Origin of the sequence: Sphingomonas sp. TF3 (assembly GCF_003985085.1) — a bacterium.
Taxonomy (GTDB): Bacteria; Pseudomonadota; Alphaproteobacteria; order Sphingomonadales; family Sphingomonadaceae; genus Sphingomonas.
This window is the reverse complement of record NZ_RWKS01000003.1, coordinates 114852-227844: the sequence shown is the minus strand read 5'-3', so window position 1 is coordinate 227844 and position 112993 is coordinate 114852. Positions and strand designations below refer to the sequence as shown.

Here is a 112993-nt window from a genome sequence, read left to right as displayed (position 1 = left end):
TCCAGGAACTGCGCGAAATCGCCGATTTCGCGCTGTCCTTCGCCAAACCGACCTGGCGCGTGCTCAACGATGCGCGCGCGAATGGCAAGCGCATCCTGTTCGAAGGCGCGCAGGGCGTGCTGCTCGATGTCGACCACGGCACTTATCCGTTCGTCACCTCGTCCAACACCATTTCGGGCACGGCGGCGGGCGGCTCGGGCCTGGGGCCGAGCGCGGTCGGCTTCGTGCTGGGCATCGCCAAGGCCTATACCACCCGCGTCGGGTCGGGCCCGTTCCCGACCGAGCTGGAAGACGAGACCGGGGTGCGCCTCGGCGAGCGCGGCCATGAATTCGGCACCGTCACCGGGCGCAAGCGTCGTTGCGGCTGGCTCGATGCGGTGTTGCTGCGACAATCTGCGGCGGTCGGCGGGATCACCGGCATCGCACTGACCAAGATCGACGTGCTCGACGGCTTCGACGAAGTGAAGATCTGCACCGGCTATCGCCTGCGCGGCGAAACGCTCGATTATTTCCCGGCCCACGCCGCCGATCAGGCCGAGGTCGAGCCGATCTACGAAACCATGCCCGGCTGGCAGGAAACCACCGCAGGCGCGCGGAGCTGGGCCGATCTGCCCGCACAGGCGATCAAGTACATCCGCCGCGTCGAGGAACTGATCCGTTGCCCGGTCGCCTTGGTTTCGACCAGCCCCGAGCGCGACGACACGATCCTCGTCCGCGATCCCTTTTCGGACTGACCTTTCCCGACCGCGATATCGATAGCGGTGCCTCCCCTTTATGGAGGTGCCGCTATCGGCGCTTGACGTCCCGCGACTCTATTGGCACGATACATGCCATAAGGAGAGCGCGGTGGAGGTTTTACGAACGCCCGAGGCCCGGTTCGAGCGGCTGGCCGATTATCCCTTCGCGCCGCACTATCAAACCGTCACCGACGGCGACGGGACGCCCCTGCGAATCCACTATATCGATGAAGGGCCGCGCGACGCCGCGCCGGTGTTGCTGATGCATGGCGAGCCGAGCTGGTCCTATCTCTATCGCAAGTTCGTGCCACCGCTCACCACTGCCGGGCACCGCGTGATCGCGCCCGACCTGATTGGCTTCGGCAAATCCGACAAGCCCGCCGCGCGCGCCGATTACACCTATGAACGCCATGTCACCTTGATGTCCGACTGGCTCACCGCGCTCGACCTGCGCGACATTACGCTGTTCTGTCAGGATTGGGGCGGGCTGATCGGGCTGCGCCTGGTCGCCGCCTTTCCCGATCGCTTCGCACGCTTGGTGATCGCCAATACCGGACTGCCGGTCGGCACCGGATCGTCGGCGGGGTTCGATGCGTGGCTGGCCTTCAGCCAAAATGTGCCGCTCTTCCCGGTCGGCGCGATCGTCAATGGCGGGACCGTGCGCGAGCTCACCAGCGACGAGATCGCGGCCTATGACGCCCCCTTCCCCGACGAAAGCTACAAGGAAGGCGCGCGGCAATTCCCGACCCTGGTACCGGTCACGCCAGAGCACGCCTCGGTTGCCGAAAACCGCGCGGCGTGGACGATACTCGAACGCTTCGACAAGCCCGTCCTCACCGCCTTCAGCGACAAGGATGCGGTGACCGCAGGCGGCGAGAAGATCTTTATCGAGCGCATCCCCGGCGCCCGCGGGCAGCCGCACACCATCATCGCGGGTGGCGGCCATTTCCTGCAGGAAGACGCGCCCGACCGATTGAGCGCGCTGATCGATAGCTTCATTCGCAGCACCGGAGCATCGGCATGAACGTCACCAATGCGGTCTTTCCTCCCCCCGAACAGGCCGCCGCCTTTTTCAGCGCGCCCGAGGACGGGCCGTTCGTGATGGTCAATTTGCTGAAGTTCAAGGACCATGCCGAATATCCGGACGGCTCCGACGCCATGCTGAGCGGGCGCGAGGCCTATGCCCGCTATGGCGCGGCGGTGCGGGCCTGCCTGGCGGCGGTCGGTGGCGAAGCGCTCTATGCCGGTGCGGTCAGCGAACTGATGCTCGGCACCATGGACGAGCCGTGGGACATGGTCGCGCTTGCCCGCTACCCGTCACGGGCGGCGATGCTGGCGATGGTGCAATCGCCCGATTACCAGGCAATCGAGAAGCATCGCGTCGCCGGGCTTGCCGGGCAGCTCAACATCCGCACCAAGCCGCTTGGCGCATGACGCTCACCTACGATCTCTATTGGTCGTTCCGTTCGCCTTATTCCTATCTGGTGACGCCGCGCCTGATCGAACTGGAACGCGATTTCGACGTCGTGGCGCGGGTTCGGCCGGTCTATCCGATTGCGGTTCGCCAACCCGATTTCTTCACCAGCAACGATCCCCTGTGGCTTAGCTATTTCCTGCGCGATATCGGTCGCAGCGCCGCCTTTGTGGGGATGCCGTTCCGCTGGGCGCAGCCCGATCCGGTGGTGATGGATTTCGCGACCCGCACCTATCCGCTCGACCAGCCCTATATCCACCGTCTGACGCATCTTGGGGTCGCTGCGGCAGAACGCGGGCGTGGCCTCGCCTTTCTCGAGGCGGTGGGGCGACTGCTCTGGAGTGGGGCAGTGAGCAGATGGCATGAGGGCGATCACCTCGCCCGCGCCGCCGCCGAGGCCGGCCTTGACCTCGCCGAACTCGACGCTGCGGTCGCGGCCGAACCGGAACGCTATGTCGAGATCGTCGTCATCAACCAGGCGGCACAGCGCGACGGCGGGCATTATGGCGTGCCGCTGATGGTGTTCGAGGGTGAACCCTTTTTCGGACAGGACCGCTTCGACCAGCTCAAATGGCGGATGGAGCAACAGGGACTGGCGCGGCGATAATGGCACGCAGCGTGCCGTGACATTGCAGAGTCGGACGACGCTGCTACGATGCAAGAAACAAGGGGGCGAGCGATGCGGAACCTGATGCGGGCGATGGTGGGGTTGGTCGGCCTGTTCAACATCGGGTTGGGAATGGCCTTCCTGTTTGATCCGGCACATTCCGTCGCGCGCTTCTTTCTCACGCCGGGCGGCACGCAGGGCCTCGCGACGGTGCGCGCCGATTTCACCGCCTTTTTCGTCACCGGCGGAGTATTCGCGCTGCTCGGGGCCTGGCGCGAGGAAACCGCCCCGCTGCGCGTGCCGCTATCGCTGCTCGGAATCGCAATTGGCGGACGTGTCGTGAGCCTGGTCCTTGACGGAGCGCCCAACACGGCCTTTCCGCCGATTAGCGTTGAAGCCGGCATGATCGCGGTGCTGCTGCTCGCATCGCGCACCTTCGCTGGGCGCGCAGGGCGATGAGACACTGGGGCAAAATCACGCTCGTCGTCCTGGCCTTGGTAGTCGGCACTGCGGTCGCATCGAAGGATTATATCCTGCTGCATTTGCCGGGCTGGATGGGGCCGCACATTGATCCAACGCACGCAGTAACCTGGCAGCGCGACCCCGCCCCCGCCATCCCGGCAGGCACGCGCCCGCCCAACATCGTGCTGATCGTCGCCGACGACCTTGGCTATAACGACATCAGCTTCAATGGCGGCGGGGTTGCGGGCGGGCTGGTCAAGACGCCCAATATCGATGCGCTGGGGCATGATGGCGTCACCTTCGCCGACGGCTATGCCGGTAATGCCACTTGCGCACCGAGTCGCGCCGCGTTGATGACCGGGCGCTATCCAACGCGTTTTGGGTATGAATTTACGCCCGCCGATACGCACCCGCCCGCCTGGTTTCCGTCGAGCGTGATCCGCACCGACGCCATGTTCTCGCGCACCATCGCCAATTTCCCGACGACATGGGAACACAAGACGATCTTCGACGAGGACGCCGCGCGCCAGCCCGCCACGACGGCACCCAAGGGCGTACCGTCGAGCGAGGTGACGATTGCCGAGCTGCTGCGCGGCAAGGGCTATCACACGATGCACCTCGGCAAATGGCACCTCGGCGAAGCAAAGGGGATGCGGCCCGAGGATCAGGGTTTCGACGAGAGCCTGGGCTTTATGATCGGGGGCCAGATGTATTTGCCCGAATCCAGCCCCGACGTCGAAAATTCGAAACAGCCGTTCGATCCGATCGACAAGTTCCTGTGGGCGAACCTGCCGTTCAGCGTGCAATATAATGGCGGGCAGCGCTTCCACCCCGATCGCTACATGACCGATTATCTGACGGTGCAGGCCAAGGCCGCGATCACCGCCAATCGCAACCGGCCGTTCTTCCTCTATCTCGCCTACAATGCGCCGCACACGCCGCTGCAGGCGTCAAAGGCCGATTATGACGCGCTACCGCAGATCACCGATCATCGCCTGCGCGTCTATGCCGCGATGATCCGCGCGCTCGATCGCGGGGTCGGGCAAGTGATGGCGACGCTCAAGCAACAGGGGCTCGACCAGAACACGCTGGTCATCTTCACCAGCGACAATGGCGGTGCCAATTATATCGGCCTGCCCGACATCAACCGGCCGTATCGCGGGTGGAAGGCGACCTTCTTCGAAGGCGGGGTGAAGGTGCCGTTTTTCATGCGCTGGCCCGCGCGGATCAAGCCGGGCACGCGCATCGCGGGCCCCGTCAGCCATTTCGATATCTTTGCCACTGCGGGCGATGCGGGCAATGCCCCGCTGCCCAAGGACCGCGCACTCGACGGGGTCGATCTGCTGCCCTTTATCGACGGCAAGCAGAGCGGCACGCCGCACCAAACCCTGTTCTGGCGCAGCGGCCGCTATCGCACCGTGCGCGACGGCGACTGGAAGCTGCAGGCGCTCGATCTGCCGCATGTCGAATTGCTCTATGACATGAAGGCCGACCCGACCGAACGGCATGACGTCGCCGCACAGCACTCCGATGTCGTCGCGCATCTCGACCAGTTGCTCGCCGCGCATGACCGCGCCAGCGTCAAACCCGCCTGGCCCTCGCTGATCCGCTCCCCGATCGCGATCGACCGACCGCTCGGCACCAAGCCGAAACCGGGCGAGACGTATATCTACTGGTCCAATTAGGCCGTAGAATTATAAGGCAGAGAGCCTCCTTCCGCCAAATTCCCACCGATGACGGATTCTTCGACGACACCCGGTAGCAGTCGTTCCACGTACCAGTCCGGGACCGGCACCTCGCGATCGATTCTATCCCGCTGACGATCTGACTGCCTCAGCCTGGCGGAGGAGGGCGATGATTTTTCGCCGCACGATTGCACGCCCGGCAAGATATTGGCCGCCCAGCAGGGCGAGCTTGGAGGTGGGCGCCCACACACCCATTATGAGTGCGACGACACGCGCAGGCTCCGTCTGGATGAGGATCAGGCTCAGCATGCCGGTCCCGACAAGAAGCGCCGACCACATGTATCCGAAGCCCACGATCGTGCGGCGTGACAGATATTTTTCTGCGATAGGAGGAAGATAGCGGAGCAACCAGCCAGATCGCAGCATGGCGAGGCCGATTACCAGGTAAATGATGCTCGCCTTGTACAGCACATAGCGAGGATCGCCCGTCACCAGGGATATCCCGCCGATCACGATAACGAGGACCAGACTCGCCCATTGGATTGGCGGCACGGCGCGTCCGCTCGCTAACGCCCAAGCGAGTTGGGCAACGCCCAAAGCAGTGGCAAGGATGGTCGCTATCCCGACATTGCCGGTCGCGGCATAGGCTGCGTAGAAGCAGAACGTCGTCAGCAGGTCGGTGCCCAACGGTCGAAAGACGTGCAGGACCGCCACAAACTCCAGCTCGCGCGCTGCGAACCGATCGGTACGAAGTAAGGCAAGATCGTCGTCGATTAACGCTGACCTCCTCGCGTGCAAGAGCCACTATTTTAGCAAGTCCGGGTCCAAAAGCCGACCGCTTTCTTTCGACAACTTGTTGCCGTTCCGCCCGATGCAAAGGCAGTCCCCATTTTACGGGTTCGCGGCCTAGCCGGAGCGCCCCCACACTTTACGCTCGCTTTACGCCCGCCGCCCGCAATCCCCCGCGCGCGCTAACGCCGCTTCGGCGCAGGGACGTCGCCTGAACCATCACAGGCGGGCCCAATGTCCTTTGACCTCTTACTCGGCGGCGTCGTCGCCGTCATCGTGCTGATCTATCTGCTGGCGGTGCTTGCACAGCCCGAGCGGTATTGAGGGAGGCACGGCCATGACCCTCACCGGCTGGAGCATGATCCTGCTCTTCACCGTCCTGATCATCGCGCTGGCCAAGCCAGCCGGGGATTGGATGTACGCCCTCTATGCCCGCAAGGAGATGCCGCTCGGCTTCCTCGAACGCGGCTTCTACAAACTCGCCGGGATCGATCCCAAGGCCGAGCAAAGCTGGGTCGGCTATGCCGTCTCGCTGATGGTGTTCAATGTGGGCGGCATCGCGCTGCTGTTCGCGATCCTGAAACTGCAGGGCGTGTTGCCGATGAACCCACAAGGGTTTGGCGGCATGGAGACGCTGCTCGCCTTCAACACCGCGGTCAGCTTCGTCACCAACACCAACTGGCAGAATTACGGTGGCGAATCCTCGCTGTCGAACCTCAGCCAGATGGCGGGGCTGACGGTGCAGAACTTCCTGTCGGCAGCCGTCGGCATTGCCGTCGCCTTCGCCTTCATCCGCGGTTTTGCGCGCAAGCAGGCATCGGGAATCGGCAATTTCTGGGTCGATGTCACCCGCGCCACGCTCTATTTGCTGCTGCCGCTCTCGATCGCGCTCGCGCTTGCTTATGTCGTGATGGGCGTGCCGCAGACCTTCGGCCCCTCGGTCGTCGCGACGACGGTGGAAGGCGCCAAGCAGACCATCGCGGTCGGCCCGGTCGCCTCGCAGCTCGCCATCAAGATGCTTGGCACCAATGGTGGCGGCTTCTTCAACGCCAATTCCGCACATCCGTTCGAAAACCCGACCGCGCTCAGCAACTTCCTGCAGATGCTCACGATCTTCGTGCTCGGCGCAGGGCTCACGCTTACCTTCGGCAAGGCGGTCGGCAACATCCGCCAGGGCTGGGCGATCCTGGCTGCCATGATGCTGCTGTTCCTCGTCGGCGTCGCGGTCGCTTATGGGGCCGAGGCGGCGGGCAACCCGATCCACCACGCACTTGGCGTCGCCGGGGGCAATATGGAGGGCAAGGAAGTCCGCTTCGGCATCGCCGCCACCGCGCTCTTCGCCGTCATCACCACAGCCACCTCTTGCGGCGCGGTGATCGGGATGCACGACAGCTTCACCGCGATCGGTGGTCTCGTCCCGATGTTCAACATGCAGCTTGGCGAACTCGTCGTCGGCGGCGTCGGCTCAGGCCTGTATGCGGTGCTGATCTACTGCATCCTCGCGGTGTTCATCGCCGGGCTGATGGTCGGCCGGACCCCTGAATATGTCGGCAAGAAGATCGAATCGCGTGAGATGAAGCTGGCGGTGATCGCCATCGCCGTGCCGCCGCTCGCCATCCTCGGCCTCACCGCCGTGGCTTGCGTCACCGGGGCCGGGCTCGCGGGGCCGCTCGCCAAGGGTGCGCATGGCTTTAGCGAGATTCTCTACGCCTTCACCTCGGGCGCGGCCAATAACGGCTCGGCGTTCGGTGGCCTCAGCGGCAACACGCCGTTCTACAATCTGCTGCTCGCGCTCGACATGTTCGTCGACCGCTTCGGGGTGATCCTGCCCGTGCTCGCGATCGCCGGTGGCCTGGCCGCCAAGCGCCGCGTGCCCGAGGGGCCGGGCTCGTTCCCGACCACCGGGCTGCTGTGGATCGGCCTGCTCGCGGCAATCATCGTGATCGTCGGGGGTCTCACCTTCCTGCCCGCGCTCGCGCTGGGTCCGATTGCGGACCAGGCGCAGGTCGCCGCCGGCATTTTGCTCTAAAAGGTCCAAGCCAATGGCAAACCAGAACGCTTCGCTCTTCACCGGCCCGCTGCTTGCTGCAGCGGTCCGGGATGCCTTCCTCAAGCTCAACCCCGCCAAGCTGATCAAGACGCCGGTGATGTTCGTCACGGCGATCGTTGCCAGCCTCTCGACCGTCCTGCTCATCAAGGGCCTCGCCACCGGCACCGGCCATGCCGCCTTTGAAGGGCAGCTGGTCTTCTGGCTGTGGCTGACGGTGCTGTTCGGCAACGTCGCCGAGGCGCTGGCCGAGGGCCGCGGCAAGGCGCAGGCCGCCGCGCTGCGCGCCACCAAGGCGGATCTCCGCGCCAAGAAGCTGATTGGCGTGGCGGGTGCCTGGGAATGGGTCGACGCCGCCCGCCTGCAAGTCGGCGACGAAGTGCTGGTCGAGACCGGCGACCTGATCCCGGCCGATGGCGAAGTTGTCGCGGGCGTCGCCAGCGTCAACGAAGCCGCAATCACCGGCGAAAGCGCCCCCGTCATCCGTGAAGGCGGCGGCGATCGTTCTGCGGTGACCGCAGGCACGCGCGTCATTGCCGATGCGATTACGGTGCGCGTGACGGCGGGCGCAGGCCAGGGCTTTCTCGATCGCATGATCGCTTTGGTCGAGGGCGCGCAACGCCAGAAGACCCCCAACGAAATCGCCCTCACCATCCTGCTGGCAGGCCTGACGCTGATCTTCCTGATCGCGGTCGGCACGCTGCCCGCCTTTGCCGCTTATGCAAATGGCGGCATCGCGGTGCCGGTGCTGGTCGCCTTGTTCGTTACGCTGATCCCGACGACGATCTCGGCACTGTTGTCGGCGATCGGCATTGCCGGGATGGACCGGCTGGTGCGCTTCAACGTGCTCGCCAAATCGGGCCGCGCGGTGGAAGCGGCCGGCGACATCGATACGCTGCTGCTCGACAAGACCGGCACGATCACGATCGGCGACCGCCAGGCCACCGCCTTCCTGCCGGTTCCAGGGGTTACGCTCGCGGAATTGACCGCGGCAGCGCGGCTTGCCAGTCTGGCCGATGAAACGCCCGAGGGTCGCTCGATCGTCGTGCTCGCCAACGCCGATGGCGCTGCCGCCATTGCGATGCCGGAGGGGGCCGAGGAGATCAAATTCACCTCGCAGACGCGCGTGTCGGGGCTGCAGATCGGGGATCGCGCGTTGGTGAAGGGCGCGGTCGATGCGATCCTCATGCGGCTGGGCAATGTTCCCAATGCCGATACCCTGCGCAAAATCTCGGACGAAATCGCGCGCGGCGGTGCCACCCCGCTGGCGGTCGCCGATGGCAACCGTCTGCTTGGTGTCGTCCAGCTCAAGGACATCGTCAAAGCGGGCATCCGCGAACGCTTCGGCGAGCTGCGCCGGATGGGTATCCGCACGGTGATGATCACCGGCGACAACCCGCTGACCGCCGCCACCATCGCGGCCGAGAGCGGCGTCGATGATTTCCTCGCCGAGGCGACGCCCGAGGACAAGCTCGCTTTGATCCGCAAAGAACAGGAAGGCGGCAAGCTCGTCGCGATGTGCGGCGACGGCACCAACGACGCCCCTGCCCTCGCCCAATCGGACGTCGGCGTGGCGATGAACACCGGCACGCAGGCAGCGCGCGAGGCAGGCAATATGGTCGATCTCGACAGCGACCCGACCAAGCTGATCGAGATCGTCGGCCTCGGCAAGCAATTGCTGATGACGCGCGGCGCGCTGACCACTTTCTCGATCTCCAACGACGTCGCGAAATATTTCGCGATCCTGCCCGCGATCTTCGTCGTGCTCTATCCGGGGTTGGGCATGCTCAACGTCATGCGCCTGGCGAGCCCGGAAAGCGCAATCCTGTCGGCGATCATCTTCAACGCGTTGATTATCCCGGCGCTGGTGCCGCTCGCGCTGAAGGGCGTGAAGTACCGTCCCGCCCCCGCAGGCACGCTGCTGGCGCGCAACCTCGCGGTTTACGGCGTCGGCGGGCTGATCGCCCCATTCGTCGGCATCAAGGCGATCGATCTCGTCGTCGCCGCCCTCCATCTCGCTTGAAGGACCTTTCGATGTTCACCGAAACGCTTCGCGCGCTCCGCCCCACCGCGGTCCTGCTGCTGCTCGTCACGCTCGTCACCGGGCTGCTGTATCCAGCCGCGATCACCGGCATCGCGCAGGTCGCGCTGCCGGTCCAGGCCAATGGCAGCATCCTGTCGGACACCAAGGGCAATCCGATCGGCTCCGCGCTGATCGCCCAGAATTTCACGGGCCCACGCTATCTCCATCCGCGTCCCTCTGCCGCTGGCAAGGATGGCTATGATGCGAGTTCGTCGGCCGCGACCAACCTAGCGCCCGGGTCGAAAGACCTGCGCGACGCCATCGCCAAGCGCGTTTCCACCGCGCGGGCGGAAGGGATGACCGGGGATCTACCCGCCGACCTGGTCACCACTAGCGCCTCGGGGCTCGATCCCGATCTGAGCCCCGAGGCGGCTTTTTTGCAGGCACCGCGCATTGCCAAGGCGCGCGGCCTGGATGTCGCCAAGGTAAAGTCGCTCATCGCCGAACAGACCGAGCAACCCGTGCTCGGCATCATCGGCGAACCGCACGTCAACGTCCTGCTGTTCAATCGACAGCTTGATATGCTTTCCGCTACCACATCGGGCAAATGACGCTCGCGACCTTCTCCTTTCTTCGTCACCCCGGGCTCGTCCCGGGGTCCACCGTGCCAATAGATCAGCGTCGTCAGGATGTGCGGCGCAGTGGACCCCGGGACAAGCCCGGGGTGACGGCTGCTGGCATCAGCACGGGCGTGCAATGACCGAAACCCGCCCCTCCCCAGATGCTCTGCTCAAGGCCGCCCAAAGGGAGGGGCGTGGTCGTCTCAAGATATTCCTGGGGGCCGCCCCCGGTGTCGGCAAGACCTTCGAAATGCTGCGCGAAGGCGCGGAACTCCTGCGCACTGGTACCGATGTCGTCGCAGGCGTGATCGAAACGCATGGCCGCACCGAAACCGAACGGCTGACCGCCCCATTCGAGGTGCTGCCGCGCGCTAAAATCGTCCATGGCGCGCACACTCTCGAGGAATTCGATCTCGACGCGATGCTCAAGCGGCATCCGCAAGTCGCCTTGATCGACGAATTTGCGCATACCAATGCCCCCGGCAGCCGCCACCCCAAGCGCTGGCAGGATATTGAAGAGTTGCGCGCAGCGGGCATCGACGTGCTCACCACGCTCAACATCCAGCACGTCGAAAGCCTCAACGATGTCGTCGCCGGTTTCACCCGCGTGCGTGTGCGCGAGACCGTGCCCGATGCGGTGCTGGACGATGCCGAGATCGAAGTGGTCGACCTCCCGCCCGACGAGCTGATCGACCGGCTGAAGGACGGCAAGGTCTATATCCCAGCCGAGGCGACGCGCGCGCTCGGCCATTTCTTCTCGAAATCGAACCTGTCGGCGCTCCGCGAACTGGCGTTGCGCCGCGCCGCGCAGACGGTCGACCGCCATTTGCTCGACCATGTCGCCAGCCTCGGCGAAAGCGGCACCTGGGCCGGCGGCGAGCGCGTCGTCGTCGCGGTTGGCGATCAGCCGGGCAGCGAAACGCTGATCCGCGCGGCCAAACGTCTGGCCGATGCACTCCGCGCAAGCTGGACGGCGGTGGTGGTGGAAACCCCGCGCACTGCGACACTCTCCGCCGAGGCGCGCGCGCGCATGGCGCATGCGCTCGACCTCGCCACCGGTCTTGGCGCGACCATTGCCACCATCCCCGCGCGCACTGTGCTCGAGGGTCTGGTCGCGCAAATCCGCGAAGCGCGCGCGACCGCCGTCGTTATCGGCAAGTCGCGCCGTTCGTGGTGGTTCGAGCTGCGCCACGGCTCGATCGTCGACCGGCTGGTGCGGGCGCTCGATGGCGTGGCGATCCATGTCGTACCCGTCGCGCAACCCAGCGAAACGTTACGCGAAGCCCCCACCACTCGGCCGATCCTGGCGCGCGGGAGTCTGATCGGGCTTGCACTCGTCGGTGCCAACACCGCGCTCGCGACGCTGTTACAGCCGCTGGTCGGTGCCAATGCGATGGATCTGCTGTATCTGCTGCCGGTGATCGCGACCGCCACGCTCTACGGCCTGCGCCCCTCGTTGATCGCGAGCATCGGCGCGGCGCTGGCGTATAATTTTTTCTTCCTGCCGCCGCTCTACACGCTGACGATCACCGATCCGCAGAATGTCGTCACGCTGATCGTGTTCGTCATCGTCGCGGTCGTCGCGAGCCAATTGGCCGGGCAAGTCCGCCGCGAAGCCAATCTCGGCGCGCGCACCGCCACCGAAAATGCCGCGCTCGCGGCGTTCGGCCAGCGTCTTGCCGCCGTCGCCGATGAGACCGGCACGGCGACCGCTACGTGCGAGGAAACCGCTGCCTTGCTGGGCGTGTCCACGGTCCTGTTAGGCGAGCGCGATGGCCGCCATGTCGCGATCGCCGGTGCGCCCGATGTGCCGCAACTGAGCCCGATCGATCTCGCCGCCGCCGACTGGGCGTTCGATCGCGGCGAGGTGACCGGGCGCGCGAGCGGGACGTTGACGGCCAGTGCGTGGCAATTCCATCCGCTCAAGACCGCGCTCGGCGTGTTGGGGGTGCTCGGCGTTGCGCGCGATGGCGATGGCGATCCGATCCCCGCCGACAAACGCGTGCTGTTCGCCACCCTGGTTGGCCAGGCCGCGCTTGCCCACGAACGTCTGCAACTGGAAGCGCAGGCGCGCGAGGTGAGTGCGCTGAAGCAGCGCGACGATTTGCGCGCGACCTTGCTGTCCTCGATCGGGCATGACCTCAAGACGCCGCTCACCGCCGTCGTTGCCGCCGCCGATCAGCTCGCCAGCGAATGTGGGGCCTCCCCCACCACCGCCACGTTGCAGAGCGAGGCCCGGCGTTTGCGGCGCGTGTTTGACGATCTGGTCGAGATGACCCGGATCGAGGCCGGCGCGCTGGTCATGCGGCAGGAGGCCACCGACCTGACCGATGCGGTCGCCGCCGCCGCACACGAACTTCGCGCCGAACTGGCACGCCATCGCCTGATTCTCGACGTGCCGCCGACCCTGCCGCTGGTCGAGGCCGATCCCCGCATGCTGCACCACGTCCTCATCAACCTGCTCGGCAACGCCGCCAAATTCGCCCCCGCCGATACCGACATCATCATCGAAGGACGTCGCACCCCCGACGGTCTCACGCTCGGCGTGCTCGACCAGGGCCCGGGACTACCACCGGGGCGCGAGGCGCATCTGTTCGACCGCTTTACCCGCGTCGATGGCGATGATCGCAGCGGCGGCACCGGGCTTGGCCTCGCCATCGTCCAGGGCTTTGCCCAGGCGATGGGGCTGAGCGTCAGCGCCTCCAACCGCGAGACCGGCGGATCGGCGTTTTGCGTGACTTGGCCCAATCCACTGATCCGGCGTACGGCAGCGGCATGACCGCCCAAATCCTGATCGTCGATGATGAAGCCGCAATCCGTCGCCTCGTGCGCGGAGCGGTCGAGCGCGCCGGGCTCACCGCCGACGAAGCCGCCACCGCCCACGATGCCCTGACCGCCGCGCGGCGCCCGGGATGCGAGCTGGTGCTGCTCGATCTCGGTCTGCCCGACCGCGACGGCATCGAGCTTGTGCCGCTGCTGAAGGCGATGGACCGCGCCGTCATCGTGCTGACCGCGCGCGACGCGACCGCAGAAAAGGTCGCCGCGCTTGATCTCGGAGCCGATGACTATGTCGTCAAACCGTTCGACACCGAGGAATTGCTGGCGCGCATCCGGGTCGCGCTGCGGCGGCACAATGCGGCAGCGGCTGGGCAGGACCGGCTAAAGGTGGGGCCGGTCGAAATCGATCTCGCCGCGCATCAGGTCTGGCGCGATGGCGTATCGGTGAAGCTCACCCGCAAGGAATTCGCGCTGCTCGCCGAACTGGCACGCCATGCGGGCAAGCTGCTGACTCATGCGCATTTGCTGCGGGTGGTGTGGGGCGAAGGCCATATCGACGACGTCGAATATCTGCGCGTCGCCGTGCGCGCGCTACGGCTGAAACTCGAGGCGGACCCCGCAGCCCCCGCGCTGGTGCTCAACGAACCGGGCATCGGCTACCGGCTGGTGGCGTAAGCGCGCCCCGCTACTCCGCCGGTGCGATGATCGCGGTGCGCCGCTGCCGTCCCCAGCTTTCGCGACCCGTCAGGAAGGCATGCCAGCCCCATACCGCCCCGGCGTGACGCAATAGCTGGAAGCTGAACGGTTCCAGGATCGCCGCGATCAGCGCCGGGAACAGCCCCAGCCCCTCGCGCTGCCCGGTCCAGTTCTTGTAAATACCAAGCGACCACAAATGGAAGGTCAGATCGATCGCGATCTTGACCAGCATCACGATCAGGATCGGCAGCGCGACCATGAAGCGCCCGGTCGCCACCAGCCCGATCAGGATTGCAAATGCCGCCAGCCCGTAGATCGGCTGAAGCGTGTCGAGCGTCTTGACCGGCAGCATCGCCGTGCCAAGCCAGCCGAAGCGCCGCGCGCCGACCATGTCGCGATTCCAATGCTGCGTCTGCAGAAAGCCGCCGAACCAGCGCCGCCGCTGGCGCAGGAACGCGAGCGGGCTCGCCGGGGCATCGGTCCGTGCCAGCGCACCGCCGACCACGCGCACCGTCCAGTCGCGCCCATGATCCACCGCGTGACGATGCAACCGGTGGATCAACTCGTAATCCTCGACCATGCAATCGGGATCGAACCCGCCGACTGCTACCACCGCATCGCGCCGGAACGCGGCGAACGCGCCCGAAATCAGCAACAGGCTGTTCAGCCGCTCCCACGCATGGCGCGACAGGAAATTGCGGACATATTCATAGGTCTGGAACCACTCGAAGAACCGTCCTTGCAAGTCCGGCCCGCAAATCGGCGCGAGCACCCCCGTCGCCGCCACCAGTTCGGGCTCGGCAGCAAAGGCCGCGCGCATCGCGGCGATCGCGCCGGGTTCGAGCAGCGTATCGGCATCGACCGTCAGCACCACTTCGGTATCGACCTGCACCATTGCCGCGTTGAGCGCCCGCGCCTTGCCACCGTGGCGCAACCGCAGCCAGCGCAGCGACGGCAGCACCGGTGACGGCTCGCTCATCGTGCCAAGCGGCGGTGCCACGAGCCCGTAGCGGCGCGCCAGCACCGCGGCGGTGCCATCGCTCGATCCATCGTCCGCAATCAGGATCAGATCGGGGGCGGCCGTCTGGCCCGCCAGCCGGTCGATCGCCGCCGCAATCACGCCTTCCTCATTATGCGCCGCGACAATCACGCCAAACGAGACCGAGGTCGCGGGCGCGGGCTGTGGCTTCAGGCGCAAATCCCGGATGTTCCATGCGGTGAACGCGAGCAATGCTGTGTCATATAAAATATAAACGATGCCGATCGACCACACCGCCAACCCCTGCCGCTGGAACGCCTGCACCAGCAGCGCGACGAACAGGATCGGCCCGAACGCACCGATGATCCGGCTTGCGACGGGAATCCGTCGCGGGGTCAGGCGCGGCGATTCCGCCACGAGCGTTTGGGCGAGCGAAGTCATTGCGGAGGCGATACCGATCCAGGATGAACGAGCGATGACGCCGCCTAGCGCGCGGGCGCAAGTCCCGCTAGGTTAACTCTAGTTTATCGGCAGGAGCATTATCTTGGTACAGCGCTACTCCAACGTTGCGATCGTGCTGCATTGGCTGGTCGCAGCGCTGATCGTAACCAACGTCGCGCTCGCCTGGATCTGGCCGGTCCTGCCCGATGCGCAGGTGCGCCCGGCGATCGACCTGCACAAGTCGATCGGCATCACCATCCTTGGCCTGGCCCTGCTGCGCATCCTGTGGCGCTTCGGCCATCGTCCGCCGCCGCTGCCGCGCGGCTATGCCGGTTGGGAAGTGGCCGCATCGCATATCGTGCACTGGGGGCTGTACGCGATCCTGTTCGCCATGCCGCTGACCGGCTGGATCATGGATTCGGCCTATGAAAAGGCCGCGACCACGCCGATGTACCTGTTCGGCCTGTTCCAATGGCCGCGCCTCGGCTTCATCATGGCGCTCGATCCCGCGACCAAGAAGGCGGTGCATGACGGGTTTGGCGAAGCGCATGAGATCATTGCTTATGCGGTCTATGCACTGGTCGCTCTGCATCTGGCGGGGGCGCTGAAGCACCAGTGGCTGGACGGCACGAAGGAAATCCAGCGGATCTGGTTCGGGCGCTGACCCGGCGGGGATTATCGCCCCGCCAGAATCGCGTCGATCGCCTCGGCCACGCCATCCCGGTCGTTACCTGCCACCACATGGTCGGCCTGTGCCCGCACCGCCTCGGGCCCCTGCCCCATCGCAAACGACAGGCCTGCGCGGGCGAACATCGGCAAGTCGTTGGCCTGGTCGCCAAACACCGCCGTTTCGCTGAGCGGCACGCCGATCACCTCGGCCAGCGTTGCCACGCCGTCGCCCTTATTGGCCCGCAGCGCAGTGATATCGAGATAATAAGTCTGCGACTGGGCGATCGTCGCTTGCGCCGCATGGGGCTCCAGGCTGGCGTGGAGATCGGCGAGCAGCGTCGGCACATCGCTGACGAAGGTGATCTTATCCACGCGATCGTACAGGCTTGAAAAATCCTGCGTCACGATCGGCGTCTGGTTCGACGCGATCCGCTCGCTGGTGACATGCGCGCCGACGTCCGTGCTGGCATACCACAGGTCGTCAGCGAACACCCAGGTGTCGACTGCCAGCCCGCGCGCCGCCGCGAAGGCCGCCTCGACCACCGACCGGTCGACCACATGGTGGCAGGTCACCCGCCCATCGCGGGTAAAGACCGTACCGCCATTGAACGCCCCCATCGGCGCATCGATCGCCAGCGTTTCGGCAATCGGCATCAGGCCCGATCGCGGCCGCGCGCTGATAATCGTGAACGGCAAACCCGCCGCGCGCAGCCGTGCGACCGCCGCCGCCACGCCCGGCGTGATTTGCTTCGCGCGATCGACCAACGTGCCATCGACATCCGACACCACCAGCCGGATCGCACTGGCGTCTGTCACTGCGGCATCTCGACATGGCCACCAAAGCCAAAGCGCATTGCCGACAGCAATTTGTCGCCGAACGTATGCTCGACCCGGCTGCGATAACGGGCGAACAAGGCAGCGGAGAGGACGTTGACCGGCACCGCCTCCTCCATCGCCGCTTCGATCGTCCAATGGCCCTCGCCCGAATCGGCGACCTTGCCCGAAAAAGCATCGAGCGCCTGATCCTTGGCCAGCGCCGACGCCGACAGATCCAGCAACCACGACGAGATGACCGATCCGCGCCGCCACACTTCAGCGATATCGGTCAAATTGAGATCGAAGCGCTCGTCCTCGGGGAGGTTTTCCGACGCCTTGCCCTTCAGGATGTCGAAGCCCTCGGCATAGGCCTGCATCAGGCCATATTCGATGCCGTTATGCACCATCTTGACGAAGTGCCCCGCCCCCGCAGGCCCGGCATGGATATAGCCCTGCTCGGCGCGCGGATCTTCCTTATCGGCATTGCGGTCGGGCGTGCGCGGGATCGTGCCAATGCCCGGAGCCAGCGCGGCTAGGATCGGATCGATCAGGTCGACCGATCCCTTGTCGCCGCCGACCATCATGCAGAAGCCGCGCTCCAGGCCCCATACGCCGCCCGACGTACCGACATCGATATAGTGGATGCCCTTTTCGGCGAGCATTTTCGCGCGGCGGATGTCGTCCTTGTAGAAGCTATTGCCGCCATCGATGACGATGTCGCCCGCTTTGGCAAAGCCACCGATCGTGGCGATGGTCTGCTCGGTCGGTTCCCCGGCCGGCAGCATCACCCAGTAGAGTGCGGGCGTGTCGAGCTTGTCGCGCATGTCCTCGAGCGACTCCGCCGCCACCGACCCATCGGCGGCGAGTGCAGCCACCGCCTTGGCATCACGGTCGAACACCACGGTTTCGTGCCCGGCGCGCATGATTCGGCGCGCGATGTTCCCGCCCATCCGGCCAAGGCCGATGATTCCGATCTTCATGAATATGGTCCTTCAGGCGTGCGCAGGATGCTTAGCGGCGATTGCTCCGAGCAGATCGTCAAACGCCTTGGAGAAGGACGCGACGCCCTCCTCGACCAGCGTATCGGTCACGCCGTCTAGATCCAGGCCAAGCCGCTCCGTCTCGGACAGAACATGCCGCGCACCCGCCACATCCTCGGTCAGCGTAAGCTTAGCGGTGCCGCGTTCGCGGAACGCATCGAGCGTCTTGGGCGGCACGGTGTTGACCGTGTCCTTGCCGATCAGCGTGTCGAGATATAGCGTGTCGGGATAATCGGGGTTCTTGGTGCCGGTCGATGCCCAGAGCAGCCGCTGCACCTGCGCGCCCTTGGCGGCGAGGGCCTGCCAGCGAGCGGACGCGATGAATTCTTCATACCAGGCATAAGCGAGCTTGGCATTGGCAATGGCGACCTTGCCCTTGAGCGCCTTGGCCGCATCGCCGCCGACCCCTGCATCAATCTTGTCGTCGATCTTCGAGTCGATCCGGCTGACGAAGAAGCTGGCGACACTCGCGATATGGTCGATCGGCTCACCGCGCGCGACGCGCTTTTCCAGGCCCTCGACATAGGCTTCCGCCACTGCCTGATATGCGCTTTGCGAAAACAGCAACGTCACGTTGACGTTGATCCCAGCGTCGATCGTCGCGGCGATCGCGGGGACACCGGCAGGGGTGCCGGGAATCTTGATCATCAGGTTCGCCCGATCGACCGCAGCCCACAATTTCTGTGCCTCGGCAATCGTGCCGTCGGTGTCGTTCGCGAGATAGGGCGACACTTCCAGGCTGACATAGCCATCCTTGGTGCCAAGCCGGTCATAGACCGGGCGCAGCGTGTCTGCCGCTGCCTGGATGTCGAGGATCGCCAGATGTTCGTAGCGCTCCATCGTCGACGCATCGGGGTTGGCCTTGTCGAACGCCGCAAGCTCGGCATCATAGGCATCGCCATGCCCCATCGCCTTTTCGAAGATCGACGGGTTCGACGTGACGCCGGTCAGCGAGTCCTCATCGACCAGTTTCTGCAGGCCGCCCTCGGCGAGGAACTTGCGGTCGACAAAGTCGAGCCACACGGCCTGACCGAGATTTGCGAGATCGTTCAAACGGCCCATCAGTGCTTCTCCGTATATCCTAGTGGCATCACCCGGCCTTGTTCCGAGTCCATCCCGCCAGCGTAGCAATGCATTTGGGCATGACGGTTACCGGAACAAGGCCAATCGGGGATCAGGCGGCCTCGCCGAGCATTTCGGTGGCAACCTTGACGACATTTTCGACAGTGAAACCGAACTTGTCCTGCAATTTCGCAATCGGTGCCGACGCGCCAAAGGTCGACATGGTGATCGTGCGCCCGTCGAGACCGACATAGCGATCCCAGCCGATTTCACCCGCCATCTCGATCGCGAGCCGCGCCTTCACGCCCTTGGGCAGCACCGATTCCTTATAAGCGGCGTCCTGCTTTTCATAGCGATACCAGCTCGGCATCGACACCACGCGCGATGCCACGCCCTGCGCGACCAATTTGTCGTGCGCCGCCAGCGCCAGCGACACTTCGGAACCCGTCGCGATCAGGATCACCTCCGGGTTTTCGCTGTCGGCGAGCACATAGGCACCCTTGGCCAAGCCGTCCGCGCTCGCATATTTTGTGCGATCGAGCGTCGGTAATGCCTGCCGCGACAGGATCAGCGCGGTCGGATGGCTGGCATCGGCCATGATCGCCCGCCACGCCGCCGCCACTTCATTGGCATCGGCCGGGCGGATCGTGTCGAGCCCTGGAATCGCGCGCAGCGTCGCCAGATGCTCGATCGGCTGGTGCGTCGGGCCGTCTTCGCCGACGCCGATCGAATCGTGGGTGAACACCCACACCGATCCGATTTCCATGATCGCCGACAGGCGCACCGGCGCGCGCATATAATCGACGAACACCAGGAAGGTGGAGCCATAACCGCGCAGATGCGACAGCGTCATGCCGTTGACGATCGCGCCCATGCCATGTTCGCGCACGCCGAAATGCACGTTGCTGCCGCCATAATTGCCGGGTTCGAACGAAGCCGCGCCCTTGATGTCGGTCTTGGTCGAGGGCGACAGATCGGCAGAGCCGCCGAGCAGCCACGGCACCTTGGCCGCGATCGCGTTGAGTACCTTGCCGCCCGCGTCGCGGCTGGCGACGCCCTTGGCGTCGGCATCGAACACCGGGATATCGGAATCCCAGCCGTCGGGCAGGCTATCGGTGAAGATCGCGTCGAGCTGCGCCGATTCCTCGGGATATTCGGTGGCATAACGCGCGCGCAGCGCGTCCCAGGCTTCGCGCAAGGGCGCGCCGCGACCGGCAATCGCCCCCTTAAAGTGCTCGGCAACGCCGTCGGGGACCAGGAACTTGGCATCTTCGGGCCAGCCATAGGCCTGCTTGGTCAGACGGATATTCTCCTCGCCCAGCGGCTCGCCATGCGCCTTTTCGCTGCCCGCCTTGGGGCTGCCATAGCCGATGATCGAATGCACGACGATGAAGGTCGGCTTGTCGGTCGTCGCCTTGAACGTATCGAGCGCGGCGGTGAGCGCAGCGACATCGTTGGCGTCGTTCACATGGATGACGTTCCAGCCATAGGATTCGAAGCGCTTGCCGACGTCTTCGTCGAAGGCAAGGCTGGTCGCGCCCTCGATCGAGATGTGATTGCTATCGTACAGCCAGCACAAATTGGACAGTTTGAGGTGCCCGGCGAGCGAGGCAGCTTCGGCCGAGACGCCCTCCATCATGTCGCCATCGCCGCACAGCGCATAGACATCATGGTCGAACAGGTCGAAACCGGGCTTGTTGTAGCGCGCCGCGAACCAGCGCTCCGCGATCGCCATGCCGACCGAATTGCCGCAGCCTGCACCGAGGGGACCGGTGGTGGTCTCTACACCGGTGGTGTGGCGATATTCAGGATGGCCCGGCGTCTTGGACGAGAGCTGGCGGAACTGCTTTAGGTCTTCGAGGCTGAGCGCGGGGTGCCCGGTCTTGTTGCCTTCGGCATCGATCTCTTCGATCCCGGCCAGATGGATCAGCGCGTAGAGCAGCATCGACGCATGGCCGACCGACAGCACGAAGCGGTCGCGATTGGGCCAATCCGGGGTGGCCGGATCGTAGCGCAGGAACTTGCTCCACAGCGTATAACCGACCGGAGCCAGCGCCATTGGCGTGCCCGGGTGCCCGGAATTTGCGGCCTGCACCGCGTCCATCGAGAGGGTGCGGATCGTGTCGATGGCGAGGCGCTCGGGCGAGCCGTCCTCATGAACGCTCGTTGCAGTCGCAGTCGTCGGGGTATCGGCCATGAACGGTATCGCCTCGCTAATGTGGGTCTGAACGCACCTGCGCCCGCCCGGTTGCGGTGTGCGAGGGCCTTATCGTGTCCTTTCGTCGCGTTCCAGCCGCGTAACGACGCCATTGGTCGCGATATAGGCGGCAGATACCTCGCTCAGGAACAGGCCGTGCCCCAAAGCACCCGGAATTGCGGCGATTTCGGCGGCAAGGCGGCGATGGTCGATATCGGGCGCAAAGCGGCAATCGAGGACGGAATTTCCCTGATCCGTTATGAAATTTGCACGCAAGGCAACCTCGGCCCCCAGGCTTTCGAGTCGCGTGGCCACGAAATTGCGGGCGAAGGGCAAGGTTTCGACCGGGATCTTCGCCACCCCGATCGCGGCGACGCGTTTGGAGCCATCGGCGATCACCAGCATCCGCGCGCTGGCGGCGGCGACCACCTTCTCGCGCAACATCGCGCCGCCCGCCCCCTTGATCGCGCGCAGGGTGCCATCGATTTCGTCGGCCCCATCTATGGTCAGGTCGATCCGCGCGGGCAGGTCGATCAGCGTGATGCCGGCGGCGCGCGCATGCGCCTCGGTGGCAAGCGAGGTCGCAACCGCCTGAATCGCCAGCCCGCCCCGCACCCGCTCGCCCAGCGCCTCGATCGCAAACGCTGCGGTGGACCCGGTGCCAAGGCCGACAATCATGCCAGCGCGAACCTCTTCCACCGCAGCCAGCGCCGCGAGGCGTTTGTCGGACTCGTTCATAGGGACGCTCTACCACCCTTCACTGGGCGGGCCCATGGCGCTTTTGGAATTGGTGGCTAGCTGTCGTCCGGGTCGCTCATAGCCACGCGTTTTTGCCGGAACATATCCACAATTGTAATGCAGCCGTGCAGGACCAAGCCAAGTGATCCCGGCAAAATTACCCAGATGCGACTGTCCGGCTCGGGCGGGTGCATTAGGGCAAAGGTGACCAATATACCGCCTGCTAAAGCCGCGATACCGACCCACCGAAGATTAGAGGGCGGCCAATATTGATAATCGAAGCTGGAAAACTTCGCAGCGGATCCTGTTACCGAGATATAATCGTATATCGGAACGCCTATCGCTACGGCGAGCGCAGTTTCTAAGAGGCCCATCGGACGACCTTAGCAGGAGCAAGAATGACCGCAAATGGGAGGGAGGTGACTATCCGCCCGCTAAGGCACTAGCCAATGGCCAGCACTCACGAATAGCCGCCAAGGAACGCGGCCCCGTCCTTCGCCCGGGAGACGCAGGAGGCGAGGGGCAGCGAAGCAAAGCAGCCTAAAACGCAAAGCCCCTCCCAACGGCCGAGCACATTTCCGCTGGCCCCGCGCCACGTCCCACGGCAAAGCACCCGCTTATGATCGAAAAAATTCTCGGCATCCTCGCGACCTTCACCATCGGCGTCATTTCCACCGGCGGCTATCTCGGCATCGCGCTGCTGATGGCGATCGAATCGGCGTGCATCCCACTGCCGTCCGAGATCATCATGCCCTTTGCCGGCTATCTCGTCTCGACCGGGCATTTCAACCTGTACCTCGCCGCGACAGCGGGCGCGATCGGGTGCAATCTCGGCTCGATCGTCGGCTATGAGATCGGCAAGCGCGGCGGGCGGCCGGTGGCCGAGCGCTGGGGCCGTTACGTGCTGGTCGGCCCAGGCGAACTCGATGCCGCCGACCGCTTCTTCGCGCGCTTCGGTAATATCGCGGTGCTGATCGGTCGCCTGCTGCCGGTGATCCGCTCGTTCATCGCGTTTCCGGCGGGCGTAGCGCGGATGCCGCTGATCCCCTTCCATATCTATACCTTCATCGGATCGTGGCCGTGGTGCTTCGGCCTTGCCTATCTCGGCATGGTGCTGGGCGACAAATGGAACAGCGATCCGCGCGTCAAGGCGGCGTTCCACAGCGCCGATGCGGTGATCGCAGTCGTGCTGGTGGCGGCGGTTGGCTTCTATATCTGGCACCGCGTGCGCGGCTTGAAGCGGCATTGATCCGACACGACATCTCTTTGGCTGCCCGGCCGTAACTAAGTGCGGCCAAGACACGAACTACGTCGTGTCCCATCAAGAGGTGTCCCGATGTTAAAGCCCCTTCTCTTTGCCACAGGTCTTGCCGGTGTCGCGCTGTTCGCGCTCGGCGGCACCGCGCAGGCCGAGCGCGCCGTGCCGCTGCCCGTCGCCAAAACCGATGTCACCGCCACCGGTCGGCAAACCGCCGTGTTCGCGGGCGGCTGTTTCTGGGGCATGGAAGCGGTGTTCGAGCATGTGAAGGGCGTGACCAACGTCACTGCCGGCTATGCCGGGGGCACGCGCGACACCGCGACCTATGATCAGGTTTCAAGCGAAACGACCAAACATGCCGAGGCGGTGCGCATCGTCTATGATCCGGCCAAGGTCAGCTATGCGACGCTGTTGCGCGTCTATTTCTCGATCGCGCACGATCCGACCCAGCTCAATCGGCAAGGCCCCGACACCGGCTATAGCTATCGCTCGGCAATCTTCCCGCAAAGCGCGGCGCAGCGCGGCGTGGCCACGGCCTATATCGCGCAATTGAGCCAAGCGCATGTCTTCGCCAAGCCGATCGTGACCAAAATCGAGTCGGGCGCGTTCTTTCCGGCGGAGGACTATCATCAGAATTTTTACGACCGGAACCCCAACCACCCCTATATCGTGACCTTCGACAAACCGAAGGTTGCGGCGTTCCGCGCAGGCTTTCCGCAATTGGCGAGCTGAGACGTCGCGCCGGGCTTCAGGCCGCCAGCGGGAAGCGCAACAGACGATCCTCGACCGGGATCAGCGCTTCCGCGCCCGGCCCGACTGCGCGGACGATTTCCGGATGCGCGGCATCCAGCCCGCCGGTCAACGCACCGAACGCGGGCAGGATCAGCTTATGGGCGGTGGCGATGAAACAGCGGCGGGAGACCGAACGCCCGCGAACGCGCAAGCGCAATTTGGGATGGAAATGGCCCGAAAGCTCGGGACGGACTTCGTCCGGCACGGCCTCATGGCGCAGGATCAACCCGTCGACCTCGGCCTCGTCAACCACGACCCCGCCGCAACGATCGACCATCCCCGCATCATGGTTGCCGGTGATCCACGTCCATGCAACCTCACCGGTCAGCGCACGCAGCCGCGCCTGCGCCGCATCCGGCAAGCGATCGCACCCCTCATCGTCATGGAAACTGTCGCCCAGGCACCAGATCTCGCGCGGGCGCAGTGTCTCGACCAGGGCGGTCAGATCCGCCAGCGTCGCCAGCGAGTCATATGGCGGCAGCATCTGGCCGCCGCGCGCATACCAGCTCGCTTTTTCGAAATGCAGGTCGGCCACCAGCACCGCACCGCGCGCGGGCCAGAACAGCGCGCCGCTGCCCAGGGCCAGCAAATCACGGCCTGCGAACGAAAAGGGAACCATCGTTCGCCTATGTCGCAATGGTGGCCGTGGCGCAACGGTAACCAGGCCGCATGGCCAGCGCGGGTATCAAAGGCCTTGCGCAAAGCCCCCACGAGCGTAAAGCGCGCCGTCCTTCCTGACGAGCCATTTTACCCCTTATGACCGCAGCGACCGCGACCAAGCCTGACAGTCCTGCCCCGCACGCGCCGCATCCGGCGTTGCTGGCCCTGACGATCGGCGCGATCGGCGTGGTGTTCGGCGATATCGGCACCAGCCCGCTTTATGCCTTTCGCGAAGCGTTGAGCCAGACGGCAGGCGACGGCATCGACGCCGGCGAGATTCTGGGCGTGCTGAGCCTCGCAATCTGGTCGCTGATCCTGGTCGTCACGGTCAAATATGTCATCTTCCTGATGCGCGCCGACAATCAGGGCGAAGGCGGCGTGCTGGCGCTCACCGCACTCGCCCGGCGCGCGCTGGGGCGGCGCTCGCTCATCGCGCTGGTGCTGGGGGCGGCGGGGGCCTCGCTCTTCTACGGCGATGCGATCATCACGCCCGCTTTGTCGGTGCTGTCGGCGGTGGAGGGGCTGAAGACCATTCCTGCGCTTGCCACTATTTTCGATGACTCGGCGATCCTCGGCGTGACGATCGTGATCCTCGTCGCGCTGTTTTTCATCCAGAGCCGCGGAACGGCGAGTGTTTCCGCGCTGTTCGGGCCAGTGTGCATCGTGTGGTTTCTGGCGATCGGCGGGCTCGGCCTGTGGCATATCACCGACGAACCTTCGATCCTGCGCGTGCTCTCGCCGCATTATGGCGCGATCCTGCTTGCCACGCACGGCGTTACGGGCCTGTTCGTGCTGGGGGCGGTGTTCCTGACGGTAACCGGAGCGGAGGCGCTGACCGCCGACATGGGCCATTTTGGGATCAAGCCGATCCGCATCGGCTGGTTCTTCCTCGCTTTCCCCTGCCTCGTCCTCAATTATCTGGGCCAGGGGGCTTATGCCCTGAACGCGCTCGAAGCGGCAGCGGCGTCGGGCAAACCGTTCGTGAACCAGGACTGGTTCTTCGTCATGGCACCCGAGAGCGTGCGCCCCTGGCTGATCGTTCTCGCGATGCTGGCAACCGTGATTGCCAGCCAGGCGGTGATCACCGGTGCCTATTCGCTGACGCAACAGGCGATCCAGCTCGGCCTGTTGCCACGCCTGCGCATCTTGCAGACCTCGGCGACGCAAGCCGGGCAAATCTACCTCCCGTCGATCAACTGGCTGCTGTTGGCCGGGGTGTTGGTATTGGTCATCCAGTTCCGCACCTCCTCGGCGATGGCCGCCGCTTATGGCATCGCGGTAACCGGTACGATGGTGGTGACGACGCTGCTCGCCTACATCGTTGTGCGGCATCGCTGGAACTGGGGACGGCCGCTGGCGTTGGCGGTGATCCTGCCGTTCCTCACGCTGGATTTGATCTTCTTCGGCGCAAACATCCTGCGCGTCATCGAAGGTGGCTGGGTGCCGCTGGTAGTAGCAGGCGCGATCGGGCTGATCATCTACACCTGGAATCGCGGTCGCGGCATCGTCCGCGCGTTCGAAGCACGGCAGAGCGTGCCGCTCGCCGATCTCGCCGCCGCGCTCGCCAAGCGCCCGCCCGAGCGTGTCGAAGGCACTGCCGTGTTCCTTACCGCCAACCCCGACAGCGCGCCGGGGGCGCTGCTGCACAATCTCAAGCACAATAAGGTGCTGCACGAAAAGAACCTGATCGTCAGCGTGCGCACCGCCGACCGCCCCTCGGTCGAGGCCAGCGAACGCTCTGAAATCCGCCCGGTAGACGACAATTTCGTGATCGTGGTGCTGACCTATGGCTTCATGGAATCGCCCGACGTGCCGCGCGACCTGGGGCTGGAGGCGGTGAGCCACAAGAAGGTGCTCAACCCCGCCAAGACCAGCTATTTCATCGGCCGCAACACGATCAAGCCCGCCGCCAATCAGGGCATGCCGCTATGGCAGGACCGCATCTTCATGTTCCTGCAACGCAATGCCAGCGACCCGACCGACTTCCTGAAGATTCCGCCCGGCAAGGTGCTGGAATTGGGCGAGCAGGTCACCGTCTAGTCTGGACGCCGCCCGTCACAAATCGGGCAGCACCTGATCGGCAATGCCCCACCCCGCCAGTTCTCGCGACGCGGCGCGCGCGATCAACTCGTCGGCATTGTGGATGCTCCAGCGCGCGGCGGTGTCGATGCCGCCGAGTTCACTCCACGAGACCGGTGCCGCCACCGGTGCCCCGGCACGCGCGCGCGCGACATAGGGCAGCACAGCGGTCGCGCCGCGCTGGTTGCGCAGCCAGTCGATGAAGATCCGCCCTTTGCGCTTGGCCTTGGACATGGTCGCGACGAAGCGGTCGGGCGCAGCCTCCCCCAGCGCGCGGGCGAAGCGATCGGCAAAATCCTTGACCGCGGGCCATTCGGCCTGTGGGGTCAGCGGCACGACGACATGCACACCCTTGCCGCCCGACAGCATCGCGAAGCTGACCAGCCCCAGCTCGGCAAGATGCTCCTTCAACTCGACCGCGGCCTTCTTGACCAGATCGAAGCCCAGCCCCTCATCGGGGTCGAGATCGAACACCATGCGATCGGGCTGTTCCAGCGTGGCGACCGAGGATCCCCAGCCGTGGAATTCGATCGTGCCCATCTGCACGCACGCGACCAGCCCGTCGGCATCGTCGATGTACAGATACTCTTCGGATGACCCGTCCTTCTCGGTGATCGGCACCGTGTGGACATGCTCGCCCTTGAAGCTGCCCGCGTCATGCTTCTGGAAGAAACATTGCTTGGCGCGCCCCTGCGGACAGCGCACCAGGCTGATCGGCCGGTTGGCGGCCCAGGGCAGCATGATGCCCGCGACCTTGGCGTAATAATCGGCGAGGTCGCCCTTGGTGATGTTCGATTCGGGGAAGATCACCCGGTCGCGGCTGCTGACCTTGATGTGGATTTCGGGCGTTTCCGCCGCTTCCGGCTGCACCGGCGTTTCCGCCACCACCTCGCGCGCTGGCTTGTCCTCGCGCAGGCCGATGAAGCTCGAATGCCGCAATACGCCATCAGGCGTGGTCTCGGCAAAGGCCACCTCGGCGACCAGCTTTGGCGACACCCAATGCGCACCCCGCACCGCCGCGCGCGGCGCGTCCACGGTCGGCGTCTTGCGCTCGATCTTTTCCAGCCGCGCGCGCAGATCGAGCATTGTCGCGGTGTCGAAGCCGGTGCCGACCTTGCCGGCATAGACCAGCCCATCCGGCCCGTTCAGCCCGAGCAACAACGACGCGAACCCGCGCGACTTGGCGCTCGGCGTCCAGCCGACAATGACGAACTCCTGCCGCCGCGTGCATTTGGTCTTGAGCCACGCCTGCGTGCGCTTGCCGCGATAGGGTGCGTCGGCGCGTTTGGAGACGACGCCCTCATAGCCTTCCTTGCACATCGTTTCGAACAATGGCTCGCCCTGCCCGGCGATATGGTCGGAATATTGGACGCGCGGGTCCTTGCCGTCGATCAAAGGCTGGAGCCGCTGCTTGCGCGCGAGATTGGAAAGGCCGGACAAATCCTCGCCGTTTAGGTTCAGCAGATCGAAAGCGAAAAAGGTCATGTCGCCGCCGGACGCGATCGCGTCCTTCAGCGTCGAGAAATCGGGGCGGCCATCCTTGAACGCGACGATCTCGCCATCGAACAGTGCGGTCTCGACCGGGAGCCTGGCGACGGCATCGGCAATCGCCTGGAACTTGTCGGTCCAGTCGAGCCCGCTACGCGTGAACACCGTGGCCTTGCCCTTGTCGACCGCGATCAGCGCGCGATAGCCGTCATACTTCACCTCATGCAGCCATTGGCTACCGGTCGGAACGGAATCGACGAGGGTGCAAAGCTGCGGCTCCTGGAACACCGGCCTGGCGGCCGTTTTCCGGCGAACGCCGGGCTCCCCAGCAACGGGCGCAGCTTTTGCAACCCTGGCCCCTGGCTTTCGCCGGGGAGCCGTCGGCTTCTTCCCTTCCGCAATCTCCGCCATTGTGCGCCCGGTCGTCACGCTGGTCAGCGCGGTTTCGACCAGCGTATCGGCCCCGCCTGCCTCCGCATCGTCGATCTTGCGCAGCAGCCAGTTCTCAGCCTTCTCCTTGCCGCGCGGTTTCAGCCGGATCAGCAGCCACTCGCCCTTCATGCGCTGGCCGTCGAGCACGAAGTGGAGGTGGCCTTGGTCGAGGTCCTCGGCGCTCTTGCCCTTGATCGGGGACCAGGTGCCGCTGTCCCACAGCATCACAGTGCCGCCGCCATATTCGCCCGCCGGGATCGTCCCCTCGAAATCGGCATAGGACAAGGGATGGTCCTCGGTCCGCACCGCCAGCCGCTTCTGCGCGGGGTCGGGGCTAGGCCCGCGCGTCACCGCCCAACTTTTCAGCACGCCATCGACTTCCAGCCGGAAATCCCAGTGCAGTCGCGAGGCGTCGTGCTTCTGCACGATGAAGCGATTGCCGTGCCAGGGTTCGAGCGTGCCCGCAGGCTCTGCGGTCTTCGCGACGTCGCGCTTGGCGTTGTATTTGGCGAGCGGGTCGAGCGTCATATGGCCTCCCCTCCCTGAAAGGGAGGGGTTGGGGGTGGGTTGCTCTGAAACGGGCAATCGGCTCCGCCATAAGCCGACCCACCCCCTACCCCCTCCCTTCCGGGGAGGGGAGAAGAAACGGCGCTATGCACGTTTTTTCGCCGGGGCGCGCTTGGCGGGGGCTTTCTTGGCGGCGGGTTTCGCCGCTGGCTTGGCCGGAGCCGCGCCACCCATCGACTTCTTCAGCGCCGCCATCAGGTCGACCACGTTCGATCCGCCCTTTTTGGGCGCATCGTCGCCCGCATCCTCGATGATCTTGCCGCCCTTCGCCTTGCGCTTGCGCTCGACCAGGTCGCGCAGCGCATCGACATAGCGATCGTGGAAATCCTGCGGGTGGAAGGCCCCGCTCTTCTTCTCGATCAGCGCCTCGGCCAGTTCCATCAGATCGGCATCGGGCGTGTCATCGGGAATGTCGCGGAAATAGCCCTGCGCCTTGTTGACCTCATCGGCATAGCGCAGCGTTTCCAGCACCATGCCGCGACCACACGGTTTCAGGCTGACGACATATTCGCGCCCGCGCATCGCCAATTGGCCGAGCCCGACCTTCTTGGTCCGCCGCAGCGCCTCGCGCAGCACGATGAACGCCTCCTCGGCCAGATCGTCGGCCGGCACCACGAAATAGGGCTTTTCGTAATAGAGCACGTCGATCTCGCTCGCGTCGACGAACTGCGTGAGCTCCAGCGTCTTCTTCGACTCGAGCTTCACCGCATCGATCTCGTCCTGCCCGAGCAGCACGTAAGAGCCCTTTTCATATTCGAAGCCCTTCATGATCTCATCGGTGTCGACGGGACCAACGCCGGTGACCACCTTGTCGTAATGGATCGGCTTGCCGCTCGGCTCATGGATTTGTTTGAAGCTGATCTGCGCGCCCGATTTGGTCGCGCTGTAGATTTCGACGGGAATCGAGACGAGCGCGAGCCGGATCTGTCCTTGCCAATAGGCCCGTGCCGCCATCGTCCTGCCCCTCATCGTTGCGAAGACGATTCAATCCCTGGCGGGCAGAGTCGTTCCCTTTACCCTGCTTCGGGGTGACGCAACGGCGCGAGCACGCTACAGCAGCCCCATGACTGACGACCCCTTTGCCCTGTTCGAACTCTGGTACGCCGCCGCACGCGCCAGCGAACCCAATGACACCAACGCCATGGCGCTGGCGACTGCCGACGCCGACGGACGCCCGTCGGTGCGGATGGTGCTGCTGAAGGGCCGCAGCCCCGAGGGGTTCGTGTTCTACACCAACCGAGAGAGCCGCAAGGCTGGCGATCTCGACGCCAATCCGCACGCCGCCTTGCTGTTCCACTGGAAGTCGCAGCGCCAGCAGATCCGCATCGAAGGCGCGATCAGCCGCGTCACCGATGCCGAATCCGATGCCTATTTCGCCTCCCGCGGGCGCGACTCGCAGCTTGGTGCCTGGGCCTCGGACCAGTCGCGCCCGCTGGCCGACCGCGCGATCTTCGAAGCGCGCTTCGCCGAGTTTCAGGCCAAGTTCGAAGGCCAGGACGTGCCGCGCCCACCGTATTGGGGCGGCTATCGCGTGACGCCTGACCGCATCGAATTCTGGCAGGACCGCGCACACCGCCTGCACGAACGTCGCCTGTTCACGCGCACCGCCGATGGCTGGACCGAGGGGCTGCTTTACCCATGACCGAGGAACAGCGCCGCGCGATCCCCTTTGCCGTGCGCGCGGCGATCGCCAGCGTTGCCATGGCGATCTTCCTGATTGCGCTAAAATCCTATGCCGCCTGGTCCACGGGCTCGATCGCTATGCTCGGTAGCCTGGCGGATTCGGGGCTCGACTTGCTGGCCAGCGCAGTAACGCTGTACGGCGTGCGCCTGGCCGCGCAGCCAGCCGACCACGACCACCGCTTCGGCCATGGCAAAGCGGAATCGCTCGCGGCCTTGTTCCAGGTCATGCTGATCACCGCCTCCGCCGCCGGGATAGCATGGCGTGCGATCGCTGCGCTCGGCAGCAGCGAGCCGACGCAGGGTGCGGAATTCGGCATTGGCGTGTCGCTGATCGCGATTTTCGCGACCATGGTGCTGCTCGCCTATCAGCGCGCCGTCATCCGCCGCACCGGCTCGGTCGCGATCGTTGCCGATAACGTCCATTATCAATCGGACGTGCTGCTCAACGGCTCGGTGATCGTGGCCTTGGTGCTCGACCAATATCTCGGTTGGCGCAGCGCCGATCCGATCTTCGGCATCGTGATCGCGGTGTGGCTCGCTTATGGTGCCTTCCGCGCCTCGTCCAACGCGATCGACCATTTGATGGACAAGGAATGGCCCGAGGCGATGCGCGCCGAGTTTATCGAGGTCGCCGCGCGCCAGCCCGGCATCAAGGGCATTCACGATTTCCGCACGCGCCACGCCGGCACGCACGATTTCGCGCAATTTCATATGGAAGTGCCGGGCGACATCACCGTCGCGCAGGCGCACAAGGTGGTCGAGGGCGTCGAACGCGCGCTGCACAAGGCCTTCCCCAAGGTTGAGGTGCTGATCCATCTCGACCCCGAAGGGCATGTCGATACCGACAACCCGCTGGTCGAGGCCGACGTCACCCCCCATTGGTTCGGGAAACGCGCATGAGACTGCCCATCGTCCAGATCGACGCCTTTGCCAGCGCAGCCTTCAAAGGCAATCCGGCGGCGGTGATGCCGCTTGCAGCGTGGCTCGATGACGATGTGCTCCAGGCGATCGCCGCCGAGAACAATCTCAGCGAAACCGCGTTCATCCTGCCTGATGAAAGCGGCGAGAGCGATTTCGAATTGCGCTGGTTCACCCCCACCAACGAGGTGGTGTTGTGCGGCCACGCCACGCTGGCCAGCGGGCATTTCGTGCTGTCGAGCGATCCCGAGCGCGACCGCGTCACCTTCCGCACGCGCAAGGCGGGGATCCTGTCGGTTGCGCGCGCGGGAAGCGGGTATGAGCTGGCTTTGCCCGCCTGGGGCCCCTCGCCCAAGCCGCTGCCGCATATCGTCGCGGCTCTCGGAGTCGAGGCGGCGGTCGAAACGCTGTGGCATCCGCATCGTTATGCGCTGATCGTGCTCGAAAATGCCGCGCAGATTCGCGCGCTCGACCCCGATTTCCGCGCGCTCGGGCGGCCCTCGCCCGCCGACCCGGCGGCGGGGGGCGGTGCCGAGGTCGATGTCCTCACCATCGTCACCGCGCCTGGCGATGAAACCGACGTGATCAGCCGGGTGTTCGCGCCCGGTGCCGGGATCGACGAGGACCCCGTCACGGGCTCGGCGCACGCGGTAATGACGCCCTATTGGGCCGCGCGCCTCGGCCGCGATCGCTTCACAGCGTATCAGGCAAGCGCCCGCGGCGGGCATTTGACGTGCCAGCTCGCTGGCGACCGCGTCGTGCTTGGCGGGCAGTGCGTGACGGTGATGGAAGGGACGTTCTTCCTACCCTGACCCGCGTCAGGCCGCGACGAGCGCGCCTTCGGTCTCCTCGATCCAGCCGCCGCCCAGCACGCGGTCGCCGGCATAGAGCACCGTCGCTTGCCCCGGTGCCACGCCATATTCGGGCGCATCGAAGCTCACGCGCGCGCCATCGAAGCGTGCCGCAACCGGCTTGGCGAGCGAACGGACCTTGGCCGTCATCGGCCCGGCATAATCCCCGCCCAGCCAATTGACCCCGCTCAACCGCGCCGCGCCCACCGCTAGCGCCGCCTTGGGGCCGACGATCACGCGCTTGGTCGCGGCCTCCAGTCGGATGACATACAGCGGCTCCGGCGTGCCGCCGATTTCCAGGCCACGCCGCTGTCCGACAGTGAAGTGAATCAGGCCACGGTGCCGCCCGAGCACGCGGCCCGCCTCGTCGACAATTTCGCCGCTGGTGTCGGCCTCGGGCCGCAACTTCTTGACCAGCGACGCATAATCGCCGTCGGGCACGAAGCAGATATCCTGACTGTCCGGCTTGCCCGCCACCCCCAGCCCCAATTCGGCTGCGATTTCGCGCACGCGCGGCTTGGGCAAGCCGCCCAGCGGAAAACGCAGATAATCGAGTTGCTCCTGCGTGGTTGCGAACAGGAAATAGCTCTGGTCGCGCGCGGGGTCGAAGGCGCGGTGCAGTTCAGCACCCCCCGGCCCTTCCACGCGCCGCACATAATGTCCGGTCGCCAGGCAATCCGCCCCCAGATCGCGCGCGGCGGCGAGCAGATCGGTGAATTTCGGCCCCATATTGCACTGAACGCACGGGATCGGGGTCCGCCCGGCGAGATAATCGTCGGCAAAGCGATCGATCACCTGGTCGCGAAAGCGCGATTCATGGTCGAACACATAATGCGCGATGCCGAGCCGGTCGCACACGCTGCGCGCATCGCGAATGTCGCGCCCGGCGCAGCACGACCCCGCGCGCCCGACCGCCTCGCCATGATCGTAGAGTTGCAGCGTGATCCCGATCGTCTCCGCCCCCGTCCGCGCGGCGAGCGCCGCCACGACCGAGCTATCGACGCCGCCCGACATGGCGACGACGATACGCTTGCCTGCAAGATCGGCACCCAGTTGAAAATCGGCTTCGTTCATGGCGGCGGAGATAGGCGCTCCTACGCGCACATGCAAAAAACCCAAAAAAAGATCGGCGGCTTTACCCGCCCGAAAGAACCTCGCCGCTACAGATAGAGTTCGATCCTTAGCGGAAGTGCATGCGTGGACCTGAGTTTTTCCAGATTCGAAGCCGATGCGACGGTGGTGGCGCTGCCGCCCGACCTCGCCGTGCTGATGGTCGGTATCGCCGCGCGGCAGGCCGCCAGCCCGACCGCGCTGGTTCAGGGACGCCTGCCCTCCATCACGCTGCAGCGCGCGTGGTTCGCACCCGCCCACGGCACGTTCAACCTCGCCGTGGCTGAGATGCTCGCCGCCTCGCCGATGCGGGAGCCCGAAAAATGAAGGCGCTGTTTACCGAGCCGCTTTAGCCGACGTTCAAGTCCTTAGAGTAATGACCGTTATTAAGATGCAGGGGTCCCCCCGCCCCGCCACGAGGTTACAGAATGATCGAAAACCAGAAGATTCGCCCAGCCAAGGTGATCGGCCCCCTCGGAGAGCCACTGACGCTCGAATCGCTTCCGCCGCCGGAGACGACCCGCTGGGTCGTTCGCCGCAAGGCCGAGGTGGTCGCCGCGGTCAATGGCGGACTGCTGTCGGTGGACGAGGTGTGCGATCGCTACGGCCTGACGGTCGAGGAATTTGCGGGCTGGCAGCGGGCGATTGACCGCTCGGGGATGCCGGGCCTGCGCGTCACGCGGATCCAGCATTACAAATCGCTCTACGAGCGTCAGCAGAAATACTGACCGTCGCACGCCACTCTTCAAACCGTAGCCGGAACAAAAATCGCAATTCGTGAGTCTTGTCCCCGTATCCCGGATGCAGCCGGGAAAATGGAGGGTAAGATGATCGGTCTCATTGTTTGGCTCGTGGTCGGTGGTGTTTGCGGCTGGCTCGCCAGCATGGTGATGCGCACCGATGGACAGCAGGGCATTGTTCTCAACGTCGTCGTCGGCATTATCGGATCGGTGATTGCATCGTTCCTGTTCGGAGCGGGCATCAACCAGGTCATTACTGTCATGACCTTCGTATATTCTTTGATTGGCGCGATCATTCTACTGGCGATCGTCAATCTCATCCGCCGCGGCTCGGTCCGCTAAGCGCAACCAAGCTACAAAAAAGGCCGCCGGGAGCGATCCCGGCGGCCTTTTTTCGTTCACCGCATCGCGAAGGTGCCGCAGGTCATTTCAGCAGGAAGCGTACCGACAGCGTCACCGACACTTCGGTTTCGCCCGCCGCAACGGGGGTCGCGTCGCTCGCCTTCATCTGGCGGGCAAAGAGCATCGGCGGCTGTGGCGTCGCGCCGTCATTGGCACCGCGTTCCGCGATCGACACGATCCGTGCCACCGACAGCCCGGAAGCCTTGGCGTAAAGCTCGGCACGCGCCTGCGCGATCTTCACGGCCGAACTCCGCGCTTCATCAAGCGCCGCGTCGGGCTGGTCGATCGAGAGGCTTGGCCCATCGATCTGGTTCGCGCCTTCCGCGACCAACGCATCCAGAATTGCCCCTGATTTGGCAAGATCGTGAAAGCGAACGGAGACGCTGTTGCTGGCTTGATAGCCTGTGACCACCGGGGCCTGCCCGTCTGCGTAGCGATATTGCGGACTGAGCGAGACATTGGCGGTGCGCACGTCGCGAGCCGAGACTCCCGCCTTTTTCAGCGCAGAGAGAACCCGGACCATGCGCGCGGCATTGTCCGACAGCGCCGCCGCTGCGGTCTGTCCTTGCGTAACCACCCCTGCCCGGATCGTCGCAACGTCGGGCACCCGCGCGACGTGCCCCTCCGCCGTGATATCGAGCAGGGTGCCATCGGGCAGCAAGGCCGGCGCGGTTTGCGCGACAGCGGGGCTGACCGCCGCCAGCATCAAAGCAGGGGCAAGCAGAAAGAAGGTCGAACGCATGAAAACACTCCCGGTAGAACGAACCGCTCTTCGGCTCGCATTGTGCGGGCGACGATGGCAGCCTTCTCACCAACCGGAGATGAACAGATTATCGATTACGCCGCACAACAACGATACGGTACAGAGCCAGGACAATAACCGCGCCGCCAGTCGCGGCCGCATAGTTCTCCCAGCCACCCACCAACGCGATGTGCATCGATTTGGCAATGAACCCCGCAAGAAACGCGCCCGCAATGCCGATAAGAATCGTGACAATAAAGCCACCCGGGTCTCTACCCGGCATGATAAGCTTGCCGAGCACGCCGGCAACCAGTCCGATCAGCAGCCAACCGAGAATAGAACGTTCCATCGCCTTTTCTCCCATAGCGTCCGCATTGTGGCAATCCGGGCGAGCCTCGCGTCCGCCCTGCATCGATGCAAGCAGTTTGTTTCGACACCGTGACAAAATGGGGCCATAAGCGGACATAAAGCTGCGCGGTTGCGACCGATTCGCGCCGATCGTATTGCGAGCGGGCCAGAAACACGCCATGCCATATTCTGACAGATCAGCCTCTTGAGGTTGGTGATCTATTTCTATAACACAGCAAGAATGAACGTCGGCAGCCGCACACTGTCGCGATAGGATGAGAGCCCAGGGGGCGGGGATTGACGCACATGAACTATGAGACGCGGGCGATCGGCAATGAGGAGGTGCTCAGCCTACCGGGCGGCCCCGGGCGGTCGCGCTGGCGGCTGTTTGCCATTGTCGGCGCGGTGATTGTGCTGCTTTTGGTGGGCGGTTATCTGATCTTCGGTCGGAGCAGCCCACCCGCGGCCAAGCCGACAGAACAATTGCCGCTGGTATCGGTGGTGATCCCCGGCCGCTCCAGCGTCGCGCGCACGATTTCGGCAACGGGGTCGCTTGCCGCACGGCGCGATATGCCCGTCGGCGTCTCCGGCGAAGGCGGCATCGTGACGCGCGTGCTGGTAGAGCCCGGCCAATGGGTCGAGAAGGGCCAAGTGCTGGCGCGAGTCGACCGCTCGGTGCAGACGCAGACGGCGGCCTCGCTGGCCGCGCAGATCAAGGTCGCGCAGGCCGACGCGACGCTCGCCCAGTCCCAACTCGACCGCGCCAAGCAGTTGGTGTCGCGGGGCTTTATCTCCCGCTCCGACATCGACACCAAGACCGCGACTCGCGACGCCGCCGCCGCGCGCGTGAAAGTGGCCGAAGCGCAGCTGTCGCAGCAACAGGCGAGCAATGGTCGCCTGGACATTCGCGCACCCGCCGCCGGGCTGGTGCTGACGCGCAACGTCGAGGCCGGTCAGGTCGTCTCGGCGGGCTCGGGCGTGCTGTTCCGCATGGCAGAAAACGGCCAGTTGGAGCTGCGCGCGCAAGTCAGCGAGGCCGACCTGCGCGGTCTGCACGTCGGATCGCAGGCGAAGGTGACGCCGGTCGGCGGCAGTGACGTGTTTACCGGCGAGGTGTGGCAGGTGTCGCCCGTGATCGATCCGCAGTCGCGCCAGGGTATTGCGCGCATCGCGCTGCCCTACAGCCCCCTGCTGCGTCCCGGTGGCTTTGCAGCGGCAACGATCGTGGCTGGCACGACCGACGTCCCGCAATTGCCCAACGCTTCGATCCAGAGCGATGAAAAGGGCAATTACGTCTATGTCGTCGGGCCTGACGACAAGGCAACGCGCCGCGCGATCACGGTTGGCGAAGTGTCCGACAAGGGCGTGGCGATCGCCTCCGGACTTAACGGCACCGAGCGGGTCGTGCTGACGGCGGGGGCGTTCCTTACGCCGGGCCAAAAGGTCAATCCGGCGCTGGTGACGGCCGACGCGGCAAATAAGAGGTAGGTCGATGAACTTCCGGAACATCTCGGCTTGGTCGATCCGCAACCCGGTCCCGTCGATCGTGCTGTTCGTCATGCTGACGATCGCTGGCATTGTCAGCTTTCGCAGCCTGGACGTGAACAACCAGCCGGACATCGATTTTCCGGTCGTCATCATCGATATCTCGCAACCCGGTGCCGCGCCAAGCGAGCTGGAAACGCAGGTTACCCAGCGCGTCGAAGCCGCTGTGCGATCGCTGCAGGGCATCGACGAGATCAATTCGACCGTGACCGAGGGCGATTCGCAAACGATCGTCCAGCTCGCGATCGGCACGCCGATCGACCGCGCGGTCGAGGACGTGCGCTCGTCCATCGCGCAGATCCGCAGCAATCTGCCCGAGGGCATTCTCGAACCGCAGATCATGCGCGCCGACACCACCGGTAACGATCTCGCCAGCTATGCCGCGATCAGCACCGATCTCACCGTCGAGCAATTGAGCTGGTACATCGACAATACCGTGTCGAAGGAATTGCTGTCGGTCTCGGGGCTCGCCGGGGTGCAGCGCAATGGCGGCGTCAACCGCGAAATCCGCGTCATCCTCGATCCGGTAAAGCTGTCGGCGCAGGGGCTGACGGCGGCGCAGGTCAACCAGCAACTGCGCCAGGTCAATTTGAACGCGGCGGGCGGTCGCGCGCAGATTGCGGGCTCCGAACAATCGGTGCGCGTGCTCGGCAACGCGCAGACCGCCTATGAGCTCGGCCAGGTGCAAATCGCCACGGGTAATGGGCGTACGATCAAGGTTGCCGATCTCGGCCGCGTGGAAGATCTCTACGCCGAACAGCGTTCAGCCTCGCAGCTCGACGGCAAACAGGTGCTGAGCTTCGATTTCCAGCGCGCCAAGAACGCGTCGGACGTTGCCGTCTTCGCCGAAGCCGAAAAGAAACTGGCCGCGCTCGAGAAGCGGTACCCCAAGGTCCATTTCAAGCGCATCGCCGACAGTGTGAAATACACCAAGGCGCAATATGACGCCGCGATGGAAGCGATGGTCGAGGGTGCCGCGCTGGCGGTGGTGATCGTGCTGATCTTCCTGCGCGATTGGCGCTCGACCGTCATCTCGGCGCTCGCCATCCCCTTGTCCGCGATCCCGACTTTCTGGGTCATGAAGCTGATGGGCTTCACGCTCAACAACATGACGCTGATGGCGCTCAGCCTGGTCGCGGGCGTGCTGGTGGACGATGCGATCGTGGAGATCGAAAACATCGTGCGCCACATGCGCATGGGCAAATCCGCCTATCAGGCCGCGATCGACGCCGCCGACGAAATCGGCCTGGCCGTGCTCGCCACGACGATGGCGATCGTCGCGGTGTTCCTGCCGGTCGGCCTGATGCCCGGCATTTCCGGGCAGTTCTTCAAGAATTTCGGCCTGACGGTGGTCGCCTCGGTGCTGATGAGCCTTGCCGTCGCGCGCCTCATCACGCCGATGCTCGCCGCTTATTTCCTGAAGTCGCATGGCGAAGCCTCGCACGGTGAAGGCTTCATCATGGATGCGTATATCCGCATTCTGAAATGGACCTTGCTCCACCGCTGGTCTGCGGTTGTCGCCGGTGCGGCCGCGTTCGGCGCAACCATCTTCCTGTTCTCGGTGCTCCCGTCGACCTTCCAGCCGCTGCGCGACAGCGACAGCAGCACCGCGCTGATCGAGATGGTGCCCGGCACCACCCTCGCCGAAACGCAGGCGGTGGTGACTCGCGTCGCGACCTTCCTTCAGAAACAACCGGGGGTCGATTCGGTCTATGCTCGTGCGTTTGTCGGCAACGGTCGCGTCCGCGCGATCTTCAAGCCGAAAAAAGAACGCACGATGAAGAGCTATGAGTTTGAACGCTCGCTCGCGCCCGAACTGCAGAAAATTCCCGATGCGCGCGTTTCCTTCCGCTCGGACAGCGGCTGGGGCGGCAGCGGGCGCGCGCTCACCATCACGCTGGGTGGTGACGATCCCAAATTGCTGGCGGAAACCGGGGCCAAATTGGTCGAGCAGATGTCGCGCTTGCCGGGTCTGGTCGCGCCGCGCATCGGCGGCGATTTGAAACGCCCTGAGATCGTCATCACCCCGCATATGGACTTGGCGGCGAGCCTGGGCGTGACCACGGCGGCCATGTCCAACGCGATCCGGCTGGCGACGCTGGGCGATATCGATCAGAACAGCGCCAAATTCTCTCTGTCCGATCGCCAGATCCCGATCCGCGTTGCGCTCGACCAGGATTCGCGGCAGCGCCTGTCGACGATCCAGAACATCCCGGTGCAAACCGCCACCGGCGGCTCGGTCCCGCTCAACGTCGTCGCCGACATCGGCTTCGGCGCGGGACCGACCAAGATCGAACGCGTCGCGCAGCAACGCCAATTGACCGTCGGTGCCGATCTTTCGCCCGGTGTCGTCAGCGGAACAGCGCAGAAGGAGATTCACGCGCTTCCGATCATGAAGGCCCTGCCAATGGGCGTGCGCGAGTTGGTGCTGGGCGAATCGAAGTGGCAGAACGAACTAATCAACAATTTCATCGTCGCGCTGTTTGCAGGCGTGGTGTTGCTGTTTGCGGTGCTGGTGCTGCTCTACCGGCGCTTGCTGCCGCCGTTCATCAACGTGATGTCGCTGGCGGTGGCACCGCTGGGCGGGCTGATCGGCCTGTGGCTGACCAACACGCCGATCTCGATGCCGGTCTATATCGGCTTGATCATGCTGCTCGGCATCGTCGCCAAGAACTCGATCCTGCTGATCGATTTCGCGCTGGAGGAGATGAACAAGGGCATCGACAAAGTCACCGCGATCATCGACGCCGGGCACAAGCGCGCCCAGCCAATCGTGATGACCACGGTCGCGATGGTCGCGGGCATGGTGCCGACCGCGCTGGCGCTCAACGGCGACGGATCGTTCCGCGTGCCGATGGGCATCACCGTGATCGGCGGCCTGTTGATGTCGACGGTGCTGACCTTGCTGATCGTGCCGGCCAGCTTCAGCCTGGCGGTCGGGCTGGAAGGGCGAATCGGGCCGTTCCTGCGCCGTAACCTGCTGACGTATCGCGCAGGCGACGACCATGGTCCGCTGATCGAGAACCGCCCGCCGCGTCGGCCCGAGCTTGGCGCTGCCGCAGCGCGGCTTGGCCATGGCCCGGACGATCTGGCACAACCGGCGGAGTAACACCGCACGCGACACGACGCGCAATTGTACAAACGCCGCTTTGCACTTGAACTATCGCGGCGTTCGGGGATTGGTCGGGGCATGAGCCGCACCCGACCACCCCGCACCTTCGAGGCCCCGCCCGCTGGCCTGGTGCGGATGCGCTGGATCGCGGGCGGGCTGCTCGTGCTCATGGCGGCGACCTTCCTGATCGCGCGCGCCTTCGATGATCGCTATCCCGCACTCGGCTTCGTACGGGCCTTTGCCGAGGCGGCGATGGTCGGCGGGCTGGCCGACTGGTTCGCGGTGACGGCCTTGTTCCGCCATCCGCTTGGCTTGCCCATCCCGCACACCGCGATCATCCCGCGCAACAAGGATCGCATCGGCACCACGCTCGCCGCTTTCCTGCGCGACAATTTCCTGATTCCGGGCGTCGTCGCGCGGCGCATGCGCGGGGTCGACATAGCCGGAGCGGCGGGCCGCTGGCTCGCCAATCCGCCCGGCGGCGATGGCCGGTTGCGACGCGGTGCCGCCGCCCTGGCCGCGCATATATTGGAAGCGTTCGACCAGCAGCGGCTCGGCGGAATGGTCAAGGCCGGGATCGGGCAACGGCTGCGCGCGCTCGACGTATCGCCTTTGCTCGGGCAGGCGTTGAGCGCGGCGATCGCCGAAGACAGGCATTTGCCGCTGCTCGATGGTATTGTTCGCTGGGGCGCACGGTTGCTGGCCTCCAACGAACAGCTTATCCGCCAGATGGTGCATGACCGGGCAGGCAGCGTGATGCGCTGGACCGGGCTGGACGAGACGCTGGCGACCAAGATCATCGATGGCCTCAATGGCTTGCTGACCGGCATCGCCGAGGATCCCGACCACCCGTTGCGCGAAAAGGCCGAGGCGGGGCTCGCCGCGCTTGCCCATGATCTGATCAACGATCCCCGCATGCGCGAGCGCGTGGCGGCGGTGAAAAGCGAGATCATCGACAATCCCGCGATGCAGCGCTGGCTCGACGGGCTGTGGGAGCAGGCGCGCGGCGGTATGCTGCGGATCGCGCGCAACCCTGATGCGATGCTGGCAGGCCCGGTCGGCGATGCGCTACGCCAGCTCGGCGAAACACTGCAGACCGATGCGAAGCTCCGCGCGACGATCAACCGGTTCGTGCGCCGCGCCGTGGTCGGCATGGCGGCGGATTATGGCGACGGCATCGTGCGGCTGGTGTCGGAAACGATCCAGGGCTGGGATGCGGGCACGATCACGCGCCGCCTGGAAAACGCGGTCGGCCGCGATCTGCAATATATCCGCGTCAACGGAACGTTGGTCGGCGGCCTGGTCGGGCTGGCAATTCATGCAGTGGATGTCGCGTTGTAACGGTCGCCGAATACCCGGCTCACGCCCTAACGCTCCCAATCCTCCACCGCCCAGCCGCGCGCGTGCGCCAGCGTGCGCAGCCGCCGGTGCGGGTTTGTGGCGATGCCGACGTCGGCCCATTCCAGCGACGGCGCGTCCGACACATGGTCCGAATAGAAGCGCGCCACGGCGTCGGCGCGCGCGATCCCCTGCGCTGCCAGCCACGCCTCGATCATCCGAAGCTTGGCCGCGCCATAGCAATTCTCCCCCGCGATGCGCGCGCGCAGGACGCCACCTTCCTGCACCACCCCGGTCGCGATCACGGCGTCGAAGCCGAGCCGTTCGGCGATCGCGCGCGCATAAAAGCCGTAGGACGCAGTCGCCAGGACCAGCCGATAGCCTGCGGCACGGTCCGCCGCGATCTGCGCGAGCGCACCGGCATAGACGCCGGTGCCCACGATCCGATCGGCGAATCGTGCCGCAGCGCGCGCTGCCACCGCCTCGGGCAAGGCGTTACCGAGCAGGAGCGCGTGCGTCCTTTCCTTCAACCCGGCCCGCCCGATCGCTCCGACAGCATAGCCCAACGTCGCCAGACCGGCGAGCGGGAGCAAGGCCAGCCGCCAGGGAGCCTCCGCCCATGCCGTGCGGACAAGGAACGAAGTCCAGGTCGGCGCGTATGTAATAGTCTTGTCCATATCGTAGACGCTAAGATGGTGCATTGCAGCGCCATAGGATGTTCGAGCCTTGCCGATCTACCCCGATTGCAGCACAGAAGGCAGCAGATGACCGATATGGCCGCCTTCTCGTTCGACCGCGACACCGTGCGCTTCACGGGAAGCCTTTCGTTGGCGGCGATCGGGACGTTGCCCGAGCAATTGCGCGCTTTTCAGGGCGAGGTCGCGCATGTCGACCTGAGCGCGATCACGCGAATCGATACGGTGGGGGCATGGCTGATCCACCGCTTCGCCGCCGAGCATGATGCAGATGTGATCGGGCTCGATGCCGATGGCGAACATCTGCTGTCGCAAGTCGCCCATGCAGACCAGCCGGTGGCGATGCGCCCCGCCCCCGTTGGGAGCTTAACCCGCGTCGTCGGCGAAATCGGCGATGCGGTCGTCCAGACTGGACGCACGCTCTACGGCCTGCTCGGCTTTCTTGGCGCGACGCTGATCGCCTTCTGGCATGTGACGACCCACCCCAAGCGCTTTCGCTTCAATGCGGTGATCCAGCGTTTCGAAGTGGTGGGGGTGAGCGCGCTTGGCATCATCGGCCTGATGAGCTTTCTGATCGGCATCGTTATTGCACAGCAGGGAGCTGTGCAGTTGCAGCAATTCGGGGCGGAGTTCCTCACCATCAATCTGGTCGGGCGAATCACACTGCGCGAACTTGGCGTCTTGATGACCGCGATCATGGTCGCCGGGCGATCGGGCTCGGCCTTTGCCGCACAGATCGGCACGATGAAGCTGACCGAAGAAGTCGACGCGATGCGCACGATCGGCGTGTCGCCAATGGAGGCGCTGGTGCTGCCGCGCGTGCTGGCGACGGTGATCATGATGCCGCTGCTCGGCATGTACGCGTCGATCGTCGCGATCATCGGCGGTCTGCTGCTATGCTGGGTCTCGCTCGGAATTCCGCCGGTGACCTTCGTCCAGCGGCTGCGCGAAGTCGTGCCGATCACCGATCTTTATGTCGGGTTGGTGAAGGCACCGGTGTTCGGCCTCATCATTGCCGTGGCCGGCTGCTTCCAGGGCATGCTGGTGGAGGGCGACGCCGAACAGGTCGGCACCCGCACCACATCGGCGGTGGTGCAGGCGATCTTTCTGGTGATCGTGCTGGATGCCTTCTTCGCGGTCTTCTTCACCTCGATCGGCTGGATATGACGCGCGATAGCAAGGCAGACGATCCCGTCATCGTCGTGCGCGGTTTGCGCAGCGCGTTTGGCGACCAAGTGGTGCATGACGGCATCGACCTGACGGTGCGTCGTGGCGAAATTCTGGGTGTGGTGGGCGGCTCCGGCACCGGCAAATCGGTGCTGATGCGCTCGATCATCGGCTTACAGGTGCCGGTCGCGGGCGACGTCGAGGTGTTTGGCGAATCGACCGTCAATCGCGAGGAAATCGACCTCACCGGGCTGACCAAGCGCTGGGGCGTGCTGTTCCAGGGAGGGGCGTTGTTTTCGACGCTGACCGTGGCCGAGAATGTGCAAGTGCCGCTGCGCGAATTCTATCCCGATCTGGAAGGCGCGCTGCTCGACGAAATCGCGGCGTACAAGGTGGTGATGACCGGTCTGCCAGCCGACGCAGGGCCGAAATTCCCCGCCGAACTGTCGGGCGGCATGAAGAAGCGTGCCGGGCTGGCGCGGGCGTTGGCGCTGGATCCGGAACTGCTGTTCCTGGACGAGCCGACCGCAGGGCTCGATCCGATCGGTGCGGCTGCGTTCGACGAACTCACCGCCTCGCTGCAAAAGACGCTGGGGCTGACGGTGTTCCTCATCACACACGATCTCGATACGCTCTACGCGATTTGCGACCGCGTCGCCGTGCTGGCCGACAAGAAGGTGATTGCGGTGGGCACGATCGACGAATTGCTGGCGCTCGACCACCCTTGGATCCAGGAATATTTCAAGGGGCCGCGCGGGCGCGCCGCGATCGCCACAGTCCACAACAATGAAGAACGCGCGCAAGCGAAAGGCAGTAGCTGATGGAAACCCGCTCGAACCATGTTCTGGTCGGCACCGTCGTGCTGATCCTGATCGCGGTGATGTTGTTGTTCCTGGTGTGGATCGCACGCTGGGGCACCGCCACCGACAAGGAATATGATATCTTCTTCAAGCAATCGGTCGATGGTCTGGCCGTGGGATCGGCGGTCGCCTTTTCGGGCGTGCCGTCGGGCCAGGTCAAGGAAATCAAGCTGTGGAAGCCCGATCCGCAGTTGGTGCGCGTGCGGATCAGCGTGAATGCCGACACGCCAATCCTGGTCGGCACCACCGCCACGCTGCAGGGCAGCTTTACCGGCACCAGCACCGTGCAGCTCGATGGCGCGATCAAGGGCGCACCGCCGATCACATGTCCGGCGGTCAACCCGCTCAACGATTGCCCCAATGGCGTGCCGACGATCCCGACCAAGGCGGGAGGCCTCGGTGCATTGCTGAGTTCGGCTCCGCAATTGCTCGAACGTATTTCGACGCTGACCGAGAAACTGTCCGACGTGCTGTCGGAGAAGAACCAGCAGTCGATCACCGGCATCCTCGCCAATACCAATCGCCTGACCAAGGCATTGGCCGATCGCGGTCCCGACATCGCCGCCACGCTCGCCGAAACCAAAACGACCTTGCAAAAGGCGGGAATTGCCGCCGAACAGATCGGCAATCTCGCCGACACCACCAATGGCATGTTGAAGGATGATATCCATCCGGTGATGGGCAACCTCAACAAGGCGATCGCCAGCGCGCAGCACAGCATGGAAACGCTCGACGCCGCCGTCAGCGATGCGCGGCCCGGCTTGCAGGCGTTCTCCAAGCAGACCATCCCCGAGGTCGGCCAACTCGTCCACGATCTGCGCCAGATGTCGCAGGCGCTCACCTCGGTCGCCGAAAAGCTCGATCGCGGCGGCGCAAGCTCGTTGATCGGCCAGTCGAAATTGCCCGATTACAAGCCCGGAAAGGGACAGTGACTATGGTTCGTTCGTCCACCAAACTGCTGCTCGCACTGGCTGCGATGGTGCCACTGGCGGGTTGCATCAGCTTTGCGCCGAAGCCGCCCCCTTCGCTGCTGACGCTGACCTCGACCACCACCTTGCCCGTCGGGAACACGCAGAATTCGGGGACCGCGCCCACCATCACCATCCAGGTGCCGGTGGTCGGCCAGTCGCTCGCCGGGACACGCATTCCGGTGCAAGCGAGCGAGACCTCGATCGCCTATGTCGCCAAGGCGCAATGGGTTGAGCCGCCCAACCGCATGTTCGCGCGGCTTTTATCGGACACGATCCCCGCAAAGACCGGTCGTATCGTGCTGAGCAGCTCGCAGGCGTTTTCCGATCCCGGCGCGGTGCTGTCGGGTGAATTGCGGGCGTTTGGCATCGATGCGGCCACGCAGGACGCGGTGGTCATCTTCGACGGATCGCTGATCCGCACCACCGGCAAGATCGTCGAGAAACGCCGCTTCGAGGCGCGCGTTCACGCCAGCGCGATTGCAGCAGGACCCGTCAGCGTCGCCCTCAATCAGGCCGCCAACACCGTTGCGGGCGAAGTGGCCGATTGGGTCGGCAAATAAGCCTCAGCGCGGTGCCGGGGCCGCGCGCACCGGCACCGGCAGGTTGCAGAGGTCTGCGGCACCCGCAGGCACGGTAAAGAACGGCCCGCCGCGATTGGCGCGCGCCGCCAACGTTGCGGCAAATACTGGCGCGTCGGGCCGTAGGTACTGAAATGCGGGCCGCTCGCCCGGCGGCAAATCGGCGGCAAGAACGATGCGCTTGATCGGCACGCGCATTTTCACATCTTCATACAGGCCAAGTCCCCCGCCGGTGCCGCGCGGCAGGGCCGACAGCGCCGCCATTCCGTCAATCACCCGCCCGACCACTGCGATGTTGCGATCGAGATGCCGCGGCGCGTGGCCGATCACGGTATAAAGATCACCTCCGGTGCCGGTATCGGGTGCGAGATCGCGCGCTACGCCGACCATGCCGTAGCAATGCGGCAGCCATTGCGCCTTGCCGTCGCCCGCCACGGCCCAGCCGCTCGGGGTGAAGCCGGTGTGCGTCGCATAGGCATCGCGATACGGATTGGCGACGGCACGGCCATGCGCGCCCCAGGCCCATTCATATTCGGCCGGCGGATGACGATCGATGCCGACGGCGGGCGGCTTCTTCTCGCTCGCATCGCCCCATTGGGTGACGTAATTGTCCTGCACGCGGTACACCGTCGCGTCGCTCCACCACCCGCTGCGCGCAATCGTTCGGATATTGGCGATATGCACGGGCGCGAACTCGGCGGCGAGCCAGATGACGGAGCGTTGGCCATCGGCAAAGTCGAGCAGAAGCAGATCATTTGGGTCGATCCCTGCCCACGCCTCCGCCGGGGCGGCGGCGGCGAGTTGTGCAGCGGTCGGCTTGGGCGTCGGCGCGGGCGGTGCGCTCGCGGCGATCTGGGCGGCGGCTAGCAGGGCGAAGATTGGCGGGACCATCGGCATTGTGCCATCGTGCCACGCTCATATGCACGGGCGCAATCCCCGCCCGCAGCAGATCGCTTGCACAGTCGCCACGGACGCTCTAGGGCGACCGTTCTGTCCAGGACATGCGGAGCGGTGGCCGAGTGGTCGAAGGCGCTCGCCTGGAAAGTGAGTATACGTCAAAAGCGTATCGAGGGTTCGAATCCCTCCCGCTCCGCCATTCCGCCTTTCGCGGACGTTCGCCAAAGACCGAAAAATCCATATAAATCACTGAAAATGCGAGGCTTTTGATCGCGTAAGTTCGTGGTCGTTCGCGGTCGTTCGGAAATCGATGTGGGGCTGAGTGTGGGGCTGTGAGGGGTTGGCGGGCTTCAAATCAGGGGTCCGCAATGGTATTCTGCTGCCATGGGAAAGCTCACCCCCGCCCTGATCAAAGAGCTCACCGAACCCGGACGTTACTCCGATGGTGAGGGGCTCCTGCTGCAAATCTCCCCGTCGGGCGGGAAAAGCTGGCTCATGCGTGTTCAGGTCAACGGTCGCCGACGGGACATCGGCCTGGGAGAGCTTCGACATGTCAGCCTTCGCGACGCCAGGCTGGAGGCGGCCGCCATCAAGAAGCTCGCCAAATCCGGTGTCGATCCGCTCGAAGAGCGGCGGAAGGTCGAGATCGTTATTCCTACGTTCGAGCAGGCGGCGAAGCTCGCGCACGCCGAAATGATCAAGGGCTGGAAGAACGGCAAGCACACCAAGCAATGGATCAAGACGCTGGAACTCTATGCCTACCCCAAGCTGGGCAAGCTGAAGGTCGACCAGATCGAGGGACCGATCATCCGCGATGTACTGGCGGAAATCTGGCTAGACATTCCGGAGACCGCCCGGCGGGTTCGCCAACGCATCGGCACGGTGCTCGACTGGTCTTATGCCAACGGCTTTCGGGCCAGCGAGGCGCCGATGCGCTCCATTTCCAAGGGGCTGCCACGCCAGCCCAGGAAGTCCGGCCATTTCGCCGCGCTGCCCCATGCCGAGGTGCCCGCGTTCATGAAGCGCCTTCGCGCGCGCGGGATCAGCAGCAGCCGGTTGGCGCTAGAGGCACTGATATTGACGGCGGTTCGGTCCGGCGAGGTTCGCGGCGCCCAATGGTCCGAACTCGATGACGATCTGACCCTCTGGACCATTCCCGCCGAACGCATGAAGGCCGGTACCGAACATACCGTGCCCCTGTCGCGGCAGGCCGCAGACGTTTTCCGTCAGGCACAGGCGCTGCGAATCAAGGGTTGCGACCTGATCTTTCCGGGCGCCACGTCGGGCTCGACCCTTTCGGACATGGCGCTGCTGGAGCTGGTGCGTGGGATGGAGTTGCCGGCGACCGTGCACGGCTTCCGGTCGAGCTTCAGGGACTGGGTAGCCGAGGAAACGGACGTGCCGCGCGAGATCGCCGAGGCCGCGCTGGCGCATACCCTCGAGAATAGGGTCGAAGCAGCCTACCGGCGCACGGATTTCCTGGCCAAGCGGCGCGAGTTGATGAAGGCTTGGGGCGATTTCTGCATTCCGCCCGCTAGGAGTCGATCCCGGCGGCCGATCGAGCGAACGAATGTCGGGGCCGACCGCGCCCGCGACGTTGCGGCAACGCCGCGCCAGCCGCGGCGGACTGCCGCTCGATAAAGCGCTCAAGGCTCCTGACGACGATGAGCGTCGCCCGTCCGACTTTTATGACGTCGATCTCGCGCGCCGTAATCAACTCATAGAGCTTGGTCTTGCCAATTCCCAGCATCTGTGCGGCCGCGGGCACGCGGATGGTCAGCGCGTCGCCGGGGTCAACGTTGGTGCCGGGGCCAGTCACGTGCTGCGAGTCCCACTGCGCTCGCGGGCCTTCGCAAAGGCGCGATCGCTATCGAGGAACGCGGACAGGATGGCCGGCACCAGTTCGCTGACCGGCTCTTCGCGACCATAGGCTTCTGCATAGATCCGGGCATAGTCCTGGAGTGCCTGGTGGAGGTCGGGCAGCACCGTGATGGTGAGCTTGACTGGGGTCCGGTCAGGAATTCGAGCAAGCTTGAGATCTACCATGGTGTTCTCCTAACCGCGCCACTGCGCGAGGATGAGATCGCGGTGAACGACCAGCCGGACCGGCGCGCCGGGTCGGATCGTGATGGTCGGCTGGATCTGCAGGTTGCGGGACGTGATCTGGTCGCCGGCGCGCGAAACGTTCTGCTGCGTGGATTGGCGGATCGCCTGGACGAGATCGCTCTCGCCGGAGAAGGTAATGTTTGCGCCAACGCCAAGCAGGGTCGAAATCGCGACGCCTTTGAGCAGCGTCCATGTGTGGAAATCCACTTGAGACATGCGCCGACGCCTTTGGCCGCAAGCGGCTTGGACATGCGCGTCGGCCACCCGGCCGCGTCGATGGCGGGTCTGGACTTGCCCCGCAAAAGTGGAGAGGCATTTGCTCAACGTGACGCGGTTCGTTCGAACTGCGCGGGGCTGATATAGTCGAGCGCGGAATGGCGCCTGACGGGGTTGTAGAAGCCGTCGATATAGCGGGCAATGGCCTGCGCGGCTTGGTCGCGGGTATAGAAGACGGTGCGCCAGACGAGCTCGGATTTGATCGTCTTGAAGAAGGTCTCCACCATCGCATTATCGTAGCAATTTCCCTTTCCTGACATGGAGATACGGATGCCGTGGCGGTGCAGCTCGGCCTGGTAGTCCACAGAGCAGTATTGGCTGCCGCGGTCCGAATGATGAATGAGCCCTTCGGGCGGAGGTGCCGGGATACGGCGGGCCGACCCACCCCCGCCCCCTCCCTTCCAGGGAGGGGAGCCCCCCTATTCCTCCTCCACTCCCTGGAAAGGCGGGAGCCTACTTCTTCCTCCCCTCCCTGGAAGGGAGGGGCTGGGGGTGGGTCGGCCTGCAAGAGCGCACAACCTCGCCCAAAATCGCCTCCGCCACCCCGTCAGGATTGGCGACGACCTCCGAATTCCAGAACCGCATCACCCGCCAGCCAACGCTTTCCAGAAACGCGGTCCGCTCGGCATCGTAAGACGAGTCGAGATGCTGGCTGCCATCAAACTCCACCGCCAGCCGCGCCTGACGACACGCAAGGTCGAGGATATAGCGCCCGACCACCAACTGCCGCGTAAAACGCGGTCGGTATGTCCGCAGCCGCAACCACACCAACCGCTCCGCCTCGGTCGCGTTGCCGCGCAACGCGCGGGCGCGGCGAGTCATTTCGGGCGGGACGCGCGGCATTGTTGAAAAGTGCCGTGCCACGATACGGAGAGCAACCCACCCCCAGCCCCTCCCTTCCAGGGAGGGGAGAAAAAAGTAGCGCAACATTCTCCTCCCCTCCCTGGAAGGGAGGGGTTGGGGGTGGGTCGGCCTACAGCGAAGCGCAAAGCCCACTAAACGCGCGCGCGCCTCTAAACCACCTGCCCAGCCGCCCAGCCGCTCGCCCAGGCCCATTGGAAATTATACCCGCCAAGCCACCCGGTCACATCGACCGCCTCGCCGATCGCATAGAGCCCCGGCACCTTGCGCGCTTCCATCGTCTGCGACGAAAGCTCCGCGGTCGAAATCCCGCCTGCAGTTACTTCGGCCTTGGCAAAGCCCTCGGTGCCATTGGGGGTGAACGCCCAGTCCGCCAAGTGCCGCGCCGCCGCCTCGACCGCTTTGTCGGTCGCCGCGCCCAGTTCGCCCTCGATGCCGAGCCGGTCGGCCAGCGTCTCGGCGAGCCGTCCCGGCAAATGGTTGGACAGAGCCGAGGCCAGCGACACGCGCGGCCGTGCATGCTTCGCCGCCACCAGCCAGCCCGGTTTCAGCGCGGGCAGAAAATCGATCGCGACCGGCTCGCCATGCCGCCAGTAAGACGAGACTTGCAGGATCGCCGGGCCGCTCAGCCCCTTATGCGTGAACAACGCCGCCTCGCGAAAGCGCGTCTTGCCAACGCGCGCGACCACCTCCGCCGCCACCCCCGAAAGCGCGCGGAACAGAGTCTCCTCGCCCCCCAGCGTCAGCGGCACCAAGGCGGGGCGCGGTTCGACCACTTTCAGCCCGAAGCGCCGCGCCAGATCATAGGCAAAGCCGGTCGCGCCCATTTGCGGGATCGACGGGCCACCCGTCGCGATCACCAGTGCCGGTGCGCTCGCAATGCGCGCACCGAAGGTCACCCGATAGTGCCCGTCGGCATGGGCGACGTCGCTGATCGCAGCGCCCAGCGCCATCTCCACCCCACCCCGATCGCATTCGTCCTGCAGCATCGCCACGATCTGTTTGGCCGAGCCATCGCAGAACAATTGCCCCAGCGTCTTTTCGTGCCAGGCGATGCCGTGCTTATCGACCAAAGCGATGAAATCGGCAGCGGTGTAGCGTCCCAGCGCCGATTTGGCGAAATGCGGGTTCGCCGAGAGATAGCGATCGGCGGCGGTATGCACGTTGGTGAAATTGCACCGCCCGCCGCCCGAGATCAGGATCTTTTTGCCGATCGCCTCGGCATGATCGATCAGCAGCACGCGGCGTCCGCGTTGCCCGGCAGTGGCGGCGCACATCAGGCCCGCCGCGCCCGCGCCTAGGATGATGGTGTCATAAGAAGAAAGTACGGTCATGCCGCCGCCAAGAGCGCAATTCGGAAGCGAGCGCCAGCGGCAACGCGTTCGGCGACGATCGTACCCCCGCTCGCCGCCAGCAGCGACCGCGCGATAGCGAGCCCCAGGCCCGCCCCGCCCGCTTCCCGTCGCCCGGTGAAGAACGGCTCGAAAATCCGCTCCAGGTCCGCCGCCGCGACACCCGGCCCATCGTCGACGATCGAAATCTCCACCCCCGCCCCCGCAGCCACCGCAATCGTCACCCGCGCAGCGCCCGCTTGCCGCGCATTTTCGACCACGGTTTCCAGGATCGTCTCGATCGCGGCACTGGTCACCCGTGCGGGCGGTACATCGCCCGCCTCGATCGCCACCGTAAAATGCTCAGACCTCAGCGAATCCGCCACCCGTCGCGCCGCCGCGACGACATCGGCCTGCGCCCCCGCCTCGATCGTCGTCATGTCGGCACGCGCCAGATCGAGCAGCCGCTGCACCAGCCGCGCCAGCCGGTCGGCATCGGCGGCGGCATTGCCGAGGAAACGCTGCCGCTCCTCCGCACGCATCGTCCCGCCATGCTCGTCGAGCAATTCCAGCGCCCCGCGAATCCCGGCGATCGGCGTCTTGAACTCATGCGCCACCGCCGCCGCGACATCGCGCAGATAGCGCTGGCGGCGCTCGATCCGCTCGGCCATTGCGCGGAAATTGTCATAGAGCTGCGCGATCTCGATCGCGGCGGTCACCGGCGTTTCGGGCACCACCGGCACACCGCGCGCGACCTCGTCGCTGGCGCGCGCCAGCGCCGTGATCGGCCGCGCAATACCGCGCGACAACAGCCCCGCCAGCACCAGCAGCGTTACGAAAATCAGCCCGGCACCCAGCAGAATCGCGAAACGGTCCTGCCAGATGCCGATGAACAGCCCACGCGGCGAGCGCGTCACCATCACCACGCCGATCACCTTGCCATCGGCAATCACCGGGCGCGCATGATGCACGCGGATCGCATAAGCGCGGCTGAGCGCGGCACGCCAATCGGCCATTTCGGCGGCGCTGCGTTCGCGCAACACGGTCGCGCTATGCCCGGCCAGCGCCGCGCGGACTTCGGCCAGCCCGGCAAGACTGCGTCCGGCATCGCCGCGCCCCAGCACGACGACGCCCTGCGCATCCAGCAGCCGCGTTCCGGTCAGCGTCACCGCCACCGCATCGCCGACCATCGGTCGCAACCGCGCCGCGACCTGCAGCGCACGTGGATCGGCCGCGCCTTCCCGCACCCCGCCCGGCGCGCGCGGCAGCACCGGCATGGTGCGCAAATCGATCGCGGGCGCTTCGGGCGCGAGCGGACGGGCCGAGGGATCGGGCTGCGCGGCGTGCGCCGCGTCATACCACGCTGCCTTATACGCCGCCGCCAGCACCACGCTTTGCGCGATCAGCTCGGACTCGGTCTGCTGGACGAGCGTATTTTCATACACGCGCAGCGACAGCGCGGCGACACCGGGCAGCGACGCCACGAACAGCAAGGTGCCAAACAGGATCGCGCTCAAATGCAGGCGCGGCCAATGCGCCTTGGCCAGCGCCTTCAGCCAGCCGATCACCCACAACGACCGATGCGATAGCCGATTCCGGCGCGCGTCTCGACCAGATCGACGCCCGGAAACTTGCCGCGCAAATTGCGCACATGGCTGTCGATCGTGCGATCGGTGATGGCAAAGCCCGGCCCGTGCAGCCGGTCGATGATCGCATCGCGCGAGAACACCTTGGCCGGGCTGGTCGCGAACAATAGCAGCAACTGGAATTCGGTCGCGGTGAGCGGCACCGGCGTCGTGTCCCAGCGCGCTTCCCAGCCATCGGTGTCGAGCGTCAGCCGATTGTGCGTGACCGTCGCCGCCCCCACCGCCGCGCGCGTACCGCGTTTCAAAATCGCGCCGACCCGCGCGACCACTTCGCGCGGTGAGAACGGCTTCACCACATAATCGTCGCCGCCAATCTCGATCCCGACGATACGGTCGATCTCGTCATCGCGCGAGGACAGGAACAGGATCGGCAGCGCCGCCGCCGCCCCGCCCTCGGCGCGGAGCGCACGGCACAGATCGAGCCCATTCAGCCGCGGCATGTTGATGTCGAGCACCATCAGATCGGGCATACGCCGCGCGATCGCGGCCTGCGCGTCCTCGCCATCGCTCGCCTCGGCCACGCTCATCCCGGCCTTGCCCAGCGCGAAGGCGAGCAAGTCGCGGATATGCGGGTCGTCATCGACGATCAGGATGTGGCTCATGCGGGTCATTGTGGCTTCCGGGCGGGACGGGTCAACCGTGTACTCCACGCCGCGTCCACGCATGATCCGGCGCTTGTGGAGAAAGCGTGCAGGCTCTACACCCGGATTCCATACCCAAAGCTCGAAAGTGTCTGCCATGCGTGAAGCCGCGATCGTCTCCACCGCCCGTACCCCGATCGGCAAGGCGTATCGCGGCGCGTTCAACGCGACCGAGGCTCCGGTGCTCGCCGCGCATGTGATGAGCGCGGCGGTCGAGCGCGCCGGGATCGATCCGGTGCGCATCGACGAGATCTTCTGGGGCGTCGGCAATCAATGGGGCAGCCAGGGCGGCAATGCCGGGCGCATGGCAACCTTCGCGGCGGGCTTGCCCGAGACCGTCCCCGCTTTCACGCTCGACCGCAAATGCGGCTCGGGGCTGACCGCAATCGCACTCGCTGCCCGCAGCATTATTTGCAACGAGATCGACGTCGCTTTGGCGGGTGGCATGGAGTCGATCAGCCTCACCGTCACCAAGGATGCGCCGCGCTATATCAACCAGTCGGTCATCGCGCGCGAGCCCGCCGCCTATGTGCCGATGATCGAAACCGCCGAGATCGTCGCCGAGCGTTATGGCATCAGTCGCGCTGCACAGGATGCCTATGCCGCGCAAAGCCAGCAGCGCGCGGCGCGCGGGCTCGAAACCGGGGCGTTTCGCGAGGAAATCGCGCCCATCACCGTCGAAAAGGCGCTGTTCGACAAGGAGGGCAACCGCACCGGCAGCGAAACCGTGACGCTCGCACAGGACGAGGGCATTCGCGCGGGCACGACGGCGGAGGCGCTGGCAGGGTTGAAGACGGTGTGGCCCGGCGGCGATTTTTCCGGCCCCGGCCAGCATGTGACGGCGGGCAATGCCAGCCAATTGTCCGACGGTGCCTCCGCGCAGATCGTGATGGACCATGCGACCGCCCTCGCCGAAGGGCGCGAGGTGCTTGGCCTGTATCGCGGTTTCCAGGCGGCCGGCTGCGCGCCCGATGAAATGGGCATCGGCCCGGTCTTCGCCATTCCCAAATTGCTCGCCCGTGCCGGGCTGTCGGTCGACGACATCGGCCTTTGGGAACTCAACGAAGCCTTCGCCTCACAATGCCTCTATTGCCGCGACATGCTCGGCATCGATCCCGATCGCTACAACGTCAATGGCGGCGCCATCGCGATCGGCCATCCCTTCGGCATGACCGGATCGCGCCTTGTCGGCCACGCGCTGATCGAAGGCCGCAAGCGCGGCGTGCGCTGGGTGGTGGTGTCGATGTGCACCGCAGGCGGCATGGGCGCGGCGGGCCTGTTCGAGATCGTGTAAGCGCCCGGCTTACCCCACCGGCGCTTCGCGCCACGTCCCCGGTGCCAAGCCGTCGAGCGTCCACGCGCCAATGCCCCAGCGCACCAGCCGCAAGGTGGGGAAGCCCACCGCCGCCGTCATCCGCCGCACCTGGCGGTTGCGCCCCTCGCGGATCGTCAGCCGGATCCAGCAATCGGGCACGCTCTTGCGGAACCGCACCGGCGGATCGCGCGGCCACAGTTCGGGCGGGTCGATCCGCTCGACCTCGGCCGGGCGGGTGATGCCATCCTTCAACTCCACCCCCTGCCGCAGGCGATCAAGGCTGGCGGCATCGGGTTCCCCTTCGACCTGGACGAGATAGGTCTTGGGCAGTTTGAAGCGCGGATCGGCGATGCGCGCTTGCAAGCGCCCGTCATCGGTCAGCAGCAACAGCCCCTCGCTATCGCGGTCGAGCCGCCCGGCCGGATAAACCCCCGGCACCGCGATGAAGTCCGACAGCGTCGCGCGCGCCGCGCCGATGCTGCTATCGGTGAATTGCGACAGCACGTCATACGGCTTGTTGAACAGGATCAGCCGCGCCATCGCCTCGTGTCTTTCCACCCCGGAGCCCAGATGCCCGCCCCCCCCCGGCTTTGCGCAGCAGCACGCGCGCTGTCCAGCGGCGGTATGCGTCAGACCAGCCGCGTCTCGATCACCGGTGCGCTCTCCAGCGTGCGGTGCACCGGGCATTTGTCGGCGATGACCAGCATCCGCATCCGCTGTGCCTCGGTCAGATCGCCCTGCAAGGTGATGCGCCGCTCGATCACCTCGATCTGCGGCCGCCCACCGGCGGCGGCGGCGCAATCGTCGGCATGGCGGCGGCTGTGATGGAGCACGACCGAGACGCCCGTCAGCGGGATTCCCTCTTTTTCGGCGATCAGCTTGATCGTCATCGCGGTACAGGTGCCGAGCGCCGACAACAGCAGATCATAGGGCGTTGGCCCGTAATCGCTGCCGCCCATCGCCAATGGCTCGTCGGCGATAAAACTGTGGCCCGAGGATTCGACGATCTGGACGAACTTGGCATCGGTCGAACTCACCCGCACATGCCCCTCGGGCACCGCGTCGATCGCCATTGCCGGCCCCAGGAAAGGCTGCACCCAGGCCGCGATGATCTGTGCGACATATTGTGCCTGTTCGGCATCGGTCAGCAAATGGTCCGCCCCGTCGAGCGCGACGAAGCTCTTGGGGTGTTTCGCCGCCTCAAAAATCGCGCGGGCATTTTCGACACCGACGGTCGCGTCGGTGGCCGAATGCAGCACCAGCAGCGCGCGCTTCAATCGCGCCAGCCGCGCCGCCTGATCCTGCCCTTCAACCGAGGTGAGGAACTCGCGCCCGATGCGAAACGGTCGCCCGCCGATCGACACATCGCGCGGCGTGTCGGCAATGTCGTGCGCGCCCTGGATCAAATGCAGCACATGGCGTGGATCGAACGGCGCGGCGATCGTCACCACCGCTTTGGCCGAGGGGATGCGTTCGGCGGCGGCGATCACCGCTGCCCCGCCCAGCGAATGGCCGATCAGGATCGCCGGCGCGCCCACATCCCCTTCCAGAAACGCCGCCGCCGCCACCAGATCATCGACATTCGCGCCGAAATGGCTGTCGGCGAACGCGCCATCGCTTTGGCCAAGACCCGTGAAATCGAAGCGCAGCGTGGCGATGCCCTGTTCGGCAAGCGCTAGACTGACACGCCGCGCCGCATGGCTTTGCGCGGTGCAGGTGAAGCAATGCGCGAACAGCGCCACTGCGCGAATCCGCCCGGGCGGGACTTCCAGCGACCCGGCCAGCTGAACCCCGGCCGCATTGAGAAACCGTACGTCGCGCTTCATCACCCTCTCCTGCCCGGTCCGGCCGACCGGCCAAACCCGCGACGCGCTATAGCATCGCGCGATCGGGGACTGGCAAGCCGAACCTCGGCTGCCATGGCGGGAGCGGGGTTGGCAGGGTCATTGCTCAGGCGGGGCCTGCTCGACCGGCTCAGGGCCGCCGCCTGCGGTACGGCGCTTGCCGCCATACCAGCCCTGACGGCCGCCACGGCCGGGCGGTGGCGACAATTTGGGCAGCTCCTCACGCGTCAGCCGCCCGTCGCCCTTCTTGTCCAGCATCGCGAAGCGCTCTGCCGCCGCCTTGCGGAACTCGGTGATGTCGACCCCGCGGTTGAGGTTGGCGTCGGCCGCCGTAATCGGCTCGGGATAGGCAAAGAAACCAAAGCGTGCCGCGCCGCGCGCAACGTCGTCATACGCCGGACCGGATTTGCCCGACTCGCCGCCACCCTCCGGCGCGCCGCCGCCACGACGACCACCATGGCCCCCGCCGCCGCCCGGGGGTGGCCCGCCCTCGCTGTCGGGCCCGCCGCCACCTCCGCCGCCACGGCCGCCGCCGCGACGCCCGCCGCCACCACCGGGCCCGCCCGGCTCGCCCGGCTCGCCACCGCCATACCGGATTTCGGGGACAAGGACGGTTTCATAATAATCGATGTCCTGAGGATCGATTTCGCCATCATGCTCGCGATCGAGCAGCAGAAACACACGGTCGGCATCGGCAATGAATTCGGCCTCGGTCACCACGCCGTCGTGATTGGCATCGGCACCGGCGAACCAGGCCCCAATCGGATCTTCCCCACGGAACGGTTCGCCCATCGGGCTGATGAACAAGCGACCGTGCGGGGGGCGGGGTCCGCCCGGCGGCGGGGGCGGCGGTGGTCCGTCAGGCCCGGGTCCCCCTTGCTGCACACCGGCCATCAGTGCCAGCCCAAGCCAAAAACCCACCATCTTGCCCTCCGGATGCGTCGAACCGGCGTGCTACGCGGGAAATGTCTCTCAAATGTGTCTGGCGACCGGGATCAGGCGGCGATCCGCAGCCACACGGCGGTGGCATCGTCCGACCCCTTGAAGCGCGGGAAGCGGCCGAAATCGCCATCCTCCTGCTCGATTGCGCGCAATTGCAGCGCGAGCCCGGTCAAGCCGCTGGTGGCGAGTTCCCCGAACAGACCCGCCTCGTCGTGCTGGCCATAAACGTCGATCAGCGCCGCAAAGCCGTCGCTCATCAGCAGCAGTTCGTCCCCCACGCTGCACGGCAGTTCCGCGCCGCCGAGATGTGCCGCTGCCGCCGGATCGACCCCGAGGATATAACGATCGGGACGTTCACGCGCAGCGCGCAGCACTTCGAGGATCGGCTGCGGTCGCTGCTTCAGGCCAAGCCCATGCTCGGCCAGCGCGGCCGCACTGGCATTTTCGTCGTCCTTGCTGGCGGGCGGCCCGATCCGCTCGACACTATCGCCGCGCTTGAGCAAGCCCGCACAATCGCCCAGCCAGCGGCAGGCAAGACCGTCCTTGCCGACGCGTGCCGCCAGGAAGGACGCGCTGGGCAATTCCCAGGCGGAGATGGGCGCGCGCGTCCGCTGCGCCGCAAACCGCCGCGCAAGCCGGGCGAACACACCTTTGCAGATCGCATCGATCGAGGCGTCGCCCGCTGCGGCAAAGGCAGCATCCGCCTCCAGCGCCAGCCATGCCGCTCCACCGCGTGGCCCGACCAGCCCCGGCTCGCCCAGATCGGTCGCGCCGTCGATCACCCAGGCGAGCGCGTCGCTCGACCCCGCGCGATCGTCATTGGCGACCGCGATATCTCCGGCAAGACTGATCGACTGGAGCAAATCAAAGCGCATACAGGTGCCCTATCAGCCGATCATGACGGATTTCAGTCGGCGAACAACAATACCGGCGTTTCGAGATAGCGCTTGAGCGCCTGCACGAAGCTTGCCGCATCCCAGCCATCGACCACGCGGTGATCGCAACTGATCGACAGGTTCATCAGCTTGGCACGCACGATCTCATCGCCGACAAACACCGGGCGCTCGACGATCTTGTTGGGGCCGATGATCGCCACTTCGGGCCGGTTGATCACCGGCGTCGTCGCGATCCCGCCAAGCGGCCCGAGCGAGGTGACCGTCAGCGTGCCGCCGCCCATTTCATCGGGCTTCAGCTTATTGGCGCGCGCCGCCTCGGCCAGGCGCAGGATCTCGGCGGCCAATTGCCAGACATTGCGGTCCTGCGCATCGCGGATCACGGGGACGGTCAGCCCGGCATCGGTCTGCGTCGCCATGCCGAGATGCACCGCGCCATGCCGCGTGACCACACCGGCTTCATCGTCATAGCGCGCGTTGATCATCGGGAAGGCGGGCACGGTCTTGCAGATCGCCGCGATCAGCAGCGGGAGCATCGTGAGCTTGGGCCGCTGCCCACGCGCGCCATTCAGATCGGCGCGCATCGCCTCCAGCGCGGTGACGTCGATTTCCTCGACATAGGTGAAATGCGGGATCGCGCGCTTCGACGCCGCCATATTCTCGGCGATGCGGCGGCGCATGCCGATCACCTTGATCGCCTCATCGGCGCGGGCGTGGCTGACGTGCGGCGCGTGATAGCCCTGCCCCTGGCCATAGCGCAGGAACGCATCGAGATCGGCATGGCGCACGCGGTCGCCCTCGGTCTTCACTTGGGCGAGATCGATGCCAAGATCCGCTGCGCGTGCGCGCACGGCGGGAGAGGCGAGGACCCCCTTCTCCCTCTCCCCTTCAGGGGAGAGGGTCGGGGAGAGGGGCTGTGCTGGAACGCTGGGGGCACCGCCCGTTGCGGACGTCCCCTCTCCCCGGCCCTCTCCCCGGAGGGGAGAGGGAGAAGCTGCCTCCACCCCCGGATTTTCGGCCTCATATTGCTCGGCCACCTCAACCTGCTCGGCGCTGGTCGGCGCGACCTTCACCGTATCGGTCACCGGCTCCAGCGCGGGTGCTTCCGCTGCCGAGAAATCGCCCTCGGTCTCGATCACCACCAGCGCCGCGCCGATCGACACCTGGTCGCCGACCTCGCCCGCCAGTTCGATCACCGTCCCAGACACGGGCGATTCCATCTCGACCGTGGCCTTGTCGGTCATCATGTCGGCGATCTGCTGGTCTTCCTCGATCCGGTCGCCGACCTTCACATGCCAGGCGACGATTTCGGCCTCTGAAATGCCTTCGCCGATATCGGGGAGTTTGAACGTAAAACGCGCCATTATGCGTCCTTCATGATTTTCTTGAGCGCCTCACCGATACGGACGGGGCCCGGGAAATACGCCCATTCCAGGCTGTGCGGATATGGCGTGTCGAAGCCGGTCACGCGCTCGATCGGCGCCTCGAGATGGTAGAAGCAGCGCTCCTGCACCAAGGCGGAAAGTTCCGCGCCAAAGCCGCTGGTGCGCGTCGCTTCATGCACGATCATGCAGCGCCCGGTTTTCTGGACCGACGCCTCGATCGTCTCAATGTCGAGCGGCACCAGCGTGCGCAGATCGATCACCTCGGCATCGACCCCCGCTTCGGCGATCACCGACAGCGCGACGTGGACCATCGTGCCATAAGCGAGAATGGTCAGCGCTTCGCCCGGCCGCACCACCTTGGCCTTGCCCAGTTCGATCTTGTAATAGCCGGTCGGCACGTCGCCCGCCGGATGCTGCGACCAATTCTGCGTCGGCCGGTCCCAATGGCCGTCGAACGGGCCGTTATAGATGCGCTTTGGCTCGAAGAAGAGCGTCGGATCATTATCCTCGATCGCCGCGATCAGCAGGCCCTTGGCATCGTAGGGGGTCGAGGGGATCACCGTCTTGATGCCCGAGACATGAGTGAAGATGCCCTCGGGGCTTTGGCTGTGCGTCTGCCCGCCGAAGATGCCGCCGCCGAACGGCGAGCGCACCGTGATCGGCGCGGTGAATTCCCCGGCCGAGCGATAGCGCAACCGCGCCGCCTCGCTCACCAACTGGTCGAGCGCAGGATAGATATAATCGGCGAACTGGATTTCGGGCACGGGGCGCAAGCCATAGGCCCCCATGCCGACCGCGACGCCGATTATGCCGCATTCGGTGATCGGCGTATCGAACACGCGGGTCTTGCCATATTTGGACTGCAAGCCCGCGGTCGCGCGGAACACGCCGCCGAAATAGCCGACATCCTCGCCCATCACGACGATATCGGGGTCACGGTCCATCATCACGTCCATGGCGGAATTGATCGCCTGGATCATGTTCATGCGGGTGGAGGTCGGGGTTTCGGAAGCGGTTTCGGTTTCTGGCATGATGTCGCTCATAATCCCTCTCCCATCGGGAGAGGGAGGGAGGCGCGAAGCGCCGGAAGGGTGAGGGTGACCGGGCGCGGGGCATCGCCCTCACCCTTCCCATCGCTGACGCGATGGGCCCCTTCCCTCTCCCAATGGGAGAGGGAGATTTTGCGCGCACCCATCACTTGCGCGCCCATGGGCGGCCGCTGGCGGTTTCTTCGGCGATCATTTGCGCTTGCTGCTCGCGCAAATGCCACGGCATTTCCTCGAACACGCCATCGAACAGACTGTCGAGCGGCTGGTGCAGACCGTGGCCGAGCACGCCGTTGGCCTCGGCTTCCTTTTGCGCGGCCTTCACTTGCTCCGCCAACTCCTTGTCCTGCGCTGCATGGCGTTCCTCGTCCCATTCGCCGATCGCGATGAGATGATCCTTCAACCGCGCGATCGGATCGCCCAGCGGCCATGCCGTCGGCTCGCCCGCCGAGCGATATTGCCCCGGATCGTCCGAAGTCGAATGGCCTTCCGCGCGATAAGTGAAATGCTCGATCAGCGTCGGCCCCTGATTGGTGCGTGCCCGCTCCGCCGCCCAGGCGGTGGCGGCATAGACCGCCAGCGCATCGTTCCCATCGACGCGCAAGCCCGCAATCCCATAGCCCACCGCACGTGCGGCGAAAGTGGTCGATTCCGCCCCGGCAAAGCCCGAGAAGCTCGAAATCGCCCATTGATTGTTGACGACGTTGAAGATCACCGGCGCGCGGTAGACGCTGGCAAAGGTGCAGGCCGAATGGAAATCGCCCTCGGCGGTCGATCCCTCGCCGCACCAGGTCGCCGCGATGCGCGTATCGCCCTTGGCCGCGCTCGCCATCGCCCAGCCGACGGCTTGGGGATATTGCGTCGCCAGATTGCCCGAGATCGAGAAAAACCCGGCTTCCTTGACCGAATACATGATCGGCAATTGCTTGCCGTGCAGCCGGTCGGCGGTGTTCGAATAGATCTGGTTCATCATGTCGACCATCGACCAGCCGCGCGCGATCAGCAGGCCTTGCTGGCGATAAGACGGGAAGCACATGTCTTCATAATCGAGCGCAAAGGCGGCGGCGACCGCGACCGCCTCCTCGCCGGTGCACTTCATGTAGAAGCTGGTCTTGCCCTGGCGCTGCGCGCGGAACATGCGCTCGTCAAACGCGCGCACCAGCGCCATGCTGCGCAACATGCCCCGCAGCATATCGGGCGACAGCCGCGGGTTCCACGGGCCGACCGCCTGGCCGTTCTCATCGAGCACGCGCACCAGTTGATAGGCGAGATCGGTGAAGCTCTCGGCATGGTCGGCAGTGTCGGGCCGCCGCGTTTCGCCTGCGGGTGGAATCGCCACCTGCGTAAAATCGACCGTGTCGCCGGGCCGGAATTTGGGTTCGGGCACATAGAGCGACAAAGGCGGCAAATTGGGCTTCAAATGCGCAGGAACGCGGTCGCTTGCCATGATCTCTCCAAACGGGGCGTGCGCTGTACCAACGCTCGGGCACGCAAAAACGCTCTTTCGAATCGTTGTTATAAAATTTCGTGGGCTTTGGCGAGAGGGGCGAACGCGGGGAAACGCCGGACCGTCCCAATTGCGATAAGAGGCCGCTTGACTCAGGAACAACAAGCGGAACAAAATAGGAACGAACCAATTGTGCGAGTCGTGGCCGTGTCCTGTCCTGCCATCCCCTCCTCGGCGATCATAGCCGAGCTTCGCGAAAGCCTGAAGAAGGTGGAACGCGACGGGCTGCGCCGTCGCCCCGTGCTGCCCTTCGGGATCGGCGCGATCGACGAGAAACTGGCACCCGGCGGCCTCCGGCTCGATTCGCTGCATGAGATCGCCGCCGCCAGCGCCGCCCCGTCGGACGATGCCGCCGCGACGCTGTTCATGGCCGGAATCGCGGCGCGCGCCTGGGGCCCCGTGCTGTGGGTGGTGCGGCGGCGCGACCTGTTCGCGCCGGGGCTGTACCAGGCCGGGCTCGCGCCCGAACGGCTGATCTATGCCGAGGCGGCCGACGATGCCGAATTGCTCGCGCTAATGGAGGAGGGCCTCCGCCACCGTGGCCTCGGCGCGGTGGTCGGCGAAGTGAAGCGCGCGGCGATGCCCAATACGCGGCGGCTGCAACTGGCGGCGGAGGGTGGCAAGACGATCGCCTTACTGCTCAAGCGCCATGCCCGCGCGGCCACGGATAAAGGCGGCGGCAACCCGCTCGCTGTGCCCTCGGCGGCGGTGACGCGGTGGCGCATCGCCGCAGCCCCATCCGCCCCGCTGCCGGTCGGCGCTAACGGAGTCGGGCGCGCGCGCTGGCGGGTGGAGCTGGTCCGCCAACGCGGCGGCGAACCCGCCGACTGGACGATGGAGGCATGCGATGAAACGGGTCGCCTCGCTCTACCTGCCCGACTGGCCGATCGAACGGCTGGCGCAGGCCGAGCGTATCGCCACGCCGCCTGAGCGCGCGCCGGTCGACACCGCCCCGCTGAACGCCATCGCCGCGCAGGAACAGGCCGTCGCCTGTTCGGTGCCGCGCGGGGGTGGCTGGCGTCCCGGCGCGCGCTGGGCGCGGAGCGAAACGCCACCCCGCGACCGTCGCGCCGGGCGCGCGAGCGAGGCCGCGGCGCATCCGTTCAAAGCGATGCCGCCAGATGAGGGCGGCGCGGTGGTGCGGGATCATCGTGTCGGCGGCGACCGTCACCCCGGCCTTGTGCCGGGGTCCACTCCTCTCCTCGAACGACGCAATGTGGTGATGGGTGGACCCCGGCACGGGGCCGGGGTGACGAACAAGGCTGTCATCACCAGCCTCCAATCGGGCAACGCGCTCCTCATCGCCGCCGCTTGCCCGGCTGCACGCGCGCTCGGGCTCGCGCCCGGCATGGCGGTGACGCAAGCGCGGGCGCTGGTGCCCGGGCTCGACATCCGCCCCGCCGACCCGGAGGGCGACCGCGCCGCCTTGCTGCGCCTCGCCCTGCTCGCGGCCAGGCGTTGGTGCCCGGTGGTGATGCCGTCGGGCGAGGACGGGCTGTTCCTCGATATCACCGGCACCGCGCATCTGTTCGGCGGGGAGGCGCGGATGGCGCGGCGGATCGTGGCGTTGCTAAAGCGGCACGGCTTCACCGCGCGCGTCGCCGTGGCGGATACGCCGGGCGCGGCGTGGGCGCTGGCGCGCTACGCCCCGCAAATCTGCCCGCCCGGCGCACACCTCGACGCCCTCGCCCCGCTGCCGACCGCTGCGCTGCGGCTCGAACCGCGCGCGCGCGACTTGCTCAAACGGCTGGGGATCGAGACGATCGGCCAGCTCGCCGCCTTGCCCCGCGCCCCGCTCGCGCGCCGGTTCGGCGGCACGCTCATCGCGCGGCTGGATCAAGCATCGGGGCGGCTGGCGGAACCGCTCGCCCCCGTCATCCCGCCCGAAGCGATCGCCGTCGTGCAACGCTTCGCCGAGCCGATCGCCACCGCCGAAGCGATCGCGCATTGGCTCGGGGTGTTGATGCCGCGCCTCGTCACCGCACTGGCCGAAGCGGGGCTCGGCGCGCGCCTGATCGATCTGGTCGCCGATCGCATCGACGGCGTGCCGCAGCGCCTGCGCATCGGCCTCGCCCGCCCGACTCGCGACGGCGCGCATCTGCTGCGGCTGATCGTGCGCCGGATCGAGGAAATCGCGCCGGGCTATGGCATCGATGCGCTCGCGCTCCACGTCCGCCGCGCCGATCCGCTCGGCGCCGAGCCCTTTGCCGAAACGCTCGAAGACCGCGCGCCCGATCTTGCGCCGCTGATCGACACGCTCGCCAACCGTATCGGCATGGGCGCGCTGTGGCGCAGCGTGCCGGTCGAAAGCGACGTGCCCGAACGCTCGGTCGCCGCCGCCCCGCCGCTCGATCCACCGGCGCGCACCGCGCCAAAAATCAAGCCCGACGATGTCCGCCAGCTCGATCGCTCGCGCCCGCTGCATCCGTGGGATCCGCGCTGGCCGCGCCCAGTGCGGCTGTTGCGGCGGCCCGAACTGCTCGACCATGTCCTCGCCGAATTGCCCGACCAGCCGCCCAAGCGCTTCACCTGGCGCGGCATGGCGCACCGCGTGGTCCGCGCCGACGGCCCCGAACGCATTCTCGGCGAGTGGTGGAAGCGCGGCACCGAGCGGCACAGCGTGCGCGACTATTTCCAGGTCGAGGATGAGGCCGGACAGCGTTTCTGGCTGTTCCGCCGCGGCGATGGCGAACGCGGCGAGACGGGTGATCTCGCCTGGTTCATGCACGGATCGTTCGGGTGACGTGGTGCGAGCTCCAGGTGACGACGCATTACAGCTTCCTGCGCGGCGCGTCCTCGCCCGAGGATCTGTTCCAGGCTGCCGTGATCACGGGGATGCCCGCGCTCGGCATTACCGATCGCAATTCGGTCGGTGGCGTGGTGCGCGGCCTCGTCGCGGCCGAGCAGATGTCGGCGATCCGCCCGATCCGGCTGGTGGCGGGCTGCCGACTCGATCTGGTCGATGGCACATCGGTGCTGGTCTGGCCCGAGGATCGCGCCGGCTGGAGCCGCCTCACCCGGCTGCTGACGCTCGGCAAAGGCCGCGCCGATCCGCAAAAGGGGGAGAAAGGCCAGTGCTTCCTGCATTGGGAGGATGTCGCGGCGCATGCCGAGGGGCTGGTCGCAGCGCTCGTCCCCGGCCTGACCGAAACCTTCGCCGAAGACGACCAGGCGTTGCGCTGGATGGCGGACGTGTTCGGCGTGCGCGGTCATCTCTGCCTCACCCAGCACCGCCGCCCCGGCGATGCGCAGCGCCTCCACACGCTCGATTCGCACGCCCGGCATTTCGGCCTGACCCCGATTGCCACGGGCGACGTGCTGTATGACGTGCCCGAGCGGCGGATGCTGCAGGACGTCGTCACCGCGATCCGCCACCGCTCGACGATCGACGCGCTCGGCCATGCGCGCGAACGCAGCGCCGACCGCCATCTCAAAGGCCCCGTGGAAATGGCGCGCCGCTTCAAGTTGCACCCGCGCGCGCTCACCGCCGCCGCCGCGATCGTCGAGCGCTGCACCTTCAGCTTGCGCGAGTTGAAAGACCAGTATCGCTATCCCGACGAGATCGTGATCAGCCAGCGCACCCCGCAGGAGGCGCTGGCGGCGATGGCGCGCACCGCGCTGGCCGAGCGCTTCAATGGCACGCCCCCACCTGCCTACACCAGCTTGCTCGAACACGAACTCGGCCTGGTCGCGCATATGGGCTATGCGCCCTATTTCCTGACGGTGAATTCGATCGTGCGCTATGCGCGCAGCCAGGGCATTTTGTGCCAGGGGCGCGGATCGGCGGCGAATTCGGTGATTTGCTTCGTGCTTGGCATCACCTCGATCGATCCGGTCAAGCACAAGCTGCTGTTCGAGCGCTTCATCTCCACCGAACGCCACGAGCCGCCCGATATCGATGTCGATTTCGAACATGAACGGCGCGAGGAAGTGATCCAGTGGATTTACGAAACCTATGGGCGGAACCATGCCGCGCTCACCGCCGTCGTCAGCCGCTATCGCTCGCGCGGCGCGGTGCGCGAGGTCGGCAAGGCGCTCGGCCTGCCCGAGGACATGACCGCCGCGCTCGCCTCGCAAATCTGGGGCTGGTCGAATGACGGCGTGCCCGAGGAGCATGTCGCCGCGCTCAACCTCGATGCCAGTGAGCCGCGCCTTGCGCTGACGCTCGACCTCGCCACGCAATTGATCGGCACGCCGCGCCATTTGTCGCAGCATCCCGGCGGCTTCGTGCTCGCGCATGACCGGCTCGACGATCTGGTGCCGGTCGAACCCGCCGCGATGATCGATCGCCGCGTGGTCGAATGGGAAAAGCTCGATGTCGAGGAAATCGGGCTGATGAAGGTCGATATCCTCGGCCTCGGGATGCTCGGCTGCCTGCGCCGCTGTTTCGATCTGCTGCGCGACCATAAGGGCATCGACCTGCGGCTCGACAGTGCCGAAATGCAGGAGGACGACCCCACCACTTATGCGATGATCCAACAGGCCGACACGCTCGGCACCTTCCAGATCGAAAGCCGCGCGCAAATGTCGATGCTGCCGCGGATGCGCCCCGAAAATTTCTACGACATCGCGATCCAGGTGGCGATCGTCCGCCCCGGCCCGATCCAGGGCGACATGGTCCACCCCTATCTCAAACGGCGCGAGCAACGCCGCATCGGCAAGGTCGAGATCGACTATCCCAGCCCCAAATTGCGCGAGGTGCTGGAAAAGACGCTGGGCGTGCCGCTGTTCCAGGAACAGGCGATGCAAGTCGCCATCGTCGGTGCCGGGTTCAGCGCGGGCGAGGCCGACCGGCTGCGCCGCGCGATGGCGACCTTCAAGATGACCGGCGGCGTCGGCAAATTCCGCGATCCGCTGATCGAAGGGATGCGCGCCAACGGCATCAGCCAGGATTTCGCCGAGCGGCTGGTCAAGCAGATTGAGGGCTTTGGCAGCTATGGCTTCCCCGAAAGCCACGCGGCCAGCTTCGCCAAGATCGCTTACGCCTCGGCCTGGCTGAAATGCCACCACCCCGACATCTTCTGCGCGGCGCTGCTCAACGCCCAGCCCATGGGTTTCTACGCCCCCGCGCAAATCGTCCGCGACGCGCGCGAACACGGCGTGCGGGTGGTGCCGGTGTGCGTCAACCGGAGTGATTGGGACACAACCCTACTCCCTCTCCCCTCCGGGGAGAGGGTGGCCGAGCGAAGCGAGGTCGGGAGAGGGGCAGTGTCCCCACACTCCCCCTCTCCCCGGCCCTCTCCCCGCAAGCGGGGAGAGGGAGATCCCCTCCGCCTGGGGCTGCGCATCGTGCTCGGCCTGTCCGGCGAGGATGCCGGGCGCATCCTCATCGCCCGCGCAACACGCCCGTTCGCGTCGATCGAGGATGTCTGGCGGCGGGCGGGCGTCTCGCTGCTGACGCTCGAAAAGCTCGCCCAGGCCGATGCGTTCCACAGCTTCGGCCTCGACCGCCGCCAGGCCTTATGGGCGGTAAAGGCGTTGGGCCAAAAACCGCTGCCGCTCTTCGCCGCGATCGAATCCCCCAGCGAACCGAGCGTCACGCTCGCCGCGCTCACCGCAGGGCGCGAAGTGGTCGAGGATTACCGCGCGACGCAATTGTCGCTGCGCGCGCATCCGGTCAGCTTCCTGCGCGGTGACCTCGACCGCCGCCGCATCACCCGCTGCGGCGCTCTCAAAGGGGTGAAGGACGGCACCCGCGTCGAAGTGGCCGGGCTGATCCTGGTGCGGCAACGCCCCGGCAGCGCCAAGGGCGTGGTGTTCGTGACGCTGGAGGACGAGACCGGCATCGCCAACGCGATCCTGTGGCCCGATCGCTTCGAAGCGCAGCGCCGCACGGTGATGGCCGCGTCGATGCTCAGCGTGCGCGGTCGCGTGCAAAGCGAAAGCGGGACGATCCACATCATCGCCGATCACATCACCGATCTCACCGGGCTGCTGCGGCAGATTGGCGACATCGACTTGCCGCGCCTGACCATGCCCGGCGACGGTGCCACCCACGGCGGCACGATCGACCCGCGCGAACGGCGGATGGTGGGAAACGACCTCGAACCGGTCATCCCGATCCGCAGCCACGATTTCCACTGAGCCTCTGCGCTCACCCAACCGTCTGTTCGATCACCCCGAAGATCGGGTGATGCTTGTCATCCTCCGCCCAGATCCGCACCGTGTCACCGCTTTTGAGGAACGGCGTCACCGCCGCGCCGCGCAGGATCGTCTCGACCGTGCGCAGCTCGGCCAGGCACGCATAGCCCACCCCACCATCGGCGATCGGCTTGCCAGGGCCCCCGTCGGCGTCGCGGTTGGAGACGGTGCCCGAGCCGATAATCGTCCCCGCGCCCAGCGCGCGCGTCTTGGCGGCATGGGCGATCAGCGTGCCGAAATCGAAGGTCATGTCGACCGCCGCCGCCACCCGGCCAAACGGCTTGCCGTTGAGGTCGACCATCAGCGTGCGGTGCAATTTGCCGTCCTGCCACCAGTTGCCCAGCGCCTCGGGCGTGACGAACACCGGCGAGAACGCGCTGGCCGGTTTCGACTGGAAGAACCCGAAGCCCTTGGCGAGTTCGCCCGGGATCAGGTTGCGCAAGCTCACATCGTTGGTCAGCCCGACCAGCCGCACCGCCGCCAGCGCCGCTTCGCGACTCGCGCCCTGCGGCACGTCGCCGGTCACCACCACCACTTCGCCCTCGAAATCGCAGCCCCAGCTTTCGTCCGCCAGCGGGATCGGCGCGCGTGGGCCGAGGAACCCGTCCGAACCACCCTGGTACATCAGCGGATCGTGCCAGAAGCTGTCGGGCAGCTCCGCCGCGCGCGCCTGCCGCACCAAAGCGACATGGTTCACATAAGCCGATCCGTCCGCCCATTGATACGCGCGCGGCAAGGGGGCCGCCGCCTGATGCTCATGGAAGCGCCGCATCGGGATCATCTCATGTTCCAGATCGGTGCTGAGGTTCTGCAGGTCGGGCAGCAACCGCTCCCAATCGTCGAGCGCTGCCTGCAGCGTCGGCGCGATGTGCGCGGCATCGGCATACCAGGCGAGATCGTTGGAAACCACGACGAGCTTACCGTCGCGACCCGATGTGAGGCTGGCCAGTTTCATACACTCTCCTGTTTCGCCCAATCATAGCCCTCCCATAGGGCGTGTCGAGCGCAACCCGCTTGACGAAAGCGTCACCTCACCGCACACCCAGCAAAAGAGTTGCAGACGACAACTGTTATTGGAGAGACCTGACATGACGCTCGATTCCGTCGCCGGCCGCTTTGCCTATACCGAGGATCATGAGGCCTTCCGCCAGACCGTGCGCAGTTTCCTGCAAAAGGAAGGCGTGCCGCACGTCGCTGAGTGGGAGGAGAACAAGCTCGTCCCCAAGGATTTCTGGATCAAGGCGGGTGCGATCGGCATGCTCTGCCCGACCGCGCCCGAGGCCTATGGCGGGCTCGGCCTCGATTTCGGTTATAACGCGATCGTCGATGAGGAGATGGCCTATAACGGCGTCCCCGCCGGCTTCTCGCTCCAGTCGGATATCGTCGCGGGCTATATCGAAACCTATGGCTCGGAAGAGCAGAAGAAACAGTGGCTGCCCAAGATGGTCTCGGGCGAAGTGATCACCGCCATCGCCATGACCGAACCCGGCACCGGCAGCGACCTGCAGGCGATCCGCACCACGGCCAAGAAGGATGGCAATCACTATGTCATCAACGGCTCCAAAACCTATATCACCAACGGCCAGAATACCGATCTGACGCTGGTCGTCGCCAAGACCGATCCCGATGCCAAGCCCGCCTGGAAGGGCATGTCGATCATCCTGGTCGAAAGCGACCGCGAAGGTTTCCAGAAGGGCCGCAAACTGGACAAAATCGGTCAGGACGCCGCCGATACGTCGGAATTGTTCTTCAACGACGTGCGCGTGCCGATGACCAATTGCCTGGGCGAGGAGGGCAAGGGCTTCATCTACCTCATGAGCCAATTGCCGCAGGAACGCCTGTCGATCGCCGTCTCGGTCCAGGCCTCGGCGCAAAAGGCGTTCGACGAGACGGTCGAGTTCACCAAGACGCGCAAGGCCTTTGCCGGCATGGTGTTCGATTTCCAGAACACCCGCTTCGTCCTCGCCGACCTCAAGGCCAAATTGCAAGTCGGCTGGGCACATCTCGACTGGGCGATCGCGCGCCATTTGAAGGGCGAGCTGACCAACGAAGAAGGCGCCGCCGCCAAATTGTGGCACACCGATCTGCAATGGGAAGTGATGGACGCCTGCCTGCAACTGCATGGCGGGGCTGGCTATATGAACGAATACCCCATCGCCCGCGCCTGGCGCGCCGCCCGCGTAACGCGCATTTTCGGGGGGACGAACGAGATTATGAAGGAGTTGATTGGGCGGTCGCTGTAGGGGCCCACCCCACAACCGTCATAGCGGAACCAACCCCAAACCGTCACCCCGGCCTTGTGCCGGGGTCCACCGCGATGCCGGGGCCGACCTTGCCACGCATAGGAAGGGGGGAGAAGAAATGAGCATTTTCGACACCTTCGCTCGCCCGCCCTGTGCCGAAACACTGGGCTGGCGGCTGATCGAAGCGGACCCCGACACCGGAACGGTGCTGGTCGCGATGGAGGGGAAGCCAGCCTTCTGCAATCCAGGCGGCGCCATCCAAGGCGGCTTTGTCGCCGCGATGCTGGACGACACACTCGGACCAACGATTCTCGTAAAATCAAACGGCACGCAGTATTGCGCGACGATCGATCTCCACGTCAGCTACCTCGCACCCGCTCGCCCTGGCGCGTTTACGGGGGTTGGCCGCATTGTTCAGATGGGAAAAACGATTGCCTTCCTCGAAGGCGAATTGTTCGACGCTGACAATCGCTGTGTCGCCCGCGCAACCGCTTCCGCGCGCGTTATACCCACCACCAACGTGCCCCGCGCATAGCGCTGGCGAGACGCCCAACCACCCGCCCCCTTCCCCGGCGAAGGCCGGGGCCCAGTCGCACTGACCAAGCCGATCTGGCGCGCGCCAGCGCTTTCTATTCTTATCACCTGGTGCGAGGAAAGAGGGCTCAGAAACGAAAGGAATGCACTGATCAATCGCGACCCGGACCGTACCTCCGACCAATGCGCTTCGGTCGTTGCGGAATAGGCTTATCGGGGTTCAGCTGAATAAGTTTCGCTCCGGTCCGCCGCATAGCCTCTCCGGCGGCCGCCCAATTTTCGTCGGATAGCGCTATAAACACAGTTACCTTTGAAAGAGACCGAGCGGGCAATTTCGCGGCAACCTTCTGCAGAACAGAGACAAGGTTCGGCTCCGACAGCGAAGCGATCGCAACCTTGTCGGCATAGCTTTCCGTCAAGGCATCGTGAACCCAGGTTTCCGACACGGCATAGTCCGATGCACCGGGAAGGCGAAGAACAGTCGTGGAAGGCGTGTCATCGTCGCCGATCAAACGCGCGACCGCTTCACGAAGATAGTCATGCCACTCGCGCTCGGCATTGATTTTCGGCCGAAGAAGTGGCGCAAGAAAGGCAGCTTTTGCCGCCGCCTCATAAGCGATCTGTCCGGCGAGAACCTTTCGTCCCGTTTCTAGCGCCGCCTCCCAAGCGTTCGCATCGATCGCGGAAACCTTGCCGCTGGCGAGTTCGACGGCGACGTCGATCATAGCAGGATTGGACGCGAACGACTCCGACGGAATTACGACAGGAATTACAATACTTTGGCCATCTGCGGAAAAACGTGGATCTCCCCTCCAGTGGATAGAACTGACCGAATGAGGGAGCGCTTTGATGTAATCGGCGGGAACGATATCGGACAATCCGAGTGCGCGAACCAGTTTTCCGCCTGCGCCGTAAATCACTACGACGTTCGGGCCGTATCCCAGGCCATGCCAGTCATCGAAAGTAACAGCATAGTTGCCATCATCGCGAATGAGTGCCGACACTGGGGCCACGTCATTTACGATCGGTCGCTCCCAGACCATTTGCCAACGGTTGGCTACAAGCCGCTCCAGTCGCGCGCTAGCAACGCGTGCACCGCCCTTTTTCTGACCGGCCGGGGCAACCTTTCTAACTTTATCCTCGAAATAGCCAAGCTGGCTATCCAGGTCCCGTGGGGTGATCGTGACACGAGCGTGCGCACCGCAGGATGTGTAGGTCGTGGCTGTCGGCAAAATCCAACTGTCCGCGCAGGATGGAGCGGTCATCACCGAAATTAGAACTGCCGCCAAGGCGGGCACCCCGAAAGCGCGAGCTATCCTCATTGGCCTCCCCCTTTAAGACATAGCGTATAGCCGAAGCCGCAGTGCACAACCCCTGCCGAAGCTCAATGGAAGTTGCCAGCAGCAGGGATCGAACCCGCACCCGTTGCCGGGATCGCTTTAGCGATACGTCTACCAATTCCGTCACGCTGGCTCGCGAATTGTGGCGTATGAGCGGAGCAGTCGCAATTGCACAGGCTTCAGATTTCCGGCCTCGCTTTTCTGAGCGAGCAAGCGCTCCTATTCCCGCCTGACAAACCGTCAAGGACGGCTGTTTTCCTGTCCTGTGTCCTACAAACCCGTCCCCTGATACAACGGCAGCCACGCTCTTTGACAGCAATGGCCCTTCACGTACCAGGACGGACGACGCTGCTCATCGTGAGCCGCATTACCCCTAACTTTCCCCTAACCTTCCACGCCCCACCCCGCCCAAAAACAAAAAGCCCGGCGGTGGTGCCGCCGGGCCTGAGGTTGCGCCTAGGGAGCAAACCTGGCGTGTCTGAATCCACTATAGGACGAAAATCAGGTCAGAGCGCGTTGCCCGTCGCGGCAGCTGCATTGGTATCGGCTGCGTTGGTGTCGATCACCGTGTCATTGCCGATCGTGTCGTTGCCGAACGCGTCATTGCCGAGCGTGTCGTTGAGCGAGAGATCCTCGTTCGCCACCGCGCTGGTGTTGCTGCCACCGCCGCCGCACGCCGCCAGCGAAAGCGCCATCGCGGCCGTCAGCGTCAGGGCCAAAACCTTCTTCATCGTCGAATCTCCTTGAAATCTTGGCCCAGCCAGCGGCATCCGCACCACTGCCCCCCAGGCACCGCATCAATCTCTACTAAAACGATGTGCATTCAATTGCGTTGATCTTTAGGGGGCAAAAGTTTTTCTTTCAGCGTGCTCGCGTTTCTCGCCGAGCGGCACCCCGCGCCGCGCGCGGTTGACAGCCCCTGCCAATCCCGGAATGTTGCGCAAAACCAAGCCGATCACGGCATAAGGGGGAATTTCATGGCGGATCGAATCCTGCCCGCACGCCTGCGCGCGCTGCTGGGTGCCGCGGCCATCACGGCGCTGCTGGCGGGCTGCGCGAGCGACGGCGGCGCAAAGCCCGCCACCGCCTCAACCAAGGCCGGGCCCGGCGCGGGAAAGGGCTTTGCGCATGATCCCTACCCCTCGACCTACAAGCCCTATCCTGGCGTGCCGACGCTCGTCACCCATGTCACCATCTTCGACGGCGAAGGCGGGCGGATCGACAATGGCGCGGTGCTGTTCGCCGATGGCAAGATCGTGGCGCTCGGCCAGAGCCTCGACGCCCCGGCGGGCGCGACCGTCATCGATGGCACCGGCAAGACGCTCACCCCCGGCATCATCGATATTCACAGCCATTTGGGCGATTACCCCTCGCCCGGCGTGCAGGCCAATTCGGACGGCAACGAAGCGACCGGCCCCGTCACCGCCGATGTCTGGGCCGAACATAGCGTGTGGCCGCAGGACCCGGGGTTCAGCCGCGCGCTCGTCAATGGCGGGGTCACCACGCTGCAGATCCTGCCCGGCTCCGCCAATTTGATGGGCGGGCGATCGGTGGTGATCAAGAACGTCTATGCCCGCACCGAACAGGGCATGAAGTTCCCCGGCGCGCCCTACGGCCTCAAAATGGCGTGCGGCGAGAACCCCAAGCGCGTTTATGGCTCCAAGGGGCGCGAACCCTCGACCCGCATGGGCAATATCGCGGTCGACCGCCAGACCTGGGCGCGCGCAGCCGAATATAAGCGCAAATGGGATAAGTATGAGAAGGACGGCGGCGAAATCCCAGGCCGCGACATCGCCATGGACACGCTGGCGGGCGTGCTGTCGGGCGAAATCCTCGTCCAGAACCATTGCTACCGCGCCGATGAAATGGCCATCGTCATGGATATGGCCAAGGAGTTCGGCTATCACGTCGCCGCCTTCCATCATGCTGTAGAAGCTTATAAAATTGCCGATCTGCTCAAGCAGAACGGCACCTGCGCCGCGGTCTGGGCCGATTGGTGGGGCTTCAAGATGGAGTCCTATGACGCGATCGGCGAGAACCTCGCCTTGCTGCAAAAGAACGGCGCCTGCGCGATGATCCACTCGGACGACGCCAACGGCATCCAGCGCCTCAACCAGGAAGTCGCCAAGGCGCTCGCCTCGGGCCGCCATGCCGGCATCGACATTTCGGACGCGGTCGCCTGGGAATGGCTGACCTACAACCCGGCCAAGGCGCTCGGCATCGCCGACAAGACCGGCAGCCTAAAACCCGGCAAGATGGCCGATGTCGTGCTGTGGAACGGCAACCCGTTCAGCGTCTATACCCGGCCCGAAAAGGTGTGGATCGACGGGGCGCTGCTGTACGATGCCAACGATCCGAAGCGACGGCCCGTCTCCGATTTCGAACTCGGCCAGCCCGGTGCGGGAGATACCAAGTGAAGCGCCTCCTGCTGCTCAGCGCCGCCTTCCTCGCCGCGCCCGCCGCCGCCCAATCGGTCGCGATCACCAATGCCAAGCTCGTCATTGGGGACGGCTCCGCGCCGATCGAGGGCGGCACCGTCATCGTCCGCGACGGCCGCGTCGTTGCCGCGGGCAAGACGGTCGCGGTCCCCGCCGGAATCGCCACGATCGATGCCGGTGGCCGCTGGGTCACCCCCGGCATCGTCGCGGGCTTCACCCGCATGGGCATCGTCGAGGTCGATGGTGTCGATGAAACCAACGATGCCGGTGCCCGCACCAGCCCGTTCCACGCCGCGATCGACATTGCGCCCGCCGTAAACCCGGCCAGTTCCTCGATCCCGCTCAACCGCGCGGAGGGCGTGACGCGCGCGATCGTCGCGCCCGACAATGCCGGGTCGATCTTCGCCGGACAGGGCGCGGTGATCGATCTTGGTGCCGACCGCAGTCCCATCACCAAGGCGCGCGCCTTCCAGTTCATGGAATATGGCGAGGGCGGTGCCCGCGCCGCCGGAGGCAGCCGCCCGGCCGCGCTCACTGCCTTCCGCAACGCCATCGCCCAGGCGCGCGATTACGCCCGCGACCCCGCCCATTATGCCGACCAGGGGAAGGATGCCCTGCTCACCCGCGCCGATGCCGAAGCGCTGGTACCGGTGGTGAATGGCCGCATGCCGCTGCTCGTCCATGTCGAGCGCGCGGCGGACATGCTGGCGCTGATCGAGCTCAAGCGCGATTTCCCTGCGCTGAAGCTGGTGTTCATCGGCGCAGGCGAAGGCTGGATGGTCGCCCGCGAACTCGCCGCCGCGCATATTCCGGTGATCGCTTCCGCGCTCGCCGATCTGCCCGAATCCTTCGACCAACTCGGCGCGACCCAGTCCAATGTCGGGCGGATGAAGGCGGCGGGGGTGCTGGTCGGCATCGGCACGATCAACGACGACGAAGCCCGCCAGGCGCGGCGCGAGAAGCAATATGCCGGCAATCTGGTCGCGCTGACCAAGCTCCCCGGCGCAACCGGCCTCGACTGGAACGCCGCCTTTGCCGCTATCACCTCGGCCCCTGCCGAAGCGATCGGCCTGGGCGACGAGATCGGCTCGCTCAAAGCCGGGCGGCGCGGCGACGTGGTGATCTGGGACGGCGACCCGCTCGAACTCGGCACCGCCGTGGCGGCGGTCTATATCGACGGCATCAAACAACCGCTGCGCACCCGCCAGGATGCATTGCGCGAGCGCTACATGGTGCCGCAGGAAGGCGCGTTGCCCAAGGCGTATGAGCGGTGAGGCGCGGCTGACGCAGGAGTTGGACGCGCGCTGCGCGGCTGACGCTCTGCTTTGACGCAGCACCACACCTCCCGCCACCACCCCGGCCTTGTGCCGGGGTCCACTTCGCGGCGACCGCGCCCTACATTGCTGGCGGTATCAGACGCGGCTGGGTGGACCCCGGCACAAGGCCGGGGTGACGGTGGGAGGGCGATTGTCAGGCCCGCACCTCCGCCTTGCGCCTCGGCCTCCACCATCTTGACTTTCCGCACTGCAGCAGGCATATGCACCCTATCGAGGCGTCATGCAGCGTGATTAGGTATACCGTTAACCGGTAGCCCAAGCTCCGCCTCGGTCGTTATCCAACGGACTTCCCTTTTCACGCGGGGTGTCATTTTCCCCCGCCATCCGTGCGTCCAAAACGCGCGTCCATGGCACATGCAATGGACTGAACCAGTATGACTTTCGCACAACTCGGCCTCGCCGAGCCGCTCGTCCGCGCGCTCGAAGCCAAGGGCTATACCACCCCCACCCCGATCCAGAAGCAGTCGATCCCGATCCTGCTCGAAGGCGGCGATTTGCTCGGCATCGCACAGACCGGCACCGGCAAGACCGCAGCTTTCGTGCTCCCGTCGATCCAGCAGCTCGTCAACAACGAAAAGCGCGTGCTGCCGACGCATTGCCGGATGCTGGTGCTTGCACCGACGCGCGAACTGGCCAGCCAGATCGCTGAAAGCGCGCGCGAATATGGCAAATTCTCGAAGATGTCGGTCGCGACCGTGTTCGGCGGCACCAGCATCAACAAGAACCGCCAGGACATGGCGCGCGGCGTCGACATCCTCGTCGCGACGCCGGGCCGCTTGCTCGACCTGATCGAGCAGCGTTTCGTCAGCCTCGCAATGCTCGAAATCCTCGTGCTCGACGAAGCCGACCAGATGCTCGACCTCGGCTTCATCCACGCGCTGCGCAAGATCGTGCGGATGCTGCCCAAGCAGCGCCAGACGCTGTTCTTCTCGGCGACAATGCCCAATGCGATCCGCGAACTGGCCAACCAGTTCCTCAACGATCCCAAGACCGTCAAGGTCGCGCCGACGTCGAGCACCGCCGAGCGCGTCGACCAGTTCGTCACCTTCCTCAACCAGGGCGAGAAGCAGGCGCTGCTGACGATCCTGCTGCGCGACGAGAAGGTCGAGCGCGCGCTCGTCTTCACCCGCACCAAGCACGGTGCCGACCGCGTCGTGAAGCTGCTCGGTGCCAATGGCATCGTCTCCAACGCGATCCACGGCAATAAGAGCCAGCCGCAACGCGAGCGCGCGCTCGCCGAGTTCAAGTCGGGCAAGGCCAAGGTGCTCGTCGCGACCGATATCGCCGCGCGCGGCATCGACGTGTCGGGCGTCAGCCACGTCTTCAACTTCGAGCTGCCCAACGTGCCCGAGCAGTACGTCCACCGCATCGGCCGCACCGCGCGCGCCGGCGCATCGGGCACCGCGATCAGCTTCGTGGCGGATGATGAGCGGACGTACCTGCGCGACATCGAGAAGCTGACGCGCGTCAAGCCCGAGATGATGCAGCTTCCCGAAGGCTTCACCGCCGAAGCAGCGCGGATCAAGGCGGCACGCCCGGCGGGTTCCGACACGTTCGAACGTCGCGATGACTCGGGCCGTCACCGCGCCCCGCCCAAGGCGACGCATGCGGCACGCCCGACCGGTGATCGCTCCGCCGGTGCCGGTCGCCCGGCTGGCGCACGCCCCGAAGGCGCAGGCCGTCCGGCTGGCGGCGGTCGTCCCGGTGGCCAGGGTCGCCCTGGCGGCGGCTATGGCCGTCCGGCTGGCGGTCGCCCCGGCGGCCAAGGCCGTCCCGCAGGTGGCGGTGGCCGCCGCTCGCCAGCAGCAGGCTGATTTCCCTTTCCCTCTCCCTGCGGGAGAGGGAGGGAGGAGCGAAGCGACGGAAGGGTGAGGGTGAGCAGCCAGGAAAGCGCCCTCACCCTTCCCACCCAGCTACGCTGGGCGGGCCCCTTCCCTCTCCCAAGGGGAGAGGGAATTAATCCCAGATCCGCAACCACTCCTCTTCCGGAGCCCGTGCACTGCGCAAGCGGTTCGCGGGCTCTTCTGTATCCTCGAACCCGATCGCCATGCCGCAGAACAGCATCCGCTCAGGCGGGATGCCGATCGCCTCGCCTACCGTCTCCGGGTACATCGCCCAGCATTCCTGCGCGCAGGTCGCCAGCCCGGCCTCGACAGCGAGCAGCATCACATTCTGCAGATACATGCCAAGATCGGCCCATTGCGGCGGCCCCATCCGCCGGTCGACGGTGCAGAACAACGCGGCAGGCGCGCCGAAGAACTGGAAGTTGCGCGCGAACCATAAGCGCCGCGCCGCCTTGTCCTCACGTGGGATGCCGATCTCGGCATACATCGCCTCCCCCACGGCAAATCGCCGGTCGCGGTACGGCGCGACCAGCTCCCTGGGGTAAATGTCATAAGCCGGGGTCTCGGGCTGGCCCCATTGGATCTTGTGCAGCACCTCCGCCTTGAGCCGGGCGAGCGGATCGCCGGTCAGCAGGTCGATATGCCAAGGCTGCAAATTGCCTCCCGTGGCCGCCCGCGCAGCCTTGGTGACGATGCCGTGCAGCACCGCCGGATCGACCGGATCGGCGAGAAACCCGCGCACCGATCGCCGCGCCGCAATCGCTTCGCTGACCTCCACCACCCTATCCTTTCGATCATTCGGTATGCGAACCACCTTGCCGAGCGCGGAGGATCACGGCAAGAGAGGTTGCAAATAACAACGGATATGGAGAGTCGAGCATGGCCGAGGCATATATCGTGGATGCGGTGCGCACCGCTGGCGGCAAACGCGGCGGTAAACTCGCCGGTTGGCACCCGGTCGACATGGCAGCGGCAGTGCTGGATGCGATCGTCGCGCGCACCGGCATCGATGGCGCTGCGGTCGATGATGTGATCATGGGCTGCGTGATGCAGGGCGGGCAGCAGGCCGGGCAAGTCGGCCGCAACGCCGTGCTCGCCGCCAAGAACCTGCCCGACAGCGTCCCCGCCGTATCGATCGACCGGCAATGCGGCTCATCGCAACAGGCAATGCAGTTCGCCGCGCAGGCGGTAATGTCGGGCACGCAGGATATCGTCATCGCGGCAGGCGTGGAGAGCATGACGCGCGTGCCGATGGGATCGACCGCGACGCTGTTCATGAAAGAGGGGCTCGGCAATTACAAATCGCCCCGGCTGGAGGAGAAATATCCCGGCATCCTGTTCAGCCAGTTCATGGGTGCAGAAATGATCGTCAAGAAGCACGGTTTCGACCGGGCCCAGCTCGACGCTTTCGCGCTCGAAAGCCACCGCCGCGCCGCCGCTGCGACCGAGCGCGGGGCCTTCGCCGATGAGATCATCGCGCTCGACATCGAGACGCCCGAAGGCGTCGTCGCCCATGCCACCGATGAAGGCATCCGCTTCGACGCAACGTTGGAGAGCATCGGGTCTGTCAAGCTGCTGCAGGAAGGCGGCAGCATCTCCGCCGCCAATGCCAGCCAGATTTGCGACGGCGCCAGCGCGGTGCTGATCGTCAGCGAAGCCGCGCTGAAGGCGTATGGGCTCACCCCGATCGCGCGGATCGTGAACTTGACGGTGACGGGCGGCGACCCGGTGATCATGCTGGAAGAACCGCTCTTCGCGACCGACCGCGCGTTGCAGCGGGCCGGCATGAAGATCGACGACATCGACTTGTACGAAGTCAACGAAGCCTTCGCGCCGGTGCCGCTCGCTTGGCTGAAGCATGTCGGCGCAGACCATGCCAAGTTGAACGTCAATGGCGGCGCAATCGCGCTCGGGCATCCGCTGGGGGCCTCGGGCACCAAGTTGATGGCGACCATGGTGCATGCGCTGAAGAAATCGGGCGGGCGGTACGGCCTGCAGACGATGTGCGAGGGCGGCGGCATCGCCAATGTGACGATCATCGAGCGGGTTTGACCACGGCGTCGCCCCGGCGAAGGCCGGGGCCGCCACGTTGCGAAGCGCAACACCGGCACTGCACACACCAAAGCGGCCCCGGCCTCCGCCGGGGCGACGAAGTAGGGGAGACCTCATGAATCTCGATTCCACCAAAGCCGCCGTCGTCACCGGCGGGGCCTCCGGCCTGGGTGCCGCCACTGCCCGCGCGCTTGCCGCCAAGGGGGTGAAGGTCGCGATCTTCGATCTGCAGACCGAAAAAGGCGAAGCTGTCGCCGCCGAAATCGGCGGGGTGTTCTGCGAAGTGAACGTGACCTCGGAGGACTCGGTCGACGCCGGTTTCGCCAAAGCGCGCGCGGCGCATGGGCAGGAAGCGGTGCTGGTCTGCTGCGCGGGCACCGGCAATGCGATGAAGACCGCCAGCCGATCGAAGGAAGACGGCAGCATCAAGCATTTCAGCCTGGCCGCGTTCGACTGGCTCATCCAGATCAACCTGGTCGGCACCTTCCGCTGCGTCGCCAAATCGGCCGCGGGGATGCTGACGCTGGAGCCGGGCGAAGATGGCGAGCGCGGTGCGATCGTGATGACCGCCAGCGTCGCCGCCGAGGACGGCCAGATCGGGCAAGCCGCCTATTCCGCGTCCAAGGGCGGTGTCGTCGGCATGACACTGCCGATCGCGCGCGACCTGATGGGCGAGGGCATTCGCGTCAACACGATCCTGCCGGGCATTTTCGAGACGCCGCTGATGCAGGGCGCGCCGCAGCAAGTGAAGGACAATCTCGCCGCCTCGGTCCCCTTCCCCAAGCGGCTCGGCAAGCCCGAGGAATATGCCAAGCTCGCGCTCGCCATGGTCGAGAACAGCTATTTCAACGGCGAGGATGTCCGCCTCGACGGCGCGATCCGCATGGCGCCGCGGTAACATCTCCCCTCCCGCGTGCGGGAGGGGCTGGGGGAGGGAAAATGATTCCCTCGCACCTGCCCCACGCCCCTCCCCTAACCCCTCCCGCAAGCGGGAGGGGAATAAGGAACCTTCATGCCCCGCCCTGCCCCCCATCGCCTCGACCCCGCCAGCTATCCGCACCGCGAGACGATCCAGACGCGCTTCCAGGATCTCGACGTGCTGGGCCATATCAACAATGTCGCGATGGCCGGTCTGTTCGAAAGCGGCCGCGTGCGCTTCAACCGTGCGATGAACTTGACCGGATGGTCGGGCCATCGCTGGCTCGTCGCCAAGCTCGAGATCAATTATCTGGGCGAGGGTTTCTTCCCCGACGATGTCGAGATCGCCAGCGGCATTGGCGAGATCGGCAACCGCAGCTGGAGCATCCTCGCCGCCGCCTTCCAGAAAGGCGAATGCATCGCCACCGCCGACGTGGTGCTGGTGATGAGCGCCAGCGGCGGCCTGACCGAACTGCCCCCGGAATTCCGCGCCGGGCTAGAGGCGCACCGCATTCGGGCGTAACCCCGCCACTCAATCCGCGTCGTGGAACACTGCCGGGCGCTTCTGGATGTTGGCGGCGACTTGCTCCATCATCGGCGGCTGACCGATTACCGCGATCTGCTCGGCGGTTTCGGCCTCCAGCATCGCCAGCGGATCGGCATCGAACGCCATGTTGCACAAGCGCTTTGCCCCGCGGATCGCATTGGGGCTCTTGGCGGCAATGTCGTGTGCCAGCGCCATTGCGGCCACGTGCGGATCCTCGGCGATGCGGGTGATGAAGCCGTGGTGCAGCGCTTCCTCGGCATCGAATTCGCGCGCGGTGTAGATCAGTTCGCGCAGCACGTCGTCACGCACCAGCCCGCGCCAGATCGGGAAACCTGCCATGTCGGGCACCAGCCCCCAATAGAGTTCGCGGATCGAAAAGCGCGTGCCCGGTGCCGCGATGCGGATGTCCGCGCCCGACATGATCTGGAAGCCCCCGCCAAAGGCGACACCATGCACCGCCGCAATCACCGGCACCGGCAGGTTACGCCAGCCCCAGGTCACATGCTGCGGCAAAATTGCGCCCTGCGCGTTGCGGTCGACGCGCGACAGGCCCGAGCCGCCACCCGCCATGCTGGTCATGTCGAGCCCGGCGCAGAACGCCTTGCCCTCGCCCGACAGCACCACCGCGCGCACATCCTTGCGGGGGGCGAGCGCGTCGATCGCCGCGCCAATCCCCTCGAACATCGCCGGGTCGATCGCGTTCATCTTGTCGGCGCGGGTCAGCCGCACGTCGGCAACGTGGTGCTCGATGGTGGTGGATACGCGGTCGTTCATACGATCTTACTCCCGGTTTCGCCCCAATAACGGTCGCGAAGCAGCCTTTTGTACAATTTTCCGGTGGCATGGCGCGGCAATTCCACCGCGAAATCGATCTGGCGCGGGGTTTTTACGCCAGACAGTTCGGCGCGGCACCACGCGGTCAACTCCGCCGCCAGCGCTTCGCCTGCCTCGGCCATGTCGACTGGCTGCACCACCGCCACGACGCGCTCGCCCATTTCGGGGCAGGGCCCCCCGATCACCGCGGCATCGGCAACGCGCGGATGCGTGATCAGCCGGTTCTCGATTTCCTGCGGGTAGATGTTCACTCCGCCAGAGATGATCATGAAGCTCTTGCGGTCGGTGAGGTAGAGATACCCTTCCGCATCCATCCGCCCGATATCGCCGAGCGTCGACCAGCCGCGCGCATTGCGCGCCTCGGCGGTCTTGGCGGGGTCATTATGATATTCGAACGCGCCGCCGCCTTCGAAATAGACCAGCCCCTCGGAACCCGGCGGCAAATCCTCGCCCTGTTCATCGCAAATGTGCAGCACGCCATAGGCTGCCTTGCCGACCGAACCCTTGTGCGTCAGCCATTCGGGCGAGGCGATCGTGGTCAGGCCATTGCCTTCCGACCCGGCATAATATTCGTACAGCACGGGGCCCCACCAGGCGATCATCGCCTCCTTCACCGGCACCGGGCACGGCGCGGCCGCATGGATCGCGACCTTGAGACTCGACAGGTCATAACGGGCACGAGTCGCGTCATCGAGCTTCAGCATCCGCACGAAATGCGTCGGCACCCACTGGCTGGCGTTGACGTGATAGCGTTCGATCGCGGCAAGCGCGCGCTCGGGATCGAAATGCTCCATCATCACCACCGTACCGCCCAGCCGCTGCACCGTCATCGACCAGCGCAAGGGTGCGGCATGATAGAGCGGCGCGGGGCTGAGATAGATGCTGTCGGGGCCAAGGCCGTAAAGCCCGCGCGCGAGCATTTCGAGCACGGTCGCACCCGCGATATCGGGGTCTTCGGGCAAGGCGACGCGCACACCCTTGGGGCGTCCGGTGGTGCCCGAGGAATAGAGCATGTCGATCCCGGCACGCTCATCGGCGATCGGCGTGTCGGGCATGGCGGCTACAGCACTCTCCCACGCTTCCCAGCCCTCAATGGAACCCCCGACCGAAAAACGTTCGACGTCGCCGGGCAGCCCCGCCGCCACGTTCGCCAGACTGGCAGACAGCACGATCAGCGCCGCCCCCGAATCGCGCAGGATATAGTCAACTTCCGGAGCGGTGAGCTTGGTCGAGATGCACACGAAAAACAGTCCGGCGCGCTGCGCACCCCAGGCGATGTCGTAAAATTCGGGCGCGTTCTCCAGGCACAGGGCGATCGTGTCGCCAACCTTCAACCCGCGCGCACGGAACACATGCGCCGCGCGATTGGACCGTGCGTCGAGCGCGCCGAAGCTGATCGTCTCGCCCGTCTCAGCGACGATCAGCGCGGGTTTCGCGGGATCGGTCCGCGCGTGAACGCTCGGGTGCGACATATCAGGGCCCTCTCACCGGCTATTTCGTTTTCGTTTTGAAACGCGAAGCTATACCGCGTTTTCCGGCACGGCAAGGCGGTAGCCCACGCCCTTTTCGGTGTGCAGCAACGGTGCCGCGAATCCCCGATCCAGCTTGGCCCGCAACCGTGACACATGCACCGCAACGACATTGGTGCCGGGATGAAAATCCAGCCCCCACACCGCCCGCCGCAATTCGTCGTGAAGCACCACTTGCCCAGCATGTTCGGCCAGATGCAGCAGCAGGCGATATTCGCGCGGCAATAAATCGAGCGTATGTCCCGAGCGCAAAACGCGACGCTCGACTAGATCGATTTCCAACGCGCCAAGCCGAAGCCGCCCCGGCGCACGCCGCACCAGCGCCGCCAACCGCGCGGCGATCAGCGCATCGCTGGCCGACGATGCAACCGCATCATCGGCACCTGCGTCGATCGCGGCCGCCACCGCTGCGTCGTCCCCTGCAACCACCACGAGCATGGGGATATCGGCTACCCAGCCCGTCCCGCGGAGGAACTGCACCCCGGCGCGCGCGGACGATCCATCCGCCACGAGATGAAGGCCGCGCTTCGCTGCCTCCACACCAAGTCCGGGACGGTGCGGGCCCAAGGCCAGAACGGGTTCCACCGCTCCTGTTTAACAGCCGCCAAATGCGCAAATGCTGTGCTTTAAATCCGTTTTGGACCCAAAAGGGCTTGCCGAGCATAGCCCGCGACATAGCCATCGGGATCGCCCAGACCGCGTGCGAGCACTGCGCGCCGCTCCGCCTCCCCGGCGTGGCGCGAAGCCAGCGCCCGCAGCGCCGTCACGCGCATGCGGGGAGCCGGGTGACGCGTCGCCAATTCATCAGCGAGCGCCACCCCATGCTCGCCCGCAAAATGCACCGCGAGCGCGACCAACGCCTCGGAAGGGGCCGTGGTCAGCCCCTCGGCAATCGTGCCTCCCGTCACGTCGAAGCGGAATTGGTCGCACCATGGTTGAGCGCGGTCGTAAGCAAGGATATTGAGCGACACCGACAAGCTGTCGGGCGGCAATTGCCGGTGTACGTCGCGCCGCGCGCGATACAGCAACACCTTGCCCGGTTCGAGCCGCGATCGCTCGACAAATCGCAGGCCCGCGACTTCGCCGGGCAAGCCGGTCACGGCATCGACGTCATAATCGTAATAATCGCTCCAATAGCCCGGCCCCTGATAGCCGACGGTCAGGAACGAGAAATTATGGTCGTGCGGCAGATCGTAGAAGAACGGCGCGGTGCCGCTCGCGCGCACAACCGCATCGTTGCGGGCCGGCCAGAAATTGGCACGCAACACATAACGGCCATTGGCCGGCCGCAACAGGAACACCTGCGCGCCATAGGAATTGCCGTTCGACTGCCCCGAACAGCGGTCCTCCAGTTCCGCAATCACGAGATCGGCCAGGAAGTCGCGGTTGCGCCCGAGCCGCGCCAAAAGCGGCCCCAGAGCTGCAAGCGAATCCTCGTCGCGGGCATCGAACGGTGTCTCATCGAGCGTCGCGACCAGATCGTCGAGGCCGATCGCGTCGCCGTCACCGGGATCGAGCAAGCGCGGCATCAGGCAGCGATTCGCTCTTCAACCAGCGCCAATGTCGCGGTCGCCGCCGCGCGCACCTCGGCATTGGGGTCCGCCTCCGCCATTTCCCGCAGGCGTGGCAACGCCGCGCGCGTGTCGATCGCCAGCCACTCGCGCATCGCGCCCCACCGCAGGAAGAAGGCGGGGTCGCGTGTCGCGGCGGCGAAGCGCTCTTGCGCTCCAGGGCGTTGCGCCAGGCGGAGATAGGCGAGCAACATCTGCGTGCGCGCGGCCCGATCGTCATTGGTCGCTACGCGCACCAAGGCACCCGTCTCGATCGCATATTCGCGTGCGTAAGGGGCCGTTTCAGTCCGGATCGTTGCGTTGAGCGTCACCACATCGCTCCGCGCGCCGTCGATCAAATGGCCGCGCGTGCGTCCGTCCAGACGCACCACCGCGCCATCGCGCAGCACAAGATCTGGGGCGGCGCTGCACGGTCGCGCCGTCGCCGCCGAGAAATCCGGGCCCATCGGCTCGGCATCCCACAACCGCAACCGTGCCTCTCCGGCACGGACATACCGCATCAAGGTCAGGCGTCCCGGCACCACCACCGTTTGCGGCGGAGGCAAAACCGCCAACGCGTCCGCCGACAGCACCGTCGCTGCAATGGAGACGACCGGGTTTTCGTACACCACGGTCCCGATCCGCAGGCCATCGCGCGCGACGCGAAAGGGAGGCTCGAACCATGGATCGTCGCTCAAAGCAGCGACAAGCGGCGCGATCAGCGCACCGACCCAGCCCGTATCGGCCAGCACCGCGACCACCGCATCCTCCACCGCCGGGACAGAGAATGCTGCCTCCAGCGCACGATACGGCTCGCTCGCCCGAAAACGGGCGGCGGCGGCAAAAGACCGTGCCGCCGCCGCATCGAGCGCGCTGCGCTCAACCATTCGGGTAAATTTCATAGATCAGGATCGCGACACCTATGATGTAGTCAAACACATCATCGCCAACCAATTCGAGGGTGCGGATCGCTCCGCTGGTGCCGATCTGCGTTCCAAGATCTACGATCTGGTTGATGTCGAGGTTAAAGATATCCATCGCGCGCCTCCCTTTTGTCCATCAACAATGCGCCGGATCGACCGGCCATCCGATGCTAAGCGCGCAGAGGCACAGTCGAGGAGTTAATTCGGTGTAATATCGCGGGGTGACCGCCCCCACACTCTTTCGGCGCGTCCACCAACGCGCTTGCGCCGGTGCTGCATTGCAGTACATCGCGAGCACAATGACGCCCGAGACCTTGCCGCCTTTCGATCCTCAGCGCTTCATCCGCCATGGCGTGGGCGGGCATGGCGGCTTGCTGAAGCTCAGCTATCACGCGCACGGCCCCGATTGGGTAGAGTTGAAGCTCCCCTATCAAGCTGCGCTGATCGGCGACCCCGACCGCGGCGTGCTCGCCTCCGGCCCGATCCTGACGATGATGGACATGGCGACCAGCCTGGCGGTGTGGACCCGGCTCGGGCGCTTCCGGCCGCATGCGACGCTCGATCTGCGGATCGATTATCTGCGCCCCGCGACACCGGGCAAAGCGGTGGTCGGGCATGGCGAATGCTACCGCATCACCCGCTCGATCTCATTCGTGCGCGGGCAGGCGCATGATGGCGATCCGACCGATCCGCTGGCCCATGTCGCTGGCACCTTCATGTTCACCGACGCCCCGGCGGAGCGCGCGTGATGTTGCCGCCCTATGCCGAACTGCTCGGTATCACGCTTGCCGATGCAGCGGATCCGACCCTGTTGCTGATGCCCAGCGCCGACACGCTGCTTGGGCGGCCGGGCTATTTGCACGGCGGTGCAATTGGCGGATTGCTCGAGATGGCAGCGATCGTCGCCTTGCGGTGTGCGTTGGCGGAGGATGGCGGCGGCCAGATCAAGCCGATCAACGTGACCGTCGATTATATGCGCGGTGGCCGCGAAAAGCCGACCTTCGCCCGGGGATCCGTCACCCGACTCGGCGGCCGCGTCGCCAATGTCGAGGCGACCGCCTGGCAGGACGACGCGGACAAACCGATCGCCGCCGCGCGCATGAACTATCTGATCGTACGCGCCTAAACGACCTCGACGCGGGGTTACCCCTTCGGCGTCAGCCGCACCAAGGCGCCGTCATCCTCCAGCAGCCAGATCGCGCCATCGGGGGCCTGGGCGACGTCACGGATGCGCGCGCCCATCGCCCATTGCTCCTCGGCCTTGGCGGTGTCGCCAGACACCGAGACGCGGATCAGCGCCTCACCCGACAACGCCCCGATCAGCAGATTGCCGCGATAGTGCGGAAACATCGTGCCCGAATAGACGATCATCCCGCCCGGCGAGATTGACGGATTCCACCACAATTTGGGTGCCTCGAGATCGGGTCGGCTGGGATGATCCGGGATCATCTTGCCGCTATAATTGTCGCCGTTCGAAACGATCGGCCAACCATAATTGCGCCCCGGCAGGATCAAATTGAGCTCGTCTCCGCCCTTCGGCCCCATCTCCTCTTCCCACAAATGCCCGTCGGCGGTGAACACCATGCCGTAAGGGTTGCGGTGGCCGGTGCTCCACGTTTCGGCGCGCGCGCCGCCCGCTTTGTAATCCGGATTGCCCGGCCACGCCTTGCCATCGAGCGTCAGGCGGAGAATTTTGCCAAGCCGCTGCTCGGGGTCCTGAGCGGGGGTAAAGCGCTGACGCTCGCCCGACGACAAATAGAGCGACTGGCCGTCGGGCGCGAACAGGATATTGGCACCGAACTGCCCACCAACCCCGTCCGAACCCGCGCGCCACAGCACCTGCACATTGACCAAGGCGGTCCCGCTGAACTGTCCGCGTGCCAGCGCCAGGCTGCTCCCGCCGGTGCGCGGTTCGGAATAGCTGATATAGACCAGCTTGCTCGTCGCGAAATCGGGCGCGAGCGCGATATCGAGCAGCCCGCCCTGCCCCTCGTTCAGCACCTTCGGCACGCCGCCGATGTCGGCGACCGTGCCGTCCGGGTGCCGCCATTTGATCTTGCCGGCCTTCTCGGTCACCAGCGCCGATCCGTCGGGCAGGATCGCAATCGCGAACGGGTCGGCGAACTGGCCGATCTTCTGTATCGCGAAGGGCGGCGTAGTCGCGGCGAGATTGGCGCGGCCGGTGGTCGCCGGAACGTTGGGAACCGTCGCATCGGGCGCATTGTCAGGAAGCGTGGTCACCGGCGGCGCGCTGGGCGAGGGCGTTGGGGTTGCCGGATCGCCCGGTGACGCCACCGGCGGCGTGGTGCTGCTCTGCTGCGGCTGGGCCGAACAGGCAGTCGTGGCGACGAAGGCGATAACGAGCGGCAGACGCGACGACAGCATGAACACTCTCCGGTTTTTCAAAAGCACTACCGTCGTCCCCCCTGAGTTGTTCCGCCACGCAACGGCGTGACATGCAGGATGGCTTGCCAGCGCCGCTCTACGCGCTTATACGACGCATATTCTCTACATCGCCAGGTGAAGAGGCTGGAGCCACCCGGTTCCGGCAGCGAAGACCTTTGCATGGGACATATCTTGGCCGACACGCCCGACCTGACTGCGTTGATCGCCCCCGAAGCCGCAGCACTCGGCTTCGATCTCGTGCGCGTGAAGCTGTTCGGCGGCAAGGGCGACCTGACCCTGCAAGTGATGGCCGAACGCCCCGATACGCGCCAGCTCACGATCGAGGATTGTGCCGATTTGTCGCGCCGTATCTCGGACGTGCTCGACGCGCTGGAGGCCGAGGGTCGCGATCCGATCACCGAGGAATATCGCCTCGAAGTGTCGTCGCCCGGCATCGACCGCCCGCTCACCCGGCTGAAGGATTTCGCCGACTGGACCGGGCATGAGGCGCGGATCGTGCTGGCTGCTCCTATTGAAGGGCGCAAGGTGCTGACCGGGCTGCTCAAGGGCGTCACCGACGACCGCATCACCATTTACGTGCAGAAGCATGGCGAGATGGAGATTACCTTCGCGCAGGTCGGCACCGCCAAATTGTTGCTGACCGACGCGCTGATCGCCGCCACCCGGCCGCTGTCGCTCGACGGCGCAGACGAGATTGAAGACGAACTGGTGCCCGAAGGCACTGAAGACGAAGGACTGAACTGATGGCCACCGCCGTTACCGCCAACCGCGCCGAGCTGATCGCCATTGCGAATGCCGTCGCGACCGAGAAGATGATCGACAAGGGCATCGTCATCGAGGCGATGGAAGACGCGATCCAGCGCGCCGCCCGCGCGCGCTACGGTGCCGAGAACGACATTCGTGCAAAGCTCGACCCCGTCACCGGCGACCTGCGCTTGTGGCGCGTCGTCGAAGTGGTCGAGGCGGTCGACGATTACTTCAAGCAGGTGAACCTGAAGGAAGCGCAGAAGCTCCAGAAGGGCGCAGTCGTCGGCGATTATATCGTCGACCCGCTGCCTCCGATCGAATTCGGCCGCATCGCCGCGCAGGCCGCCAAGCAGGTGATCTTCCAAAAGGTCCGCGACGCGGAGCGCGAGCGCCAGTTCGAAGAATTCAAGGACCGCATGGGTGAGATCATCACCGGCGTGGTCAAGCGCGTCGAGTTCGGCCATGTCGTCGTCGATCTGGGCCGCGCGGAAGGCGTCATCCGCCGCGATCAGCAAATTCCGCGCGAAGTGGTGCGCGTCAACGACCGCATCCGCTCGCTGATCCTCAACGTCCGTCGGGAAAACCGGGGCCCGCAGATTTTCCTCAGCCGCGCCCATCCCGACTTCATGAAGAAGCTGTTCGCGCAGGAAGTGCCCGAAATTTACGACGGCATCATCGAGATCAAGGCTGCGGCCCGCGATCCGGGTTCGCGCGCGAAGATCGGCGTGATCAGCCATGATTCGTCGATCGATCCGGTCGGCGCGTGCGTCGGCATGAAGGGTAGCCGCGTGCAGGCGGTGGTGCAGGAAATGCAAGGCGAGAAGATCGACATCATCCCGTGGTCGCCCGACACCGCGACCTTCGTCGTCAATGCGCTGCAGCCGGCATCGGTCAGCCGCGTGGTGATCGACGAGGAAGAGGATCGTATCGAAGTCGTCGTCCCCGACGATCAGCTCAGCCTCGCCATCGGTCGTCGCGGCCAGAACGTGCGCCTCGCCAGCCAGCTGACCGGCAAGGCGATCGATATCCTGACCGAGGCCGATGCCAGCGAGAAGCGCCAGAAGGAATTCGCCGAGCGCACCGAGATGTTCCAGACCGAACTGGACGTTGACGAGACGCTGGCACAGCTGCTGGTAGCCGAGGGCTTTGGCGCGCTGGAAGAAGTCGCTTATGTCGAAGTCGACGAAATCGCCTCGATCGAAGGCTTTGACGACGATCTCGCCGCCGAATTGCAGAGCCGCGCGTCCGAAGCGCTCGAACGCCGCGAAGCCGCCAATCGCGAGGAGCGCCGCGCGCTCGGCGTCGAGGACGATCTCGCCGCACTGCCGCACCTCAACGAAGCGATGCTGGTCACGCTCGGCAAGGCCGGGATCAAGACGCTCGACGATCTCGCCGATCTGGCGACCGACGAGCTGATCCAGAAGAAGCGCCAGGAACAGCGCCGCCGCGCCGAGGATGCGCCCAAGCGCGCCGAGGACAAGGGCGGGGTGCTCGGCGAATATGGCCTGAGCGAAGCCCAGGGCAATGAGATCATCATGGCCGCGCGCGCGCACTGGTTCACCGATGAGGAAACCACCGACGCAAGCACGGAGGCGAGCGAAGCCTGATGCCGTTCGTCAGCATCCGCCTTGCCGGCACGGCGACCAAGGACCAGAAGTCCGCCATCGTCGCCGATGTCACCCAGTCGCTGGTACAGCGGCTGGGGAAGAACCCGGCTGCGGTGCAGATCGTGATCGAGGAAGTGAGCCCGGAAAATTACGGGGCGGGCGGGCAATTGATCGCCGACCGTGATGCGCCCAAACCGCAGGAGGACGCTCATGCGGAATCCTCGCAATGACACGCTAGCGGTCAGCCAGAACCGTCGTCACCCCGGCCCTGTGCCGGGGTCCACCGGGCCTCACAGTCTGCGGGCCGTGGGACGCGCTACGCTGTGGACCCCGGCACAAGGCCGGGGTGACGGACTAGCTTTATCCGAGCGGCGGCAAACCCAAAGCGACGGCCAAATCGTCCCAATGAGGGTTATCGCGTTCGATCAGGTTCTTCTTAAAGTCGCGCGGCCATTTCTTGATGCGCTTTTCTGTCACGATGGCGGACTCCATCGTGTCGGCCACGTCAAACCAGACGAGGCGCTTGATCTGGTAGCGCTTCGTGAACCCGTCAAAGGTGCCGGTGCGGTGCTGCAGGATGCGACCGATCAGATTGGACGTCACCCCGACATAGAGACGAGCGTTGAAACCGCTCGCCAGGATATAGACGCACGGTTCGCGCTCTCTGGGCATCCTTCCCTCCGTCACCCCGGGCTCGTCCCGGGGTCCACCGTGCCGTTTAGCTATCGGTCGCGGAATGTGCGCAACGGTGGACCCCGGCACAAGGCCGGGGTGACGGTTGTAAGGGGTGTCGCCGCATGACCTCCGAATCTGACGATCCCACCGGGGCCATCCGCCGCTGCATCCTGCTCGGTGAGCGTGCACCGCGCGAGGCGCTGGTGCGGCTCGCATTGTCGCCCGACGGGCATGTGTTGCCCGACGTGCGTGCCAAGGCACCCGGACGCGGCGCGTGGATAGGTGTGACGCGGGCCGAGTTGGAAACCGCGATCACCAAGGGCAAGCTGAAGGCCGCACTCGCGCGAGCATTCAAGACCGGCCCGGTGCTGATCCCCGACGATTTGCCCGCGATGATCGCCACCGCGCTCGAGCGCGCGACGCTCGACCGGCTTGGCCTCGAGGCGCGCACCGGAAATTTGGTGACGGGTGCGGAAAAGATCGAAACCGCAGCGCGTTCGGGCAAGTTGCATCTGCTGCTGCACGCCAGCGACGCCGGTGCCGATGGCAACCGCAAACTCGACCAGGCCTGGCGCATCGGCAACGATGAAGAGGGCAGTTCGCTCAGGGGCTTGGCACTACCGGTCAGCCGCACCATATTGGCCGTGGCCCTGGGGCGGCAGAATGTGGTACATATCGGCCTAACGGAGCGCGATGCGGCGCGGCGGGTGAGCGAAACGCTCGACCGCTGGCTGCATTTTATCGGACCCCACCCCGCCCTCGTGCCTTGCGAAACACCGTCGCAGGGCGCATCGGCGCTTATATCCAACCCAGCGGGAAGTGGCGCTCCCGTTGCGGCTGACGAAGACACATGCGAGGAATTTGAGTGAGCGATACCGACAACGAAAAGCCGAAACTCGGAATGCGTCAGCCCTTGGGGCTCAAGCGCACGGTCGAGACCGGCAAGGTCAAGCAGAGCTTCAGCCACGGACGGTCGAACACCGTTGTGGTCGAGGTGAAGCGCCGTCGCGTGCTCGGCCCCGGCGGTGCGCCGGTCGAAGCCGCCGTTGTCGAGGATGCGGCTCCGGCCGTCGCCGCCCCGCCTGCCCCGCCCGCACCGCCGCCGCGCCCGGCCCCCGCGCCGGTTTCGCCGGGCAATTCCTTGCTGTCGCGCCAGGAACTGCAGGCCAAGCTGCTGCGCGAAGCCGACGAAGCGCGCATGAACGCGCTGGAAGAAACGCGCCGCCGCGAAGAGCGCGACCGTCTTGAGGCGCAAGCCGAAGAGCGCCGCCGTGCCGAGGAAAACCGCCGCGCAGGCGATGCGCCCGATAGCCCGGCTGCGCCCGATCCCACGCCGCAGCCCGCGCCCGAGCCGGTCGCCCCTGTGGCGGAAGCCCCGGCTCCGGCTGAGGCAGCGCCAGCGCCAGCCGCGCCGACACCTGCGCCCGTGGCAGCAGCACCCGCCCCAGCTCCGGTCGCAGCAACGCCTGCCCCGGTGGCCGCGCCAGCACCGGCCCCCGCGCCAGCCGCTCCCCCGCGTCCGCTCGGCTTGCTGCTCGATCCCTCGCTGCCGGCCCCGCGCCTGTTCACACCAGTGCCGCGCCCCGAGCGTCCGCGTCCGGCACCGCCGCCCCCGCCCGCACCGGCACCCGAGGCAGCCCCCGCGTCCACAACCAGCAGCGCGGCCGGTGCTGCCAAGCGCCCCGCCGTCGGCGTTGCTGCCCCGGCCAGCGAAGCACCGTCGCGTCCCGGCCAGCGCGACCGCAAGGGCGACGAGCGTCGCGGCGGCAAGCTGACCGTCAACCGTGCGCTCAACGATGGCGATGGTGCGCGTGCGCGCTCGCTCGCCGCGCTGAAGCGTGCGCGTGAGAAAGAAAACCGCCGAATGGGCGGCCCGCGTGAAGCGCAGGCCAAGCAGATCCGCGACGTCGTCGTGCCAGAAGCGATCACCGTTCAGGAGCTCGCCAACCGTATGGCGGAAAAGGGCGCGGATCTGGTCAAGACGCTGTTCAAGATGGGTATGCCCGTCACGATGACGCAGACGATCGACCAGGATACGGCCGAGCTGCTGGTGACCGAATTCGGCCACAACATCGTGCGCGTCAGCGATTCGGACGTCGATATCGCGGTCGAGACGGATACCGACCCCGAGGACACGCTGCGTCCGCGTCCGCCGGTCGTCACGATCATGGGCCATGTCGACCACGGCAAGACCTCGCTGCTCGACGCTTTGCGCGGCACCGATGTCGTGAAGGGCGAGGCCGGTGGCATCACCCAGCATATCGGTGCCTATCAGGTGACGTTGAAGGACAAGTCGAAGATCACCTTCCTCGACACGCCCGGCCACGAAGCCTTCACCGAAATGCGCCAGCGCGGTGCCAATGTGACCGACATCGTCGTGCTCGTGGTGGCAGCCGATGACAGCATCAAGCCGCAGACGGTGGAGGCGATCAACCACACCAAGGCGGCTGGCGTGCCGATGATCGTGGCGATCAACAAGGTCGACAAGCACGACGCCAATCCGCAAAAGGTGCGCGAAGCCCTGCTGCAGTACGAAGTCGTGGTCGAAGAAATGTCGGGCGACGTCCAGGATGTCGAAGTCTCGGCACTCAAGAAGACCGGGCTCGACGAACTGATCGAGAAGATCCAGCTCCAGGCCGAACTGCTCGAGTTGAAGGCGAACCCCGATCGCGCCGCCGAAGGCACCGTGATCGAGGCCAAGCTCGACAAGGGCCGTGGTCCGGTCGCGACGATCCTGGTCAACCGCGGCACTCTCAAGGTCGGTGACATCTTCGTCGTCGGTGCCGAGAGCGGCAAGGTACGCGCAATGACCAATGACAAGGGTCAGCAGATCAAGGAAGCCGGTCCGTCCATGCCGGTCGAGGTGCTCGGTCTCTCGGGCGTGCCGCGTGCGGGCGATCCGCTGTCGGTGGTCGAGAACGAAGCGCGTGCGCGCGAAGTCGCCGAATATCGCCAAGGCGTGATGACCAGCAAGCGCACCGGGGGTGGCCCGGCCAGCCTCGAATCGATGTTCAGCGCGCTCAAGGAAAAGCAGGCGATCGAATATCCTTTGGTGGTCAAGGCCGACACGCAAGGGTCGGTCGAGGCAATCGTGTCGTCGATCAACAAGATCTCGACCGATCTCATCAAGGCGCGCGTGCTGCATTCAGGCGTCGGCGGCATCACCGAGAGCGACGTGACGCTGGCGGGTGCCAGCGGCGCGCCGATCATCGGCTTCAACGTCCGCGCCAATGCCAAGGCGCGCGAAATCGCCGAACGCCAGAAGGTCGCGCTCAAATATTACGACGTGATCTATGACCTGATCGACGAGATCCGCGCCGGCATGGCGGGCGAGCTTGGCCCCGAGGCATTCGAAACGGTTGTCGGCCGCGCCGAAATCCGCGAGGTCTTCTCGGCTGGCAAGCATGGCAAGGCCGCCGGTCTGCTGGTCACCGAGGGCAATATCCGCAAGGCGCTCAAGGCGCGTATCACCCGCGCCGATGTCATCATCTACCAGGGCGAAATCGCCTCGCTGCGTCGCTTCAAGGACGACGTCGCCGAAGTGCGCGCTGGTTTGGAGTGCGGCGTGACCTTCACGTCGAACTTCGTCGACATCAAGCCCGGGGACTTCCTGGAGACGTTCGAAGTCGAACTGCGCGAACGGACGCTGTAAGTGCTTCTCCCTCTCCCCCCCGGGGAGAGGGTCGGGGAGAGGGGCAGTCACGCGGGCTGTCGCTCGGTTACTGCCCCTCTCCCGCGCATCGCTTCGCTCGCTTGCCCTCTCCCCGCAAGCGGGGAGAGGGAAATGTAATGCGCCCTACCGAAACGCCCGAAACCCGATCGGTCCGCCTGCTCCGCGTCGGCGAGCAGATGCGTCACACGCTGAGCGACATCCTCGCGCGCGGCGACGTGCATGACGACGTGCTCGCCAAGCACCCGGTGACGATCACCGAAGTGCGCATGTCCCCCGATTTGCGCCACGCGACCGTGTTCATGAAGCCCTTGCTCGGCAAGGATGAGGAAGCGGTGCTGAAAGCGCTGCGCACCAACACCGCCTATCTCCAGCGCGAGGTCGCTGCCCGCGTGCAGATGAAATATGCCGCCAAGCTCAAATTCCTCGCCGACGAGAGCTTCGACGAAGGCAGCCACATCGACAAATTGCTGCGCGACCCGAAGGTGGCGCGGGATTTGGGCGGCGAGGATTGACAGCCGCGCCGGTAAGACGCATCTTACCGCTATGAACACGCAAACGACTCTTTCGGGAAAAGGCCAAGTCGTCATCCCAAAGGACATGCGGGATGCACTCGGGCTTGTTCCTGGGCAAAAGCTTGACGTGGTGAGGGCAGGCAACGGCGTATTGCTTCGCCCGGTATTGCAGAAAAGCGGTCGCACGACGGAAGAGATTTTCGCGCATCTCCGCGAAATCGCGCCCAAATGGGAGGGGCCTCCGGTCTCGATCGAGGAGATGGACCGCGCCATCGATGCGATGTTCGCCGCACGATCCAAGGACGACATCTGACTGTCGCGGTCGATACGAACCTCGTCGTGCGCATTCTCGTCGACGACGATGCACGTCAGGTCGCGATGGCAAAGGCCGTGCTATCGCGAGATTTCGCGTTATTGCCAAGCGTATTGCTCGAAACCGAATGGGTGCTGCGGTCGAGTTACAAATGGCCGCGCGCCCGAATCGGAGAGGCGCTGGCGACGCTTATCGACCTGCCGACGTTGCGCGAGGCACCACCGGGTATCGGTTGGGTGATCGAGCGCTTCGCCAGCGGCGCAGACTTGGCCGATATGCTGCACCTCGCCGCCGCGGGCTCCGCCGAAGGCTTCGTCACGTTCGACCGCCGACTTGCCAAGGCTGCGGGCCAAGACACGCCCGTTCCCATCGAAACGCTTCCCTAATGGCCAAACTCTATTTCTACTACGCCTCGATGAACGCGGGCAAATCGACCAACCTGTTGCAGGCCGATTTCAACTATCGCGAACGCGGCATGCGCACCGTGCTGCTCACCGCCGCGATCGATGATCGCTTTGCGGCGGGGACGATCACCTCGCGCATCGGGCTTGCCGCCGATGCGATTGCGTTCGAGCGCGATACCGATCTGGTCGCCGTCGTCACCCGCGAAGGCGAAGCGCCGCCCGCCTGCGTGCTGGTCGATGAAGCGCAATTCCTCACCGCAGCCCAGGTCGACCAACTCGCCACGCTCGCGGATTTCCACGGCATTCCCGTACTGGCTTATGGCCTGCGTACCGATTTCCTCGGCAATTTGTTCGAGGGCTCGGCGCGTCTGCTGGCGATTGCGGATTCGCTGATCGAGATCAAATCGGTGTGCGCCTGCGGGCGCAAGGCGACGATGAACTTGCGTGTCGGCGCCGATGGCCGCGCGGTCGCGGCGGGCGCGCAGACCGAGATTGGCGGCAACGACCTGTACATTGCGCTATGCCGTCGCCATTTCAGCGAAGCGCTCGCCGCCGCCTGATTTCGAACGGACCCCCATGACCGACCCCAATTTGCCCTACACCATCGCGGTGTGGCTCATTCCCCTCGTCATCGCGATCGTGTTTCACGAAGTCGCGCATGGCTATGTCGCGCGCCTGTTCGGCGATCACACCGCCGAACGGCTCGGCCGCCTGACGCTCAATCCGCTGCGCCATGTCGACCCGGTCGGCACCGTGGTGCTGCCGATGGTGCTGGCGATCGCGCACGCGCCGATCTTCGGCTGGGCCAAGCCGGTGCCGGTCGATGCACGGCGGATGCGCAACCCGCGCCGCGACATGGTGCTGGTCGCGCTGGCAGGCCCGGCGACCAATTTCGTGCTGGCGACGCTGACGGCGCTGATGCTGGCAGGGCTGTTGTTCCTGCTGCACGGCGTTCCGGCCCCGGTGCCGCCCTTCACGCTTTCCCGCTTCGCAGTCGACACCCTCGGCAATTTCCTGCAGGTCAACGTCTTCCTCGGCATCTTCAACCTGATCCCGCTGCCGCCCTTCGATGGCGGGCATGTCGTGCAGGGCCTGCTGCCACGCGCCGCCGCGATCCACTATGCCAAGCTCGCGCGCTACGGCTTTCCGCTGCTGCTCGTGCTGTTGTTCGTCCTGCCGATGATCAGCCCGCAGGCCGACATCGTGCGCCGCTTCGTCGCACCGATCGCGGGTGCCGCCACCGACTTTTTCTTCGGCATCGCCAATCTGGGCGCGGCATGACCGGGCTGCATGGCTGGCTGATCCTCGACAAGCCTTTGGGGCTTGGGTCGACCCAGGGCGTCTCGGCGGTAAAGCGCGCGCTGCGTGCCGCCGGTTATGATGCAAGCAAGCGCGGCATCAAGGTCGGCCATGGCGGCACGCTGGATCCGCTGGCGACCGGCGTCCTGCCGATCGCTTTGGGCGAAGCGACCAAGCTCGCCGGACGGATGCTCGACAGCGACAAAGTGTATGACTTCACGATCGGGTTCGGCGTGGAGACCGACACGCTCGACCTCGAGGGCAAGGTGATTGCCGAGAGCGCGGTGCGCCCCACCCTCGCCCAGGTCGAAGCGGTGCTGCCGCGTTTCACCGGTCCGATCGAGCAGGTGCCGCCCGCTTATTCCGCCCTCAAGATCGATGGTGAGCGCGCTTACGATCTGGCGCGCGCGGGGGCGGAGGTGGTGCTGGCGGGACGGTCGATCATAATTCACAACCTCTCTGTCCGTCACCCCGGACCTGTTCCGGGGTCCACCCCGCAACAAGTAGCGACCTTGCAGGCTGAAGAGTGGACCCCGGAACACGTCCGGGGTGACGAAGTCGAGTCCATCACCCTCACCGCCCACGTTTCCAAGGGCACCTATATCCGCAGCCTCGCGCGGGACATCGCGCGGGCGCTCGGCACGGTTGGCCATGTCACCATGCTCCGCCGCATCAAGGCCGGGCCGTTCACGCTCGACCATGCAATATCGCTGGACAAACTGGCCGATTTCGGTAATGCGCGCACCCTTGAACACAATCTCCTGCCGTTGAGGGCGGGGCTGGACGACATCCCGGCTCTATCCCTCTCCCCCGATCAGGCAGGGCTGCTCCGACAGGGGCGGGTGTTGATCGGGATCGCCGCAGATGATGGCCACTACTTCGCGATGCTGGACGAAAGTCCGGTCGCTCTGGTGGAGGTTCAGGACCGCGAGGTCCGCGTCATTCGCGGTTTCAACCTGTGACGATGTCGAAGGAAAGAACATGACGATCACTGCAGAGCGCAAGAACGCGCTCGTCAAGGAACATGGCCGCGTCGAAGGCGACACCGGCAGCCCCGAAGTCCAGATCGCGATCCTCACCGAGCGTATTCGCAACCTGACCGAGCACTTCAAGGGCCACAAGAAGGACAATCACTCGCGGCGCGGCCTGCTGATGATGGTCAACAAGCGGCGCTCGCTGCTCGACTATCTCCGCCACAAGGACGGCGCGCGATATACCGACCTCATCGCCAAACTCGGGTTGCGCAAGTAACTCGACCAGTACGGAAACGGCGCCCTCGCGGCGCCGTTTTCATATGTCCCTCTTTCGCCATTCCGCACTCCGGCGGCATGGCAGGGGAGCCACGAAAGGCTCCAAACCGCGCGGACCGGCTAGTCCGCACAGTGGCCCCGTCGGCATCCGGCCGGCGGTGTTGAAGGAAAAAAGATGTTCGATACCAAGACCGTGACCACCCAATGGGGTGGCAAGACGCTGACGCTGGAAACCGGCCGCGTCGCGCGCCAGGCCAATGGTGCCGTTATGGCAACGCTCGGCGAAACCGTGGTGCTCTGCGCCGTGACCGCCGCCAAATCGGTGAAGGAAGGCCAGGATTTCTTCCCGCTGACCGTTCACTATCAGGAAAAATATTCGGCTGCCGGCCGCATCCCCGGTGGCTTCTTCAAGCGTGAGCGCGGCGCGACCGAAAAGGAAACGCTGGTCAGCCGCCTGATCGACCGCCCGATCCGCCCGTTGTTCCCCGAAGGGTTCTACAACGAGATCAACGTGATCTGTCAGGTGCTCAGCTATGATGGCGAAAACGAGCCCGATATCCTCGCAATGGTCGCCGCCTCGGCTGCGCTGACCATCTCGGGCGTGCCCTTCATGGGCCCGATCGGCGCAGCGCGCGTCGGCTATGTCGATGGCGAATATGTGCTCAACCCGACGCTCGACCAGGTCAAGGAAGGCGATCTCGATCTCGTCGTCGCCGCCACCGGCGACGCCGTGATGATGGTCGAATCCGAAGCCAAGGAGCTTTCGGAAGAGGTCATGCTCGGCGCCGTGCAGTTCGCGCACAAGGCGTGCCGCGAAGCCGTCAACCTCATCATCGATCTGGCCGAACAGGCTGCCAAGGATCCGTGGGAAATGGCCGCTCAGGCCGATCTCTCGGCTGCCAAGGACAAGCTCAAGAAGCTGATCGGCAAGGACATCGCCGCCGCCTATAAGGTGACCGACAAGTCCGAGCGTTCGAACCTGCTCAACGCCGCGCGCGCCAAGGCCAAGGAAGCCTTTGCCGATGCCGCCCCGCAGGACCAGATGGCCGCGCAGAAGCTCGTCAAGAAGCTCGAAGCCGAAATCGTCCGTGGCGCGATCCTGAAGGACGGCCAGCGCATCGATGGCCGCACCACCACGCAGATCCGTCCGATCGAGGCGATCGTCCACTTCCTGCCGCGCGCACACGGCTCGGCGCTGTTCACGCGTGGCGAGACGCAGTCGATCTGCACCACCACGCTCGGCACCAAGGACGCCGAGCAGATGATCGACGGCCTGACCGGCCTGTCCTACGAAAACTTCATGCTGCACTATAACTTCCCGCCCTACTCGGTCGGTGAAGTTGGCCGCTTCGGCGCGCCTGGCCGTCGTGAAGTCGGCCATGGCAAGCTCGCCTGGCGCGCGCTGCACCCGGTGCTGCCGTCGAAGGACGAATTCCCCTATACGATCCGCGTTCTGTCGGACATCACCGAGTCGAACGGCTCGTCGTCGATGGCGACGGTGTGCGGCGGTTCGCTGAGCATGATGGATGCTGGTGTGCCGCTGAAGCGGCCGGTTTCGGGCATCGCGATGGGCCTGATCCTGGAAGGCAAGAAGTTTGCCGTTCTCTCGGACATTCTCGGCGACGAGGATCATCTGGGCGACATGGACTTCAAGGTCGCAGGCACCGAAGCCGGCATCACCACGATGCAGATGGACATCAAGATCGCCGGCATCACCGAAGAGATCATGCGCAAGGCTTTGGAGCAGGCCAAGGAAGGCCGTGCGCATATCCTGGGTGAGATGAACAAGGCGCTCGCCTCGACCCGCACCGAGCTCTCGGCCCATGCCCCGCGCATCGAGACGCTGCAGATCGACAAGAGCAAGATCCGTGAAGTGATCGGCACCGGCGGCAAGGTGATCCGCGAGATCGTCGCGCAGACCGGCGCCAAGGTCGACATTGACGATGAGGGTCTGATCAAGATCAGCTCGTCCGACACCGCGCAGATCGAAGCCGCGATCAAGTGGATCAAGGGCATCGTCGAGGAAGCCGAAGTCGGCAAGATCTATGACGGCAAGGTCGTCAACCTGGTCGATTTCGGTGCGTTCGTGAACTTCATGGGTGGCAAGGACGGTCTCGTCCACGTGTCCGAAATCAAGAACGAGCGCGTCGAGAAGGTCTCGGACGTCCTGAGCGAAGGCCAGGAAGTCAAGGTCAAGGTCCTCGAGATCGATCCGCGCGGCAAGGTTCGCTTGTCGATGCGCGTCGTCGACCAGGAAACCGGTGCCGAGATCGAAGACACCCGCCCGGCCCGCGAGCCGCGCGAAGGTGGCGATCGCGGTCCGCGTGGTCCGCGTCGTGATGGTGACGGCGGCCGTGGCCCGCGTGGCGATGGCGGTGGTCGTGGTGATCGCGGTCCGCGCCGTGATGGCGACGGTGGCCGTGGCCCGCGTCGCGATGGCGGCGGCGAGCGCGCACCCCGTGCAGAGCGTTCGGGTGGCAATGACGACGGCCCCGCGCCCGAGTTCGCGCCGGCCTTCCTGACCGGTGACCGCGACTAAAATCTTCGGCACTTACGGAGAAAGAAGGGGCTCGGAGCAATCCGGGCCCCTTTTTCGTGGATTGGCAGCCTGCAAAAGGCGGTTGGTTTATGACGCACGCTGCCCTATCCCCGAACCGCGCGATGCGGCCTTTTCGGGTCCATCGCGCATTCGCGCCGGTAACGGGAATGCAGTGCGCACGCTCCGTGCAAATCTGCAGCTGTCCCTGCAACTGTAAGCGGCGAGCACGACGCGCAGGCGGAACCGGCAACGGCTCCGCAGCCACTGGGAAAGCCCGCCACCTTGGCGGGCCACCTGGGAAGGCGCGCATCGTGCGATGACCCGTGAGCCAGGAGACCGACCGGCGCGGGTCGCTCTTGCCCGGCTCATGGGATTGGCCAGGCGCGAAACGCTTTTCGTCTGAGCGACGAACGTGCGGCTGGGGCCGCATCGGGGGGCGGTGCCGGGCGCTTACGCGTCCGCCCGGTGGTGTGTCCCGACCGTTCGCAGCGGACGCCCCGGCCCTTGTCGCTCGACGCCCAAGGGACTCGTTTACGCCATGAAGACTTTGCTTTCCTCGGCCGCGCTCGCCGCGCTGCTTCTCCCCGCCACCGCCTTCGCTCAGGTCGCCCCCGATCCGGCACCCGCGCAAACGACCGACGACGATTCTGCCATCGTCGTCACTGGCATCCGCTCGACCGTCACCCCGCTGCGTGCGGATCAGATTGGCGGCTCGGTCACCTTGCTTGATGCCGATGCGCTCGACCAACGCCAGACCCGCACCGTCTCCGACATCCTGCGCGACGTGCCCGGCGTCGCGGTCAGCCGCATCCCCGGCCAGACGCAAGTCCGCCTGCGCGGGGCCGAGGCCAACCACACGCTTGTACTGATCGACGGGATCGAAGTGTCCGACCCCTATGCCGGTGAATTCGATTTCGGCACGCTGATCGCCGACGATGTCGCCCGCGTGGAAGTCCTGCGCGGCCAGCAAAGCGCGATCTATGGTTCCGATGCGATCGGCGGGGTGATCCAATATATCACGCTGACCGGCCGCGAAGCGCCAGGCATCAGTGCGCGGATCGAGGGTGGCTCCTTCGGCACGGTCAACACCGCCGCGCGCATTGCGGGTGTGTCGGGCACGTTCGACTATGCCCTGTCGGGAACGCTCAACACCACCGACGGCACCCCCAACGCGCGTGGGGGAACGCGCAATCTCGGGAATGATTCGGGCGCGGTGTCGTTCAAATCGACGTGGTCGCCCGCATCCAATGCGCGCGTCACCGCCGTCGCGCGCTATGCCCGTACCCAGGCCGATTTCAACGACAGCGACAGCAACTCCGCCAGCAAGACCTTTGGCTATACGATCGACACGCCGGGCGCGCATTTCATCAACGAAGCGGTTTACGGCCTGCTGCGCGGCGAGCTCGATTTGCTCGACGGCAAGTGGACGCAGGCGCTGACCGGGCAAATCGCCGATACCACGCGCAATGGCTATGGTGCGACCGCGCGCACCTATGGCGACACGGGTCAGCGGCTTAAGGGCTCGTATGAATCGACGCTCAAGCTCAACCAGGGCGCGCTGCGCCATCAGTTTACCGTCGCGGTCGATATCGAACGCGAACGCTATCGCAATACCGATCCGACCGGCTTCGCCTTTACCGGGCGGCGGCAAGTCGACAATGTCGGTATCGTTGGGCAATATGACCTGACGCTGGGCGAGCATGCGGCGTTCGGCGCGTCGCTGCGCCAGGACCTCAACAACCGCTTCCAGGACACCACCACCTATCGCGTGCAGGGCAGCTATCGCTTCGACAGCGGTACGCGGGTTCGCGCAGCGGCGGGATCGGGCGTGAAAAATCCGGGGTTTTATGAACTCTACGGCTATAGCGACGGGCGCTTCATCGGCAATCCGGGCCTGAAGCCGGAACGCTCCGAGGGCTGGGAAGCCGGGATCGAGCAGAGTTTCGTCGACGGCCATGTGCTGATCGGCGCGACCTATTTCGACAGCCGTTTGTCGGATGAGATCTACACCACCTATCCGGCACCCAATTTCGTCGCCACACCCGCCAACCGCACCACCAAATCACGCCAACACGGCGTCGAGGCGTTCCTCAACGCCCGCATCGGCACCGCGTGGCGGATCGACGCGGCCTATACCTATCTCCACGCGCGCGAGAATGGCATGGAGGAAGTGCGCCGCCCGAGCCATATCGCCAGCGTCGCGCTCGGGTGGCGCGCGCCGCACGATCGCTTCGGCTTTACCGCCGTCGCGCGCTACAATGGCGATACCAGCGACGTGGCGTTTACCGATCCATCCTATGTTCCGGTCACGGTACGGCTGCACGATTATGTGCTGCTCAACCTCAATGGCGACGTGAAGCTGACCAAGCACTTCGCGCTGTTCGGCCGGATCGAGAACCTCAACAACGCGCATTATGAGGACGTGTTCAGCTTCGCCAATCCGGGCCGCGCGGTTTACGGTGGCGTCCGCGCCCGCTTCTGAGCACCAGCTCCGTCATCCGGGCACCGCCCCGGATGACGGAGCGCCATAGCAGGCCCTTGCATCACTCCATAATTCTATTATAGTAGAACTATGGAAATAGATACCGCCGTCTCCGCGTTGTCCGCGCTCGCCCATGGCGGACGGCTCGGCGTGTTCCGCATGCTGGTCCAGGCCGGACCCGAAGGTCTGGCGGCGGGCGAGATCGCGCGTCGGCTGGACGTTCCGGCCAATAGCTTATCGACCAATCTCCACATCCTGTCGCACGCGCAATTGGTATCGAGTCGCCGCGATGGGCGTTCGGTCATCTATTCCGCGCGGCACGACAGTATGGCCCGCTTGCTCGAATATCTCATGGAGGATTGTTGCGGCGGCAATCCGGAGATTTGCGGGTCGCTCGCCGACACCGTGCTGCGCAGCCGCTGCACTAAGGAAGGACACGCATGACCGACCCGATCGCCACCGATATCATCGTCTATCACAATCCGGCCTGCGGCACGTCGCGCAACACGCTGGCGATGATCCGCAACGCAGGGATCGAGCCGCACGTCGTCGAATATCTCAAGACGCCGCCATCGCGCGCGCTGGTGGAGCAATTGATCGACCGCGCTCGAATGCGCCCGCGCGATCTGCTGCGCGAAAAGGGCACGCCCTATGCCGAGCTTGGCCTGGACGATGAGAGTCTGAGTGACGCCGCGCTGCTCGATGCGATGATCGCGCATCCGATCCTGATCAACCGCCCGCTGGTGGTGTCGCCGCTCGGCGTGAAGCTCTGCCGCCCGTCCGAGTTGGTACTCGATTTGCTGCCTGCGCCGCAACAAAGGGCATTCGCCAAGGAAGATGGCGAGCAGATCATCGACGCGCATGGCCAGCGCGTCGGCTGATGTTCACTGCGGTTCTGATATTCCTCGCGACGATTACGCTCGTCATCTGGCAACCCCGCGGGCTTGGCATCGGTTGGAGCGCGATGGGCGGTGCCATCGTCGCCTTGCTGGCAGGCGCGATCACCCTCGCCGACATCCCGGTGGTATGGAATATCGTGTGGAATGCGACGGGCGCGTTCGTCGCGATCATCCTGATCAGCTTGATCCTCGATGCGGCCGGTTTCTTCGAATGGGCGGCGCTTCACGTCGCACGCTGGGGCGGCGGCAACGGCAAAAGGCTGTTCGCGCTGGTGGTGCTGCTGGGTGCCGCAGTATCCTCGCTCTTTGCCAACGATGGCGCAGCGCTGATCCTGACGCCGATCGTGCTCGCGATGCTGCGAGCATTGGGCTACGGGACCAAGGCGACGCTGGCGTTCGTCATGGCGGCGGGCTTCATCGCCGACACCGCCAGTCTGCCGCTGGTCGTTTCCAACCTCGTCAACATCGTTTCGGCCGACTTCTTCAAGCTCGGCTTTGCGGATTATGCGCTGGTGATGGTGCCGGTCGATCTCGCCGCGATCGCCGCGACGCTCGGGGCGCTGCTGCTGTTCTTCCGTCGCGATATTCCGGCGGACTATGATGTCACCCAATTGCGCAAACCCGCAGATGCGATCCGCGACGTGGCGACCTTTCGCGCCGGTTGGGTGGTGCTGGCGATGCTGCTCGTCGGCTTCTTTCTGCTCGACCCGATCGGTGTCCCGATCAGCGCCACCGCAGCGCTCGCCGCGCTGGTGCTGATCGTCATCGCCGGGCGCGGCCATGTGATCCAAACCGGCGCGGTCATCCGCGGTGCACCGTGGCAAGTCGTGGTGTTTTCGCTCGGTATGTATCTGGTCGTGTTCGGCCTGAAGAATGCCGGACTGACCGGCTATATCGCCACCGCGCTTAATCACGCCGCGCAAGGCGGAGTGTGGGGTGCCACCTTCGGCACCGGGTTGCTCGCCGCAATCTTGTCCTCGGTTATGAACAACATGCCAACCGTATTGGTGGGCGCGCTGTCGATCGACGCGACGCATGCGACCGGCGCGGTCCGGCAGGCGATGATCTACGCCAACGTTATCGGCTGCGATCTGGGGCCCAAGATTACCCCGATCGGTTCGCTCGCCACCTTGTTGTGGCTGCACGTGCTTGGGCAAAAGGATGTGCGGATCGGCTGGGGCTATTATTTTCGGGTGGGTGTCACGCTCACCATCCCGATCCTGCTCGTGACGCTTGCGGCGCTGGCGCTGCGGTTGGGGTGATCGATCGAAAGAGCGGAGGGAGCACCACAGGGCTCCCTCCGAGGATCGTTCAGAAGTTCGCCGTGAAGCCAACCGCGAGGTTGCGACCCAGGCTGTCATAGCGCGCCGGGATCGTGTTGTTGCGCGCCAGGCTGATATTGTACGAATTCGCCAAGATCGGCGGGGCCTTGTCGAGCAGGTTGTTCGCGATCAGGCGCAGGCTGTAGCGCTTGGCAATGTTGAACGTCAGCGCGAGATCGAAGTAGCTGACCGGGGCGATATAGCCGAAGGTCTTCTGCACCCGATCAGGCGTGCCGCCGATCGCCGGATCGCCCGAATTGTTGGCACTGGTGAGCGACCCGACATAGCGCCAGTTGAACGAGGCGTTGAAGCCATCATCCGGCGTGACATAGGTCGCGCGCAGGGCGTGGCTCCACTTCGGCAGCAACTGGCCACAGCCATTGCCGTAATAGCCCGCGCAATTGCGCTCGGGCTGCAGCGGCGAATCCTGGCCACCGGCGAAGGTGGTCAACGAGCCGTTGAAGCTCAGATCCATCCGGCCAACCTTGCCCAGACCCAGCGCATATTGCGACTGGAAGTCCCAACCGCGCGCGATCGAGAAATAATAATTGGTCGTGCCGGCGCGGATGAAGCCGCTGGTCGGGTTGGTGCCGGCCGCAGCATAGAGCGTGCCGTTGGCGGCGCGCACGATGCCCGAGCAGAAGAACGGATCCCCGTTCGAACGCAGGCAGCCATCGGTGTAATAGCTATCGTCATTATAGCCGAGCGAGTTGTTGATCTTGATCCGATAGCGATCGACCGAGAACACCAAGCCTTTGACGAAGCGCGGCTTCAAGATGATGCCATAGGTCTGGGTATAGGCCGTTTCGGGCGCTGCGGTGAAGCCACCCGAACGGACCGTGCATTGGTCGTTCGGGCACAGCAGCGTTGCGCTTCCATACAGCGAATCGGACAGGCCGGTCGCACGGCACACCTCCCGCGAAGCGAGCGGCGCGGTGGTGGTGATGGTCTTGCCCGGATTGGCCGGGTCAGCAATCTGACGCGGCACGGGTGCGCAGAAATCGTTCTGCGACCCACCCTGACGCGAATAGCTGATATTGCTGGCCTGATACGCTTCCACCACGGTCGGCGCGCGCTGCGCCTTGTTGAAGGAGGCGCGGAACACGATGTCGCGAACCGGCGCGTACAACCCTTCCAGCTTCCACGTCGTGAATTTGTCGGGGTTGGAGCTGTATTTGGACAGACGCCCGGCGGCATTCACCTGAAGCTCTTCGATGAAGGGCTTGTGCTGAACCAAGGGTGCCTGAAGCTCGATATTGCCTTCCCAGACATGTTGGCGGAGGTCGGAATCCGATCCGCCATTGTCGGCCCGGAATGCCGCATTCGCGGTCGAGAACTGACGATCCTCGCGATATTCCACACCCGCCGCAAAGGCGAGACCCTGATCGGCGAAGGGGGACTTGATGCCATATTTGCCGAGGTCGCCGGTCACGTTGGCCTGCACATCGTACAGAATGCCGACGGTGGTCTGCTTCTCGGTCGCGAGACCGCTATACAGATAGTTGACCAGCGCCTGGTTGCTGTTCCCCGCCTTGAACGCATCGAACGGTACGCAATTCTTGTCGGTCCCATCGACGACCGAGGCGCAGGTCGGCGTGCCATTGACGTTGACCACGTTGAGCGAGCGGTTGACGTTGGCAAATTGCGGCAGCGAGGCGGGCATGTAATCCTGCTGGTTGCGCGCGTAGACGCCGCCAACGTCATAGGTCCACGCATCGCCGATCTTACCGCGAACACCGCCCGTCGCGCGAATGGCGCTATTGATATAGGTGTCGATCAGATACGGCACATTGAAGCGATAGCGCACATCGATCGGCGCGAGCGTCGCGGTTCCGGCCGCAGCCCCGCAAATCGCGGATGCTTGCGACGCCGACAGGAACGGATTGTTGCAGTTCACCTGATACGGGTCCGACCCGTAATTGGCGGCAGCAAACACGCGGGTCGGGAAGCGGTTGGTCGACTTATCGCGGAACCAGATGCCCGACCCGTAAATTTCCGCCGCGGGCGAGAGCTTCAGCGTCGCGAATCCACCGGCGTTCACCCGGGTGAAGGCGCGCTGGTACGAATAGCCATCATAGGGGTTGGCCGCGTTGCCCGCACCCGCGCCATAGGGAACGAAGGTGCGCGTGCCGTCCGGATTGTTGACATAAGCCGTCCCGTTATTGGCCCCCGAGCGCGGCGAGATGTAACCGCTGACCGAATAGGACGACAACGAGCAGCTGAGCGGGCCATCGGTGCCGGTCTGCACCAATTGGCAGGCCGAGGTCGATCGCGCGTCGTACGGCACCAGATCCTGATGCTTATAATTGACGAAACCGGACACTTTCAGTTTGTCGCCAAACAGCGAAGTACCGGCGGTCAACGTCACATCGGCGCGGCCACCGTCATTGACCATCCCGGTATTGGTCGGGAAGCTCGACGCCTGCGCTTGCTGCGTGACGATGTTCGCGCGGTTCTGGTGGTTGTAGAAATTGTAATTGCCGTCGATCCGGATGCCCTTGAAATCGGGCTTGAGAACGAAGTTCACGACGCCTGCAACCGCGTCCGAGCCATAGACCGACGAGGCACCGCCGGTCAGCACGTCGACGCGATCGATCAGCGAGACCGGGATAATCCCCGCATCCTCACCATTCTGCGTACCCAAACGCTTGCCGTCGATCAGCACCAGCGTGCGCTCAAAGCCGAGGCTGCGCAGCTTGATGCGCTGGCGACCGTCCGAATCCTGGTAATTTTGCTGGCTGTCAGGCGCGATCTGCGGGAGGCGGTTCAGCACTTCTTCGATATTGGTTGGCGACTGCGCCTTGATGTCCTGCGCGGTCACCGTGGTGATCGGCGCGGCCGATGCGATGTTCGGACGCAAAATGCGCGTCCCGGTTACCAGAATATCGCCGTCTGCGGGCGTCGTATCGGCTGCATCCGGTTTCGAGACGTGATCGTCGGCGGTGGCCTGTTGCGCCATCGCAGGCGCGGCGAAAGCCAGCGCCGCGCCCAGCGCAGCAAAGGATACGGAGTGACGGAGCATCATGAAAAATTTCCCCTAATTACACATGCCGCCCGCGTTTTGCGTTACGGCACCGTGACAAGAGGTTCTATTCAAATTGGCAAACCGTCAATACCTAATTGATACCACACCAAACCTATTTTGACATTTTATGCGCCCATGTCATGATCGTACATAAAGAATGAACCGGGGTGACCATGACCAGTAGAAGATCCTTGCTCGCCATGATGGGCGTTGCCGCCGGCGCATTGCCCGCCGCCAAAGCTTTGGCCGACATAACGTCCGGCCCTGCCGCGCAAATTGTCTCCACCTGGGACTTTGGCGCGGCCGCAAACGACGCTGCTTTTGCGAAGCTGGCCAGCGGCGGATCGTTGCTCGATGCGGTGGAAGCCGGGGCGATGGTGCCTGAAGCCGACCCAAACAACCATTCGGTCGGCTATAGCGGCTATCCGGATCGTGACGGGCACGTCACGCTCGACGCGGTCATCATGGACGATACGGGCCGGGTCGGCGCGGTCGCCGCGCTCGAAGATACCATGCATGCGATTTCGGTCGCGCGCCGCGTGATGGAAAAGACCCCGCACACGCTTTTGGTCGGCGAAGGCGCGACCCGCTTCGCCAAGGATCAGGGCTTTCCTTATTGTAAATTGCTGACCCCCGAATCGGAAAAGGCGTGGCGCGAATGGCTCAAGACCGCGCATTACCAACCCGAGGCGAATAGCGAGAACCGTACCACCCGCACGCCCGGCGGCGCACTCGACCATGACACGATCGGGCTGCTCGCGCGCGACGCCAGCGGGCGGCTCGCCGGTGCCTGCACAACCTCCGGCATGGCGTTCAAGATGCGCGGCCGCGTCGGCGATTCGCCGCAGGTCGGCAGCGGCCTGTTCGTCGAAGCGGGCGTTGGCGGCGCGACATCGACCGGATTGGGCGAGGAGGTGACGCGCATTGCGGGAACTGCCCGCGTGATCGCGTCGATGCGCGCTGGACGCTCCCCGCAGGAGGCGTGCGAGGAGGTGGTGAAGCATATTGCCAAGCTTCGCGGCGACGCCATTCGCGGCGTACAGGTCGGGTTCCTTGCGCTCGATCCTCACGGCAATGTCGGCGCGTTCTGCCTGTTGCCGGGCTTCACCTATGCCGTCACCGACATGGCAGGGCGTACGGTGGTACATAAAGGAGCGTCGCTATTCCAGGCGTGACCACAACCGGCAGAATGCTCGAAGTCTGCGTCGAAACGATTGCGGGACTGGAGGCGGCGGTTCGCGGCGGAGCCGACCGGATCGAGGTGTGCGCGGCGCTGTCGGTCGGCGGGCTGACCCCGCCGGGTTCGCTGATCCGCGCGGCAGCTGCAGTGCCTCTGCCCGTGCATCTGCTGGCGCGGCCCCGCGCGGGCGGCTTTATCCATGATGCCGCCGAGCAAGCGCTGATTGCCGACGACATTCGCGCCGCCGCCGAGGCCGGGCTTGCCGGTGTCGTGATCGGCGCGAGCGCCGCCGACCGGCAGCTCGATACCGCTGCGCTCGCGCGCTGGATCGAGCATGCCCGAACGCTCGGGCAGCAACGCGGTGCGCCGCTATCGCTCACCTTGCACCGCGCGTTCGATCTGGTGCCCGATCCGCTCGCCGCGCTCGAGCAGGCGGTGGCCTTGGGGTTCGATCGCATCCTGACCTCGGGCGGGCAGCCGCGCGCGATCGACGGTGTGGCAACGCTCGCCGCCTTGCACAGGCAGGCGGCGGGGCGGATCATCATCCTCGCGGGCAGCGGCGTGACGGTCGAGACCGCGCCCGCCTTGTTGGCGACCGGCATTGCCGAACTCCACGCATCCTGCCGCGCCACGCGCGAGATCGCGCCGGATGTTCCGGAACGCCGCTTCGGCTTCATCGCGGCGCAGGACGGTGATACCGATGCCGATCGCGTCGCGGCGCTCGCGCAACTGGTGCATTTTGCAGCTTGAGTAATACCAATATAAAACCTATCCCGGTTGAGATAGCAATCGGACCAGCCATGCACGATACCATATCCACGACCGTTTCGCCTGTTTCGGGCCCGACGTTGATGTTCCAGGAAGCGGCCGAGGCCGGTGCCGCCGTCGCCCGCATGCTCGCCGCGAATGGGTCAGCCTTTGCCGCGCTCGGCGCGAAGCTGCGCGCCGCCCCGCCCGCCGTTATCGTGACCTGCGCACGCGGATCGTCCGATCATGCCGCCACCTATGGCAAATATCTGATCGAGACGCGCACGGGCATTCCGGTGGCGTCGGCCGCACCGTCGGTCGCCTCCGTCTATGCCGCGCCCGCCGTGCAGGGCCATGCGCTGTGCATCGCTATCTCGCAAAGCGGGCGCAGCCCTGACTTGCTTGCCACTGTGGCGGCGCAAAAGGCGGCGGGCGCGCATGTCGTCGCCCTGGTCAACGACGCCACCTCCCCGCTCGCCGAAACCGCCGATACGGTGATCGCGCTGTCAGCCGGGGTCGAGCGGTCGGTCGCTGCGACCAAATCCTACATCGCGTCGTTAGCCGCGCTTGCCGCCTTGGTGGCGGAGTGGACCGAGGACGACACGCTGCGCCGCGCCGTAGCGGGCTTGCCCGATGCGCTCGCACGGTCCTGGGCGCTGGACTGGAGCGGCGTCGGCGCGAGCCTGCAGGAGGCGACCAACCTGTTCGTCATTGGGCGCGGGCTTGGCCTCGCGGTCGCGCAGGAAGCGGCGTTGAAGCTAAAGGAAACCTGCGGGCTTCATGCTGAAGCCTTCAGC

Annotated in this window: 104 protein-coding genes, 1 tRNA gene, 4 pseudogenes and 1 riboswitch (2 of these 110 only partly in view); of the genes and pseudogenes, 65 read left to right on the top strand and 44 right to left on the bottom strand. The window is 65.2% G+C overall.

Annotation, left to right across the window (positions count from 1 at the left end):
* From EJC47_RS03885 to EJC47_RS03860, 6 genes are all read left to right on the top strand, one after another.
* Positions 1 to 734, top strand: the 3' portion of a protein-coding gene (locus tag EJC47_RS03885) for an adenylosuccinate synthase (RefSeq protein ID WP_126845565.1). It extends 556 nt beyond the left edge of the window; the window shows 734 of its 1290 coding nt (coding positions 557–1290); its start codon lies off the left edge, out of view; it ends in the stop codon at positions 732 to 734.
* Positions 735 to 846: 112 nt separating this feature from the next.
* Positions 847 to 1761, top strand: coding sequence for a haloalkane dehalogenase (locus EJC47_RS03880; protein ID WP_126845564.1), 915 nt, complete (start codon positions 847 to 849; stop codon positions 1759 to 1761).
* A complete protein-coding gene (locus EJC47_RS03875; protein WP_033963364.1) occupies positions 1758 to 2171 on the top strand; it encodes a DUF1330 domain-containing protein in 414 nt (137 codons plus the stop codon). Before EJC47_RS03880 ends, EJC47_RS03875 begins: the two co-directional genes overlap by 4 nt.
* A complete protein-coding gene (locus EJC47_RS03870; protein WP_033963362.1) occupies positions 2168 to 2818 on the top strand; it encodes a 2-hydroxychromene-2-carboxylate isomerase in 651 nt (216 codons plus the stop codon). Before EJC47_RS03875 ends, EJC47_RS03870 begins: the two co-directional genes overlap by 4 nt.
* A 72-nt stretch (positions 2819 to 2890) precedes the next feature.
* Entirely contained in the window at positions 2891 to 3277 is a 387-nt protein-coding gene (locus EJC47_RS03865; RefSeq protein ID WP_126845563.1) for a DUF4345 family protein, read from the top strand.
* On the top strand, positions 3274 to 4965 hold the full coding sequence (locus EJC47_RS03860; RefSeq protein ID WP_126845562.1) for a sulfatase-like hydrolase/transferase: 1692 nt from the start codon (positions 3274 to 3276) through the stop codon (positions 4963 to 4965). The genes EJC47_RS03865 and EJC47_RS03860 overlap by 4 nt, the downstream gene beginning before the upstream one ends.
* Before the next feature lie 123 nt (positions 4966 to 5088).
* Here EJC47_RS03860 and EJC47_RS03855 read toward each other — a convergent pair whose 3' ends face one another.
* Entirely contained in the window at positions 5089 to 5652 is a 564-nt protein-coding gene (locus EJC47_RS03855; protein ID WP_185867551.1) for a septation protein IspZ, read from the bottom strand.
* A 336-nt stretch (positions 5653 to 5988) separates the two neighbouring features.
* On the opposite strand from EJC47_RS03855, the gene EJC47_RS03850 reads away from it, so the two are divergent.
* The 6 genes from EJC47_RS03850 to EJC47_RS03825 all read left to right on the top strand — a co-directional run bounded on the left by EJC47_RS03850 (position 5989) and on the right by EJC47_RS03825 (position 13897).
* On the top strand, positions 5989 to 6078 hold the full coding sequence (locus EJC47_RS03850; protein ID WP_081988579.1) for a potassium-transporting ATPase subunit F: 90 nt from the start codon (positions 5989 to 5991) through the stop codon (positions 6076 to 6078).
* A gap of 13 nt (positions 6079 to 6091) precedes the next feature.
* Positions 6092 to 7783 (top strand): potassium-transporting ATPase subunit KdpA, encoded by a 1692-nt coding sequence (gene kdpA / locus EJC47_RS03845; protein ID WP_126845560.1) that lies wholly within the window; start codon positions 6092 to 6094, stop codon positions 7781 to 7783.
* A gap of 13 nt (positions 7784 to 7796) precedes the next feature.
* Positions 7797 to 9824, top strand: coding sequence for a potassium-transporting ATPase subunit KdpB (gene kdpB / locus EJC47_RS03840; protein WP_126845559.1), 2028 nt, complete (start codon positions 7797 to 7799; stop codon positions 9822 to 9824).
* Positions 9825 to 9835: 11 nt separating this feature from the next.
* Positions 9836 to 10435 carry a potassium-transporting ATPase subunit KdpC gene (gene kdpC, locus EJC47_RS03835; protein ID WP_126845558.1) on the top strand — a complete coding sequence of 200 codons (600 nt, stop codon included), beginning with the start codon at positions 9836 to 9838 and terminating at the stop codon, positions 10433 to 10435.
* Positions 10436 to 10580: 145 nt separating this feature from the next.
* Positions 10581 to 13223, top strand: a complete 2643-nt coding sequence (locus EJC47_RS03830; protein ID WP_126845557.1) for a sensor histidine kinase — start codon at positions 10581 to 10583, stop codon at positions 13221 to 13223.
* Entirely contained in the window at positions 13220 to 13897 is a 678-nt protein-coding gene (locus EJC47_RS03825) for a response regulator (RefSeq protein WP_033966287.1), read from the top strand. Before EJC47_RS03830 ends, EJC47_RS03825 begins: the two co-directional genes overlap by 4 nt.
* Before the next feature lie 10 nt (positions 13898 to 13907).
* Here the strand turns inward: EJC47_RS03825 and EJC47_RS03820 are convergent, their stop codons facing one another.
* Positions 13908 to 15338 (bottom strand): glycosyltransferase family 2 protein, encoded by a 1431-nt coding sequence (locus EJC47_RS03820; RefSeq protein ID WP_033966274.1) that lies wholly within the window; start codon positions 15336 to 15338, stop codon positions 13908 to 13910.
* Positions 15339 to 15441: 103 nt separating this feature from the next.
* Between EJC47_RS03820 and EJC47_RS03815 the strand changes: the two genes are divergently transcribed.
* Positions 15442 to 16002: a cytochrome b gene (locus EJC47_RS03815; protein ID WP_033966275.1), complete on the top strand. Its 561-nt coding sequence runs from the start codon at positions 15442 to 15444 to the stop codon at positions 16000 to 16002.
* An 11-nt stretch (positions 16003 to 16013) separates the two neighbouring features.
* Here the strand turns inward: EJC47_RS03815 and EJC47_RS03810 are convergent, their stop codons facing one another.
* The 5 genes from EJC47_RS03810 to rpiA form a co-directional block, all read right to left on the bottom strand.
* Positions 16014 to 16823, bottom strand: a complete 810-nt coding sequence (locus tag EJC47_RS03810) for a Cof-type HAD-IIB family hydrolase (RefSeq protein ID WP_126845556.1) — start codon at positions 16821 to 16823, stop codon at positions 16014 to 16016.
* Positions 16820 to 17803, bottom strand: coding sequence for a phosphogluconate dehydrogenase (NAD(+)-dependent, decarboxylating) (gnd, locus tag EJC47_RS03805; protein WP_126845555.1), 984 nt, complete (start codon positions 17801 to 17803; stop codon positions 16820 to 16822). Before gnd ends, EJC47_RS03810 begins: the two co-directional genes overlap by 4 nt.
* A 12-nt stretch (positions 17804 to 17815) precedes the next feature.
* Positions 17816 to 18925 carry a transaldolase gene (gene tal / locus EJC47_RS03800; protein WP_033966278.1) on the bottom strand — a complete coding sequence of 370 codons (1110 nt, stop codon included), beginning with the start codon at positions 18923 to 18925 and terminating at the stop codon, positions 17816 to 17818.
* 112 nt (positions 18926 to 19037) lie between these two features.
* Positions 19038 to 21122, bottom strand: coding sequence for a transketolase (gene tkt, locus EJC47_RS03795; protein ID WP_126845554.1), 2085 nt, complete (start codon positions 21120 to 21122; stop codon positions 19038 to 19040).
* A gap of 69 nt (positions 21123 to 21191) precedes the next feature.
* On the bottom strand, positions 21192 to 21860 hold the full coding sequence (gene rpiA / locus EJC47_RS03790) for a ribose-5-phosphate isomerase RpiA (protein WP_126845553.1): 669 nt from the start codon (positions 21858 to 21860) through the stop codon (positions 21192 to 21194).
* A 619-nt stretch (positions 21861 to 22479) separates the two neighbouring features.
* Between rpiA and EJC47_RS03785 the strand changes: the two genes are divergently transcribed.
* Both EJC47_RS03785 and msrA read left to right on the top strand, forming a co-directional pair.
* On the top strand, positions 22480 to 23109 hold the full coding sequence (locus EJC47_RS03785; RefSeq protein WP_126845552.1) for a DedA family protein: 630 nt from the start codon (positions 22480 to 22482) through the stop codon (positions 23107 to 23109).
* 87 nt (positions 23110 to 23196) lie between these two features.
* On the top strand, positions 23197 to 23850 hold the full coding sequence (msrA, locus tag EJC47_RS03780; protein WP_126845551.1) for a peptide-methionine (S)-S-oxide reductase MsrA: 654 nt from the start codon (positions 23197 to 23199) through the stop codon (positions 23848 to 23850).
* A 16-nt stretch (positions 23851 to 23866) separates the two neighbouring features.
* Here msrA and pdeM read toward each other — a convergent pair whose 3' ends face one another.
* Positions 23867 to 24529 carry a ligase-associated DNA damage response endonuclease PdeM gene (gene pdeM / locus EJC47_RS03775; RefSeq protein WP_126845550.1) on the bottom strand — a complete coding sequence of 221 codons (663 nt, stop codon included), beginning with the start codon at positions 24527 to 24529 and terminating at the stop codon, positions 23867 to 23869.
* Between the two features lie 137 nt (positions 24530 to 24666).
* On the opposite strand from pdeM, the gene EJC47_RS03770 reads away from it, so the two are divergent.
* Positions 24667 to 26610 carry a potassium transporter Kup gene (locus EJC47_RS03770; protein WP_126845549.1) on the top strand — a complete coding sequence of 648 codons (1944 nt, stop codon included), beginning with the start codon at positions 24667 to 24669 and terminating at the stop codon, positions 26608 to 26610.
* Positions 26611 to 26625: 15 nt separating this feature from the next.
* On the opposite strand, the gene ligD is transcribed toward EJC47_RS03770, so the two are convergent.
* A complete protein-coding gene (ligD, locus tag EJC47_RS03765) occupies positions 26626 to 29097 on the bottom strand; it encodes a DNA ligase D (RefSeq protein ID WP_126845548.1) in 2472 nt (823 codons plus the stop codon).
* A gap of 123 nt (positions 29098 to 29220) precedes the next feature.
* A complete protein-coding gene (gene ku / locus EJC47_RS03760; protein ID WP_126845547.1) occupies positions 29221 to 30090 on the bottom strand; it encodes a non-homologous end joining protein Ku in 870 nt (289 codons plus the stop codon).
* Between the two features lie 109 nt (positions 30091 to 30199).
* Here ku and pdxH point away from each other — a divergent pair, with 109 nt between their 5' ends.
* From pdxH to EJC47_RS03745, 3 genes are read left to right on the top strand one after another with little or no spacing between them, the layout of a single operon-like run.
* Positions 30200 to 30778, top strand: a complete 579-nt coding sequence (gene pdxH / locus EJC47_RS03755; RefSeq protein WP_126845546.1) for a pyridoxamine 5'-phosphate oxidase — start codon at positions 30200 to 30202, stop codon at positions 30776 to 30778.
* Positions 30775 to 31719, top strand: a complete 945-nt coding sequence (locus EJC47_RS03750) for a cation diffusion facilitator family transporter (RefSeq protein ID WP_126845545.1) — start codon at positions 30775 to 30777, stop codon at positions 31717 to 31719. Before pdxH ends, EJC47_RS03750 begins: the two co-directional genes overlap by 4 nt.
* A complete protein-coding gene (locus tag EJC47_RS03745) occupies positions 31716 to 32549 on the top strand; it encodes a PhzF family phenazine biosynthesis protein (RefSeq protein ID WP_126845544.1) in 834 nt (277 codons plus the stop codon). Before EJC47_RS03750 ends, EJC47_RS03745 begins: the two co-directional genes overlap by 4 nt.
* A 6-nt stretch (positions 32550 to 32555) precedes the next feature.
* On the opposite strand, the gene mnmA is transcribed toward EJC47_RS03745, so the two are convergent.
* Positions 32556 to 33662 carry a tRNA 2-thiouridine(34) synthase MnmA gene (gene mnmA / locus EJC47_RS03740; protein ID WP_126845543.1) on the bottom strand — a complete coding sequence of 369 codons (1107 nt, stop codon included), beginning with the start codon at positions 33660 to 33662 and terminating at the stop codon, positions 32556 to 32558.
* Positions 33663 to 33785: 123 nt separating this feature from the next.
* On the opposite strand from mnmA, the gene EJC47_RS03735 reads away from it, so the two are divergent.
* The 3 genes from EJC47_RS03735 (at position 33786) to EJC47_RS03725 (ending at position 34780) form a co-directional block, all read left to right on the top strand.
* Entirely contained in the window at positions 33786 to 34025 is a 240-nt protein-coding gene (locus tag EJC47_RS03735) for a hypothetical protein (protein ID WP_171010552.1), read from the top strand.
* A gap of 101 nt (positions 34026 to 34126) precedes the next feature.
* On the top strand, positions 34127 to 34426 hold the full coding sequence (gene sciP / locus EJC47_RS03730; protein ID WP_010404863.1) for a CtrA inhibitor SciP: 300 nt from the start codon (positions 34127 to 34129) through the stop codon (positions 34424 to 34426).
* A 102-nt stretch (positions 34427 to 34528) separates the two neighbouring features.
* Positions 34529 to 34780 carry a GlsB/YeaQ/YmgE family stress response membrane protein gene (locus EJC47_RS03725; RefSeq protein WP_126845604.1) on the top strand — a complete coding sequence of 84 codons (252 nt, stop codon included), beginning with the start codon at positions 34529 to 34531 and terminating at the stop codon, positions 34778 to 34780.
* Positions 34781 to 34862: 82 nt separating this feature from the next.
* On the opposite strand, the gene EJC47_RS03720 is transcribed toward EJC47_RS03725, so the two are convergent.
* Both EJC47_RS03720 and EJC47_RS03715 read right to left on the bottom strand, forming a co-directional pair.
* Positions 34863 to 35582, bottom strand: coding sequence for an SIMPL domain-containing protein (locus EJC47_RS03720; protein ID WP_126845542.1), 720 nt, complete (start codon positions 35580 to 35582; stop codon positions 34863 to 34865).
* An 88-nt stretch (positions 35583 to 35670) separates the two neighbouring features.
* Complete coding sequence (locus tag EJC47_RS03715) at positions 35671 to 35931, bottom strand: GlsB/YeaQ/YmgE family stress response membrane protein (protein WP_081988733.1); 261 nt, start codon at positions 35929 to 35931, stop codon at positions 35671 to 35673.
* 305 nt (positions 35932 to 36236) lie between these two features.
* On the opposite strand from EJC47_RS03715, the gene EJC47_RS03710 reads away from it, so the two are divergent.
* The 3 genes from EJC47_RS03710 to EJC47_RS03700 all read left to right on the top strand — a co-directional run bounded on the left by EJC47_RS03710 (position 36237) and on the right by EJC47_RS03700 (position 41928).
* Positions 36237 to 37418, top strand: a complete 1182-nt coding sequence (locus EJC47_RS03710; RefSeq protein ID WP_126845541.1) for an efflux RND transporter periplasmic adaptor subunit — start codon at positions 36237 to 36239, stop codon at positions 37416 to 37418.
* A 4-nt stretch (positions 37419 to 37422) separates the two neighbouring features.
* Positions 37423 to 40584: an efflux RND transporter permease subunit gene (locus tag EJC47_RS03705; protein WP_126845540.1), complete on the top strand. Its 3162-nt coding sequence runs from the start codon at positions 37423 to 37425 to the stop codon at positions 40582 to 40584.
* 81 nt (positions 40585 to 40665) lie between these two features.
* A complete protein-coding gene (locus EJC47_RS03700) occupies positions 40666 to 41928 on the top strand; it encodes a DUF445 domain-containing protein (protein WP_052192361.1) in 1263 nt (420 codons plus the stop codon).
* 26 nt (positions 41929 to 41954) lie between these two features.
* Here the strand turns inward: EJC47_RS03700 and EJC47_RS03695 are convergent, their stop codons facing one another.
* Positions 41955 to 42626 carry an HAD family hydrolase gene (locus EJC47_RS03695; protein ID WP_185867550.1) on the bottom strand — a complete coding sequence of 224 codons (672 nt, stop codon included), beginning with the start codon at positions 42624 to 42626 and terminating at the stop codon, positions 41955 to 41957.
* A gap of 63 nt (positions 42627 to 42689) precedes the next feature.
* Here EJC47_RS03695 and EJC47_RS03690 point away from each other — a divergent pair, with 63 nt between their 5' ends.
* Genes EJC47_RS03690 through EJC47_RS03675 form a run of 4 tightly spaced genes read left to right on the top strand, consistent with a single transcriptional unit; the run spans position 42690 to position 46178 of the window.
* Positions 42690 to 43787, top strand: coding sequence for an ABC transporter permease (locus tag EJC47_RS03690; RefSeq protein ID WP_126845538.1), 1098 nt, complete (start codon positions 42690 to 42692; stop codon positions 43785 to 43787).
* On the top strand, positions 43784 to 44608 hold the full coding sequence (locus tag EJC47_RS03685) for an ABC transporter ATP-binding protein (protein ID WP_126845537.1): 825 nt from the start codon (positions 43784 to 43786) through the stop codon (positions 44606 to 44608). The genes EJC47_RS03690 and EJC47_RS03685 overlap by 4 nt, the downstream gene beginning before the upstream one ends.
* A complete protein-coding gene (locus EJC47_RS03680; RefSeq protein ID WP_033965200.1) occupies positions 44608 to 45579 on the top strand; it encodes an MlaD family protein in 972 nt (323 codons plus the stop codon). The genes EJC47_RS03685 and EJC47_RS03680 overlap by 1 nt, the downstream gene beginning before the upstream one ends.
* Positions 45576 to 46178 carry an ABC-type transport auxiliary lipoprotein family protein gene (locus tag EJC47_RS03675; RefSeq protein ID WP_126845536.1) on the top strand — a complete coding sequence of 201 codons (603 nt, stop codon included), beginning with the start codon at positions 45576 to 45578 and terminating at the stop codon, positions 46176 to 46178. The genes EJC47_RS03680 and EJC47_RS03675 overlap by 4 nt, the downstream gene beginning before the upstream one ends.
* Before the next feature lie 3 nt (positions 46179 to 46181).
* On the opposite strand, the gene EJC47_RS03670 is transcribed toward EJC47_RS03675, so the two are convergent.
* Entirely contained in the window at positions 46182 to 47087 is a 906-nt protein-coding gene (locus tag EJC47_RS03670; protein WP_260591463.1) for a peptidylprolyl isomerase, read from the bottom strand.
* A 114-nt stretch (positions 47088 to 47201) separates the two neighbouring features.
* Between EJC47_RS03670 and EJC47_RS03665 the strand changes: the two genes are divergently transcribed.
* Both EJC47_RS03665 and EJC47_RS03660 read left to right on the top strand, forming a co-directional pair.
* Positions 47202 to 47292, top strand: a tRNA-Ser gene (locus EJC47_RS03665).
* Positions 47293 to 47477: 185 nt separating this feature from the next.
* Entirely contained in the window at positions 47478 to 48734 is a 1257-nt protein-coding gene (locus tag EJC47_RS03660; RefSeq protein WP_126845534.1) for a tyrosine-type recombinase/integrase, read from the top strand.
* 43 nt (positions 48735 to 48777) lie between these two features.
* Here the strand turns inward: EJC47_RS03660 and EJC47_RS21315 are convergent.
* The 8 genes and pseudogenes from EJC47_RS21315 to EJC47_RS03620 form a co-directional block, all read right to left on the bottom strand.
* Positions 48778 to 48843: pseudogene (locus EJC47_RS21315) on the bottom strand (excisionase); the annotation flags it as partial.
* A 65-nt stretch (positions 48844 to 48908) separates the two neighbouring features.
* Positions 48909 to 49139 (bottom strand): DUF2274 domain-containing protein, encoded by a 231-nt coding sequence (locus EJC47_RS03650; protein WP_126845532.1) that lies wholly within the window; start codon positions 49137 to 49139, stop codon positions 48909 to 48911.
* Between the two features lie 9 nt (positions 49140 to 49148).
* Positions 49149 to 49409 (bottom strand): annotated as a pseudogene (locus EJC47_RS03645) (TrbI/VirB10 family protein); the annotation flags it as partial.
* 110 nt (positions 49410 to 49519) lie between these two features.
* A pseudogene (locus EJC47_RS03640) lies at positions 49520 to 49831 on the bottom strand (integrase core domain-containing protein); the annotation flags it as partial.
* 97 nt (positions 49832 to 49928) lie between these two features.
* Positions 49929 to 50318, bottom strand: a complete 390-nt coding sequence (locus tag EJC47_RS03635; RefSeq protein WP_126845530.1) for an endonuclease domain-containing protein — start codon at positions 50316 to 50318, stop codon at positions 49929 to 49931.
* Positions 50319 to 50488: 170 nt separating this feature from the next.
* Complete coding sequence (locus EJC47_RS03630) at positions 50489 to 51670, bottom strand: NAD(P)/FAD-dependent oxidoreductase (protein ID WP_126845529.1); 1182 nt, start codon at positions 51668 to 51670, stop codon at positions 50489 to 50491.
* Positions 51667 to 53235, bottom strand: a complete 1569-nt coding sequence (locus EJC47_RS03625; RefSeq protein WP_126845528.1) for a sensor histidine kinase — start codon at positions 53233 to 53235, stop codon at positions 51667 to 51669. Before EJC47_RS03625 ends, EJC47_RS03630 begins: the two co-directional genes overlap by 4 nt.
* The gene (locus EJC47_RS03620; RefSeq protein ID WP_260591462.1) at positions 53232 to 53924 is read right to left on the bottom strand and encodes a response regulator transcription factor; all 693 of its coding nucleotides are present in this window, start codon (positions 53922 to 53924) and stop codon (positions 53232 to 53234) included. Before EJC47_RS03620 ends, EJC47_RS03625 begins: the two co-directional genes overlap by 4 nt.
* A gap of 127 nt (positions 53925 to 54051) precedes the next feature.
* On the opposite strand from EJC47_RS03620, the gene EJC47_RS03615 reads away from it, so the two are divergent.
* Positions 54052 to 55248 (top strand): acetyl-CoA C-acyltransferase, encoded by a 1197-nt coding sequence (locus tag EJC47_RS03615; protein ID WP_126845527.1) that lies wholly within the window; start codon positions 54052 to 54054, stop codon positions 55246 to 55248.
* A gap of 9 nt (positions 55249 to 55257) precedes the next feature.
* Here EJC47_RS03615 and EJC47_RS03610 read toward each other — a convergent pair whose 3' ends face one another.
* From EJC47_RS03610 to EJC47_RS03580, 7 genes are all read right to left on the bottom strand, one after another.
* The gene (locus tag EJC47_RS03610) at positions 55258 to 55809 is read right to left on the bottom strand and encodes an rRNA large subunit pseudouridine synthase E (RefSeq protein ID WP_126845526.1); all 552 of its coding nucleotides are present in this window, start codon (positions 55807 to 55809) and stop codon (positions 55258 to 55260) included.
* Between the two features lie 89 nt (positions 55810 to 55898).
* Positions 55899 to 57095: a bifunctional alpha/beta hydrolase/OsmC family protein gene (locus EJC47_RS03605; protein ID WP_126845525.1), complete on the bottom strand. Its 1197-nt coding sequence runs from the start codon at positions 57093 to 57095 to the stop codon at positions 55899 to 55901.
* Between the two features lie 117 nt (positions 57096 to 57212).
* Positions 57213 to 58037 (bottom strand): EF-hand domain-containing protein, encoded by an 825-nt coding sequence (locus tag EJC47_RS03600; RefSeq protein ID WP_126845524.1) that lies wholly within the window; start codon positions 58035 to 58037, stop codon positions 57213 to 57215.
* Between the two features lie 71 nt (positions 58038 to 58108).
* Complete coding sequence (locus EJC47_RS03595; protein ID WP_126845523.1) at positions 58109 to 58930, bottom strand: protein phosphatase 2C domain-containing protein; 822 nt, start codon at positions 58928 to 58930, stop codon at positions 58109 to 58111.
* Between the two features lie 32 nt (positions 58931 to 58962).
* Complete coding sequence (locus EJC47_RS03590) at positions 58963 to 60312, bottom strand: dihydrolipoamide acetyltransferase family protein (RefSeq protein WP_126845522.1); 1350 nt, start codon at positions 60310 to 60312, stop codon at positions 58963 to 58965.
* Positions 60312 to 61319, bottom strand: coding sequence for an alpha-ketoacid dehydrogenase subunit beta (locus tag EJC47_RS03585; protein ID WP_126845602.1), 1008 nt, complete (start codon positions 61317 to 61319; stop codon positions 60312 to 60314). The genes EJC47_RS03590 and EJC47_RS03585 overlap by 1 nt, the downstream gene beginning before the upstream one ends.
* Before the next feature lie 208 nt (positions 61320 to 61527).
* Entirely contained in the window at positions 61528 to 62826 is a 1299-nt protein-coding gene (locus EJC47_RS03580) for a 3-methyl-2-oxobutanoate dehydrogenase (2-methylpropanoyl-transferring) subunit alpha (protein WP_126845521.1), read from the bottom strand.
* 270 nt (positions 62827 to 63096) lie between these two features.
* On the opposite strand from EJC47_RS03580, the gene EJC47_RS03575 reads away from it, so the two are divergent.
* The 3 genes from EJC47_RS03575 to EJC47_RS03565 are packed head-to-tail and all read left to right on the top strand — an operon-like array spanning position 63097 to position 68970.
* Positions 63097 to 63816, top strand: coding sequence for an ImuA family protein (locus EJC47_RS03575; protein WP_126845601.1), 720 nt, complete (start codon positions 63097 to 63099; stop codon positions 63814 to 63816).
* Positions 63734 to 65629 (top strand): Y-family DNA polymerase, encoded by a 1896-nt coding sequence (locus EJC47_RS03570; RefSeq protein WP_126845520.1) that lies wholly within the window; start codon positions 63734 to 63736, stop codon positions 65627 to 65629. The genes EJC47_RS03575 and EJC47_RS03570 overlap by 83 nt, the downstream gene beginning before the upstream one ends.
* Complete coding sequence (locus EJC47_RS03565) at positions 65626 to 68970, top strand: error-prone DNA polymerase (RefSeq protein ID WP_126845519.1); 3345 nt, start codon at positions 65626 to 65628, stop codon at positions 68968 to 68970. The genes EJC47_RS03570 and EJC47_RS03565 overlap by 4 nt, the downstream gene beginning before the upstream one ends.
* Positions 68971 to 68980: 10 nt before the next feature.
* Here EJC47_RS03565 and EJC47_RS03560 read toward each other — a convergent pair whose 3' ends face one another.
* Positions 68981 to 69982, bottom strand: a complete 1002-nt coding sequence (locus tag EJC47_RS03560) for a fumarylacetoacetate hydrolase family protein (RefSeq protein ID WP_126845518.1) — start codon at positions 69980 to 69982, stop codon at positions 68981 to 68983.
* A gap of 133 nt (positions 69983 to 70115) precedes the next feature.
* Between EJC47_RS03560 and EJC47_RS03555 the strand changes: the two genes are divergently transcribed.
* Together EJC47_RS03555 and EJC47_RS03550 are read left to right on the top strand one after the other, a co-directional pair.
* The gene (locus EJC47_RS03555; RefSeq protein ID WP_126845517.1) at positions 70116 to 71270 is read left to right on the top strand and encodes an acyl-CoA dehydrogenase family protein; all 1155 of its coding nucleotides are present in this window, start codon (positions 70116 to 70118) and stop codon (positions 71268 to 71270) included.
* 118 nt (positions 71271 to 71388) lie between these two features.
* Positions 71389 to 71805, top strand: coding sequence for a PaaI family thioesterase (locus tag EJC47_RS03550; protein ID WP_126845516.1), 417 nt, complete (start codon positions 71389 to 71391; stop codon positions 71803 to 71805).
* A 151-nt stretch (positions 71806 to 71956) separates the two neighbouring features.
* Here the strand turns inward: EJC47_RS03550 and EJC47_RS03545 are convergent, their stop codons facing one another.
* The 3 genes and pseudogenes from EJC47_RS03545 to EJC47_RS03535 form a co-directional block, all read right to left on the bottom strand.
* Positions 71957 to 73093 carry a hypothetical protein gene (locus tag EJC47_RS03545; RefSeq protein ID WP_126845515.1) on the bottom strand — a complete coding sequence of 379 codons (1137 nt, stop codon included), beginning with the start codon at positions 73091 to 73093 and terminating at the stop codon, positions 71957 to 71959.
* Positions 73094 to 73199: 106 nt separating this feature from the next.
* Positions 73200 to 73277, bottom strand: a pseudogene (locus EJC47_RS03540).
* A gap of 373 nt (positions 73278 to 73650) precedes the next feature.
* Positions 73651 to 73875, bottom strand: a complete 225-nt coding sequence (locus EJC47_RS03535; RefSeq protein ID WP_010406861.1) for a hypothetical protein — start codon at positions 73873 to 73875, stop codon at positions 73651 to 73653.
* 246 nt (positions 73876 to 74121) lie between these two features.
* Here EJC47_RS03535 and EJC47_RS03530 point away from each other — a divergent pair, with 246 nt between their 5' ends.
* From EJC47_RS03530 to EJC47_RS03520, 3 genes are all read left to right on the top strand, one after another.
* On the top strand, positions 74122 to 75561 hold the full coding sequence (locus tag EJC47_RS03530) for an amidohydrolase (protein WP_126845514.1): 1440 nt from the start codon (positions 74122 to 74124) through the stop codon (positions 75559 to 75561).
* On the top strand, positions 75558 to 76856 hold the full coding sequence (locus EJC47_RS03525; protein WP_126845513.1) for an amidohydrolase family protein: 1299 nt from the start codon (positions 75558 to 75560) through the stop codon (positions 76854 to 76856). The genes EJC47_RS03530 and EJC47_RS03525 overlap by 4 nt, the downstream gene beginning before the upstream one ends.
* A 437-nt stretch (positions 76857 to 77293) precedes the next feature.
* Positions 77294 to 78733, top strand: coding sequence for a DEAD/DEAH box helicase (locus EJC47_RS03520; RefSeq protein WP_126845512.1), 1440 nt, complete (start codon positions 77294 to 77296; stop codon positions 78731 to 78733).
* A 142-nt stretch (positions 78734 to 78875) separates the two neighbouring features.
* Here EJC47_RS03520 and EJC47_RS03515 read toward each other — a convergent pair whose 3' ends face one another.
* The gene (locus EJC47_RS03515; RefSeq protein WP_126845511.1) at positions 78876 to 79541 is read right to left on the bottom strand and encodes a nitroreductase; all 666 of its coding nucleotides are present in this window, start codon (positions 79539 to 79541) and stop codon (positions 78876 to 78878) included.
* A 101-nt stretch (positions 79542 to 79642) separates the two neighbouring features.
* On the opposite strand from EJC47_RS03515, the gene EJC47_RS03510 reads away from it, so the two are divergent.
* The 3 genes from EJC47_RS03510 (at position 79643) to EJC47_RS03500 (ending at position 82256) form a co-directional block, all read left to right on the top strand.
* Positions 79643 to 80815 (top strand): acetyl-CoA C-acetyltransferase, encoded by a 1173-nt coding sequence (locus EJC47_RS03510; protein WP_126845510.1) that lies wholly within the window; start codon positions 79643 to 79645, stop codon positions 80813 to 80815.
* Between the two features lie 115 nt (positions 80816 to 80930).
* On the top strand, positions 80931 to 81713 hold the full coding sequence (locus EJC47_RS03505) for an SDR family NAD(P)-dependent oxidoreductase (RefSeq protein WP_126845509.1): 783 nt from the start codon (positions 80931 to 80933) through the stop codon (positions 81711 to 81713).
* Between the two features lie 114 nt (positions 81714 to 81827).
* A complete protein-coding gene (locus EJC47_RS03500) occupies positions 81828 to 82256 on the top strand; it encodes an acyl-CoA thioesterase (RefSeq protein WP_126845508.1) in 429 nt (142 codons plus the stop codon).
* 9 nt (positions 82257 to 82265) lie between these two features.
* Here EJC47_RS03500 and EJC47_RS03495 read toward each other — a convergent pair whose 3' ends face one another.
* From EJC47_RS03495 to EJC47_RS20960, 6 genes are read right to left on the bottom strand one after another with little or no spacing between them, the layout of a single operon-like run.
* Positions 82266 to 83054, bottom strand: a complete 789-nt coding sequence (locus EJC47_RS03495) for a crotonase/enoyl-CoA hydratase family protein (protein ID WP_126845507.1) — start codon at positions 83052 to 83054, stop codon at positions 82266 to 82268.
* The gene (locus tag EJC47_RS03490; protein ID WP_126845506.1) at positions 83051 to 84586 is read right to left on the bottom strand and encodes an acyl-CoA synthetase; all 1536 of its coding nucleotides are present in this window, start codon (positions 84584 to 84586) and stop codon (positions 83051 to 83053) included. The genes EJC47_RS03495 and EJC47_RS03490 overlap by 4 nt, the downstream gene beginning before the upstream one ends.
* A gap of 48 nt (positions 84587 to 84634) precedes the next feature.
* The gene (locus EJC47_RS03485) at positions 84635 to 85228 is read right to left on the bottom strand and encodes a winged helix-turn-helix domain-containing protein (protein WP_126845505.1); all 594 of its coding nucleotides are present in this window, start codon (positions 85226 to 85228) and stop codon (positions 84635 to 84637) included.
* Between the two features lie 41 nt (positions 85229 to 85269).
* Positions 85270 to 86172 carry a transposase gene (locus EJC47_RS03480; RefSeq protein WP_126845504.1) on the bottom strand — a complete coding sequence of 301 codons (903 nt, stop codon included), beginning with the start codon at positions 86170 to 86172 and terminating at the stop codon, positions 85270 to 85272.
* Positions 86172 to 87080 carry a hypothetical protein gene (locus tag EJC47_RS03475; RefSeq protein WP_126845503.1) on the bottom strand — a complete coding sequence of 303 codons (909 nt, stop codon included), beginning with the start codon at positions 87078 to 87080 and terminating at the stop codon, positions 86172 to 86174. The genes EJC47_RS03480 and EJC47_RS03475 overlap by 1 nt, the downstream gene beginning before the upstream one ends.
* Positions 87073 to 87231, bottom strand: a complete 159-nt coding sequence (locus tag EJC47_RS20960) for a hypothetical protein (protein ID WP_156142986.1) — start codon at positions 87229 to 87231, stop codon at positions 87073 to 87075. Before EJC47_RS20960 ends, EJC47_RS03475 begins: the two co-directional genes overlap by 8 nt.
* A 184-nt stretch (positions 87232 to 87415) precedes the next feature.
* On the opposite strand from EJC47_RS20960, the gene EJC47_RS03470 reads away from it, so the two are divergent.
* Together EJC47_RS03470 and EJC47_RS03465 are read left to right on the top strand one after the other, a co-directional pair.
* Entirely contained in the window at positions 87416 to 87865 is a 450-nt protein-coding gene (locus tag EJC47_RS03470; RefSeq protein ID WP_126845502.1) for a PaaI family thioesterase, read from the top strand.
* A complete protein-coding gene (locus EJC47_RS03465) occupies positions 87865 to 88242 on the top strand; it encodes a PaaI family thioesterase (protein ID WP_033964441.1) in 378 nt (125 codons plus the stop codon). Before EJC47_RS03470 ends, EJC47_RS03465 begins: the two co-directional genes overlap by 1 nt.
* Before the next feature lie 17 nt (positions 88243 to 88259).
* On the opposite strand, the gene EJC47_RS03460 is transcribed toward EJC47_RS03465, so the two are convergent.
* Positions 88260 to 89501 (bottom strand): PQQ-dependent sugar dehydrogenase, encoded by a 1242-nt coding sequence (locus EJC47_RS03460; protein WP_126845501.1) that lies wholly within the window; start codon positions 89499 to 89501, stop codon positions 88260 to 88262.
* 180 nt (positions 89502 to 89681) lie between these two features.
* On the opposite strand from EJC47_RS03460, the gene rimP reads away from it, so the two are divergent.
* The 3 genes from rimP to EJC47_RS03445 are packed head-to-tail and all read left to right on the top strand — an operon-like array spanning position 89682 to position 92106.
* Positions 89682 to 90266, top strand: coding sequence for a ribosome maturation protein RimP (gene rimP, locus EJC47_RS03455; RefSeq protein ID WP_260591461.1), 585 nt, complete (start codon positions 89682 to 89684; stop codon positions 90264 to 90266).
* A complete protein-coding gene (nusA, locus tag EJC47_RS03450) occupies positions 90266 to 91876 on the top strand; it encodes a transcription termination factor NusA (protein WP_033964442.1) in 1611 nt (536 codons plus the stop codon). Before rimP ends, nusA begins: the two co-directional genes overlap by 1 nt.
* On the top strand, positions 91876 to 92106 hold the full coding sequence (locus EJC47_RS03445) for a tautomerase family protein (RefSeq protein WP_033964443.1): 231 nt from the start codon (positions 91876 to 91878) through the stop codon (positions 92104 to 92106). Before nusA ends, EJC47_RS03445 begins: the two co-directional genes overlap by 1 nt.
* Before the next feature lie 130 nt (positions 92107 to 92236).
* Here EJC47_RS03445 and EJC47_RS03440 read toward each other — a convergent pair whose 3' ends face one another.
* Positions 92237 to 92548: a GIY-YIG nuclease family protein gene (locus EJC47_RS03440; protein ID WP_126845499.1), complete on the bottom strand. Its 312-nt coding sequence runs from the start codon at positions 92546 to 92548 to the stop codon at positions 92237 to 92239.
* A 125-nt stretch (positions 92549 to 92673) separates the two neighbouring features.
* Between EJC47_RS03440 and EJC47_RS03435 the strand changes: the two genes are divergently transcribed.
* From EJC47_RS03435 to EJC47_RS03370, 14 genes are all read left to right on the top strand, one after another.
* Positions 92674 to 93420 (top strand): DUF448 domain-containing protein, encoded by a 747-nt coding sequence (locus tag EJC47_RS03435; RefSeq protein WP_126845498.1) that lies wholly within the window; start codon positions 92674 to 92676, stop codon positions 93418 to 93420.
* Positions 93417 to 96203, top strand: a complete 2787-nt coding sequence (gene infB / locus EJC47_RS03430) for a translation initiation factor IF-2 (protein WP_126845497.1) — start codon at positions 93417 to 93419, stop codon at positions 96201 to 96203. Before EJC47_RS03435 ends, infB begins: the two co-directional genes overlap by 4 nt.
* Before the next feature lie 137 nt (positions 96204 to 96340).
* Complete coding sequence (gene rbfA / locus EJC47_RS03425; protein WP_126845496.1) at positions 96341 to 96736, top strand: 30S ribosome-binding factor RbfA; 396 nt, start codon at positions 96341 to 96343, stop codon at positions 96734 to 96736.
* Complete coding sequence (locus tag EJC47_RS03420; RefSeq protein WP_312845331.1) at positions 96627 to 97049, top strand: AbrB/MazE/SpoVT family DNA-binding domain-containing protein; 423 nt, start codon at positions 96627 to 96629, stop codon at positions 97047 to 97049. The genes rbfA and EJC47_RS03420 overlap by 110 nt, the downstream gene beginning before the upstream one ends.
* Positions 97031 to 97435 carry a type II toxin-antitoxin system VapC family toxin gene (locus EJC47_RS03415; RefSeq protein WP_312845333.1) on the top strand — a complete coding sequence of 135 codons (405 nt, stop codon included), beginning with the start codon at positions 97031 to 97033 and terminating at the stop codon, positions 97433 to 97435. The genes EJC47_RS03420 and EJC47_RS03415 overlap by 19 nt, the downstream gene beginning before the upstream one ends.
* Positions 97435 to 98013, top strand: coding sequence for a thymidine kinase (locus EJC47_RS03410; protein WP_033966353.1), 579 nt, complete (start codon positions 97435 to 97437; stop codon positions 98011 to 98013). The genes EJC47_RS03415 and EJC47_RS03410 overlap by 1 nt, the downstream gene beginning before the upstream one ends.
* 16 nt (positions 98014 to 98029) lie before the next feature.
* Complete coding sequence (locus EJC47_RS03405) at positions 98030 to 98734, top strand: site-2 protease family protein (protein WP_126845494.1); 705 nt, start codon at positions 98030 to 98032, stop codon at positions 98732 to 98734.
* Positions 98731 to 99714 (top strand): tRNA pseudouridine(55) synthase TruB, encoded by a 984-nt coding sequence (gene truB / locus EJC47_RS03400; RefSeq protein WP_126845493.1) that lies wholly within the window; start codon positions 98731 to 98733, stop codon positions 99712 to 99714. Before EJC47_RS03405 ends, truB begins: the two co-directional genes overlap by 4 nt.
* 19 nt (positions 99715 to 99733) lie before the next feature.
* A complete protein-coding gene (gene rpsO / locus EJC47_RS03395; protein ID WP_010406799.1) occupies positions 99734 to 100003 on the top strand; it encodes a 30S ribosomal protein S15 in 270 nt (89 codons plus the stop codon).
* A gap of 174 nt (positions 100004 to 100177) precedes the next feature.
* Positions 100178 to 102541, top strand: coding sequence for a polyribonucleotide nucleotidyltransferase (pnp, locus tag EJC47_RS03390; RefSeq protein WP_126845492.1), 2364 nt, complete (start codon positions 100178 to 100180; stop codon positions 102539 to 102541).
* Between the two features lie 139 nt (positions 102542 to 102680).
* A riboswitch (cobalamin riboswitch) is annotated at positions 102681 to 102900 on the top strand.
* A gap of 179 nt (positions 102901 to 103079) precedes the next feature.
* Positions 103080 to 105023, top strand: a complete 1944-nt coding sequence (locus tag EJC47_RS03385) for a TonB-dependent receptor plug domain-containing protein (protein ID WP_126845491.1) — start codon at positions 103080 to 103082, stop codon at positions 105021 to 105023.
* A gap of 90 nt (positions 105024 to 105113) precedes the next feature.
* Positions 105114 to 105467 carry an ArsR/SmtB family transcription factor gene (locus EJC47_RS03380; protein WP_126845490.1) on the top strand — a complete coding sequence of 118 codons (354 nt, stop codon included), beginning with the start codon at positions 105114 to 105116 and terminating at the stop codon, positions 105465 to 105467.
* Positions 105464 to 105904, top strand: a complete 441-nt coding sequence (arsC, locus tag EJC47_RS03375) for an arsenate reductase (glutaredoxin) (RefSeq protein WP_126845489.1) — start codon at positions 105464 to 105466, stop codon at positions 105902 to 105904. Before EJC47_RS03380 ends, arsC begins: the two co-directional genes overlap by 4 nt.
* Positions 105904 to 107184 (top strand): arsenic transporter, encoded by a 1281-nt coding sequence (locus EJC47_RS03370; RefSeq protein ID WP_126845488.1) that lies wholly within the window; start codon positions 105904 to 105906, stop codon positions 107182 to 107184. The genes arsC and EJC47_RS03370 overlap by 1 nt, the downstream gene beginning before the upstream one ends.
* Before the next feature lie 49 nt (positions 107185 to 107233).
* On the opposite strand, the gene EJC47_RS03365 is transcribed toward EJC47_RS03370, so the two are convergent.
* Positions 107234 to 110269 (bottom strand): TonB-dependent receptor domain-containing protein, encoded by a 3036-nt coding sequence (locus tag EJC47_RS03365; RefSeq protein ID WP_126845487.1) that lies wholly within the window; start codon positions 110267 to 110269, stop codon positions 107234 to 107236.
* Between the two features lie 173 nt (positions 110270 to 110442).
* Here EJC47_RS03365 and EJC47_RS03360 point away from each other — a divergent pair, with 173 nt between their 5' ends.
* The 3 genes in view from EJC47_RS03360 to EJC47_RS03350 are tightly spaced (at most 50 nt apart) and all read left to right on the top strand, a layout consistent with a single transcriptional unit that may run on beyond the window.
* On the top strand, positions 110443 to 111444 hold the full coding sequence (locus EJC47_RS03360; protein WP_033966337.1) for a N(4)-(beta-N-acetylglucosaminyl)-L-asparaginase: 1002 nt from the start codon (positions 110443 to 110445) through the stop codon (positions 111442 to 111444).
* Positions 111445 to 111458: 14 nt separating this feature from the next.
* Positions 111459 to 112199 (top strand): copper homeostasis protein CutC, encoded by a 741-nt coding sequence (locus EJC47_RS03355; protein WP_126845599.1) that lies wholly within the window; start codon positions 111459 to 111461, stop codon positions 112197 to 112199.
* Between the two features lie 50 nt (positions 112200 to 112249).
* Positions 112250 to 112993, top strand: the 5' portion of a protein-coding gene (locus tag EJC47_RS03350) for an SIS domain-containing protein (protein ID WP_126845486.1). The gene runs 315 nt beyond the window's last position; 744 of the gene's 1059 nt are visible here — the first part of the coding sequence; its start codon is at positions 112250 to 112252; the stop codon falls past the right edge of the window.

Excerpts from the sequence above, each read along its gene's own strand:
- EJC47_RS03875 (WP_033963364.1), top strand. The coding sequence starts at position 1,758 with ATGAACGTCACCAATGCGGTCTTTCCTCCCCCCGAACAGGCCGCCGCC.
- EJC47_RS03870 (WP_033963362.1), top strand. The coding sequence starts at position 2,168 with ATGACGCTCACCTACGATCTCTATTGGTCGTTCCGTTCGCCTTATTCC.
- EJC47_RS03865 (WP_126845563.1), top strand. The coding sequence starts at position 2,891 with ATGCGGAACCTGATGCGGGCGATGGTGGGGTTGGTCGGCCTGTTCAAC.
- EJC47_RS03860 (WP_126845562.1), top strand. The coding sequence starts at position 3,274 with ATGAGACACTGGGGCAAAATCACGCTCGTCGTCCTGGCCTTGGTAGTC.
- EJC47_RS03850 (WP_081988579.1), top strand. The coding sequence starts at position 5,989 with ATGTCCTTTGACCTCTTACTCGGCGGCGTCGTCGCCGTCATCGTGCTG.
- kdpA (WP_126845560.1), top strand. The coding sequence starts at position 6,092 with ATGACCCTCACCGGCTGGAGCATGATCCTGCTCTTCACCGTCCTGATC.
- kdpB (WP_126845559.1), top strand. The coding sequence starts at position 7,797 with ATGGCAAACCAGAACGCTTCGCTCTTCACCGGCCCGCTGCTTGCTGCA.
- kdpC (WP_126845558.1), top strand. The coding sequence starts at position 9,836 with ATGTTCACCGAAACGCTTCGCGCGCTCCGCCCCACCGCGGTCCTGCTG.
- EJC47_RS03830 (WP_126845557.1), top strand. The coding sequence starts at position 10,581 with ATGACCGAAACCCGCCCCTCCCCAGATGCTCTGCTCAAGGCCGCCCAA.
- EJC47_RS03825 (WP_033966287.1), top strand. The coding sequence starts at position 13,220 with ATGACCGCCCAAATCCTGATCGTCGATGATGAAGCCGCAATCCGTCGC.
- EJC47_RS03820 (WP_033966274.1), bottom strand. The coding sequence starts at position 15,338 with ATGACTTCGCTCGCCCAAACGCTCGTGGCGGAATCGCCGCGCCTGACC.
- gnd (WP_126845555.1), bottom strand. The coding sequence starts at position 17,803 with ATGAAGATCGGAATCATCGGCCTTGGCCGGATGGGCGGGAACATCGCG.
- tal (WP_033966278.1), bottom strand. The coding sequence starts at position 18,925 with ATGGGCCGTTTGAACGATCTCGCAAATCTCGGTCAGGCCGTGTGGCTC.
- tkt (WP_126845554.1), bottom strand. The coding sequence starts at position 21,122 with ATGGCCGATACCCCGACGACTGCGACTGCAACGAGCGTTCATGAGGAC.
- rpiA (WP_126845553.1), bottom strand. The coding sequence starts at position 21,860 with ATGAACGAGTCCGACAAACGCCTCGCGGCGCTGGCTGCGGTGGAAGAG.
- EJC47_RS03785 (WP_126845552.1), top strand. The coding sequence starts at position 22,480 with ATGATCGAAAAAATTCTCGGCATCCTCGCGACCTTCACCATCGGCGTC.
- msrA (WP_126845551.1), top strand. The coding sequence starts at position 23,197 with ATGTTAAAGCCCCTTCTCTTTGCCACAGGTCTTGCCGGTGTCGCGCTG.
- pdeM (WP_126845550.1), bottom strand. The coding sequence starts at position 24,529 with ATGGTTCCCTTTTCGTTCGCAGGCCGTGATTTGCTGGCCCTGGGCAGC.
- EJC47_RS03770 (WP_126845549.1), top strand. The coding sequence starts at position 24,667 with ATGACCGCAGCGACCGCGACCAAGCCTGACAGTCCTGCCCCGCACGCG.
- ligD (WP_126845548.1), bottom strand. The coding sequence starts at position 29,097 with ATGACGCTCGACCCGCTCGCCAAATACAACGCCAAGCGCGACGTCGCG.
- ku (WP_126845547.1), bottom strand. The coding sequence starts at position 30,090 with ATGGCGGCACGGGCCTATTGGCAAGGACAGATCCGGCTCGCGCTCGTC.
- pdxH (WP_126845546.1), top strand. The coding sequence starts at position 30,200 with ATGACTGACGACCCCTTTGCCCTGTTCGAACTCTGGTACGCCGCCGCA.
- EJC47_RS03750 (WP_126845545.1), top strand. The coding sequence starts at position 30,775 with ATGACCGAGGAACAGCGCCGCGCGATCCCCTTTGCCGTGCGCGCGGCG.
- EJC47_RS03745 (WP_126845544.1), top strand. The coding sequence starts at position 31,716 with ATGAGACTGCCCATCGTCCAGATCGACGCCTTTGCCAGCGCAGCCTTC.
- mnmA (WP_126845543.1), bottom strand. The coding sequence starts at position 33,662 with ATGAACGAAGCCGATTTTCAACTGGGTGCCGATCTTGCAGGCAAGCGT.
- sciP (WP_010404863.1), top strand. The coding sequence starts at position 34,127 with ATGATCGAAAACCAGAAGATTCGCCCAGCCAAGGTGATCGGCCCCCTC.
- EJC47_RS03720 (WP_126845542.1), bottom strand. The coding sequence starts at position 35,582 with ATGCGTTCGACCTTCTTTCTGCTTGCCCCTGCTTTGATGCTGGCGGCG.
- EJC47_RS03715 (WP_081988733.1), bottom strand. The coding sequence starts at position 35,931 with ATGGAACGTTCTATTCTCGGTTGGCTGCTGATCGGACTGGTTGCCGGC.
- EJC47_RS03710 (WP_126845541.1), top strand. The coding sequence starts at position 36,237 with ATGAACTATGAGACGCGGGCGATCGGCAATGAGGAGGTGCTCAGCCTA.
- EJC47_RS03705 (WP_126845540.1), top strand. The coding sequence starts at position 37,423 with ATGAACTTCCGGAACATCTCGGCTTGGTCGATCCGCAACCCGGTCCCG.
- EJC47_RS03700 (WP_052192361.1), top strand. The coding sequence starts at position 40,666 with ATGAGCCGCACCCGACCACCCCGCACCTTCGAGGCCCCGCCCGCTGGC.
- EJC47_RS03695 (WP_185867550.1), bottom strand. The coding sequence starts at position 42,626 with ATGCACCATCTTAGCGTCTACGATATGGACAAGACTATTACATACGCG.
- EJC47_RS03690 (WP_126845538.1), top strand. The coding sequence starts at position 42,690 with ATGACCGATATGGCCGCCTTCTCGTTCGACCGCGACACCGTGCGCTTC.
- EJC47_RS03685 (WP_126845537.1), top strand. The coding sequence starts at position 43,784 with ATGACGCGCGATAGCAAGGCAGACGATCCCGTCATCGTCGTGCGCGGT.
- EJC47_RS03680 (WP_033965200.1), top strand. The coding sequence starts at position 44,608 with ATGGAAACCCGCTCGAACCATGTTCTGGTCGGCACCGTCGTGCTGATC.
- EJC47_RS03670 (WP_260591463.1), bottom strand. The coding sequence starts at position 47,087 with ATGGTCCCGCCAATCTTCGCCCTGCTAGCCGCCGCCCAGATCGCCGCG.
- EJC47_RS03660 (WP_126845534.1), top strand. The coding sequence starts at position 47,478 with ATGGGAAAGCTCACCCCCGCCCTGATCAAAGAGCTCACCGAACCCGGA.
- EJC47_RS03650 (WP_126845532.1), bottom strand. The coding sequence starts at position 49,139 with ATGGTAGATCTCAAGCTTGCTCGAATTCCTGACCGGACCCCAGTCAAG.
- EJC47_RS03635 (WP_126845530.1), bottom strand. The coding sequence starts at position 50,318 with ATGCCGCGCGTCCCGCCCGAAATGACTCGCCGCGCCCGCGCGTTGCGC.
- EJC47_RS03630 (WP_126845529.1), bottom strand. The coding sequence starts at position 51,670 with ATGACCGTACTTTCTTCTTATGACACCATCATCCTAGGCGCGGGCGCG.
- EJC47_RS03620 (WP_260591462.1), bottom strand. The coding sequence starts at position 53,924 with ATGACCCGCATGAGCCACATCCTGATCGTCGATGACGACCCGCATATC.
- EJC47_RS03615 (WP_126845527.1), top strand. The coding sequence starts at position 54,052 with ATGCGTGAAGCCGCGATCGTCTCCACCGCCCGTACCCCGATCGGCAAG.
- EJC47_RS03610 (WP_126845526.1), bottom strand. The coding sequence starts at position 55,809 with ATGGCGCGGCTGATCCTGTTCAACAAGCCGTATGACGTGCTGTCGCAA.
- EJC47_RS03605 (WP_126845525.1), bottom strand. The coding sequence starts at position 57,095 with ATGAAGCGCGACGTACGGTTTCTCAATGCGGCCGGGGTTCAGCTGGCC.
- EJC47_RS03600 (WP_126845524.1), bottom strand. The coding sequence starts at position 58,037 with ATGGTGGGTTTTTGGCTTGGGCTGGCACTGATGGCCGGTGTGCAGCAA.
- EJC47_RS03595 (WP_126845523.1), bottom strand. The coding sequence starts at position 58,930 with ATGCGCTTTGATTTGCTCCAGTCGATCAGTCTTGCCGGAGATATCGCG.
- EJC47_RS03590 (WP_126845522.1), bottom strand. The coding sequence starts at position 60,312 with ATGGCGCGTTTTACGTTCAAACTCCCCGATATCGGCGAAGGCATTTCA.
- EJC47_RS03585 (WP_126845602.1), bottom strand. The coding sequence starts at position 61,319 with ATGAACATGATCCAGGCGATCAATTCCGCCATGGACGTGATGATGGAC.
- EJC47_RS03580 (WP_126845521.1), bottom strand. The coding sequence starts at position 62,826 with ATGGCAAGCGACCGCGTTCCTGCGCATTTGAAGCCCAATTTGCCGCCT.
- EJC47_RS03570 (WP_126845520.1), top strand. The coding sequence starts at position 63,734 with ATGAAACGGGTCGCCTCGCTCTACCTGCCCGACTGGCCGATCGAACGG.
- EJC47_RS03560 (WP_126845518.1), bottom strand. The coding sequence starts at position 69,982 with ATGAAACTGGCCAGCCTCACATCGGGTCGCGACGGTAAGCTCGTCGTG.
- EJC47_RS03555 (WP_126845517.1), top strand. The coding sequence starts at position 70,116 with ATGACGCTCGATTCCGTCGCCGGCCGCTTTGCCTATACCGAGGATCAT.
- EJC47_RS03550 (WP_126845516.1), top strand. The coding sequence starts at position 71,389 with ATGAGCATTTTCGACACCTTCGCTCGCCCGCCCTGTGCCGAAACACTG.
- EJC47_RS03535 (WP_010406861.1), bottom strand. The coding sequence starts at position 73,875 with ATGAAGAAGGTTTTGGCCCTGACGCTGACGGCCGCGATGGCGCTTTCG.
- EJC47_RS03530 (WP_126845514.1), top strand. The coding sequence starts at position 74,122 with ATGGCGGATCGAATCCTGCCCGCACGCCTGCGCGCGCTGCTGGGTGCC.
- EJC47_RS03520 (WP_126845512.1), top strand. The coding sequence starts at position 77,294 with ATGACTTTCGCACAACTCGGCCTCGCCGAGCCGCTCGTCCGCGCGCTC.
- EJC47_RS03510 (WP_126845510.1), top strand. The coding sequence starts at position 79,643 with ATGGCCGAGGCATATATCGTGGATGCGGTGCGCACCGCTGGCGGCAAA.
- EJC47_RS03505 (WP_126845509.1), top strand. The coding sequence starts at position 80,931 with ATGAATCTCGATTCCACCAAAGCCGCCGTCGTCACCGGCGGGGCCTCC.
- EJC47_RS03500 (WP_126845508.1), top strand. The coding sequence starts at position 81,828 with ATGCCCCGCCCTGCCCCCCATCGCCTCGACCCCGCCAGCTATCCGCAC.
- EJC47_RS03495 (WP_126845507.1), bottom strand. The coding sequence starts at position 83,054 with ATGAACGACCGCGTATCCACCACCATCGAGCACCACGTTGCCGACGTG.
- EJC47_RS03490 (WP_126845506.1), bottom strand. The coding sequence starts at position 84,586 with ATGTCGCACCCGAGCGTTCACGCGCGGACCGATCCCGCGAAACCCGCG.
- EJC47_RS03480 (WP_126845504.1), bottom strand. The coding sequence starts at position 86,172 with ATGCCGCGCTTGCTCGATCCCGGTGACGGCGACGCGATCGGCCTCGAC.
- EJC47_RS03475 (WP_126845503.1), bottom strand. The coding sequence starts at position 87,080 with ATGGTTGAGCGCAGCGCGCTCGATGCGGCGGCGGCACGGTCTTTTGCC.
- EJC47_RS20960 (WP_156142986.1), bottom strand. The coding sequence starts at position 87,231 with ATGGATATCTTTAACCTCGACATCAACCAGATCGTAGATCTTGGAACG.
- EJC47_RS03470 (WP_126845502.1), top strand. The coding sequence starts at position 87,416 with ATGACGCCCGAGACCTTGCCGCCTTTCGATCCTCAGCGCTTCATCCGC.
- EJC47_RS03465 (WP_033964441.1), top strand. The coding sequence starts at position 87,865 with ATGTTGCCGCCCTATGCCGAACTGCTCGGTATCACGCTTGCCGATGCA.
- EJC47_RS03460 (WP_126845501.1), bottom strand. The coding sequence starts at position 89,501 with ATGCTGTCGTCGCGTCTGCCGCTCGTTATCGCCTTCGTCGCCACGACT.
- rimP (WP_260591461.1), top strand. The coding sequence starts at position 89,682 with ATGGGACATATCTTGGCCGACACGCCCGACCTGACTGCGTTGATCGCC.
- nusA (WP_033964442.1), top strand. The coding sequence starts at position 90,266 with ATGGCCACCGCCGTTACCGCCAACCGCGCCGAGCTGATCGCCATTGCG.
- EJC47_RS03445 (WP_033964443.1), top strand. The coding sequence starts at position 91,876 with ATGCCGTTCGTCAGCATCCGCCTTGCCGGCACGGCGACCAAGGACCAG.
- EJC47_RS03440 (WP_126845499.1), bottom strand. The coding sequence starts at position 92,548 with ATGCCCAGAGAGCGCGAACCGTGCGTCTATATCCTGGCGAGCGGTTTC.
- EJC47_RS03435 (WP_126845498.1), top strand. The coding sequence starts at position 92,674 with ATGACCTCCGAATCTGACGATCCCACCGGGGCCATCCGCCGCTGCATC.
- rbfA (WP_126845496.1), top strand. The coding sequence starts at position 96,341 with ATGCGCCCTACCGAAACGCCCGAAACCCGATCGGTCCGCCTGCTCCGC.
- EJC47_RS03420 (WP_312845331.1), top strand. The coding sequence starts at position 96,627 with ATGCCGCCAAGCTCAAATTCCTCGCCGACGAGAGCTTCGACGAAGGCA.
- EJC47_RS03410 (WP_033966353.1), top strand. The coding sequence starts at position 97,435 with ATGGCCAAACTCTATTTCTACTACGCCTCGATGAACGCGGGCAAATCG.
- EJC47_RS03405 (WP_126845494.1), top strand. The coding sequence starts at position 98,030 with ATGACCGACCCCAATTTGCCCTACACCATCGCGGTGTGGCTCATTCCC.
- truB (WP_126845493.1), top strand. The coding sequence starts at position 98,731 with ATGACCGGGCTGCATGGCTGGCTGATCCTCGACAAGCCTTTGGGGCTT.
- rpsO (WP_010406799.1), top strand. The coding sequence starts at position 99,734 with ATGACGATCACTGCAGAGCGCAAGAACGCGCTCGTCAAGGAACATGGC.
- pnp (WP_126845492.1), top strand. The coding sequence starts at position 100,178 with ATGTTCGATACCAAGACCGTGACCACCCAATGGGGTGGCAAGACGCTG.
- EJC47_RS03385 (WP_126845491.1), top strand. The coding sequence starts at position 103,080 with ATGAAGACTTTGCTTTCCTCGGCCGCGCTCGCCGCGCTGCTTCTCCCC.
- EJC47_RS03380 (WP_126845490.1), top strand. The coding sequence starts at position 105,114 with ATGGAAATAGATACCGCCGTCTCCGCGTTGTCCGCGCTCGCCCATGGC.
- arsC (WP_126845489.1), top strand. The coding sequence starts at position 105,464 with ATGACCGACCCGATCGCCACCGATATCATCGTCTATCACAATCCGGCC.
- EJC47_RS03370 (WP_126845488.1), top strand. The coding sequence starts at position 105,904 with ATGTTCACTGCGGTTCTGATATTCCTCGCGACGATTACGCTCGTCATC.
- EJC47_RS03365 (WP_126845487.1), bottom strand. The coding sequence starts at position 110,269 with ATGATGCTCCGTCACTCCGTATCCTTTGCTGCGCTGGGCGCGGCGCTG.
- EJC47_RS03360 (WP_033966337.1), top strand. The coding sequence starts at position 110,443 with ATGACCAGTAGAAGATCCTTGCTCGCCATGATGGGCGTTGCCGCCGGC.
- EJC47_RS03355 (WP_126845599.1), top strand. The coding sequence starts at position 111,459 with ATGCTCGAAGTCTGCGTCGAAACGATTGCGGGACTGGAGGCGGCGGTT.